General features: G+C 50.1%; 99 protein-coding genes and 3 pseudogenes (2 of these 102 only partly in view). 26 read left to right on the top strand and 76 right to left on the bottom strand.

The features are described from left to right. The 4 genes from KXG62_RS05655 to KXG62_RS05640 all read right to left on the bottom strand — a co-directional run. Positions 1–2,537: the 5' portion of a LamG-like jellyroll fold domain-containing protein gene (locus tag KXG62_RS05655; RefSeq protein ID WP_218090951.1), read on the bottom strand. 400 nt of this gene lie to the left of the window's left edge; 2,537 of the gene's 2,937 nt are visible here — the first part of the coding sequence; the start codon lies at positions 2,535–2,537; the stop codon falls past the left edge of the window. 376 nt (positions 2,538–2,913) lie between these two features. Continuing rightward, a complete protein-coding gene (locus KXG62_RS05650; RefSeq protein ID WP_218090950.1) occupies positions 2,914–3,366 on the bottom strand; it encodes a hypothetical protein in 453 nt (150 codons plus the stop codon). A 253-nt stretch (positions 3,367–3,619) separates the two neighbouring features. Further along, complete coding sequence (locus KXG62_RS05645) at positions 3,620–4,582, bottom strand: glycoside hydrolase family 43 protein (protein WP_218090949.1); 963 nt, start codon at positions 4,580–4,582, stop codon at positions 3,620–3,622. Positions 4,583–4,757: 175 nt separating this feature from the next. Then, entirely contained in the window at positions 4,758–5,438 is a 681-nt protein-coding gene (locus KXG62_RS05640; RefSeq protein ID WP_218090948.1) for a TetR/AcrR family transcriptional regulator, read from the bottom strand. 124 nt (positions 5,439–5,562) lie between these two features. Here KXG62_RS05640 and KXG62_RS05635 point away from each other — a divergent pair, with 124 nt between their 5' ends. Continuing rightward, positions 5,563–7,053 (top strand): MFS transporter, encoded by a 1,491-nt coding sequence (locus KXG62_RS05635; RefSeq protein ID WP_218090947.1) that lies wholly within the window; start codon positions 5,563–5,565, stop codon positions 7,051–7,053. A gap of 57 nt (positions 7,054–7,110) precedes the next feature. Here KXG62_RS05635 and KXG62_RS05630 read toward each other — a convergent pair whose 3' ends face one another. Genes KXG62_RS05630 through KXG62_RS05620 form a run of 3 tightly spaced genes read right to left on the bottom strand, consistent with a single transcriptional unit; the run spans position 7,111 to position 10,040 of the window. Further along, positions 7,111–8,061, bottom strand: coding sequence for an MTP-1 family protein (locus KXG62_RS05630; RefSeq protein WP_218090946.1), 951 nt, complete (start codon positions 8,059–8,061; stop codon positions 7,111–7,113). Positions 8,062–8,089: 28 nt separating this feature from the next. Next, positions 8,090–8,926 (bottom strand): sugar phosphate isomerase/epimerase family protein, encoded by an 837-nt coding sequence (locus KXG62_RS05625; protein WP_218090945.1) that lies wholly within the window; start codon positions 8,924–8,926, stop codon positions 8,090–8,092. Positions 8,927–8,963: 37 nt separating this feature from the next. Next, the gene (locus KXG62_RS05620) at positions 8,964–10,040 is read right to left on the bottom strand and encodes a Gfo/Idh/MocA family protein (protein WP_218090944.1); all 1,077 of its coding nucleotides are present in this window, start codon (positions 10,038–10,040) and stop codon (positions 8,964–8,966) included. Positions 10,041–10,162: 122 nt separating this feature from the next. Here KXG62_RS05620 and KXG62_RS05615 point away from each other — a divergent pair, with 122 nt between their 5' ends. Next, a complete protein-coding gene (locus KXG62_RS05615) occupies positions 10,163–11,047 on the top strand; it encodes an AraC family transcriptional regulator (RefSeq protein ID WP_218090943.1) in 885 nt (294 codons plus the stop codon). A gap of 46 nt (positions 11,048–11,093) precedes the next feature. Here the strand turns inward: KXG62_RS05615 and KXG62_RS05610 are convergent, their stop codons facing one another. From KXG62_RS05610 to KXG62_RS34600, 6 genes are all read right to left on the bottom strand, one after another. Next, positions 11,094–12,446 (bottom strand): ABC transporter substrate-binding protein, encoded by a 1,353-nt coding sequence (locus tag KXG62_RS05610; protein ID WP_218090942.1) that lies wholly within the window; start codon positions 12,444–12,446, stop codon positions 11,094–11,096. A gap of 294 nt (positions 12,447–12,740) precedes the next feature. Then, positions 12,741–15,821 (bottom strand): glycoside hydrolase family protein, encoded by a 3,081-nt coding sequence (locus tag KXG62_RS05605; protein ID WP_218090941.1) that lies wholly within the window; start codon positions 15,819–15,821, stop codon positions 12,741–12,743. A gap of 192 nt (positions 15,822–16,013) precedes the next feature. Further along, complete coding sequence (locus tag KXG62_RS05600) at positions 16,014–18,401, bottom strand: polyprenyl synthetase family protein (protein WP_218090940.1); 2,388 nt, start codon at positions 18,399–18,401, stop codon at positions 16,014–16,016. Positions 18,402–18,619: 218 nt separating this feature from the next. Next, positions 18,620–19,078, bottom strand: coding sequence for a hypothetical protein (locus KXG62_RS05595; protein ID WP_218090939.1), 459 nt, complete (start codon positions 19,076–19,078; stop codon positions 18,620–18,622). Continuing rightward, positions 19,056–19,865, bottom strand: a complete 810-nt coding sequence (locus KXG62_RS05590; RefSeq protein ID WP_218090938.1) for a hypothetical protein — start codon at positions 19,863–19,865, stop codon at positions 19,056–19,058. Before KXG62_RS05590 ends, KXG62_RS05595 begins: the two co-directional genes overlap by 23 nt. A 133-nt stretch (positions 19,866–19,998) precedes the next feature. Then, a complete protein-coding gene (locus tag KXG62_RS34600; RefSeq protein WP_425517334.1) occupies positions 19,999–20,457 on the bottom strand; it encodes a CBO0543 family protein in 459 nt (152 codons plus the stop codon). A gap of 172 nt (positions 20,458–20,629) precedes the next feature. Here KXG62_RS34600 and KXG62_RS05585 point away from each other — a divergent pair, with 172 nt between their 5' ends. Further along, a complete protein-coding gene (locus KXG62_RS05585) occupies positions 20,630–21,469 on the top strand; it encodes a hypothetical protein (protein WP_246627302.1) in 840 nt (279 codons plus the stop codon). Next, entirely contained in the window at positions 21,457–21,894 is a 438-nt protein-coding gene (locus KXG62_RS34005) for a hypothetical protein (RefSeq protein ID WP_246627301.1), read from the top strand. The genes KXG62_RS05585 and KXG62_RS34005 overlap by 13 nt, the downstream gene beginning before the upstream one ends. A 142-nt stretch (positions 21,895–22,036) precedes the next feature. Here KXG62_RS34005 and KXG62_RS05580 read toward each other — a convergent pair whose 3' ends face one another. Further along, positions 22,037–22,918 carry a LysR family transcriptional regulator gene (locus KXG62_RS05580; protein WP_218090937.1) on the bottom strand — a complete coding sequence of 294 codons (882 nt, stop codon included), beginning with the start codon at positions 22,916–22,918 and terminating at the stop codon, positions 22,037–22,039. Positions 22,919–23,059: 141 nt separating this feature from the next. On the opposite strand from KXG62_RS05580, the gene KXG62_RS05575 reads away from it, so the two are divergent. From KXG62_RS05575 to KXG62_RS05565, 3 genes are all read left to right on the top strand, one after another. Continuing rightward, positions 23,060–23,815, top strand: a complete 756-nt coding sequence (locus tag KXG62_RS05575) for a sulfite exporter TauE/SafE family protein (RefSeq protein ID WP_218090936.1) — start codon at positions 23,060–23,062, stop codon at positions 23,813–23,815. Positions 23,816–23,863: 48 nt separating this feature from the next. Beyond that, positions 23,864–24,565: an SGNH/GDSL hydrolase family protein gene (locus KXG62_RS05570; protein WP_218090935.1), complete on the top strand. Its 702-nt coding sequence runs from the start codon at positions 23,864–23,866 to the stop codon at positions 24,563–24,565. A 228-nt stretch (positions 24,566–24,793) separates the two neighbouring features. Beyond that, a complete protein-coding gene (locus KXG62_RS05565; protein WP_218090934.1) occupies positions 24,794–26,803 on the top strand; it encodes a methyl-accepting chemotaxis protein in 2,010 nt (669 codons plus the stop codon). A 122-nt stretch (positions 26,804–26,925) separates the two neighbouring features. On the opposite strand, the gene KXG62_RS05560 is transcribed toward KXG62_RS05565, so the two are convergent. The 7 genes from KXG62_RS05560 to KXG62_RS05530 all read right to left on the bottom strand — a co-directional run bounded on the left by KXG62_RS05560 (position 26,926) and on the right by KXG62_RS05530 (position 36,091). Continuing rightward, positions 26,926–27,633: a DNA alkylation repair protein gene (locus KXG62_RS05560; RefSeq protein ID WP_218090933.1), complete on the bottom strand. Its 708-nt coding sequence runs from the start codon at positions 27,631–27,633 to the stop codon at positions 26,926–26,928. A gap of 169 nt (positions 27,634–27,802) precedes the next feature. Next, complete coding sequence (locus KXG62_RS05555) at positions 27,803–28,360, bottom strand: hypothetical protein (protein WP_218090932.1); 558 nt, start codon at positions 28,358–28,360, stop codon at positions 27,803–27,805. Positions 28,361–28,594: 234 nt separating this feature from the next. After that, entirely contained in the window at positions 28,595–30,610 is a 2,016-nt protein-coding gene (locus tag KXG62_RS05550; RefSeq protein ID WP_218090931.1) for a glutaminase family protein, read from the bottom strand. A 97-nt stretch (positions 30,611–30,707) separates the two neighbouring features. Continuing rightward, a complete protein-coding gene (locus KXG62_RS05545; RefSeq protein ID WP_218090930.1) occupies positions 30,708–31,856 on the bottom strand; it encodes an enolase C-terminal domain-like protein in 1,149 nt (382 codons plus the stop codon). A gap of 305 nt (positions 31,857–32,161) precedes the next feature. After that, positions 32,162–32,764, bottom strand: a complete 603-nt coding sequence (locus KXG62_RS05540; RefSeq protein ID WP_218090929.1) for a nucleotidyltransferase domain-containing protein — start codon at positions 32,762–32,764, stop codon at positions 32,162–32,164. Between the two features lie 156 nt (positions 32,765–32,920). Next, on the bottom strand, positions 32,921–33,988 hold the full coding sequence (locus KXG62_RS05535) for a DUF1835 domain-containing protein (RefSeq protein ID WP_246627312.1): 1,068 nt from the start codon (positions 33,986–33,988) through the stop codon (positions 32,921–32,923). A gap of 687 nt (positions 33,989–34,675) precedes the next feature. Beyond that, on the bottom strand, positions 34,676–36,091 hold the full coding sequence (locus tag KXG62_RS05530) for a sulfatase family protein (RefSeq protein WP_218090928.1): 1,416 nt from the start codon (positions 36,089–36,091) through the stop codon (positions 34,676–34,678). A gap of 110 nt (positions 36,092–36,201) precedes the next feature. Here KXG62_RS05530 and KXG62_RS05525 point away from each other — a divergent pair, with 110 nt between their 5' ends. Continuing rightward, positions 36,202–36,978, top strand: coding sequence for a helix-turn-helix domain-containing protein (locus tag KXG62_RS05525; protein WP_218090927.1), 777 nt, complete (start codon positions 36,202–36,204; stop codon positions 36,976–36,978). A gap of 108 nt (positions 36,979–37,086) precedes the next feature. On the opposite strand, the gene KXG62_RS05520 is transcribed toward KXG62_RS05525, so the two are convergent. Further along, positions 37,087–38,382, bottom strand: a complete 1,296-nt coding sequence (locus tag KXG62_RS05520; RefSeq protein WP_218090926.1) for an ABC transporter substrate-binding protein — start codon at positions 38,380–38,382, stop codon at positions 37,087–37,089. A gap of 220 nt (positions 38,383–38,602) precedes the next feature. On the opposite strand from KXG62_RS05520, the gene KXG62_RS05515 reads away from it, so the two are divergent. Continuing rightward, complete coding sequence (locus KXG62_RS05515; RefSeq protein WP_218090925.1) at positions 38,603–39,430, top strand: AraC family transcriptional regulator; 828 nt, start codon at positions 38,603–38,605, stop codon at positions 39,428–39,430. A 65-nt stretch (positions 39,431–39,495) separates the two neighbouring features. Here the strand turns inward: KXG62_RS05515 and KXG62_RS05510 are convergent, their stop codons facing one another. From KXG62_RS05510 to KXG62_RS05500, 3 genes are read right to left on the bottom strand one after another with little or no spacing between them, the layout of a single operon-like run. Continuing rightward, a complete protein-coding gene (locus tag KXG62_RS05510) occupies positions 39,496–39,936 on the bottom strand; it encodes an SRPBCC family protein (RefSeq protein WP_218090924.1) in 441 nt (146 codons plus the stop codon). A 49-nt stretch (positions 39,937–39,985) separates the two neighbouring features. Beyond that, a complete protein-coding gene (locus KXG62_RS05505; protein ID WP_218090923.1) occupies positions 39,986–41,623 on the bottom strand; it encodes an FAD-dependent monooxygenase in 1,638 nt (545 codons plus the stop codon). Positions 41,624–41,644: 21 nt separating this feature from the next. Further along, the gene (locus KXG62_RS05500) at positions 41,645–42,304 is read right to left on the bottom strand and encodes a PadR family transcriptional regulator (RefSeq protein WP_246627300.1); all 660 of its coding nucleotides are present in this window, start codon (positions 42,302–42,304) and stop codon (positions 41,645–41,647) included. A gap of 174 nt (positions 42,305–42,478) precedes the next feature. Here KXG62_RS05500 and KXG62_RS05495 point away from each other — a divergent pair, with 174 nt between their 5' ends. After that, the gene (locus KXG62_RS05495) at positions 42,479–42,739 is read left to right on the top strand and encodes a hypothetical protein (protein WP_218090922.1); all 261 of its coding nucleotides are present in this window, start codon (positions 42,479–42,481) and stop codon (positions 42,737–42,739) included. 150 nt (positions 42,740–42,889) lie between these two features. Continuing rightward, positions 42,890–43,741 (top strand): nucleotidyltransferase domain-containing protein, encoded by an 852-nt coding sequence (locus KXG62_RS05490; protein WP_218090921.1) that lies wholly within the window; start codon positions 42,890–42,892, stop codon positions 43,739–43,741. A gap of 41 nt (positions 43,742–43,782) precedes the next feature. Here the strand turns inward: KXG62_RS05490 and KXG62_RS05485 are convergent, their stop codons facing one another. From KXG62_RS05485 to KXG62_RS05460, 6 genes are all read right to left on the bottom strand, one after another. Beyond that, positions 43,783–44,394, bottom strand: a complete 612-nt coding sequence (locus KXG62_RS05485) for an FMN-binding negative transcriptional regulator (RefSeq protein WP_218090920.1) — start codon at positions 44,392–44,394, stop codon at positions 43,783–43,785. A 93-nt stretch (positions 44,395–44,487) separates the two neighbouring features. Beyond that, on the bottom strand, positions 44,488–44,940 hold the full coding sequence (locus tag KXG62_RS05480) for a MarR family winged helix-turn-helix transcriptional regulator (protein ID WP_218091033.1): 453 nt from the start codon (positions 44,938–44,940) through the stop codon (positions 44,488–44,490). A 205-nt stretch (positions 44,941–45,145) separates the two neighbouring features. Then, positions 45,146–46,399 carry a polysaccharide pyruvyl transferase family protein gene (locus KXG62_RS05475; RefSeq protein WP_218090919.1) on the bottom strand — a complete coding sequence of 418 codons (1,254 nt, stop codon included), beginning with the start codon at positions 46,397–46,399 and terminating at the stop codon, positions 45,146–45,148. A gap of 95 nt (positions 46,400–46,494) precedes the next feature. After that, complete coding sequence (locus KXG62_RS05470; RefSeq protein ID WP_218090918.1) at positions 46,495–49,638, bottom strand: right-handed parallel beta-helix repeat-containing protein; 3,144 nt, start codon at positions 49,636–49,638, stop codon at positions 46,495–46,497. A 170-nt stretch (positions 49,639–49,808) separates the two neighbouring features. Continuing rightward, positions 49,809–50,642 carry a helix-turn-helix domain-containing protein gene (locus KXG62_RS05465; protein ID WP_218090917.1) on the bottom strand — a complete coding sequence of 278 codons (834 nt, stop codon included), beginning with the start codon at positions 50,640–50,642 and terminating at the stop codon, positions 49,809–49,811. A 43-nt stretch (positions 50,643–50,685) separates the two neighbouring features. Continuing rightward, entirely contained in the window at positions 50,686–51,996 is a 1,311-nt protein-coding gene (locus KXG62_RS05460) for an ABC transporter substrate-binding protein (protein ID WP_218090916.1), read from the bottom strand. A 482-nt stretch (positions 51,997–52,478) separates the two neighbouring features. Between KXG62_RS05460 and KXG62_RS05455 the strand changes: the two genes are divergently transcribed. After that, positions 52,479–52,847: a hypothetical protein gene (locus KXG62_RS05455; protein WP_218090915.1), complete on the top strand. Its 369-nt coding sequence runs from the start codon at positions 52,479–52,481 to the stop codon at positions 52,845–52,847. 244 nt (positions 52,848–53,091) lie between these two features. Here the strand turns inward: KXG62_RS05455 and KXG62_RS05450 are convergent, their stop codons facing one another. The 13 genes from KXG62_RS05450 to KXG62_RS05390 all read right to left on the bottom strand — a co-directional run bounded on the left by KXG62_RS05450 (position 53,092) and on the right by KXG62_RS05390 (position 69,889). After that, positions 53,092–54,768: an extracellular solute-binding protein gene (locus KXG62_RS05450; protein WP_218090914.1), complete on the bottom strand. Its 1,677-nt coding sequence runs from the start codon at positions 54,766–54,768 to the stop codon at positions 53,092–53,094. 41 nt (positions 54,769–54,809) lie between these two features. Further along, complete coding sequence (locus tag KXG62_RS05445; protein ID WP_218090913.1) at positions 54,810–55,691, bottom strand: carbohydrate ABC transporter permease; 882 nt, start codon at positions 55,689–55,691, stop codon at positions 54,810–54,812. 17 nt (positions 55,692–55,708) lie between these two features. Beyond that, positions 55,709–56,659 (bottom strand): ABC transporter permease, encoded by a 951-nt coding sequence (locus KXG62_RS05440; RefSeq protein WP_218091032.1) that lies wholly within the window; start codon positions 56,657–56,659, stop codon positions 55,709–55,711. A 206-nt stretch (positions 56,660–56,865) separates the two neighbouring features. Continuing rightward, positions 56,866–58,386, bottom strand: a complete 1,521-nt coding sequence (locus KXG62_RS05435) for a response regulator (protein ID WP_218090912.1) — start codon at positions 58,384–58,386, stop codon at positions 56,866–56,868. Next, positions 58,355–60,220: a sensor histidine kinase gene (locus KXG62_RS05430; RefSeq protein ID WP_218090911.1), complete on the bottom strand. Its 1,866-nt coding sequence runs from the start codon at positions 60,218–60,220 to the stop codon at positions 58,355–58,357. The genes KXG62_RS05435 and KXG62_RS05430 overlap by 32 nt, the downstream gene beginning before the upstream one ends. Positions 60,221–60,335: 115 nt before the next feature. Then, the gene (locus KXG62_RS05425; RefSeq protein ID WP_218090910.1) at positions 60,336–61,793 is read right to left on the bottom strand and encodes a sulfatase; all 1,458 of its coding nucleotides are present in this window, start codon (positions 61,791–61,793) and stop codon (positions 60,336–60,338) included. Positions 61,794–61,951: 158 nt separating this feature from the next. After that, on the bottom strand, positions 61,952–62,968 hold the full coding sequence (locus KXG62_RS05420) for an extracellular solute-binding protein (protein WP_218090909.1): 1,017 nt from the start codon (positions 62,966–62,968) through the stop codon (positions 61,952–61,954). A gap of 75 nt (positions 62,969–63,043) precedes the next feature. After that, positions 63,044–64,123, bottom strand: a complete 1,080-nt coding sequence (locus tag KXG62_RS05415) for an ABC transporter ATP-binding protein (protein ID WP_218090908.1) — start codon at positions 64,121–64,123, stop codon at positions 63,044–63,046. 18 nt (positions 64,124–64,141) lie between these two features. Continuing rightward, entirely contained in the window at positions 64,142–65,797 is a 1,656-nt protein-coding gene (locus KXG62_RS05410) for an ABC transporter permease (RefSeq protein ID WP_218090907.1), read from the bottom strand. 94 nt (positions 65,798–65,891) lie between these two features. Beyond that, positions 65,892–66,926, bottom strand: a complete 1,035-nt coding sequence (locus tag KXG62_RS05405) for an ABC transporter substrate-binding protein (RefSeq protein ID WP_218090906.1) — start codon at positions 66,924–66,926, stop codon at positions 65,892–65,894. A 31-nt stretch (positions 66,927–66,957) separates the two neighbouring features. Next, entirely contained in the window at positions 66,958–67,743 is a 786-nt protein-coding gene (locus tag KXG62_RS05400) for a DUF3919 family protein (protein WP_218090905.1), read from the bottom strand. A gap of 61 nt (positions 67,744–67,804) precedes the next feature. Further along, positions 67,805–69,217, bottom strand: coding sequence for a sensor histidine kinase (locus KXG62_RS05395; RefSeq protein ID WP_218090904.1), 1,413 nt, complete (start codon positions 69,215–69,217; stop codon positions 67,805–67,807). A 3-nt stretch (positions 69,218–69,220) separates the two neighbouring features. Further along, the gene (locus KXG62_RS05390; protein WP_218090903.1) at positions 69,221–69,889 is read right to left on the bottom strand and encodes a response regulator transcription factor; all 669 of its coding nucleotides are present in this window, start codon (positions 69,887–69,889) and stop codon (positions 69,221–69,223) included. Between the two features lie 274 nt (positions 69,890–70,163). On the opposite strand from KXG62_RS05390, the gene KXG62_RS05385 reads away from it, so the two are divergent. Then, complete coding sequence (locus KXG62_RS05385) at positions 70,164–70,871, top strand: DUF421 domain-containing protein (RefSeq protein ID WP_218090902.1); 708 nt, start codon at positions 70,164–70,166, stop codon at positions 70,869–70,871. 59 nt (positions 70,872–70,930) lie between these two features. On the opposite strand, the gene KXG62_RS05380 is transcribed toward KXG62_RS05385, so the two are convergent. Beyond that, positions 70,931–71,620: a DNA alkylation repair protein gene (locus tag KXG62_RS05380; protein WP_218090901.1), complete on the bottom strand. Its 690-nt coding sequence runs from the start codon at positions 71,618–71,620 to the stop codon at positions 70,931–70,933. A 104-nt stretch (positions 71,621–71,724) separates the two neighbouring features. On the opposite strand from KXG62_RS05380, the gene KXG62_RS05375 reads away from it, so the two are divergent. Continuing rightward, positions 71,725–72,210 carry a CBO0543 family protein gene (locus KXG62_RS05375; RefSeq protein WP_218090900.1) on the top strand — a complete coding sequence of 162 codons (486 nt, stop codon included), beginning with the start codon at positions 71,725–71,727 and terminating at the stop codon, positions 72,208–72,210. 4 nt (positions 72,211–72,214) lie between these two features. Beyond that, positions 72,215–72,685: a CBO0543 family protein gene (locus KXG62_RS05370; RefSeq protein WP_218090899.1), complete on the top strand. Its 471-nt coding sequence runs from the start codon at positions 72,215–72,217 to the stop codon at positions 72,683–72,685. A gap of 264 nt (positions 72,686–72,949) precedes the next feature. On the opposite strand, the gene KXG62_RS05365 is transcribed toward KXG62_RS05370, so the two are convergent. The 4 genes from KXG62_RS05365 to KXG62_RS05355 form a co-directional block, all read right to left on the bottom strand. After that, a complete protein-coding gene (locus tag KXG62_RS05365; RefSeq protein ID WP_218090898.1) occupies positions 72,950–73,267 on the bottom strand; it encodes a hypothetical protein in 318 nt (105 codons plus the stop codon). A gap of 386 nt (positions 73,268–73,653) precedes the next feature. Continuing rightward, positions 73,654–73,848: a hypothetical protein gene (locus KXG62_RS34595; protein WP_425517333.1), complete on the bottom strand. Its 195-nt coding sequence runs from the start codon at positions 73,846–73,848 to the stop codon at positions 73,654–73,656. Positions 73,849–74,023: 175 nt separating this feature from the next. Further along, on the bottom strand, positions 74,024–74,638 hold the full coding sequence (locus tag KXG62_RS05360; protein ID WP_218090897.1) for a cysteine hydrolase family protein: 615 nt from the start codon (positions 74,636–74,638) through the stop codon (positions 74,024–74,026). A 77-nt stretch (positions 74,639–74,715) separates the two neighbouring features. Further along, complete coding sequence (locus KXG62_RS05355; RefSeq protein WP_218090896.1) at positions 74,716–75,288, bottom strand: TetR/AcrR family transcriptional regulator; 573 nt, start codon at positions 75,286–75,288, stop codon at positions 74,716–74,718. 175 nt (positions 75,289–75,463) lie between these two features. On the opposite strand from KXG62_RS05355, the gene KXG62_RS05350 reads away from it, so the two are divergent. Then, positions 75,464–76,549, top strand: coding sequence for a GerAB/ArcD/ProY family transporter (locus tag KXG62_RS05350; protein ID WP_218090895.1), 1,086 nt, complete (start codon positions 75,464–75,466; stop codon positions 76,547–76,549). Between the two features lie 263 nt (positions 76,550–76,812). Here the strand turns inward: KXG62_RS05350 and KXG62_RS05345 are convergent, their stop codons facing one another. Both KXG62_RS05345 and KXG62_RS05340 read right to left on the bottom strand, forming a co-directional pair. Next, a complete protein-coding gene (locus KXG62_RS05345) occupies positions 76,813–77,967 on the bottom strand; it encodes a Ger(x)C family spore germination protein (protein WP_218090894.1) in 1,155 nt (384 codons plus the stop codon). A 15-nt stretch (positions 77,968–77,982) separates the two neighbouring features. Continuing rightward, positions 77,983–79,500: a spore germination protein gene (locus KXG62_RS05340; RefSeq protein WP_246627299.1), complete on the bottom strand. Its 1,518-nt coding sequence runs from the start codon at positions 79,498–79,500 to the stop codon at positions 77,983–77,985. 235 nt (positions 79,501–79,735) lie between these two features. On the opposite strand from KXG62_RS05340, the gene KXG62_RS05335 reads away from it, so the two are divergent. Further along, complete coding sequence (locus tag KXG62_RS05335; RefSeq protein WP_218090892.1) at positions 79,736–80,605, top strand: LysR family transcriptional regulator; 870 nt, start codon at positions 79,736–79,738, stop codon at positions 80,603–80,605. A 112-nt stretch (positions 80,606–80,717) separates the two neighbouring features. Here KXG62_RS05335 and KXG62_RS05330 read toward each other — a convergent pair. The 3 genes and pseudogenes from KXG62_RS05330 to KXG62_RS05320 form a co-directional block, all read right to left on the bottom strand. Then, positions 80,718–81,133 (bottom strand): annotated as a pseudogene (locus KXG62_RS05330) (organic hydroperoxide resistance protein). Between the two features lie 59 nt (positions 81,134–81,192). Beyond that, a complete protein-coding gene (locus KXG62_RS05325; protein ID WP_218090891.1) occupies positions 81,193–81,732 on the bottom strand; it encodes an NAD(P)H-dependent oxidoreductase in 540 nt (179 codons plus the stop codon). 51 nt (positions 81,733–81,783) lie between these two features. Then, positions 81,784–82,107, bottom strand: a complete 324-nt coding sequence (locus KXG62_RS05320; RefSeq protein WP_218090890.1) for an NIPSNAP family protein — start codon at positions 82,105–82,107, stop codon at positions 81,784–81,786. A gap of 183 nt (positions 82,108–82,290) precedes the next feature. Between KXG62_RS05320 and KXG62_RS05315 the strand changes: the two genes are divergently transcribed. The 3 genes and pseudogenes from KXG62_RS05315 (at position 82,291) to KXG62_RS05305 (ending at position 84,319) form a co-directional block, all read left to right on the top strand. Then, on the top strand, positions 82,291–82,773 hold the full coding sequence (locus KXG62_RS05315) for a MarR family winged helix-turn-helix transcriptional regulator (protein WP_218090889.1): 483 nt from the start codon (positions 82,291–82,293) through the stop codon (positions 82,771–82,773). Between the two features lie 167 nt (positions 82,774–82,940). Then, positions 82,941–83,282, top strand: a complete 342-nt coding sequence (locus KXG62_RS05310; protein ID WP_218090888.1) for a DoxX family protein — start codon at positions 82,941–82,943, stop codon at positions 83,280–83,282. A gap of 31 nt (positions 83,283–83,313) precedes the next feature. Beyond that, a pseudogene (locus KXG62_RS05305) lies at positions 83,314–84,319 on the top strand (Atu2307/SP_0267 family LLM class monooxygenase). A gap of 334 nt (positions 84,320–84,653) precedes the next feature. Here the strand turns inward: KXG62_RS05305 and KXG62_RS05300 are convergent. The 4 genes from KXG62_RS05300 to KXG62_RS05285 form a co-directional block, all read right to left on the bottom strand. Further along, positions 84,654–86,183, bottom strand: coding sequence for a M3 family metallopeptidase (locus KXG62_RS05300; protein ID WP_218090887.1), 1,530 nt, complete (start codon positions 86,181–86,183; stop codon positions 84,654–84,656). Positions 86,184–86,419: 236 nt separating this feature from the next. Beyond that, positions 86,420–87,751, bottom strand: a complete 1,332-nt coding sequence (locus tag KXG62_RS05295; RefSeq protein WP_218090886.1) for an ABC transporter substrate-binding protein — start codon at positions 87,749–87,751, stop codon at positions 86,420–86,422. A 227-nt stretch (positions 87,752–87,978) separates the two neighbouring features. Then, positions 87,979–89,661: an alkaline phosphatase family protein gene (locus KXG62_RS05290; protein ID WP_218090885.1), complete on the bottom strand. Its 1,683-nt coding sequence runs from the start codon at positions 89,659–89,661 to the stop codon at positions 87,979–87,981. A 219-nt stretch (positions 89,662–89,880) separates the two neighbouring features. Continuing rightward, positions 89,881–90,882 carry a LacI family DNA-binding transcriptional regulator gene (locus KXG62_RS05285; RefSeq protein WP_218090884.1) on the bottom strand — a complete coding sequence of 334 codons (1,002 nt, stop codon included), beginning with the start codon at positions 90,880–90,882 and terminating at the stop codon, positions 89,881–89,883. 363 nt (positions 90,883–91,245) lie between these two features. Between KXG62_RS05285 and KXG62_RS05280 the strand changes: the two genes are divergently transcribed. The 3 genes from KXG62_RS05280 to KXG62_RS05270 are packed head-to-tail and all read left to right on the top strand — an operon-like array spanning position 91,246 to position 95,077. After that, positions 91,246–92,766 carry a spore germination protein gene (locus KXG62_RS05280; RefSeq protein WP_218090883.1) on the top strand — a complete coding sequence of 507 codons (1,521 nt, stop codon included), beginning with the start codon at positions 91,246–91,248 and terminating at the stop codon, positions 92,764–92,766. A 31-nt stretch (positions 92,767–92,797) separates the two neighbouring features. Beyond that, on the top strand, positions 92,798–93,952 hold the full coding sequence (locus KXG62_RS05275) for a Ger(x)C family spore germination protein (protein WP_218090882.1): 1,155 nt from the start codon (positions 92,798–92,800) through the stop codon (positions 93,950–93,952). A gap of 24 nt (positions 93,953–93,976) precedes the next feature. After that, on the top strand, positions 93,977–95,077 hold the full coding sequence (locus tag KXG62_RS05270; RefSeq protein ID WP_218090881.1) for a GerAB/ArcD/ProY family transporter: 1,101 nt from the start codon (positions 93,977–93,979) through the stop codon (positions 95,075–95,077). On the opposite strand, the gene KXG62_RS05265 is transcribed toward KXG62_RS05270, so the two are convergent. The 8 genes and pseudogenes from KXG62_RS05265 to KXG62_RS05230 form a co-directional block, all read right to left on the bottom strand. Then, the gene (locus KXG62_RS05265) at positions 95,070–96,188 is read right to left on the bottom strand and encodes a HAMP domain-containing sensor histidine kinase (RefSeq protein WP_218090880.1); all 1,119 of its coding nucleotides are present in this window, start codon (positions 96,186–96,188) and stop codon (positions 95,070–95,072) included. The genes KXG62_RS05270 and KXG62_RS05265 overlap by 8 nt on opposite strands. Continuing rightward, positions 96,181–96,876 carry a response regulator transcription factor gene (locus KXG62_RS05260; protein ID WP_218090879.1) on the bottom strand — a complete coding sequence of 232 codons (696 nt, stop codon included), beginning with the start codon at positions 96,874–96,876 and terminating at the stop codon, positions 96,181–96,183. Before KXG62_RS05260 ends, KXG62_RS05265 begins: the two co-directional genes overlap by 8 nt. Before the next feature lie 166 nt (positions 96,877–97,042). Continuing rightward, a complete protein-coding gene (locus KXG62_RS05255; RefSeq protein WP_218090878.1) occupies positions 97,043–97,462 on the bottom strand; it encodes an SRPBCC family protein in 420 nt (139 codons plus the stop codon). Then, positions 97,459–97,788 carry an ArsR/SmtB family transcription factor gene (locus KXG62_RS05250; protein WP_218090877.1) on the bottom strand — a complete coding sequence of 110 codons (330 nt, stop codon included), beginning with the start codon at positions 97,786–97,788 and terminating at the stop codon, positions 97,459–97,461. Before KXG62_RS05250 ends, KXG62_RS05255 begins: the two co-directional genes overlap by 4 nt. Before the next feature lie 43 nt (positions 97,789–97,831). Then, positions 97,832–98,250 (bottom strand): annotated as a pseudogene (locus tag KXG62_RS05245) (DoxX family protein). Positions 98,251–98,324: 74 nt separating this feature from the next. Next, positions 98,325–98,561 carry a MerR family transcriptional regulator gene (locus tag KXG62_RS05240; RefSeq protein WP_218090876.1) on the bottom strand — a complete coding sequence of 79 codons (237 nt, stop codon included), beginning with the start codon at positions 98,559–98,561 and terminating at the stop codon, positions 98,325–98,327. Positions 98,562–98,575: 14 nt separating this feature from the next. Next, complete coding sequence (locus tag KXG62_RS05235; protein WP_218090875.1) at positions 98,576–98,965, bottom strand: SRPBCC family protein; 390 nt, start codon at positions 98,963–98,965, stop codon at positions 98,576–98,578. Between the two features lie 88 nt (positions 98,966–99,053). Continuing rightward, positions 99,054–99,527, bottom strand: coding sequence for a DinB family protein (locus KXG62_RS05230; protein ID WP_218090874.1), 474 nt, complete (start codon positions 99,525–99,527; stop codon positions 99,054–99,056). Between the two features lie 235 nt (positions 99,528–99,762). Here KXG62_RS05230 and KXG62_RS05225 point away from each other — a divergent pair, with 235 nt between their 5' ends. Next, entirely contained in the window at positions 99,763–100,356 is a 594-nt protein-coding gene (locus KXG62_RS05225) for a TetR/AcrR family transcriptional regulator (protein ID WP_281426639.1), read from the top strand. Between the two features lies 1 nt (position 100,357). Further along, entirely contained in the window at positions 100,358–101,041 is a 684-nt protein-coding gene (locus KXG62_RS05220) for a DNA-3-methyladenine glycosylase family protein (protein ID WP_218090872.1), read from the top strand. A 239-nt stretch (positions 101,042–101,280) separates the two neighbouring features. Here KXG62_RS05220 and KXG62_RS05215 read toward each other — a convergent pair whose 3' ends face one another. The 5 genes from KXG62_RS05215 to KXG62_RS05195 form a co-directional block, all read right to left on the bottom strand. Beyond that, positions 101,281–102,546: an ABC transporter substrate-binding protein gene (locus KXG62_RS05215; protein ID WP_218090871.1), complete on the bottom strand. Its 1,266-nt coding sequence runs from the start codon at positions 102,544–102,546 to the stop codon at positions 101,281–101,283. A 664-nt stretch (positions 102,547–103,210) separates the two neighbouring features. After that, complete coding sequence (locus tag KXG62_RS05210; RefSeq protein WP_218090870.1) at positions 103,211–105,466, bottom strand: ATP-binding cassette domain-containing protein; 2,256 nt, start codon at positions 105,464–105,466, stop codon at positions 103,211–103,213. 199 nt (positions 105,467–105,665) lie between these two features. Then, the gene (locus KXG62_RS05205; protein ID WP_218090869.1) at positions 105,666–106,973 is read right to left on the bottom strand and encodes an ABC transporter substrate-binding protein; all 1,308 of its coding nucleotides are present in this window, start codon (positions 106,971–106,973) and stop codon (positions 105,666–105,668) included. Positions 106,974–107,314: 341 nt separating this feature from the next. Further along, on the bottom strand, positions 107,315–108,376 hold the full coding sequence (locus tag KXG62_RS05200; protein WP_218090868.1) for a Gfo/Idh/MocA family protein: 1,062 nt from the start codon (positions 108,374–108,376) through the stop codon (positions 107,315–107,317). An 85-nt stretch (positions 108,377–108,461) separates the two neighbouring features. Next, positions 108,462–109,796 carry an LLM class flavin-dependent oxidoreductase gene (locus KXG62_RS05195; RefSeq protein ID WP_218090867.1) on the bottom strand — a complete coding sequence of 445 codons (1,335 nt, stop codon included), beginning with the start codon at positions 109,794–109,796 and terminating at the stop codon, positions 108,462–108,464. A 216-nt stretch (positions 109,797–110,012) separates the two neighbouring features. On the opposite strand from KXG62_RS05195, the gene KXG62_RS05190 reads away from it, so the two are divergent. After that, complete coding sequence (locus KXG62_RS05190; RefSeq protein WP_218090866.1) at positions 110,013–110,867, top strand: AraC family transcriptional regulator; 855 nt, start codon at positions 110,013–110,015, stop codon at positions 110,865–110,867. 134 nt (positions 110,868–111,001) lie between these two features. Here the strand turns inward: KXG62_RS05190 and KXG62_RS05185 are convergent, their stop codons facing one another. The 5 genes from KXG62_RS05185 to KXG62_RS05165 form a co-directional block, all read right to left on the bottom strand. Beyond that, positions 111,002–111,742, bottom strand: coding sequence for a sugar phosphate isomerase/epimerase family protein (locus KXG62_RS05185; RefSeq protein ID WP_218090865.1), 741 nt, complete (start codon positions 111,740–111,742; stop codon positions 111,002–111,004). Positions 111,743–111,767: 25 nt separating this feature from the next. Next, a complete protein-coding gene (locus tag KXG62_RS05180) occupies positions 111,768–112,643 on the bottom strand; it encodes a sugar phosphate isomerase/epimerase family protein (RefSeq protein WP_218090864.1) in 876 nt (291 codons plus the stop codon). Beyond that, a complete protein-coding gene (locus tag KXG62_RS05175; RefSeq protein ID WP_218090863.1) occupies positions 112,640–113,680 on the bottom strand; it encodes a Gfo/Idh/MocA family protein in 1,041 nt (346 codons plus the stop codon). The genes KXG62_RS05180 and KXG62_RS05175 overlap by 4 nt, the downstream gene beginning before the upstream one ends. After that, positions 113,680–114,471, bottom strand: a complete 792-nt coding sequence (locus tag KXG62_RS05170) for a sugar phosphate isomerase/epimerase family protein (protein ID WP_218090862.1) — start codon at positions 114,469–114,471, stop codon at positions 113,680–113,682. Before KXG62_RS05170 ends, KXG62_RS05175 begins: the two co-directional genes overlap by 1 nt. Before the next feature lie 513 nt (positions 114,472–114,984). Then, positions 114,985–115,343 carry the final stretch of a phytanoyl-CoA dioxygenase family protein gene (locus tag KXG62_RS05165; RefSeq protein WP_218090861.1) on the bottom strand. The gene runs 625 nt beyond the window's last position, so only the last 359 of its 984 coding nucleotides appear in the window; the start codon falls outside the window, past its right edge; its stop codon occupies positions 114,985–114,987.

Raw genomic sequence — 115,343 nt, 5'->3', positions numbered from 1 at the left:
GTGGTGTCGGCCTTAATCCACATCGTTACCGAACGTTTATTGAAGGCATTGTGCATGAAGCCGGATACGGTGTGATTGTCGGCGAGGAATACGTAATCGTCCGCCCCGTCCAGATCCAGCGCACCGCCGATCTTGCCGGACGAAGTCCATGCCGCTCCGCCGTACAGCTTGCCGGGATTGCCGCTGCCGGATGCGTCGGCCGCTTTCGTACCGCTCGTTTCGCCCAGTCTGTAATAAGCCTGCAAATGGTTGTACCTGTTCAGATTGAGCACATCGGCGAGTTGTAAAGGTACGGCATACACGCGAAATTCGTCGATCTTGCCGGCAAAGTACGCGCCGCTGCCGGAGACGCCGAAGGCATCCGAATCGGAACGCCTGCCCAGCGCAGCGGAATCTCCGTGAGCGCTGACGGTGTTGAAGCTTGCCGTTGCCGATTGTTGAAGGATTCCGTCCAAGTACAGACTGAGCGATCCCTTATCGAACACGACCGCGATGTGATGCCAGGACGATGCGACATCGGAAAAATTCGCGCTTACGGTCGTTGGCGCACCACCTGCCCTGACCGCTGCCTTTAAGCTCCCGTTCTCAATCATGACGCTTAGTCCCGAAGTGCTGCCTCCTTCATCGTAAAGCACCTGGGTACCGTTCGTCGATACCGGTCTCACCCACATGGATATCGATCGCATTTGAAACGGATCATGCATAAAGCCCGTACTGCTGGAGTTGTCCGCCAGCTCCGCATAATCATCTATGCCGTCGAATTGCAGCGCGCCGCCGACTCTCCCGCTCGCCGTCCAGGCCGCACCGCCCGCCACCGTCACCGAATGATGGTTTATCGTATTGTCGGCGGCAGCGCTCCCGCTCGTTTCATCCAGCTTGTAGTAAGCCTGCAGCCCTGCGCTCGTAACCAAGTAAGAGACATCCTCCGGCTGAAGCGGAACGGTAAAAATTCGAATGTCGTCAACCTTCCCGTCGAAGTAATCTCCCGAACCCGATCCGCCGAAGGCGTCCAATCCGCTGCGCCTTCCGACGGCGGCCGAATCGCCGTGAGCACCGATGCTCGTATAGCTTGCCGTCACTGTTTGCACAAGCTTGCCATCGAGATACAGACTAAGCTTCCCTTCGTTGAAGACAGCTGCCGTATGATGCCAGGACGAGGTATCGGTGAAAGCAGTGCTTACTGTCGTTTGCGAGCTGCCTTCCCTTACAGCCGCCTTCAGCACACCGTTTTCGATTTTTACGCCGAATCCGGAAACATTGCCACCCTCCTCATAAAGCACCTTGTTGCCTCCGGTGGCATCCGCTTTGAACCACATCGAAACCGATCGAAGTTTGAAGGCATCGTGCATGAAGCCTGTGCTCGACGAATTGTCAGCAAGCTCGACATAATCGTCCACACCGTCGAGCTCCAGTCCACGGCCAGCCAGTCCGCCTGCTGTCCAGGCGGCTCCCCCGAACACGGTTGCCGTATGCCCGTTGACGGATGCGTCGGCAGCAGAGGTACCGTTCGTTTCCTCGAATTTGTAATGGGCTTCCAGCGAATAGCGATCAAGCAAGCTCCACAGCTCCGATTCCTTCAGCTTGGTCACACTTGCATGTCTTGTCTGGTAAGGGAACCTGACGCTGCTGGCGGATAATTCGCTCGACCACGCCGACGGGTCGGTTATATTCGTCGTTTGCTTGATCCCGTATTTGCCTTGAGCCCAGTAATCGTAGATCATGTAATGCTTATCTTCCCGAAGATCCTTGAACACCTCGGGCGCTTCTGTCTGCGGCGGAGTCAAGTACCCGGATATATTCGAATAAGATCCGGCCAAGCTTCCCGAAGAAACCTGTTTGGTTGCCGCATAGGTGTTCGGATCGCTATCATAAGTGTACGTATCATCTTTATAGTACATATAGTAGGTTCCGTTATATTGGGCGATATTGGCATCAATGGCCGATATAATGCCGGGATCGAACCACAGGCTCGCATTTGAAAATGTAGTCCAGTCTGCTGTCTTGGCCGTGTAATGCTTGTTTCGGTCCGCAGACGGCCTGTTCAGTGTCGACGCCCAATAGAGCCGGTATTGCCCTATCGTATCGTCGTAGGTCCATTCCGGCGCCCATGCGTTGACGACGCCGCTGTAGTTTTGCATGACCGGGATGATTTCGCCGTTTCCCCATGAAATTAGATCAGTAGACGAAGCATGCCCAATGCCCACCTGGCCACCGCCGGTCGTATAGACCAAATGCCAAGTTCCGTCAGGCCCTTTGTTCAAAAACGGATCGCGAACAATTTGACCTCCGACAAGAGGTTTCCATATATAGTTATTGTTGTTCAGCTCGTACCAGTGCATGCCGTCTCTGCTGTACGCATAATGGAGCTGCCTTTTCATATCCGTCTGACCTGGTCCGGAACGGAAGTAAGCCATTAAATACGCATCTCCGGACTCGGAATCATGCTCCGAGGTAGCACCGGAGGATTGAGGGAATAGAACCAACAAGAATAACACCGTCGAAAGCAATACGATTTGCCGGGCAAGAACTTTTAACATGTCGATACCTCACTTTTCCCAATATGGATAAAGGCCAATCGTAGTCAGCTCGAGTCCCCTCCCCCTTTCTTGTAACCGCATTCATTTTATTGCGGATTCGCACCACCGTACTGTTGGAATGGCATGAATGGCGGTTGGAAACCAGTATACACAATAAACATTGGTAAAAAATTACTAATTTTTGATCACGCACTACAAAATATTTTACTTCCAGTCAACATTTCTTCAAAAAAGAAAAACGATCATGATCCACATCGTTGGAAAATGATCGTCTTTATGCCGTTTCAGCAGGATCCTGGAACGTTATCTTACTTTATTGGACCCAGGGAGGACGCTATGTCATACCCGTGTCTGTGATTGAGCTCGCTATTCGGCTTTACACTTTCTCCGCTTCTTTTTTCTGTTTTTGATTCAAAAAACCATCAAAATAATAAACAAATGAACCGTTCTCTGCAACCCGCAGGGCCGCGTAGCTTTTTTTATGCAGCTGGTCCAGCAGTTCACGCGCTTCGTCCAAAGATAAATTTGTCGTCATCGCAATATCTACAGCTGTCACATAACCTTCGTTTTGAGCCGCTAATTTCAATACGGCTCTTTCCATTCCCTCAAACTTGATTTGTTTCTGCTGTTCAAGCTCAGCTTCACGTATATTCGTACCTTGTTTGTATTTCATGACGCTGTAAATGATCCAAGCCCCCGCGACAACTAGAAAAAATGTTAAGACAATTTTCCACCCGCCGCCCGTAAACCATTGGCCGATCGCTTGTAAAATCACTAACATAATGATCCAACCTAAGCATCCTCCCCAACCACTAGATTTATCACTCATTGCTTCTCCTCACCAACCCTGAACGATAAATATTTCCAATAACCGTAATATACAACAAACAGCATTGAAAATACTACACTCTATTAAAATTAAAAACCATCGCGGAGCGGCCGCATTTGCTCCTGACATGGCGACGTTGACTACAATGTCTCCTTATTTGTGCGTCCTGCTACGACAGAAATCTCAGAAAAAAACAAAAAAGCTTGATTTCTCAAGCTTTCTCGAATGCGTTGATGATGCCGCCTCAACCTGTTCATTCCCCTGAAGGCACCGGGATATCACTGCCGATGGGAGCGGGAACACCGAAGTCCGGTGTGCCGTCGGCATGCCATCCGAACTTCTGCGCGCAAGCGCACCGGCGGCTCGCCCCACCGTTCGATTCCGGAATCGCGTGGTACAGAATCCAGTCCTCTGTGCCGTCCGGCGATACGGTGAAGCCGTTATGCCCCGGGCCGAAGGCTTGGTTCTCTACGCTTTTGGCGAAGACAGGACCATCGTGCTTGATCCAGCTGGCTGGGTTCATGATGTCGTCCGACTCAGAAGCAGTCAGCATACCGAGCGCATAATCGTCCGACCAGCATGCGCTTGCCGAGAAAATGAGGAACAACTTGCCGTTCCGCTTCAGGAATATCGGTCCTTCGTTAATCGCCATGCCGCCCTGCTTCTCCCACGCCTCTGTCGGCGCAGACAGCAGCACCTCATCGCCGATCGTCGTCCAAGGATCGCTCATTCTCACCATATAGAGCGCTGACCCGTAATCCGGAAAACTCCCATACCCGGAATAAACAAAATACAGCTCGTCCCGGTGCTGCAGCACCGTACCGTCCAGTCCGGCGATCGCCGTGCGGATCTGCCCCTTGTCCACCCATTCGCCGCTGAGCGGATCGGCGGACGCGTTCTCCAGCGCATAGCATCGGCGCGTCTGGTCGCCAGGCTTGCCGCCTTGACCGTCATTAGCCGTATAATAGATGTACCATTTCCCCTGGATGAAATGAATTTCCGGCGCCCAAATGTTTTTGCAGTTCGGCCCGGTTTCGGGAGCCCGCCATACGGTTTGCGGCGTTGTGTCGGCAATCCCGCTGATCGTAGGCGATTTCCACATATCGATCCGGTTGCCCCGCGTCACCGTAAAATAATAAAATCCGTCCGTATGCCGGTAAATCCACGGATCCGCGCCTTTTTCCAATAACGGATTGCGAAACGTTCTTGACATCATGAAGGTCCTCCCCGCTGGGTCGAATTGGTAAATGATAAAAAAACAGAATCTACCCTATCATACCAAATGTTGACGGGATCGCCTATCTATGGAAAGAACACGTCAGCAAACAACCCGCTCCGGCTGCCGGCCAGAGCGGGTTTATCTGCTCTACGAGATGAGCGTTTTTTACACTTTACTTCTCCTGCTCCTGTATCACCTGCTCAATTCCGAGCAGAATCAGCTTCAAGCCGAATTCAAACGCTTCGTCAGTCCCCATCAGCTCGAACAGCCCGCGCTTGAACATCCCCCGAAACAATCCCGCTTCCGACTCGCTCATGGAATCCAGAAGGCGGATGATCTCCTCACCCGGATGCACGCCCTTGTCCTTAAGGGTATCGGACATATTGCGCTGATCCTGGTCCGCGTCCAACACGAATCCCAAGACATAGTTCGTAAGCGTAAACACCGCTTGTAATTTCTGCTCTTGCTCAAGTGGTGTCGATTCCAAGCAGAGAAGCATACGGTTGGTGAACCGCACGATATCCGGCTCGAGGGGCAGCGTCAGCATCATGAGCTGTGTGGAGCAAGGGTACCGGCAGAGCACACGCCGTACCGTTAACGCAAGCCCCGTCAGCTGCGCCTTCCAGTCCCCCTCGGAATGGAACGCCTCCAGAATGATCCTCGATACCTGGTTGGCCAGACGCTGGTACAGATTCTGCTTGCTCTTGAAATACCAGTACAAAGAGGGAGCCTGAATCCCCAGCCGGTCGGCCAATCGTCTCATGCTGAACTTCTCGATGCCTTCTTCCCCCAGAAGCTCCCACGACGCTTCCAAGATCTTATCCTCCGAAATTGGAGGCTGCTGCTTTTTCATCGGTATCCGCCCTTGTATCTAACAGTGTAAGTTTATCCTTTACAGGTTCATAGGTTCATGATACCATCTAACACTGTAAGGTTCAAACTAACACTGTTAGACAATCATAACGGAGGGATTCCCCTTGAAGCAAACCAACAAGATGATGGTTTTTATCGCCCTTATGATCGGCATGATCTTTTCGGGACTGGATGAGACGGTAATTTCGACAGCAATGCCTACCATTATCCGGGATCTGCACGACATGACGCTATACGGCTGGGTAGCCGGCATCTACATGCTGACGATGACCGCCTGCATGCCCATCTTGGGCAAGCTGTCCGACATCTTCGGACGTAAATGGCTATATCTGATCAGTATCGCTCTCTTTATTCTCGGCTCTCTTGTGAGCGGCTCCGCCTCTACGATGGAACTCTTGCTACTAGGCCGAGGCATCCAGGGAGTCGGAGCAGGCGGCCTGATGCCGCTGGCCATGGTCATTTTCGGAGAAACCTTTACGTTAGAGCAGCGCGTCAAGCTGCAGGGGTTGTTCGGCATTATGATGATTCTGCCCCAACTGGTCGGCCCGATGATCGGCGGCTATGTGGCGGATCATATGAGCTGGCACTGGGTGTTCCTGATCAATCTTCCCGTCAGCTCGCTGGCTGCCCTTCTGATGCTCCTGGGTCTGCATGAAGAGAAACACCGTGAATCGCGTTCAGTGGATTACGCCGGAGCGCTGACTCTGATGGGATCCATCTTATCCCTGCTGCTGGCTCCCGTGCTGATCGAGAACAAAGGCTTGGCTTGGACCTCTCTTCCGGTGCTGGCGCTGCTCGGCGCTTCCGCTGTCCTGCTGGTTCTGTTCGTACTCATCGAACGCCGGGCCGCGGAGCCCATCATTCCGCTGCGCCTCTTACGGAACCGCAACATCGTCGTCATGGCCCTGCTGATGTTCACGGTGATGTGCGGCATGATGGGAACTGCGTCCTCCTTCCCGTATTACGCCCAGATCGCCATGGGCTTCTCGGCAACGGTATCCGGCTACTTCACGCTGATGTTAATGGCCGGCGCCCTCCCGTTCAGGCTGGCGTGCGGCTTCCTGATTTCCCGCATCCCCTATCGTACGCTGTTCATCGGTTCGTTCCTGTTCCCGGTTGCAGGACTACTGCTGGCCCTCCGGATCCATTCGGGCCAAAGCTTCCTCTATCCCGCCCTCTGCTTCTTCATCATGGGCATCGGCACAGGAACCTTGATGGCCGGGGAGACTCTGCTCATTCAGGAATCCGCGGAGGAAGCGGACCGGGGCATCGCGCAATCCACCGTGCAGCTGTTTCAGACGATGGGCGCCAGCATCGGCATGAGCGCCTTCGGCAGTCTGCTCGCCGGGCGGCTGAAGAGCGGCTTGACCGCGCTGAAGGATATTGTTCCCGGCGGCAACGCAAATATCAATCTGAACGATCTGAATGTATCGGAATGGACGCCTGAGCTAAGGGAAACGGTGACGGGCGTCCTGACGAACGCCTTCCATCATCAGTTCGGGCTGGCTCTTGTCTTCGCCATTGCCGGCGTCGTCATCTGCTTCTTCTTCGGCAGAGGCGTGCTTGCTTCGGAAGCCCCGGCCGATCTCAAATGATGGCTTGGCTGCTGAGCCTGCTCCCGAGCCGGTTCGCAGCCCGCTCATCTTCTTCCTTTAAACCATACGCCCATGTCCCTCGAACGGATAGTCGATCGTAATACGCCCCGTCTGGCAATCGCCAATGCCGCTGTAAAGATCGGCCTTGCCATCCGGACGCATCACAATGCCCGAAGTAAAGACGCAGTCCACCAAATGCGGTGTCTTGGCAGGTCCCGGCGGGTAGCAGGGACGACTTCCGATCAAATGAAGGTTCGAGGACTCTCGGGTGATTGGATCGAAGACGAAAGCCATGTTCAGGTACACCTTCACTTCCCCTCCGCGCTCATCCGTATCCCGGTAGCTAATGTGGCCAATGACGCCGATTTTGCCGCTGTCGAGCAAATAAGCCTGATTAACGCCTCCCCATTCGCCTTCCCCGAAGATGCCGTAAATGTACGGTGCGTTCTCGATGACGTCCGCAGTCAACTCTTCCAGTGTGTCAACGACCGTGAAGCCGATCATGGACTCGCTCCCGTATTTGCCTCTCATCTCCGCACTGCGCGGGCGCGAGAAGACGCCAATCTTGCCATCGGACAACGGAACAAGGCGAATATCCTTCATTTTGTTAGGTCCGGTAGTGAAGTAATACAAATCGTGGAGGTCGGTACCCCGGAAGAAATAGCCGAAAAACGTGCTGTATTTTCCGCGTTCGTATTGCACATGAGTCCCGCCCATGACAAGCTCATCACCGATCACCGTGATGTAAGGGTCCTCCAGTGTATAGATCATGCTATCCTTTACCACGGTCCATTCATCCTGTCCCGTCTCCTCGAACAGGCGGACCCAAGAGCGGGCCCATTCGTCTCGGCGTTCTACCCGCCCGAACAAATAGCGCTTCCCGTCCCATAGGAACGGAATCGAAATATTGTAGACATCGAAACCGTCGACGCCATGGAATACAACGGTCGCACTCTCATAGATCTTTTTTGCCGCTTCAAATTCAAGTCTTTGCGCCTGCAAGGTCACATTTCTCCACCCCTTCCTTTGGTTACGATTACAGCCCAACCGTTCCGAACACTTTGTCGAAGCAAGCTTTGGAGTGCTGTGCGAGAATCTCCGGGGCGTCCGTCGGCTTCTTCTGCGCCAAAATTTCTTGGGAGATGGCTCCTTTGTAGCCGATGTTCTGTAGACCGCGCAGGAAGCCGGTCAAATCGATCACACCTTCACCGGGATAGACGCGGCCGTTGTCGAGTGCTTCCTCCATCGGTACATCCGGCGCATCGTTAATATGCACATGAACGATCTGGCTGACATCCAGCTTCTCGATATCCGCTACCGTCAGGCCGTTCGTATACCAGTGGAACGAATCGTACAGCAGCCCTACGTTCTTTTGTCCAATGGCATCGATCCAGTCGAGCGTCTCGTCCACCGTCCAGATGAACGGATTCGCCCATTTGGTCCGCAAATGGTGAGGGCCTACGAATTCCAGGCCAAGACGCAGACCGAACGCGTCCAAAATTTGCGCGCACGTACGCAGGCGGCGTGTCGCGAGCGCCATGAAGTGTGCAGCCTTTTGATCGGTAGAAGGCAGAATATACGTGCAGCAGTTCTTTGCGCCGACCGCTTGAGCCGCTGCAGCCGTTTGAGCCAGCCTGCTCAGTCCTTCACGGAACTTCTCCTCCGACGTTCTCCACTCGACACCGAAGCCGAAATTGCCGATGACGAGGCCGTTCCGCTCCAGAAGCTCCTTCACCTTCTCTGCGGAGCTGCGTTCGACAAGCCCTCTGACGTCCACATCCACAGCCTGAAAGCCATATTGGCCGGCAAGCTCTATTAGCTGCTCATCGCTTTCGATATCGCCCATTCCGGCGCGCGTTAATCCTCTCAACATGTTCCGTTCCCGCTTTCTTCTATAATATGGTTTGAATTTACAGATTCCAGTTCAACTTGACTTCGTTGCCGGATTTGGAAGATTCGTAGATGGCATCGAGCACAAGGTTGTTCGTCAACCCTGTCAGCGCCGAGCTGATCGGCTGCTTGCCTTCTCTGACGCACTGCAGGAAGTGACGGCTGAGGCGTACGCGCTCACCTTCGTCATTCTCCGGCTTGCTAATCTCCGTCTCGATCGGACGATTGAATTTTTCGGTCAGCAGCTTGCCTTTGTTGCCTCGATAGGCAGCGCCGCCTTCCGTACCCATCAGATGAATGAACGGCGTATTGTCCGTATCCATATGTACCGCCCAGCTTACTTCGAGCGACAACGTGCTGCCGTCTTCCATCTTGATCAGCGCGGTCGCCAAATCTTCCACGTCGTAGATGCCGTCCCAGTTCGGCGTTCCCCACGTGCCGATCCCTTTGCGCCGCGGGCCGAACTCAGCGTAAGTGGCGCCATAGACGGACACCGGCTTCGGATTACCCATCAAATACAAGGCAAGGTCGAGCATGTGAACGCCGATATCGATCAAAGGGCCGCCGCCGGACTGATTCATGCGCGTAAACCAGGTCCCCCAGCCCGGGATGCCCTTGCGGCGGAACCAGCCGGTCTTCGCTGTATAGATGCGTCCGAGCTCGCCGGCCACAACCTGATCCTTAATTTGCTGCGCTACCGATTGAAACCTCATTTGGTGGGACACCATCAGCACTTTATCGGATCGTTGGCTGGCTGAATAAATTTCTCTTGCCGCGTCCGCGCTGATCCCCATCGGTTTCTCCAGCAGCACATGCTTGTTCGCTTCTAACGCTTGAATAGCCAGCGGGGCATGGAATTGATTAGGCACCCCGATAATTACCGCGTCTACATCCTTGCTATGAATAAGCTCTTCTGGAGATTTAGCCACCGTCGCGATGCCGAACTCCTTCGCGCGCGACTCCGCCATAGGTGCATAAGCGTCGTAGACCGAAGTGATGACACAATCACCCGCCAGCTTGGAAAATTCCTTCATGTGAACGCCGCCGATATTGCCTGCGCCGATGATGCCGATTTTCACTTTCTCATTGTTTGCCATGAACATTGGGCCTCCCTTGTTATGAGCACGCTATTCCTCTATTTATGGTAAAATAAACGAAGGAGAAAAGCGTTCCGTTTTTTTCGATAAATATCCCATTTCTTCGGAAGGAACCCGTCATCATGTCACAATACCCGATATATTTGAAAACCTTTTCTACGATGGACAGCCCGTTCCGGTTCGAGCTCCGAATTAATCGGCTGAAGAGAGGCTACCCTTCCCACCGGCAGGATTACCTGGAATTTTCATATGTCAAGAGCGGAACCGGCTGGGAAACGATTAACGGGGTAAAGCATCGGATGGAGCCGGGGACTTTTTCTTTTTTGCTGCCTTACCAAATTCATGAATTGTTTACCGATCCGGAATCGGAGCTGATCCTGTACAATTGCCGGTTCAGCATGGAACTGCTCATGGAGCCGAACCAGGAGGGGCTGATGAACGGCATGGTGAGCGGGACCGAACAGCTGCCTTCCTACGTTCAATTCGAAGGGGAGGATAAAGCGCGGGCGGACAAGCTGCTGGAAGAAATGATGGAGGAATGCGCTGGTAACGACCTATGGCGGAACAGCTTCTTGCAGGTTAAGCTGAAGGAGCTGCTCATCCGGTTCGACCGCTATCGGAGGCGGAATGAAACAACACCGATCGAGGAACCCGCGTCAGCCAAGCCTGCAGGAGCCGTCTGGCCGATCATCCACTATATAAACGGCAACTACCAGGAGGACTTGACGCTTGGCGAGATTGCCAAACAGTTCTCGCTAAGCGTCTCCCGGGTCAGTGAAGTGATCAAACAAGCGACCGGCCAAACGTACGTCCATTTCCTGCAGGATCTTCGTATCCGCCATGCGTGCAGCCTGCTCGTTTCGACGGAGATGAGCGTGTCTGAAATCGCGCTGGAAGTCGGCTATGGATCCTATAAGACGTTCTCGCGGATTTTCCGGGAGACGAAGGGCGTATCGCCGTCCGAATACCGCAAGTCGAAGATGCAGACGGACGAGACGGCGATATAGATCGTACCGGCTCTATGCTTAAAGACATCAACGTTCTACCAGCTCTTTATTTATTTTTCGCGCCTTCCTGCTGCTTCACTTTATTAATTTCCTGTACAGCTTTCTCGGAGGTTTGACGCAGGGCAGTGTTGATATCGGATTGATTTTTCGCCACCTTCATCATCGCCTCAGCCAAGGGGGCCTCGACAACGCGGGTATATTGGTCTTTCGGCGAATACGGGGCAAATTTCTCCGGCAGCAGCGCCTTGATGTTTTTTCCTTTATAATAGCTTTCATAAACCGACCCTTTGGCGAAGTTTTTCATAATGTCGGGATTCTTTAATATGGATGACGTCGCCAAGCTTTCGGCTTGATATCGCTGATATTCCTCTGAAGTGAGATACGCCATCACTTCGAACGCCTGCTCGCGATGCTTGCTTGTTTTGGATAGGTAGACAAAGCCCGGATAAGACTGTGTACCGACACCAGGACTGTCCTTGAACGAAGGCATGCTGACGATATCCCAGTTCATCTTATCCATTTCTTCATGGCGAAGACCGTTCATGTAAGCGTACATGGCAACGTTCTTGTTCTCGAAAAACATAATCGCGTTTTTCGCAACGTCGCGAGTCAATACATACTTATTCGTTTCCGCTCCGGGGATCTGATAAAACCGGATCAAATTTTCAAGGATTGCTTTATACTTTTCTTCTGTAAAGAGCGGTGCTTGCGTTTTGGGATCGAGCATAGGCAATCCGCGCTGATTGCTCAGCAAATAATGCAGCGGTGAGATGAGAAAGCCATAGTACTGATTGCCATTCTCATTTCGGGTCACCTTTTGAGCTAATGAATACATCTCGTCCCAAGTCATTCCATCTTTCGGATAACCGACCCCAAACCGATCAAAGATGTCTTTGTTATAAAAGACGGTGAACGCGGTTGTGCTGACCGGCAAGCCGTATATGCCTCCATTGGCTATTTGCTTCTGCATTTCAAGTGTAGACGGCTCCAGAACGGATGTATCGTATTTGTATGATTTGATCAGATCGCTTATATCCGTGCCGAGCCCCATGCCTACAATATACTCACTTGTGTAGTTGATACTGGCGAAAATAAGATCCACGGGCTGACCGGTGGAAACAAGCTCCTCCATCCGGGCAATTTTGTTATCTGCGGTTACTTTCTTGAATGTAACGTGCGGGAACTTCTTCTTGAGTACCGCTCCATACACTTTCTCAAATTCCTCGTCCGTCGCGGTGCCTGTCATAAGCAGTGAAAGCTCCACCGGATCTTTCTTTGGAGCAGCTGCCTGATCCACTGCTTTCTCTGATGTCTGTTGTTTGGCAGAGCTGCAGCCGCTCATCATGGCTGTTGCCGCGAATAAGACGGAGGCTGCGCCCCATAACCATCTTCTGTGCATCTCGGATTCCCCCTTGTTTAGAAATCGTTTGCAAATGCTCCTTGAAATAAAGCGCTTGCAATTCCTTTTCAATTCAAAGTATAAAGAGTCTGAAATCAAAGTGACATTGATATTCTCATAAAATATTTGTACATTCTTCTCTTATTGCACATACCCACTAACAAAAAAGCTCAAATGCGGGGTAACTTGGACATATCCGTAACCAATACGAATTGTCTTTCATCCCTTGCATTTGAGCTTCTTATTTATCTGTACTTTCCAGGTATCCCGTATTCGCAGAGATTCACTCCGTGATTACTTGGCAGCCTCGCCGATCCCAAAGGCCGTTATGGAATCGAACAGCGCTTCGATGTTGTTCGTATACAATCCGGCCTGAGCCGGCTTGTTCACGAACGGATCTTCCGTATTGAATACGAGCTGATGGTTGACCCAAACGAACAGACGTCCGTCCAGCCGAACCGTCCTGTAAAAATTTCGGGAGCTGATTTCCTCGCGGAGCGCGAGGGAGAACGGACGGTTATTCACAGCCGGTACACGCAGCCGCAGCTGGCTGGCAATAACAGGCGATTTGAAATCCGCGATGTGGTAATCGCCTTTGCCTCTCGCTTGGTAGTCGACGGGCAGCGTCTCCCACTTCCCTTCCGCCGACGCTCGGCTGTCCAAACCGAAGGACGAAGACGAAGATTCCGGCAGCTGGAAGGTTGTATTCAAGTAGTCGAACGGTCCCGCGGTCCACAACATCTTTGCTTGAGAAATTTGCGCAACTCCTCGCACATCGTATACATACTCCTTCTGAACCTGTCCGTCATAGTTGGAATGACCGTATATCGTATACCTGGCGGTTGGAGCTTTAGCCAGCACCGTTTCCTTGCCGTCCTTCACTTGACGCAGTACGTGCTGTTTGTCGGCATAATCGGTGTAAGCGACGATATAATTAGCCTCATCGACATAAGCGACGACGATGCCCGCTTCTCCCGACTTGGATAGGTTGACAGAATCTACATTGACGGAAAATTCATGCTCGCGTACCCGGTCTCCCTTGACTGTCAACGCCTTCCCGCCCGCAGGCGACTTTAATCCGTCTCCGGTTACCAACCACGAAGCGTCCCATCCGTTCATGTATGACTTGTATTCGCTCCATCCGGTGGTAAGTACGGTATTGTCCATACTGACCTTGGAGCCGGATGCGGCCAAGCCGACTTGGCCAGGACCCGCCATCCGTTCGTCCTCCAGAACCGGTTTGTCGTTATTGAGCTTGTAGTGATCCAGCTCGGCGAACAATCGGGAGCCGTTCTTATACACCTTCAACGTATGATACTGCTCCGCGAAGTCCGATACCCGTGCGTCCTCCTCAAGAAACTTGAACGTGTACGGAAGCTCAAGCGTCTTGACTTCAGACTTCCCGTCCAATACAACGGATACGATCAGCTGCCTCTTGTCGCGATCCACAAGAAGCCGGACGACATTCGCTTCATCCTTATACCATACGGTAACGCCGGCCTGACCAAGCTCGCCTGCGGCTTGACCGTCAAACCGAATGTTCGTTTCCAAGAAGAAGTTGGCGCCTGTGTAGCCCTTCAGCAGCACTTGCTTCTGTTGTCCAGTGGCATCGAGCAGAAGCGCTCCGTCCTTAACAGAGACGCCCTCCGGAACATTCTCATAGCGACCGAGGCTGTCCGTAGAGTCGTATCGGTCCTCGAAGGTAGGCGCGAACGCATCGAAGTGCATGCCCGGAGATTGTCCGGACGTTACGCCGTCAGCCACCATCTCGTCACCCCAGAAAAACAACCGGTCCTTGCCCTGGCCGTTCACGCTGTTCCAGAACGCTTTGTAAACGGCCCAAGTCTCGAAGCCGTTCGGCCCCTTAATCACATTAGGCTGGGTAGGACCGATAATATCCGGCTCAACGGGCATTCCGTTCGTATCGAATACTCCGTAATCGAGATGATTCGGATTCGTTCCCAGCTTGACCGCATCGGCGGCGATGACATTATCGCCCTTCTTCAACAGTCCCGCAGGAATCTCGATGAATTGGTACGCTCGGTTGGAAGCCTTCACGCTCGTTACCCGCTTCCCGTTAATATATATGTTCCCTTCTCCCTGCAGCCGGTGACGAAGGACCGCCTTCTCCGGAACCATGTCCACCTTGAACGTCCGTCGCGTCCATATATGGGCAGGTCCCTTCGGCGCTCCCCAGATTAGAGCTTCATTCGTCACTCCGCCGTTATAAATGCTTGGAATCCGGGCCCGGTTATGCGTCGGCCAGCCGAAGCCGCCTTCCCCTTTCTTCCAGCCCGAATCGTCGAACGCCGCACCTTCCCAGCCGGCAGCGGGCTGATCATAGGTATATGTATACGTCTGCGAGCCATGCTCCGAGGTCGGCAGCAGCACCTTATAGTAGAGCAGAAGACGTTCGAGATTGCGGGCGAGCAGCTTGCCCGGATATTTGTTCGCATTGGTGAAATCATCATAATTGGCTGCCTGCGCGGCCCCGGTTTCGTATAATCCGGTTTCCGGAAACATCTGATTCGCCGCGTAGAGCAAATAATACTGACCGTTATGATAGTACATCTCCGGTCCTTCGAAATTAACGAAATTGATGTTGCCCCAATGTCCCGGCTGTGTATGAAGCAGCTCTTTCGCAAGACCTCGACCCGGATTCCCCCGTTCATTGAAGAAGGACTGCACCTTCCACAGCCAGACACCGGCTCTCCCGCCTAACGGCTCCCCGGTATTCGGGTTCGATTCTGCGGGATTGGCCTTGCGCAAATACAGCAAGTCCCCGTTATGCGCGACCATAAACTGCAGGTCAATCCCCGTATCGAACTGCTCCTCCTCGAAGCTGTGATGAAACAAAGGCTTATCCGTAGGCATCGTGTCCGGTCTTCCGTGAATCAGGTTGTTGCTGTTAAAGCCATAGAACATGACGCCATTGTGATAATAAAAGTCTGAAGCGCCGTACTCCGTAAAAGTGCGATCCTTGTCGGCGAACTTCGGAAGCGTAGCGGGGTCTCTCGAGATGAACCGCACCGGCCCTTCCCAATGAATCATATCCTTGGACCGGTACAGCGTACCGGACGTACCGGTTCCGGCCGCGTAGTAATAGCCGTTATACTTTTCGATCGTGCCGTCGTACAGCGGAACCTTCTTGCCTTGGTCAGGCCCGGACGAGATACGGAACAGATTCTGAAGCAGCCTCTCATCAACTGGCTGCGCCGCCAGGTTCCCGCCATTATCGTTATTGTTTACCGGAGTCATTTCCTCCACCTCCTGATTTGATGCTCGCCAGGGCAAATCGCCGTGCAGACCGGCGATTGCCGCTCCAGCAGCCAGTACAGCTCCCGCGGTGAGTACGATCAAGTGCTTTTTTTTCATATAGCCTCCCGTTCAAAAATAGCCGAACGATACACATCCAATGTCCCGATTGTATTGTAACAAAAGCAGTACATTGCCTGACATATGGTTTTGTTCCTGCGATGTGAGGATAAGCGACTTTTCACGCCAAAGAGCCTGCTCCGGATAACGGAACAGGCTCGCCGGTAAAGTATGTCAGCATGCAGCAGACTGTCAACGATCCCGGTGTATGATATAAGTCAGCAAATGTTTCAAAAATACGGGAGTGCGCGGCATCTTTTTCAGCTCCTCCATTGCGAGGCTGTAGTGCTCCCACATCTCCTTTTTGGCGCCATCCTGACCCAGAACAGTCACGAAAGTCGAGGTGTTGTTTTCAATGTCTTTGCCGGCGGGCTTTCCAAGTACATGCAGATGTCCTTCTGTATCAAGCAGGTCATCCTTGATCTGAAAGGCAATGCCCGCATGGTAGGCAAATTGGGTTAAACCGGCAATGTCCGCTGCCTCGGCTTTAGCGAGGATGGCCGGCATAACGAGCGACGCTTCAAAAGCGATTCCGGTTTTGTAAAAACAGATGCTGTTCAGTTGCTCCAGCGACAGCACTTTTCCTTTGGATTGCAAATCCATCGCCTGTCCCGCGCACATGTCCCCCGCCCTTCGGGACGAATATTGCATCAGGGCCATCACGACTTTGGCGTCAAACCCGTCCAGGGAAGCCTGTTCTTCTATCGCCTTTTGGATCAAATACAAGCCGGTCAATTCCGCAGTGGCGCTATCGTGCATCTCGTGCAAGGTCGGTCGCCCTCTGCGAACGGGTGCGTTATCCTGCGACGGCAAGTCATCGAAGATCAGGGAGGCGGTATGCATATATTCCAGCGATCTCAGCAGCGGGGCGATCGCGGCTGGCTGAAGCCCGTATTCGTCGACTCCCATGACCCAGGTCAGCATGGGCCGCAGTCGTTTGCCGCCCCCTTCGAGACTGTAATTGGCGAGGTCGATCATCGCCGCCTTCGCTGGCTCCATCCCGTCTTGCTTCGGGAGGAGCAGCAAACTGTTGATTTGTTGGCGGACCGTTTTAACCTTATCAAGGAACTGCTGCTTCTCTCTTCGTTCGTTTTTCAGAACAGTTACCATTTGATCGCGGAGCAGCTTGTCGAAAAAATCGACATCGTCCGCTCTTTCGACCATTTGTTGGACTAGACGATTGAATTCCGGAATTCCGGAGGTAAACGCATTTAAAATTTCGTTATACGTTTCTACGCCTACACGCTGCTTGCATCGTTTCAAACCGTTGATGACGCGGGAGAGAATCACTTCCCGGGTTCTGGCATCGGCGTCATATACTTGATGAATCAAATGCGAGATGACTGCCCAATACAGCTCAAAGGGATTGATCAAGTCCGGCCGCTCGGCGCCATAGGTCAAATAATACGTAAAGGGTGTCACCGCGCCGGCCTCTATATCTTCAAACATATCGGCAAAATCGTCGGCAAGCTGGTTATAGATGCCGTAATAAAAGGTTCGCTGGTCAAAGCCTTCGTCCGCAGGGGCATGAATGACAGACCGGACGATCAGTCGGGAAAAGGCGGATTTCAAAATGATCGGCACGTACAGCTCTTCGTTCGTGTAACTCGGATTCGAAAGCTCTTTGATACGATCCATATCCTGAGCATGGAAAAATATATAGGACTGTTCGAAAAACAGGCGCTGCGTCTCCGGCCGCTGAAGCCGCTTGATATAAGCGTAAGCGTCCCGAAGCTCGGCATGCACGTACCGGATCATCTCCTTGTTGGGTCCGGCCAATTTCCCGAGTTCCGGCACGGTTCCGGTCAGCAGAGAGGTTCGGATCATGCTGCCGTATTGTTCTTTCTCTCGAACGGTTAAGACCGGGGAATCGAGCAAATCGTCAATAAAAGGATAAGTCAGACCGTACGAGTACCCGAGCCGGATCGCTTCATCCAGTCTGCGCGCACGCTCCGCAGGCGGCGTATGGTCGCCCATCTCTTCCATGACATGCAGTACAACTCCGGTGATGATCTTAATAAGCTTGCGCATCGAGTGCTCGGCGTTCATTTCCTTCGGAATGTGCGCCGAAACGGAGTTGAGCTTGTCGATTACCCAGATGATCGCGGTTTCTATCCCTTCTTTCTGAGCCCAGCGGTACAGCCCGGCCAAGCTCATAAACTCCGGCTCCACTCCTCCGTTTGCCGACAAGGAACGGATCAAGTACCTCTTGACGTCAGCGACTACCTGCTGAATCCGGGTCTGGGTAGCGGAATCGTTCAGCGACTTGCCCAGATCCCGCAAGTAAATATAGGAGACGCTTCGATCCAGAAAACCATCCAGTTTGCCCGTTTGGTTCAGCCAGCGTATATAGTTGTGATAGTCCCGGGAATCCGGTTTTCGAATGGCTTGTGAAAAAATGGACAGTAGCGAATGACGACGACCTATATGGCTTTTTTTCCACAATTCAAAATCATTTATCAATGGCGATACATCGTTTTTTTCTTTGACCTGCTCGTAAAGCGATGCGAAATAATGAGCCGCCTTTTGCTCGGCCAGCCGATACCACAGGTCCGCTTGAAGCGTAATTTCCTCATTCATAGGACAATTTCCTCGGCTTCTGTTTTTTTAAACAACAATCCATGAAAGGGATTATGTTTACATTTCTATACGTGAAAGTCCGGGAGGGGTTACGAAATCGGCCGAGGTTGGGCGGTCCGAATCGCAGCCATCGTCGAGCACAAGCGAAAATAAAAAAAGACCAGCGATATCATCGGTGGCCCAGAGCTGACAGCAATTTTCGCTGCACAGCGTGTTTCTTATCTTGTTCTAGCTAAGCCAATAGCTTTATGGTCCCAGAGTATATCTTCTACAACGGATGCCAGGTTGTCCTCACACGTAACAATGAGTATAACTTCGCCCTTTTTACCCTTTTTAAGTTGAAGCTGCTTTTTGTTTCGTTTCAATAGGTAAATGATCCAGCTCAGGGCAACGCCTATAAGAAATCCTATAATTGCGCCTACAATCCCCCATATAATTGGCCCTCCTTCCCAAACGAAGCCTTTACTAGCACCGATAGTTGCAAGCATAAAAGCAAAAATCATACCTTTATCGATAAATGACAGTCCATCGGCTCGGTGGATATTATCAAGAAGTCTCGGTTCTTTTTTACGTAAATCAAGCGGTACGGCGTAGACGGCAGTTATTCCCTTCTCCTCAAGTTCTGTTATGGCTATTTCGAGGAGGGTTGAATACTCAAATGTGGCGAAAATTTGCATCGTTATTGATCTCTCCAATTGTAACGAGATGCCCTACAGGCTGGTAATTTTCTATAAGGTATTGTTTCTGAGTATCATCGAACAGCTTGTTATTTTCTACGGTGTTTGTGTAAGCATCATAAATGGTAAAGAAATAATACGAGGGGAAATACAATAACCATTGCTTATCAACGACCGTTGAGGAGGCAGCCACGTCTCCCAAGATTAAATAATGTATCGCCAGGACTAAATTTGATTGCCATACGATTACAATCGTACTTAATAAAATAAACGTTGCCAGCACAATACGATGCAGGTACAGCTGGCCAACGCTGGGAACGCCCATGGACCATACAGCAGCTAGCCATGGTTTACGTTTATCGAGGTAATTGATCTCCAGTGCTCCGATACTAAACTCATTAAAGTGTCCTTTTTCCCTTTGAGCCAGTACATATATTTTGTTCATATCAACAGAAGTTCGATAACTATCATAAATTGCAAATAAGTAAACAGGGATATAAAGTGACATGAATTTAGGATCCAATACATCTCGGGCTGCCTGGAATTGGCCGTTAAACGTATGAACCATGGCTGAATTTAAATGTATTTTCTGGTTAATAAACATCTCCCACAAAATCAAAGCATATCCGCGCAAATATTTATTTAAGAGCAAATGTCCAAAACCAGGAAAAGCCATGGACCAACAGGCTATTGTAATGGGATTTCGCTTATGCAGCTGCGTTGTTCCCAATATGCTGACGTGCGCCATGTAACGTTTATTACGAAATTGATTTCTAAAGTTCTCCATAACTCTCCCCCTAATATTACCAATGCCACACAATATTATGTTGTCTTTTTGCTAAGGAGGATATGCATTTCACCAAATTGCGGAATGTTCAAAAATGATAGCCGCGGAGTAAGTCCCCATTACGGGATTGATATTAAGGTTCCATATGCTTTCTTACGAGTTTTAAATTACCGATAAGAACCATGAAAATTAAGGGATATAATAAAGCCGAGTACCACAGTTTCCAGCCATTGTAATAAAAAAAGTCGGTCTGTACTATGAGCCATTCAACTCCAGTTGAAAATACCGTCCAAACCAAAATATAAGCGATTTTGGATCGCATCCTCTTTTCCATAGGAAAAAAATTCAAGAACAAAAAACTAATTGAAGGAAAGTACATGATAATTCCTAACAACGATAGCCACTGAAAACCGTAGGAAAAATAACCATAAAGATTGTAATGTAGATCAAGCACCATGTCTGTTGTGAGACCATAGGAGTAGGCAAAGAAGGTAGTAGCGTATATCTCGATTTTGCTTAGTTTTCTAGGGACCAAGAATGAAATAAGATTCAAGACTAAAAAAAACGCAAAGACATAAGAAACATATGCCATATTTAAATCGCCAACTTTCTTCATTCTCTATTTAGCATTATTGATCTAAAAGTGATAATAATATCCCTAACCTTGCAATTTTATACATCTAATACCCTTAGCATCCCCAGAATAACACAGGTAGTTATTGGTTAAATTACATGAGGACATCAATCTGCAGGAGAAATAACTTATGCCACATCAGAAGTTCCAGTCAGCCAACATAAAACCTCGCTATCCCAAAGGGAAAATTTCCGTATTTGGAATCAATTCGGTATATCCTCGTACACCTTGGGTTACAGCCTGGTGGTCGGTTGCCTTTCCAGGATTTGGGCACATGTTTTTAGGTAAGTACCTACTCGGTTTTGTGCTGATCATCTGGGAGCTTGTGGTAAACAACCAGTCTAATCTTAACATGGGAATTGCCTTATCCTTTCTTGGCAGGTTCGAAGAGGCAAAGGCTCAAATCAATCAGGATTGGGCTTTGCTTTATGTGGCGGTATATGTATACAGCATCTGGGACAGTTACCGTTGCGCAGTTGAGATTAAGAAAAGTCACGCTTTATCCGAAATTGAAGACGCACCGGTCACACCTTCAGATGTTAGCTTTTTTGACGTTGTCACTCTTGACAAGAAAAATCCTTGGACAGGATTGGTCTGGTCTGTTTTATGTCCTGGCTTAGGACAATTATATGGGGGGACTACGATCGTTGGCACCTTTATATTGGCTTGGTGGATCGTGGTTTGCTATAAGGCCGTTGCGGTTCGTAGCTGGCTCTATTCGTTCCTTGGGGATTTTAGAGGTGCAACCGCCATTGCAGACTGGCAGTGGTTCCTTTTTTTGCCTTCCATGTACGGCTTTGCGATCTATCAGGCATATACCGCAGTAATCGAAAACAATACGTTATTCGATATTGAACAAATTCGATACCTAAGAGTGAGGGCTGAAAACTTGGGACAACGAATCGCAACCGAAAACGAGACTGTACAAATACTCGCCGCATTTGAACATTCACCTTTGTGGAGATGGTAATTCATGATGTAGAGAAACTGGGAGTTCCGCCGCAGAATATCGTTGCACTGCCTCTGGAAAATCTTGTTTCTCAAACCCATATCCTTGACTCAATTCATCGGGTCGACGGCAAAAGTATGCTGGACGGCGCCATGATGATCGGAACGATCTTTTCAGTCTTGGGCGTTATTTATGGATTCGTATTGTACTGGGGACCCGTCATTTGGGGGTTGCTTGGCTTAACAGGCGGTTTTATCTTAGGATTGATCATCGAAGTAGCGTTCAATAAAACGAAAAAACTAAAAGTTCTTGCGAGTCGTAAAAGCGAGGTTATTGTTGAGATAACATGTCACGCTTCCCTCCAGAACCAGCTGATTACTGTTTTGAAATCGCGAAAGGCAACTGGATTCGTGATTATGCCTCAACGACTAACATCTACTACGTAACACGCAATAACGAAGATGATATCTGAATAAAATCAGATGTCATCTTTTCGCTTCCAATAAAAGCATTACACATACTCACCTTTACACAAATGCTTTGCGATCCGCCACCTTGTCGCCCCGCCGGAATTATCAACGTCCGCTCTCACGCCATACTTGTTGCTTCGATCAAGTAATTACGGAAACGTTCGGCCGCAGGCGCAATGAATCGACCCTCTCTCCATGCCAATCCAATTCTTCGTTCACATCGCGCATCTGCAATCGAGAGCCGAGAAACGTTCATCGTCCCTAGTTCATCCACTTGCGGAAGCAGCGCAATACCCAGGTTAGCAGATACAAATCCCATCACGCTAACCACCTCTTCCCCTTCGAAGGCAATCAGAGGCTCTACTCCGATCTCGGAAAATAACTGATCAAGAATCGCCCTCGTGCTGTAGCCCTGCTTCAGCACGACGAATCGCTCACCACTTATATCTTGGAGAGTGACGTACTGCTTTCCTGCCAGCGGATGACTATGGGGTACGAATACATACAGTTCTTCCGTCCAGAGTTCCGTCCATTGGATGCCAGGCCTTGATTCCGTCATGGACGCCAGGCAGAAGTCGATCTCCCCTCTCTCTAATTGGTCAAGCATCGTTCGGGTCGCATTCTGATAAAGCTGAAACGTGACATTCGGATATAGTTCAAGAAATCCCTGAACTAATTTGGGAACTCGGCTGATGCCTAACGACTTCAGAAAAGCAAGGGAAACCGTACCCGTGTCCGGATTTTGCAAATAGAGCAATTCCTGCTTAGCTTCCTGCATTTCCTGAAGAATACGTGCTGTTCTTGCATGAAACATACGGCCATAAGCGTTAAGGGTGATTCCTCGACCTTGTCTGTCGAAAAGCGGGACACCCAATTCACTTTCCAGCTTGGAAATCGATCTGCTCAAAGTCGGCTGCGCAACCGATAGCTTACGAGCGGCCATTGTAAAGTGCTGCAATTCAGCGACTGTGTGAAAATACTCAAGTTGTTGCCATTCCATCCGCCGACACTCCATTTCAACTGTCGTTTCATTCGATTACATAATAACATCGATCTTATAGATTTTATACATTAGACATCATAATATATCGGTGATTTAATAAAGTGCAGAGAGTGACAACGAAGGATGAGGAGCGTACGTATGTTTGTACAAGTTGCTTTTTGCATGTTTGCCGCAGGATTATTGCTTGGATTTACCGGCGCAGGAGGTTCCGGATTCATCATTGCCATCTTGACGGTAGGTTTCGGTTATCCTATACATACGGCTCTCGGAACGGCGCTATCGGCTATGTTTTTCTCATCGTTGTCTGGAACGTTGAGCCATTACCGCGAAGGCAATGCCCGGCTTCGGGCCGGGTTGGTCGTTGGTATATGCGGTGCAGCCGGTGCATGGGGTTGTTCACAGTTATCCGGATTGATTCCTGCCGATCAGTTGAAATGGATGACTTCCAGCATACTGTTTATATCAGGCTTGATGCTTTGGCTGCGCATAGCGCTGGCCGCACGCTTGCAGCATGAATCGGACCCGATGAAGACGCAAGGCCCGAAATATTGGGCTTCAGCCAGCTGCGTCGGGCTCGGTACGGGGGCTTTATCCGGCCTATTCGGTATCGGCGCCACTCCTTTTATTCAGATCGGGCTGATGACCGTGCTCAAGATGTCGGCTAGATATGCTGCGGGTACAACCATGCTCGTCATTGTTCCTATTGCACTAGGGGGCGGCGTCGGTTACTATAGGCTGGGCTATTTGGATATACATCTTCTACTGGCCGTAACGGTAGGCATTATGATGGGCTCCTACCTTGGAGCCAAACTGACCCGCCGCGTCCCTCTTCTGTATTTGCAAGCGGCCATGGCGCTTGTCCCGATGATCGGGGCGACCATCCTGCTATTATGAATGAGTATTTGAAAGTTAACTTATTAAACAAACGGAGCGTGTGTTCAGATGATTAACTTACAGGAATGGAAAGAACATCCCGAGAAATCTTTCCGTATCATTGCTTTCGGCTCAAGTAACACGGAGCTCACTTGGTCGAGTGCCGGCCGGCATAATTGGGTTGATTGGCTCGGTATAAGTTTGCGCGCGCATATCGGTAAGCATGTTTGTATGATTAATCAGGGCATCGGTGGCGAAACGAGTGGCGATCTGCTTATGCGGCTGGAAAGAGACGTTCTGTCTTTCCAACCTTCGGCCGTTATCATCACCGTTGGCGGAAACGATGCTGCGAAAGGGAAATCTACCAAGGAATATATTGACAATATACGTACCGTTTGCGAGGCCGTACGACGTGTTCATGCCGAACCGGTGCTGCATTCGTATTACTGCCCTATTCATCACCTGCACAATGAAGGATTCAAAGCTTCTTTCGAAAAAATTGTAGAAGCAAACCGAAAATTATCAGCGGAAATGGGGATGACTCACCTCGATACATACAGCCGCTTCGAGCCTTTCTATCGAAATGAACCTGAACAATACGGAAGATTGATGCGTGACCGATTGCATGTGAATTATTTAGGGAATCTGCTCATGGGCATGCATTTATGTGAAGAGCTTCAGCTCCCTGAATTACAAATCCCGCAGGATCTAAAGGAAGAAGCCCGCTTCCTTTGGGAACGAATGAATAGGTGGTATGGCAAATCATATTGATCGAGTGATGGCTTTTTTGTTTCTCATGGAGAAGGCGCCTCTTCGGTATGGTAATGTGCGGATCTGAACAATCGCACGCTACCAGACCGAGAGGTGCTTTTCTATTTCAGATGCACATACCCCTTTACTCCTATCGATTATCACAGATCGAATTATTTAGTGACGAGATATGACAAAAAGTGATAATATATTACAAGATTTCGTATAGTTCTTAAGGAGGAGACTTCGTTGAAATTTTCATTTTCATCATTGCGTTTGAAGAAATTATCCATTCGAGTGAAGTTATCCGCCTTGCTGCTCGTTCTATCCATGCTTCCGTTGCTTACTTCCACCGGGTTTCTTACCAGTTTTTTCGACAAAGTGGTAAAGACTCAAAATGAGCAATTTCAGCAGCAGATCGCCGAACTGAACATTGATCGGATTCAGGATTGGCTGGAGCTCAAAATATCTGCCGTGGAAGAAATCATTAAGCAGCATCCGGAATTCAAAACCGGCGATTCCCAAAAGATACTTCCGGTATTGCGGGTGATGGACGAAGCAGATAGTCAGATCGACGGATATATGGTCGTGAATCCGAAAGGTGACGGTACCGATCTCAATAATGTTACGATCAACGTTGCGGATCGCGAATATTTCAAAAAGGCGGTCGAGCTGAAAAAGCCAATTATTTCCGATATGCTGATCAGCAAAAAAACCGGCAAGTATGTGCTTCCAATCGCAGTTCCCATTCTGGATGATTCCGGAAATGTATCCGCGATGATTGCGATCACCGTATCGCCGGAAACGATCACAGAATTGACCGGTGCCATAAAAATTAAGAAAACCGGATCGGGCTTTATCGTGTCCGGCTCCGGAGAGTATTACACGAATCCGGATACTTCTAAAATTGGCAAAAAAGCGGCGGACTTCGAAACGTCTGAAAGCGCACAAGCCAGCTTGCAGCAGATGCTGACTCAGAATCAAGGCACTTCCCTCTATATCAATAGCGAAGGGAAACAAGTGCTTTCCTATTTCGCTATGATCCCTAATACATCTTGGAAGCTTGTCGTTACTACACCCACCAATGAAATATACGAAGAAGTGATGGATGCGCGGCAAATGTCAATGGTGTTTGCACTGATTGCCGCCGTGCTTGTTATCCTCATTGCGATCATTGCTACGGGATACATTATCAGACCGATCCTCAGGATATCGCGTGTTATGACCTTGGTTGCCAACGGCGATTTGAACCAACGTGTAGACGTGAACTCAGAAGATGAGCTCGGCCAGATGAATGCCAGCATCAATGCTACGGTTGACGCTTTGGGTCAGATGGTTCGTAAAATCAATGTAACGATCCAACAAGTGGCATCAGCAACCGAGGAATTGCTTGAGTCAACGGAGCAGTCGTCTCAGGCATCCGCCCAAATTGCCTCATCCATCAATGAGGTGGCGAGCGGTACGGACAACCAGTTACAAGGCGCCGAACAATCTGCCAGGGCTATGGAAGAGATGGCGGCAGGAGTACAGCGTATCGCTGAATCTTCAGGAATTGTCGCGGATCAAACCCAGGATGTAAACAACCAGCTGGAAAGCGGTTATTCAGAAATCGAAATTGCCATATCCCAGATGAATATTATCGTGAACGCCGCGAATCAGGCCGCAGATGTTATTCAGCAGTTAAACTCGCACTCCGCTGAAATCGGACATATTGTGAGTGTGATCACGGAGATATCCAATCAAACTTCATTACTTTCATTAAATGCATCGATAGAAGCTGCCAGAGCCGGGGAACAAGGACGCGGCTTTGCCGTTGTCGCGAATGAGGTAAAGAAATTGGCGGAAGAAACCAAGAGCTCGGTAACCGATATCAGCGATCTGATTGGCCAGATCCAGGCTTCGTCCTCGAATGCAGTTGAATCCATGCAGCATAACGTGACCGAAATCAACGACGGCATCCAGAAAATGCAGCATATCGGAGAAGCATTCGGTAAGATACGCAACTCGGTTCGCCATGTGTCGGAACAAATCCAGGAGGTTTCGGCTACAACCGAAGAGATGTCTGCCGGTACCGAGCAAATTACCGCATCGCTAGAGGATATGGTAGGTATTGCCAAAGAGTCCGCCAACAATTCTCAGATGGTAGCAAGCTCGACGGAGGAGCAGACAGCGATTATGGAAACCATCAATCGTTCAGCACAAAATTTGAACACAATGATGCACGAGCTTAAAGACTTGGTTAAAGTATTTCGGACGTAAGCAGGATGATCAAGCCTAATAGGCTGCCGCGATATTGAACATCTTCCCGCTAAGTGGACAGGTTCTGGTAAACAAACCGTTACTTAACGGGAAGATTTCACCACTCTCCGGTTTACACTCCCTTAACACCTTACATGCTTGCGCTTGAAGCCAAGCTTCCCTCGATCTGCCATCTTTTGAATATTTTCGACGGCGTTGAGGAGCTTGTTCTTTCCCTTGTCGCTTTTGACTTCTACCGGACATACGGCCTTCGCGGTTGCGGCCGCCTTGTCATGGAGCGGCAAATAGGAAGTCGCTACGGTGTATATGAAATTATGCATTGAATATTTCGTTCGCACGGGTGCATCATGAATCGTATGTTCCACTTGTTCCAGCATCTTGGCAAGTTTGCTTTCCGAAAATTCGCGATCCGGACGACTGCCCAACAGCCAGCAATAACAACTCCAGCCTGCTGACATTCTCAAATCTTCGCCGCTTGCTATCCACTTATCGGCCACCTCTTGCGCAATATCCGCTTCCGACAAAGTGACCGCCACTACAAAATCGGACAGCATATAAAAATACGCCGAATCCATCCAGCGGTCATAATCCGCCTCCGTCATTGCGTTAGGCTCAGCGATGATGCCGGCAAAGTACATTGCGTCGTAGTTCCCCGTGGCATAGAGCTGCTCGGCTAAAGGTTGATTGAGCTTGGTCTTCTTGAAAATCGGCTTCATTTCTCCTGTCGCCACGCCAAACAGCGGCTCCCGCGCGCCATTGGCCATGTACATTTTCTTGAGCCGATCCTTGCCAAGAGCCTCCAGTTCCTGCATAACCGTTTCTAAATTCATCGTTTGACACTTCCTTCGTATGGAGGGTTTGCCGACGTTCCTTAAGCCTATGATACCTAACTCCATTCCAAAGTGCCAATTTCCAACCTGCTTACAACTATGTGATCACAAAAAAACCACTCGGCTGAGCGGTTTCCTGCGTTCCTCAAAGGCCATTCATGACATACGCTTATGTCGGAAACAATGTAACATTGTCCATATTTAGCAGCAAACTTGATGAATTGCAGCTGAAACGGACAGATAAGGTATGCGATTTCCCGGGATCTAAAGCCGCGCTATTGATCGTGATGATGAACTTTCGCCACTTCAAATAGGAGACGAGACTGGCCTGATAGGTTATCGGAAGTAAACTTGACCCTATTAATGACACGGTAATCGTTCCGTCCATGGGTGTCGTCACTCTCCTCAACCAAAAAGCGAGTCTGTAATTCGAATCCTCCAAAGGAAGTGTGATTTGAGAAAGTACGGCATCTTCCCCCTTGGTAAGTGCGATGACGGCATACCCTTTGCCAAATAAGGCGGAATCGTTTTTTGCAAAGTAAATATCATTGCTTGAAACCGACCAGTGCGCCGCTTGAAGCGGAGTCGCATCTTCAAAGCCCCCGTTTTGAAGACTCCCCCAGGACGTGAGCTTTATTCGTTTTTTGCTGAGCAACGATTTCTTGCGATTTATTTTTCGAAGCTTATACTTACCTTTACGAAAAACAATGCCCCCTTGTTTGTTCATGAGTACCATCCATTTTCGCCCTTTCCCCATAGGTTCAGTCCTTTTCGGCAAACGAGGAACCATCGTATTGTATGCTGCCTTCCCACAATACGTAACCAAAGTTTCTAAATGAATCATCGCCGCCTGGCGGTATCATGGGCACGGTTGTGCGTCTGGACACTGAAAAAACGAAAAAGCCGGCCCCGTTCGGCAGCCGGCAATCCATTATTCAGTTCGGCAAAAATTTCAATACGGTCAGAGCCGCTTCGGAAACAGGAGCAGCCGGACGAAGAATCCGCCGACGACCGAACGGTGCTGGAACCGCTTATTGAGCGGCTCGATCGTATCGTACCAGTCGCCGGCCGGAACGCGGTGCGGCGATTCGTGAAGAAACCGCCAGAGCGGCTCGATCATCTCTTCAAACTGCCGCTTCTCCTTGGCGAAGGAAGCGACCCAGACAAGCCAGTCCGACTTCGTAAACGTATTCCGGCTATCGAGCGGCGTGCCGTATTCGTTGCGAATCGCCAAGTAATGCGCAAGCTCCTTCTGCTTAACCTCCTGCGGGAACAGCTCCAGCTGGAATATATCGTCCCATACGAGGTTGTACTTCATCCCCCACGTCCCGTCACGGTCGAACGTCAGTTTGTAATGGCCGCCGGACGCATCAAGCGCCATTCGCTGCCATTCCTTCGCCATCCGCTTCGCCATATCGTAATAATGCGACGCCTCCTGCCCGAGACCGCGCATGCGGCACAGGATCCCATAGCCGCCGATCGCCATAATCGCCTTAATCGACAAGTTGGCGTTGTGCGCCAGATGAGAAGCGAAATCGTCAGTGCAGTTCTGGTTTTCCGGATCGAGCCCGTGTCCGGCCAAATATTCCGCCCATAACGTAAGCAAGTCCCAATGCTCCTGCGCGAACGCGTCGCTCTGTTCCGCAGCGCATACCGCCGCCGCCATAATGAGCATATTCCCGCATTCTTCGACGGGCATCTGCTCCTCCCGTTTGTTCTGCCTGTACACCTGACCGTTCGCCTTCGGGTAACGTCCCACATCATGCGGCGCAAATTCATACGGCCACGCCTCAGAGCGGGCAAAGCGCATAATGGGCCGCAGCATCCCTTTCACGAGCTCGGGATTATACCGCAGAAATAGCGGCGCCGACGGATAGCTGACGTCGACTGTGCCGATGCAGCCGTTGCTGAAGCACTCCTTCGACAGAAACAGCACGTCTCCGTTCTCGTCGCGCACGAGCTTGTGTGCGGCGATCGCCTGCCGATACGCAATCGCGAGCAAATCGGCATAGTACGGCCCGCCGGCAGCCGCAGCTTCCTCCAGCAGCTCGCGATTGAACAGCTCGCACTTCTGCATCGCAAGCGGATAGTCGCGAATCGCCGCGGCCAGCATCTCCTCCATCGTCGCGAAGATGTGCCGCCAGTAAGCCGGAAGCGGCTTGTGGAAATATTCGATCGACATAATATCGTCGTAGCCGAGCACGACAAAGGCCGACTTCGCCTCCGCGCCGACGTCACCTATATCGAGCAGGACAGCCAGCAGCGGCGTATCGTCCTCCACGGCGCGCGGCATCCGCTCGTCGTCCGCCTCCGGCAGCCGCCCTTCCGCTGCAAAAGCTTCGCGCGTCCGCAAGGACCCGATCGCGACAGCGGCTTCGCCCGAGTAATCCGTCCGAGGGGCGACCACATACAAATACCCCCAGTCGATGCGAACGTTGTCGCCGTCCTTGACCAGTACCGGCTGCGCGGTCGTACCGACCTTCATCGCCGGATGTCCGTCAATCGTCAGCCGCCCCCATTCTACCTGCTGATCCGGCGTATCTACGCACCATTCGGCGGTCGCGTCGAAATAAATGCGGACGCTGTGCAGCCTTTCGTCAATGGAATTGGCGCGGACCGTGATGTAAGACGCGGGCCGCGACAATACATCGAGCTCGCCGGGAAGCAGCGGCGTCGTAAAATCGACCTCCAGCCGGACACCTCCGGCCTCGAAGGTATAGATAGAACTGAGCGGCAGCACGCGCAAGCCGGTTTGCTCCATATGCGGAGGCTCATACGGGTCCGGCCCGCTCAGATGCACCCTCCCCATAAACCGGTACACCGTATCGTCGATGACGGCCATACCTGTCATCGCATGACGTTTCCCGGTCCAATGGCATGTATGGCTCTCATAAAGCCGGTCCGAAGCCGACCATACGCTGAAATACGGATCAACCGTCACCAACGGTACGGCCGGCGGTCTCAATGTCCTGTTCATTTTCTATCCCTCCATGGCACCGCGGCGGGCGGACTTGCCGTAATCGCCGCCGTTCCGCCGGGCTTGTTCGTTAAGTGTCGATGCGGCTTTCTTTTACTTAGCTTAGCGTCCAGCCCTTCTCGTTGACCAATCGCGCAAAATAAGCGTCGTCGAGCTCCAAACCGAAACCCGGCTTGTTCGGTACGATGACGTGGCCGTCCTCGATCCGGTAGCCGCTATCGTCGATGCCCGGCATAACACCTGCATCCCACTCGACAAACTGGAACTGTCCGACGGCCGCCTTCAAATGGCTGAGCACATAGTTGCCATACGCCCGACCGTAGTTGTGCGGGGAAGACTTAAGGCCGTGCCGGTCAAGGCTTCGTCCGAGCTCCGTCCAGCCCGAGAACGTATAATCCAGTATGTCGTATTGAATGACGTCGATAAGCCCCTGCTTCGCCCAATCGAGCAGCTGCGGGGAAACGCCGGCTCCTTCGCCGTCACCTATCAACGTGCCGATGTTCTCCCGCACGATCCATTCCTTCAAGTCCCCGTAATAAACAGGGTCTTCGTGGAAAGCTTCTTCGATCCAGTACACCTGGCAGTCGGCCGTTTCGGCAAGCACCTGCTTGGCGATATTTACGTTGTATCCGTTGTTGGCGTCGATCATGACCTTCCCGCTAGGCCCGGCCACCTCGCGGACAGCGCGAATAATCGCAATATCCCGCCGTATGCCTTCCGCGAGCGGCATATGACGCGCTCCGCGCCCGACTTTGATTTTGAAGTTGCGGTGGCCCTTGTCCGCTCCTTCGCGTGCTTCGTCCTGTATATAACGGACGGCGGCCTCGTCGTCAGCAATGTGAAGCTCGTCGAAGTAAAGCGATGTATCGTAGCACGGCACGCGATAATTGTCCGCGCTGCCGCTTTCGCGCGCGAACAGCTCGCAGACCGGCTTATTCTGCACCTTGGCGAGCCAGTCAAGAAGCGGGAAGTCAAGCCCGCGATACGGCGGCAGCACAGCCCCGCCGATGTCGAACAGCTCCGCCGCGCGCATACCGATCAGCTTCGCCGCATCCTCCTTGCGGATTCGCGTCCAGCCGAATCCGCTTACACCGCCGATCGTGACTCGCGCAACCGGATGTTTCATCACTTTCCCATGCGTGCTTAGCTTGGCATTGGCGCCAGCCGACCTGTGCCGTTCTCCTTCCATCGTGACGCATTCGATCTTCTCTACTTTCCAGTCCGGGTGAATCGGAAGTATACTCATCGCGCGTTGCCTCCTCAAGGTATGTTGTAGACGCTATTATGTAAGCGCTCTACAATTGGAATCAAATCAATCGGTTACAGAACTATTCCGTCTTACAGCTATTATACATAAGCCGCAGTGGGCATCGTTATATATATTTGTAAAAAAGACGGCAAAAATTTGCACACACTCATTACGCCTTTGACCCGAGCGCCTCCTCGGGATGCTGGGCTTCGAACCTCAAGACAACCCCTTCGAGGCGCTCCCTTTTCATAAATCAGTTGATTTCTACGCTATGCAGGCATGTTTAGCGCAGCAATTCGAATTTACAAAAATTTGAGCCAATCATGGCCTTCCGGAAATTGCCGGTTTAAAGAAGATTTCAGCCATTCTTTTTCTTGCTCCAGAAGCGACGGCAGCATGGTTTGGAAATCACGATAATCTTTCTCCCGTACGTTCGAACCGCCTGCTTTATGAAGAAGTTGGATTTCCGGTCTCAAATAAGGGATGCCTTCATCCGTCTTCAACATCATGTCGGCTATTGGCCTTCGAATGGATTTATCTCTCTTATAAGTCCACCAATAATCTTCGGTATCGATGATCATCAACTGAAAAGCCCAAGGCGACTCGTCGTTCTTGCTAACCCATACGTCATTTGTCGTGTTCAAATACACACCATCTTCCCAAAGACTCAGCTTGCCATCCTCGGCCCTGTATAACGTCCAATCGCGAATTAAATGCTCATATGCGATGAACTGTTCTTCACGCGTAATGATAACATCCACATCGCTATGCTCCCTCGTCTGTTTACCCAGATGCAGGTCCAATGCCCAGCCCCCGGCAATGCACCAACGGATCGGAATGTCAGAAAAAATTTCATTTATCTCCCGTACCGTGAGCGGCTTCCAGTTACTTATATCCGTCCTCAAACTTATCCCTCCTATTCGGACAGCCTCAAATGGATTGTCTGTACAGTTTGTCGCAGTAACAACTTCGTATTCGTTTTTACCGGCCGGTATGAAATAACATATAAGAAATAAGCCCAAAAGTATAGACTGCACATCGCAAGTCATTTATGATGGCCGTCAGACTGAAGGCTCGCGATCCGTACGGCGTTTGCGTCTGATGCTGTAATACCGCATGGCCGCAGGAACGCCTTTGATTTCAAGAATACCATCATAAATCATCTCTCTCAGCCGGTATTCAAAATACGAATCCCCGATATACTGCTCGCAATAACCTAGCGCTTCTCCAATCAGACGGGCTGCTCTCAGAAAACCGTTATCGCCGGCGGGCGGCTGCAGCTTGTCCAACGTGTCCAGCAAGTATGGATCATAATAATCTACAGTCACCTCCAGTACGGTGTTGTCCCGCCAAATACGCAGCGTTCCGGTTTGCTTCGTGATTTCCTGCCATTCATGCTGCAGCCGCGAAATCTCAGCAGCATGCAGCGTTCCACTGCCGTCCAGACGGATGATCGCTTCTCGAAGTTTATCCGTTGGGATCTCTCCGGAATGCCTATAGTTAATAAAGGCATCAGGCCGGTTGTGAAACGCCTCACAGTCTGCGCCAGCATCGCGTACCGAAATAGCATTACGTTTACGTTTGCTTCGCAACAGGTAAAGCGCATGCCGCATCCCTGCCTGCTCACATGCGTTGCCGCCGGTCCAAACCAGCACTTCTGCCTGTTCCGGAATATGCTCCAGTTTGTCCAGAAGTTCGTTGTAATCCTCTTCGAATTCGGCGTAAGCTTCGCATGCTTCCGTGATATTGTCGCGGAACCAGCTGCTCCGTGCCTTCCGTCCTTCTGGCGAGTCCAGATCGCCGAGCGGACCAACGGCGTAATTGTCACGCAATACAATCAGCTTGTGCGTGTCCTCCCGACCAAGTTCTTTTAATGCCAGCTTCATACTGCCCGCAAAAGAATCGCCGAGAACGATATGGACATGAGTGCAGGCGGGTACAGGATCCCAGTGCATCCTTTTGTCCTGAAGTCCCATCAGTTCATCGTACAGTTCGATCAGCTCGGCAGCCGCCGCTTCCAGCGGTCCCTCCTGCTCCTTCATTAGCCTGATTTTCGCCAAAATAAACCGTAAATACGGCTTCAATTCTCCTTCTCCCATGTGATCGGTCGCCTTCTTAATGGCAAGCATCTCTTTCAATTCCGTTCCCCCCTTGGCTACTTCAACATTACCACGATAACGGGAAGTCGCGCAAAAGGTCTCGGCTGCCGTTAGATTAAGGCGCATAAGAAAAAGGCCAGCCAGAAGTTTCCGGCTAACCTAATCGTACGAAAAAAGCAGCTTAAACCATTCTTGTTAATTCACTATTAATGACTCGATGCGCAGCAACATAGCGATCTTGCGGACTGATTCCAAACGATGCAAAAGCAACTTGCGGCTGATTGGTTATAAATTGAACTTCGTACTGCTTCGCTTTGGACACATTGAAATTATGGAAGGTGGATGCATTCGGTTTAACATGAAAGGTAATGAAATGGATTAATTTCTTTTTCCCGTTCAAAGCATAGACTTTAACTGTCACCTTGGCAACCCGATGCGGATGGTTATTTATCGAGTTAACAGCTATATTTTTAGAAACAATTCTGTCCTTTTCCGTCAGATTATTCAGCGGTCCCGTCGAATATTTGCGGATGATAACGCACGCTCCTTCCCCTTAAATTTTGGAATCATAGCTCGCTTCAGCATCTTATTCCTGCAAAGGCGTAACTGCTTGGACGATGGCATGAAATCGTTCAAGGAATGCCTTCTCCTGATGTGCTTTCAAAATAAAAAAAATCCCCAGTTACGGGGATTTCCATTCAGGTGCTCTATCGCAGGTTATTCGATCTCCTCGACCGGCTCGTCTAAAACCGCGCGCTGCAGCGCATGCATTTCCGCTTTGAGCGCAGGTACAATCTCGGCATACGCAGAATCGGAATATACATTATTCAATTCGTGAGGATCCTTATCCAAGTCGAATAGTTCCCATTCCGGCGGGCGCTTCTCTTCCATTGACCCTGACGTTCCCAGAGCCTCCGCATAATAATAAATCAGCTTATAACGGTCTGTTCTGATGCCGTAGTGAGAGTATACATTGTGGTGCTCATCCAGATGCATCCAGTAGCGGTAATACATTGAGGTTCGCCAGTCATCCGGCTTCATTCCTTCAAAGACCGGACGCAGGCTGTGGCCCTGCATTTCCTTCGGAATAGCGACTCCAGCGTAATCAAGGAACGTCGATGGGAAATCGATATTGAGCGTCATTGCTTCCGTTACCGACCCCGGTTTAATCACACGCGGGTAACGCACGACGAAAGGCATGCGCAAAGACTCCTCGTACATAAACCGTTTGTCATACCAGCCATGATCGCCTAAGAAGAAGCCTTGATCCGATGTATAGACAACGATCGTATTGTCGGTCAAGCCTTCCTTGTCCAAATAATCCAGCAGCCGTCCGACATTCTCATCGATTGAAGCGACGCAGCGCAAGTAATCCTTAATATACCGCTGGTATCTCCACTTTTTCTGCTCAAGCGGCGTCAAACCTTCCGGCGGCAAGCCTTTGAGATCCACTTGATCCTTCATATCGCGATCGATCCGCATTTTGGCCTCATGCGCAGCTTGAGCGCGGTTGGAATAATCGTCGTAGAACGTTTCCGGTTCCGGAATCTCGATATCCTCATACAGGTTCGCATACTTGGCCGCCGGCTCCCAGGGCCGATGCGGCGCCTTGTGATGGCACATCAGCATGAACGGACGATCCTTGTCACGCCGATCCAGCCAGTCGATGCAAAAATCCGCCGTCAAATCCGTTACATACCCGGGGTATCGCTTTCGCTCTCCCATTTCGATAAAGACAGGATCATGATAATGCCCCTGCCCCGGTACGACCGTCCAGTAGTCGAAGCCCGTCGGATCGGCATCACCGCCGTGGCCGAGATGCCACTTGCCGACAATGGCCGTCTGGTATCCCTCCGCCTGAAGCAGCTTCGGGTAGGTCATCTGTCTGCCGTCGAAGTCGTCGTTGATCGATTTCACGCCATTCAAGTGATTGTACATTCCTGTCAAAATCGCCGCGCGACTCGGGGAACAGATCGAGTTGGTGCAAAAGCAGTTGTCAAATCGCATTCCTTCGTTTGCAATACGATCGATGTTCGGCGTTTCGTTAATACGGCTTCCATAACAGCTCATGGCATGGGAAGCATGATCATCGGACATGATGAACAGTATATTCGGCCTGGTATGGGCATTCATCGTCTTCACCTCATGTCCAGTATAGACGGAACCGCTTTACAAACACCATGTATAAAGTTACGATTGCATGTACAGAACCACAATCAATTTCGCAGGAGGTTCCTGGCGTTATGTTGAATATCCTTAACGTATATTTTGACGATTGCATACCGCATTGGCACAACCGGCTGCAGCATGTACAATTTCATGTTCTTGTGCTCGTGACGCACGGGAAGCTGCTCTATCGGCTGAACGATGTGACCCGGGAGGCGTCGAAGGGCGAGCTGATATTCATCCCGTCCGGCACGCAGCGGGAAGCCTTCAACGATAAGGAAATTCTTCATCAGAAGTATGCCGTCATCTTCACCTGTTCACCCGAGCTCAACCTGCCGTTAATCCAAAAAACGGATCCGCAGTTCATACGGGTCCGCATGTTCGATTATTATCAGGAACGTTTCATCTCTTTGCATCGGCAGTCTATTGAGCGCAGGGAATATTACGATACGATCCAGACCGGCATTCTGCTTGAAATGCTCGGGAACACGTGCCGTGAACTCGAAGCGCCTCCATTGCCGAAGCGCCGGGCAGCTCACGTGGACAAGCTGGAGCAGCATATTACCCAGAATTACCGCAAGCCGCTTGTCCTGCAAGAGCTGGCCGAGCTTATACATCGCTCTCCCAACTATACGTTATCGCTCTTCAAGGAAGCGGTCGGCCAGACGCCGCTGGAATACCAGCACCGGCTGCGGATCGCCACCGCCATGGAGATGCTGCAGAATACAACGCTGACCGTCACTTTCATCGCTCATCACTTGGGGTATTACGACACCTCTTATTTTTACAAAATGTTTCGCAAGTACACGGGCATGTCACCGACCGCTTATGCGGCACGTGACCGAGAGCTGTAGTCACAGCTCTTCATAGCCCCATGAACGAACAGGCTCGGGTTGTCTCCCAAGCCTGTTTGCCGTTCTATCGAGCGGCTGTCCGGTGCAAATGCTCCGCCAAAAATGCCGTTATTTATTGGCCGCCGCCTTTTTTTCCTGCTCGAGCAGCTGGTTAATCCGCTCCTCCGCCGTTTTCAGCGCCGTATTCAAATCCTGCTGGTCCGAGGCGAATTTAATATATTCCTGGGACATGACGCTGTAGGCCTGACCGTATATTGTCGGGAAGATCGGCCCGGGCGCCGCCTTGCTTTTAAAGACGGACTTGAAGTCGATTCCTTTCAGATGCGGCATTTCACTGCCGAACAGCTCCTTAATTTGATTGTTTCTCAGCGGCGTCAGTCTGGCGAACTTGCTCACGGCAATTTTTTGCACCTCGTCGGAAGTAAGCGTCTTCAATACTTTGACTGCCGCGTCCTTGTGCTTCGATTGCTTGGAAACGAGCATATAGTGCGAATCGGCCAGTCCATACACGTTAGGCTGATGCGGATAGCTCGGATATTGAGCGACACCGAGATTCAAGCCTTCCTCGATGGGCTTCTGCAAGTTTCTGAAATGGTTGACGGAAGCGAACATGGCCACGTTCTTTTCCTGGAAAAACGCCGTAGAACCGCCGGAATCGATTTTCTTCGGCATGTTGTTCGGAATGGAAATAATACGCTTGGCCGTCTGGAATGCATTTCGCCATGCATCCGAGTTCACATTCGCCGTTTGCTTCTGATGATCTACAAAATTGACCGAAAGCGGAAACGCAATGCGAATGATCGTTTCGTAGTCGAGCCCGCGATATTGGGTGCCGTTTTCCACGCGCGATACTTTTCTTGCTAATTCGATGGTGTCGTCCCAGGTCATCCCATCCTTCGGGTAAGCAACCCCGAACCGGTCAAAAATATCTTTGTTGTAGTAGAGCGCATTCAACTGCATCGTATACGGGAGGCCGAATAATTCATTTTTGCCGATTTCGCCTACGCGGATTGCATCAAGGCTGGACGGCTCAAACCGGGACAGATCCACTTGATTCTGCTTAAGGACGGGCGTAATGTCTTCGAGCAGCCCCAAGCGGTAATAAGGTAATATTTGGCCGTTCCATATCGTAATTAAATCCGGTAAATCTCCCGAAGCCAGCAAATCCTCAATTTTCCCCGTGACCGTCTCGAGGGTAATATACGGGTACTTCGCCTGCAGCGGCCCAACCAGCATTTCCTGCATTTCTTGCTCGTTGAATCCTTGCGTCAAAAACATTTTCAGTGTGACCGGCTCCGGTGCAGCTTCCGGTATAGGCTTGCCCTCCCCGCGGTCCGGTTCTTTGGCACAGCCCGAGATGGCAAGTGCCATTGCAACGATACATGCAATCTGCCTTTTATTCATAGAGTTTCGCCTCCTCTAATGATGGAACCGCACGCCGATCTGGGATGTGTTCTGCATCAAGTATAAAATAGCGGAGGCGCCTGCCGTTATAGAGAGGTGTAACTTCGATATAGAGGATTGTAGCTTTTCACCATGAATTACAAAACCTTTATACTTCACAGGAGTATATTTAACAATGGCCTTCTATGAATTGTAGATGTTAGACATTAGAGGTGATCTTATGGAAAAAAAATATACCGTTTCCATCAACCCACATCAAGATAACAGCGAACTGAATGTGTTATTTGCAGGCCAGCATACCACCGACCCTTCCTATAAAGTCGGTCCCAAAACCGTAGGCTACTATTTATTACATTTTGTCGTTTCCGGTAAAGGCATATTCCGCTTCGGTAACCGGGAATACAAGCTTGAGCAAGGGCAAGTTTTCCTGATTTATCCCGGAAAATCTTTCACCTACGAATCCGACCCTCACGATCCTTGGTATTATCGCTGGATCGGGTTCAGGGGCAGCTACGCAGATATTTTATGTTCCAAGTTATCGTTCTCCCCGAACAACCCGGTGATCGTTCCGCCAAGCCCATGTGAAACAGAACAAACATTCGCCCGCATACAATCCATCTTAAATGCCGGCCTCAACGGATGTGCCCTGGAAGCAAGCGGGCTCATGCGCATGCTGTTAGGCTGCTGGTTAAATCATGCCGCAATAAAGCAAGTGAAAGCTTCGGATGCGCCGTACGTGGATAAGGCTATCCGGTTTTTGTCCCAGCATTATGACCAGCCGATAACGATCTACCAGCTCTCCCGCTCCTTGGGCTATCATCGCACGTACTTTTCGAGAGTGTTCAGAGAGCGTACCGGTCTCTCCCCCTCCGCCTATCTGCACAAAATCCGGATGGAGCAGGCTAAGCTATTGCTCACCCAGCCTCTGACGATCAAACAGGTAGCGTCCTCCGTAGGTTATTCCGACGCTTTGTTTTTTTCCAATCAATTCAAGAAATGGAGCGGGTACAGCCCTTCAGAGTACCGGCTGATGAATGCAAGCGAATGACATAGGATCGAACGTACGTACAGGTTCATCGGATGCCCGAGAATCAATCTGCGGGCAATGTTCTGCTATTGATCCTTAAGCACTTCCTTCAAGCTGGCAGCGGTTCTCGGCTGTTCTTTCTTCATCGATTGACGCATGAAAAATTCGGCTACCTTCGGAACGTTGCCTACTTGAATCGTGAAATGAACACGGCAGGAGTTTTCCGTGGTTACCTCGATCCGATAGCTTTCGCGAAACACTTGTTTTTCACCGGGAGCCGTCTCCATCGTCAGCAGTTGATCCTGAACAAGCTCGGTCACGACCATGTTTTTTTCGCTTTTGAAACCCGAATATTTCCCGCTTTCGAAATACGTTGTTCCCAACCGGGCCGCTCCTTCGGGCATGATGCGAGTCTCCATAATGCCTTTAATCCACGATGCTCTCCCCTTTAGATCAATGAGGCGCGAAAATACGACAGCGGCCTGACAGTCATAGGCTTCGGTATATTCGAAGGTAATCATGATCATCGTTCCTTTCCTTATCGATTGAGTGGTTTTCATTTCGCAAAAAGAAGATTTAACGGCAGAGGATTGCCGACAGCGCGTCAGTTAATACTTGCTCCATTGCTCCCTTACTCTCCTCGGCCGCTAATGTTCTCCATCCAATGTACCCATCCGGCCGCACAAGAACTCCCCCTGTGGAAGTGATCCCGTATGCGTCAAGAAAATCGTTCCCGGAATTGCCGAAATCGGCCCCATGACCGCCAATCCGGTAAATATCCATAGGGAGACGAAGGATCTCTTGGACACGTTGAGCGGCCTTCAGCACGTTATGTCCGCCAGGACCTGCGAGCAAGACGAAGCGAGCTCCGAATAGATCCAACGCGGAAACCTTCTGACCCTCCTTTTCCAGGACGATGTGTGCTGCGCGAGTTCCCGGCTGTCCTCTCCACAGCTCGGGCGACTGTACTCTAGGGAGGTCACCTCCATCCGCTTCCGGCACGATGGCGCCGATCGGGTAACGATAACCCATATTGAGATGCAGGGTATTTACCGTAATCCCCTCCGAGCCCTCCTGCGAGCGCTGCTGGGAAAGCTTGATGACTTGCTCTACCGTATAGTCCGCTATGGGCCGCCGCTCGACATCATAAGTGGAGAGCAGATCCGGTCCGGCTTCGCCGCGCAAGACGGCGGCCAGCTTCCAAGCGAGATTATGCGCCTCAGCAATCCCGGTATTGCCCCCCAAGCCGCCGCTAGGTGGTTGAACCCGCGCGGAATCGCCGACCAGAAATATCCGGCCATGTTGAAACCGGTCGGCAATGCGGCCGGCCATTTCCCAAGTCAGCATCTTCCTAATCGCAATCGGAATGTCAGCCATTCCAATCGCCGCCCGGATTAAAGCAGTACAGCGCTCTTCGGGATAATCGTCCATGGTTTCCTCATCGGGATCATAAATAACATCCAACCGGTACAGATCAGGTCTCCTGAAAGTCCCTGGGTAGAGCACCAGACTTCCGCTTGCTGTTTCATTGGCAAAAAAGCACATATGCGCATTCAGATGTTCGAACAGCTCATGGATATCCGCATCGAAAACCATGCTGACCAGATGACAGAGCGTTCCTTCCCCGTGCTGGCCAATACCCAGCTGCGATCGAACCCCGCTCTTGCTCCCATCCGCTCCGACCATATATTGAGCTCGAACACGGCGGATGTTACCGCTGCTACGATCGCGAATAACCGCCGAGATGCCGTCCGTGTCCATTACAAACGAGACCATTTCCGTATTGTATCGCACATCGACGCCGGCTTGTTCGGCCTGTGCCCGGAGTACCGGCTCAAGCAGATCTTGCGCAATGCCGTTTCCCTCGACAGGACTCAGCGCAGTAAAGTAAGCGCTCATATCCTCCATCAGATTGTCAATCGGCTGTCCCGCCAAACTCTCTACGAACATGACGCCGAATTCCCGAGAAAACGGCGGCTCCTCCCGCCTGATCTCCTCCTCTATTCCGGCCGAACGGAATATTTCCATCGTTCGTGCTGTCAAGCCCGACACGCGAGGGTGAATCGCCGTTCCCGGATGGCGCTCGACGACTAACGACCTAATGCCCTGGCGAGCAAGAAATAGCGAGATGGAGAGGCCCACCAGACTTCCTCCGACAATAAGGACAGAAACCGTGTCATCGAATGTCGATGCGTTGTTTAAAAGATTATTCATCAAGAATCCTCGACCTTTCGTTTATGAATCCGTTTCATCAGATTGCCGTGCTTGGGCTAACTCACGCAGCTCTTCCATACTCCATCTCAGCTTTTTCGATTGAATATCTGCGATGACGGATTGGACCCATGCCATCTCGGCCGCAAGCACGGCTCGCTGATATTCACTCTCAAGTGAGAACAAACGCGGCAGCCCCATCGACGCTACAGTCTGCATCTCATGATCGAGTCGAGCAGACGTGTCTGCAAGAGCGAGTGCTCTTTGTTGGAAGAGCGACACGACATCTTCGGGTGTCAATAACGCCAGAAAAGAAACAGCGGCGGGAAACTCTAAAAACTCCTGAGCCGGGGTTGAGATCATTTCCCGGATCCACGAATAGGCAGCCTCTCGCCCTACATTCGTAATTTCATAAACCATCAAATCCGGTTTCCCTTCATGCTTTTTCTTTCCTTGGATGGCAATGGCTTCGTCTCGATGCAACCGATCAATCGTTTGATAAATATTCGTTCGATGGCGAACGTTAATAACTTCGTCTTTTCCCCTTTCTTTAATAAGCTGCTGCATCCGGTAAGGGTGCATAGGTTCTTCAATTAGAAAACAAAGAATGGCTAGAGCGACAGGCGATTTTTTTATCATCTTTTTCATAGTATTAATAATACTATTCATATTATGACGTGTCAATGATGTCATTCGCCTATAGGTGATTTGATTACAGTCCCTCCACCTGATCACATCATCATTGATTTCATTGAGAATTGCTCCATCTTCGTAGGTGGATAAACATACGATTCTTTCTGATGGGACATATATTGCACTATTACGTGTAAAAACAAAATGAAAAGGTGGTGTCCGATCATGTCCAAATTAATCAGAAATTTTACAGTACATGATCTGAAAGATGAAGTCCTCTATTTCAACCATTTATGGAAAAGAACATTTTCAAACGGAAGAGCTATTTACACTGCTACTTCAAATCATTCAGCCATTACTTTGTCAAATGTTACCCCACGAGGAAAAATAATCCCACAAGTGGTTCAACGATTCAAAAAGGGAAGCCGCGTCGTCGTCATCGATACAGCCGTACACCTTCCGCCTCACACGAGTAAGCTGCTCTGATCTTGAAGCTCCTCTTCCTTACATGGATCGAGGGGCTTCAACACTACTCAGGGCCAAATCGTTAAACCAATCTTTTCCCTACCCGTTGGAACAAAAATGGCTTATGATGAAGCTTAATCGAATTTCGATAATCGGAACGGAGCGAATGCTATGGATATACAATCTATCATTACTAAAATAGTAGACTGCCTTAAGCAGGTGAGTGGCGTGCACGCCTTGGTTCTAGGTGGTTCAAGGGCTAGGGGGACTGAAACTCCCAGCTCGGATATAGATATCGGCATTTATTATGATGCCGACAGCGGGTTGGACATGGCCCAACTTCGTCAAGCTGCGTCCATGCTGGATGACGATAGCAGAGATAACGTAATGACGGAGATCGGTGGATGGGGACCATGGATTAATGGTGGCGGCTGGCTCAAAGTGGATCAAATGCCGGTCGACTTTTTGTACCGTGATCTGAATAAAGTGTCGAAAGTAATGGATCAATGCTTTGCGGGGGACATCACGATCGATTATCAGCCGGGGCATCCTCATGGATTTATCAATTCGGTGTATTTAGCGGAAATCGCATTATGTAAGGTGTTATGGGATCCGTCTGGACTCATTGCAGAAATGAAGTCCAGAACGAAGCCATATCCGCGCGCTTTGCAAAAGGCGATCATTCAAAAATTTATGTGGGAAGCCCAATTCACTCTTGAGATCGGGATAAAAGGGATGCACAAAAAAGACTTATCTTACATGGCCGGATGCTGGTTTAGGTCCGTTTCTTGTTTGAATCAGGTTTTGTTTGCACTGAACGAAACGTACTGGATGAACGAAAAAGGAGCTTCCGCCATCGCCAATTCATTCAGCATCGTCCCAAGCCAATACTCCTACCGAGTGAATACCGTATTTACCTTGGTCACGGAAGATCAAGACGGATTGGAGAAGGCTTTGAACATGTTACGCCAGCTGATTGTTGAAACAGACAATCTGGTGAAAACGAAAGGTTTGTTAAACTAAGCGGGGCTACCGTTGAACCCTGGCTTGGTACGATGTCGGGATTATTTGTCAAGGTTTTCTTTCATTAGCGAGGCTATCTTTTGCTCGTCCTCCTTCTGGATCCGTTCCAGCTGGTTGATGACAAGCTCTTGTCGTTGCACGGAATGATTTTGGCTTAATTTGGATTTCCCCTCGATCTTGTCGATTCTGATTTTGAATCCTTGGATCCCTTTACTCAGCCCGGCGATCAAGTCGGCGTCTACGTCCTGCAGCTTATATGAACTATCAGGTGCTTCATATTTCAATACCAATTCCTGCAGGGAGTCCATGACCTCCCTCTCATCATTGACAAGCTCGACTTCGCCATATACATGCACCGTTACATAGTTCCATGTTGGCACTGCTTTCGTGGTTTCATACCATGAGGGAGAAATATAGCAATGCGGACCATGGAAAACGGCAAGAACCGTTTGATTGCCAATATCTTTCCATTGTGGATTCGGACGCGCGAAATGCCCATATAAGTATTGATTTTCATCACCCAAAATTAAAGGCAAAAGCGTCGCAACGGGAACTCCATTTTGCTGCGAGAACAGGGTCGCAAAGCTATGTTCTTTGATCGTATCGTAGGCTGCTTGGATATCATCCATCTGAAATGGTGAAGGAATATACATCGTTTTCTCCTCCTCGTTTGCTTCACGGATACTTCTGTTCGCTTGCCGGATACCATTCCAAAGTGTGCTATAAGAGTGCTTTGGTCATTTGAATCAATAATGCCGCTCGTTTCCCTTTTTCACAAATTCCCAGTCTTTCTCAATATTTTTTCTTATTCTTTGAAGAAGCGTGAAGGCAGCCTCCACTTCGCTTTCGGAAAAACCTTCTAATGCAACGCTATTGGAATAACGATGCTCTCTTATGATAAAAGGATAAATATGGTTCCCTTTCTCTGTTGGAAAAAGCTTTTTAATTTTTTTATTGTGCGTATCGTCTTTCTTCTCAATAAAACCGTTCATTTCAAGCTTTTGAATCGCGCGAGCTGCTGTTGTTCGATCTACTTTGATCATTTCGGCTATTTTTTCTTGAATGATTCCCGGGTTTTCACATATTCGAACAAGGTACAAGTACTGTCCTTTGGTAAGGTCATACTCTTTAAATTCGATATTGCTTATTGAATCCAATGCCCTTGCGATCATTCCAATTTCTCGAAGGATTTCCTTCATCATGAACTCCTTGATACATATTTTTGTTGCAAATACAATAAAACTACATGAGCTCAGTTTACCTCAGAATTATTGCATTTGCAATAAAAGTGGTGAAAAAGAAAAACAAAGAAGCCCTTGATAATCAAGGACTTCAAGCCTTTCCTCAGGAGCGTCTGCGGAGATGAGGTACGTGCTCGAATATGTTGTGGTCCGCATGCGTGTTTTAACCGGATGATACCGATGAATCTCTGTTCTCAACAGACTTCCTTAGCGCTTCATCCAGCTTACGCATCATCTGAGCATGACACTGCCGTACGTATTCTCTAGCCTTTAGCGCTTTGCTCTTGGCATGATCGGGATACCGGGCTATCCGCATCACCTCAGATACCAGCCTGTCTCTATCGGCGGCCGCGTCCATATCGAACAACCAATCTCCCAAGCCGATGTCGCGCCACATGTACCCTTTGCTGGTCTGCTCCACCCACCGGCAGACAAGGGCGGGAATACCGCTGCCTATGCACATGATCGGCGAATGCATCTCGTTGCCGAAAAGCCCGGCGGAACGAACGTAGACGCTAAGCGCTTCATCCGTTAACCAGAACTGTTCCCGCCAGACGACATGGGCGCGTACATCATCCGGAAGCCGCTCCCAAATCATTTCCTTTCCGACCTCCATTTGCGTACGATCTTCCGGACACAGCAAAATGTTCAGTCCAGTCTCGCGAACGACTGCGATGATCGCCTCACGAAGCAGAACATGATCATGCTCCTTCATCTGCTCATTGCGCAGGTGCTTCTCTTCGTTAAAGGGAGTGTTCTGGATTTTCCAGTATGGTGTGAACCGCAGCCTGGGGATGCAGCATAAGTATTTCCCCTGCTCCAGCTGCTTTTCGTTTAAAAATCGCAACGCTTTCTCTTCATTTCTCACGTCCGCGGCAAAAGCGCCGTCCGGCCCAAATGCCATGAACGGACAAGCGATACCGTCATCGACTGCTTTGGCGAGCGATATCGAGTCCCGGAAATAAACGAATTTTGCCTTGTCCAACACTGGCTTTTCGGCGGCATTGCCCGCATACGTAATGCCGAACACGCCATATGGCTTGCTAGTCGCCACTGCAAAAGCTTGTAAGTTATCAGTTGCGACCAGATATGGGCCGGAGCCGTGAAGTAAGAAATCGCATCGGTCAATGGCTGCGGCCAAATGCTGATTCGACGCGATGCCGTTAGAATCGATATGGCCTTTCACAATCGACAGACGCGGAAACCGCTTCTGCTCCATCGCCTTCACTTCCTCGCCAAGGCTGGCTGATGCCCACAAGATAACCTCCGCATCCGGAATATATCGCTCGATCAATGTCAGTACGCCCGGCGTATGTGCAATATCTCCGATGTTGACAACCTGCCATGACGAACGAAGCAAAATGCAAGGCGCTCTTCTGCCTGTTCTCTTCTCTTCTCGATTCTCATGCTTGCTCACGTGTTTCCCTCCATAGACTTGAATGAGACGAAGCCGCGTCTCCAAAACGGTAAACACGGCGGCGCAGCAACCGATCGCCCCCGTGTTCTGTCCATTTATTGCAGCGCGGCAATCGTCATGTCGTCCACATATGCCGGTTGGTTGTACGTATACAAGCCGGGATATCCTTCGCCGAACGTGGCGTCCGTTGCGCTGACAACCTCCGTTCCGTCCAAATATAGAGCAAGCGAGTCGCCTTGCAGCTTGAATTTCATTAGGCGGTAACCGGTTGTGAAATCGGTCGGCATCGGGTCGGACGACGCAAGCGTCGACACCGTTCCGTTCACGATTTTGAATATTTTAAACTGCCCGGATGTATGTTCATAGACGGCGTAATAAAAATTGGTGCTGTTCACGTAGCGGCCGATCAGCCCGACTCTAACCGGATTGCCGTTCCCCCAGCTGTCGACCTTGAACTGTGCGGTATGCTCGTAATCGGTCCGTTTGGCAAGGCCCCAATAGCTTCGGGCCGAACCGGATACCGTTGTCGTTTGGTACGCTTTGTTCGTTCCGTCCGTTACAACCTGCCAGATGCCGGACAGCGGTGCCCAGCCTCCCGTCGCCCCGTTCTCGAAGTCGAATGTCATCCGATCCTCGTTCTTCTCGAACACTTCTAGCGGTATCGTAACGTCCAGCGCGGCGCCTTCCGCGGCAACCGTGACCGATAGCAGGAAGCTGCCAATGGCATTTGCGGTAATCTTGCCTTCGGTATCGACACTTGCGACGGCGGGTTGATCGGAAACGTGCTGTATGGTCGCACCGGTCAGGTCGACATAACCGCCGAGCGAGGACATGCCGTATACGATCGCATTCACGCTTGCGCCTGCCTGGATGCGGGCGGGAACGTTCACTCCGATCGCAGTGAGCGAATCGCCGCTCAGCACGTCAAAATCGGCCGAGAGCGTCGCGCCGTTCTGTGTGACGGCAACGGTAATCCTTGCGATACCGCTGCCGACGGCGGTTACAAGACCGCTGCCGTCCACCGCTGCCGCGGACGGATTGCTGCTTGTATATGAAATCGTGGCCGACGACAAGTCCGCTGCGTAGCCGGTTGTCGTACGCGCCTGTACCTGCAGCTGGGCCGTCCCGTTCGGAGCAAGCCGTGTCCATGCCTTGTTGACCGACTCCCCCGACTTTTTTACGAATACGGAAGCGAGACGCTCACTGCGGTCCGCGAACGGATATGGCTCCGTCAATCCGATCGCATCCATGTTGATGTCGGCGTAGCCGGTTCTGTACGCCGGAGAATCGTACCGCAACCTGTAATCGTACTTCGCCGCATTCATAAACAGCGGATCGGCGAGCAGCGAATGCGGGTCGTACTTCCCTTTGTTCAGCTCAAGCCAGTCGATGTAGGATGCGGCCGGAATCTGGCCGCCGAACGCGTAGATCCCATCCGTCCTGTAGAACGTATTGCGGTCGGATCGGGCTACCTTGTGTTCGTCCCAAAAGTTCATATGGTACAGCTTTGCCCGGTTATCGTAGAAAATATTGCGCGTCAGCTCCAGCTGCGAGGCGATTTCGCCTGCGTTCTGGGTCGAGCCAACTATCCCGTTCGTATCACGCGTACCCGCTATAATATTATTGTCCGCACGAATGCCGATTCCTTTCAGCATCAGGGTGCTGTTCAGCTGGCCGCCGCCTTCCAGCTGCAGGCTGTGGATCACATTGTTCTGCAGCAGCACGTCGTCCGAATTGTCGTCCAGGTAGATGCCGAAACCGTACGATTTGTTCGGCTGAACCGTTAATATCTTCATATCGCTGTCATGAATCAGGTTGTTGCGGATGATATTGCCGGTCCCGACGCCCCATGTCGCGATGATACCGACGTCCTGGGAATCGTTGGCCGCATCGGAGACATCGTTGAATTCCACAATGTTGTTTCGCGCATGCTGATAGTCCCTGTAATTGCTTTCCGTCACCGCCACGCCTTCGATCGTTGTGCCGATCAAATACCCTTTGCGCTGCGCCTTTAAATGAATCGCATACCGGGGTGAGCCGTGCACGCGGTTATGCGCGATCACATTCTCTCCGCTGTCATAGATGCGAATGCCGCCGCTGTTGCCGTAATGCAGACCTACCCTGTATACATGATTGTTCACGATATGGTTTCCGGTGCTGACGTGGGCGAGCGACTTGGCTGTTCCTTCCACACTGATCCCGTTATAGCCGATATCATGAATTTCATTGCCCTCCAGCCGGTTCCCCTGCGCCCAGCCGAACAGCCTAACGCCGTGATCACCTGTATTTACAACACGGCTATTCAAGAGCGTGATATTTCGTACATTCTCCCCGCGAACGCCGTCTTTGCCGATATCGGTGTTGCGGATCGAGAGCGACTCCAGACGAATGTTTTGCGCCGGAGCCGTCGGCGAAGCTCCTTTCATCTCGATGACATGACCGGCATAAGGGGCGCTGATTCCTTCGCTAAGACTGGACACGTCACGCGGGTAATAGTAGAGCATCCCTGCCGCTTTATCCAAGTAAAATTCACCCGGTGCGTCCAGCAGCTCCAACGCACCCTGCATATAATAACGCGAGCCTGGCCCGATGACATACGGAACGGCCTTCGACAACGTAACGATCCGATCGGCATACTCAATGCCGCTCACGCCGACCGTGTACGAATACCAGTATTCGAAGCCTTGCTCCCCGCCGGGCCACAGCACTGTTTCCAGCCCGCTCCCGTTCGCAACGGAAGGAACGCCCCCGGCGGCAAACGTGAATTTCGTCTTATCCGCGCCGGCGACGGCCGCTTCTACGCGGTTGTACACATTGCCGCTGTCGTGAATATTCGGATAACGAGCTTTTACGGCATGTGAATCGCCTTCATAGAGCGTGTCGAATGTCCACGAAGTCCCCACGTATGCCATGTAAATATTGCCGCTGTACGGCTGCCATCCGGTGATCGTTCGGCTCCCGTCCAGCACCGCCTGTTCGCCGGGAAAGCTTCGATATACAACCTCATGTCCGTCCCTTCCCGAATCAGCTTCCGTAAGCGTCAATGTCGAATCGAGCCGGTAAACGCCTTGACGCAAATAGACGGTAACGTCCGCATTCATGCCTCCGGCGATTTGCTGCCTGACGGCATCTCTCGCTTTCTCCGGCGTCCGGAACGGAGAATCCGCAGTCCCGCTGCCGTTGACGTCGTCACCCGACGGAGATACGTAGTAAGCAGACTGCGCTGCGGCCGTGTCCATCCCCAATCCCCCTTTCCCTATCACCATAAATCCAAGCATTATCGCCGCTGAAAGTACCATCCTGATCCACAACTTTCCGTTTGCCGCCGCCAATGTCGAGCGCCTCCTTCATTGTTTATGGACAAGCTGTCCTAAGAAACGTTTCCCGCCCCCGAACATTCGCCGGTCTGTCAGCCGTTGCGGAAATGTCGGGGGGACATCCCGATCTCCCGGGCAAACAGACGGGTGAAATACAGCGGGTCCTGAAAGCCCACTTCACGGGCGATTTTCGAAATCGGCTCGCGGCTGGAGCGGAGCAACTGCTTCGCTTGATCGAGTCGTACTTTGTTCATATATTCCATCGGCGTGTAGCCGGAATACCTCTTGAACATTTTCGAGTAATAGCTCGGCGATAATGAGGCCATTCGCGCCAGTTTCTCCCGTTCCAATTGCTGCGTATGATGCTCCCTGATATACTGCATCGAATCCATGATCAGCCTGGCGGTCTGATCTTCATGCTGCAACTTACTGTCCAACCAATCGCAGAGCCATTGCAGAAGGTTCAGGAAATGAAGGCGGACGATCCATTCAAAGCCCGCTTCTTTCCCATCCCACACATCGATCAAACGCTTCATCCGCTCCTGCATCGCCTCCATTTCGCCAAGCAGCGAAAACGAGCGTTCAAACGGTAGCGGCTGCGGCTGCTGACCGAGCTTAAGCTGCATGCCTTCCCACTCTACCGGATGATGTATGAATTGTACGCTATAATAGCGCAGCGGTGCTTCCGGCGTCGTCGTGATTTGCAAATGCTCCCCCGGGGCCAGATGGTATACCGCGCCGGCTGACAATTCATATAGCGTGCCGTTCAGCCCAACCGTCCCGTGACCGGACGAAACAAACGTAAAATTATACCGATTGGTCGGTTTCCGATCGACCGCGTAACGATACTCCAGCCAGAACGGTTCCTCCCTCAACAGCACATCGACGATTTTTGGAAAAAAACGTTCGAAAAATTCATGGCGCATCGCGTATCCCCCTTTCTTCCGCCGGCCGGCAGCTTGATCGGCTTCACTTCAATTTTTGAGCGGTGATTGCCTTGTTGACCGCCTCCTCTGCAGCACGCTGCGTGCTGTTGACGTCTTTATCCTCCAAAATCATCTTTTCCAGTTCCTTCATGAACGGCGTAGAGCCGTCCGCCACCGTGAGTCCCGGCTTGCGTCCCGGGGTAACCGTCGTTACTTTATTGTACAAAAACGCGTTTACGTTTTTCCCTTTATACAGCGGGTCGTTTTTGAGAAACTGCTTGCGGACCTCTTCGCCCTTGACAACCGGGAATTGGCCGAAATCCGATGCAAGGTATGCCTGCATTTCGTCGGATACGATCCACGCGGCTACCTGGAAGGCCGCCTCTTTGTTTTTGCTGCTTGCCGTAAGATACAAGTTCGTCGAATCCGCCGGTCCGGCTACGCCCGGCTTATCCTTGTAAGTCGGCAGACTGACGATATCCCATTGAAATTTCCAATCCATGAAGTTTCTTGATGTGAATACCGTCATAGCGCCGAGCCCCTTGATAAATTCCCGCCAATCCTGCTCCTTATTGATCGTCTTCGCATCGAATTTCAATCCGGGGATCGTGTAGAAGCGTTTGAAATTTTCAATGACTTTCCTCCACCCGTCCGTGTTGACCGCGGCTTTATCCTCTGTCAGACTCAGATACGTTTCCCCGTACGGATTAAACGCGAAGAACGTATCCATCCACCGTTCCACATACCCCCGGTATTGAACGCCCCCTTCCAAACGCGTCATCCGCTTGGCCGTTTCATACACATCATCCCATGTCATGCCATCCTTAGGATACGGAATGCCGAATTGATCGAATAAGTCCTTGTTATAGTGCAGGGCACGAACGGAAGAGCTCATCGGCAGGCCTGTGAGCTTGCCTCCGGCATCGTTCTTCATTTGTTCCAGCAGGGCAGGCTCAATCCGCGACAAATCAAATTTTGTTTTCTTTATCAAATCGTTCGCGTCATAGCTGAGCCCCCGTTTTTCCAGTTCGGCAACGCCGCGTGTAACGATAATGTCGGGCACGTTACCCGACGTAATCATGACATCGAAGGAGGGCCCGCCCGCGTTTGTATTCGGCACCGATCTCAGCGTATAGTTCGGAAACTTGCTCTTCGCCTTCTCCGCGATCGCATCGAAGACCGCCTGCGGCATTGAATTTAAATAGAAGCTGACTTCCGCTGGCTCGCTTCCGGCCGGCATGGCGGCATCGTCTTTGGCTGCTTCGCCAATCCCTTTATCACCGCTGCCGCATGCAGCGGTTAACAGCAAGGCCGCAGCGGTGACCGACAGCATCGCTGTCCTGGTCGTCTCCAATCGGTTAACCCCCTTTAATCGTTCATTCGTTGTCCGGTCATCCGGGCCATCCAAGTGCCCGATATACCGACTTTAACCGGAAAGCACGAGCTGTTTATGCATTGACATATTGCAGACAGATGATGAGCCCCCGCGCAACGTATTCGTAACCGCTTACATTTCGGCCGAGCATCCCGCTTCGATTGACTCCCCCTTTACGTCTACGACGAATATTAACGATAAGTTATTTTGCTAATTTCATTATAATTTCGAAATATCTAAAGTAAATGGATTGCAGTATTTCATTTATGGACATTTGGGCGTTTTAAAAAGCATGGACCGACACGAAGCATATCATCAAAAAGATACCCCTGAATAGTCCGTATTGTCAGCACGGCTACCAGGGGCGCATTCGTTCCGAACCATTTTATGGGCATCCGTCCACGCCCTCCCCACCCATCCTTCATATGATGTACGATCACGCAGGGAAAGAAGGTAGTTTAATGGCTAATCGGGATGTCAGGCTTTCGCTTTTCGCGGACACAGACTTCGAAGGACGCCGCATTCGTTTCACCAGAGGGGGGGCGGCTGTGCGGGACGCAAGAGCGCTCAGCTTTAATGGGATGCTCTCCAGCTTCCGTCTGCAAAATGTTGTGGCTAGCCGCGAAGTCACGTTAGTGTTGTGGTCACAGACAAACTTCCGCGGCACTAGGCGTGTGTTTCGCGGAAGTGTGAACGTTGACGACCTTGGAAGTTTCGATAACCGTATGTCCTCCTTCATCGTTGTTGGCCGCCGCCTTACGGACGCCCAAATCAACAGCATCACTACCAACAATCGCCCGCCGCAAGACGTCGTGGTCATCCAGCAATAATCAATATGCCGGGCCCATCGGTGTTTTGTACCGATGGGCATGTACATACTGCCTTTGACGATTGACGCTGCTCGTTGATCTCATTCTCCTCTTTCCTCAGTTGCTCGCCACCGTCTTCATTCACCCATCGACGGCATTGTTGATTTCTTCCATAGGGGCATTGTTCGTTTAATCGGTACTGCGTTTCCCGCGAACAATTTGCCACAAAAAAGAGGACGGAGGAACATCCTCCATCCTATCTTGTTTATTTTAAACCTTGCAAAATTTTTTTATACTGTTCGTTCTGCTTCTTGGCAATGTCGAACACATCATTGGCCAGAATCGAATTGGAACGATCGGATTCGTACCACTTCTTGTACCATTCTTCCACTTGTTTTCCGCCGGACTTGGACCAAATCTCCTGTGCATCCTTCACAGCCTGCTCGATGGAATACTTATCGCTGCTGACGATGGCCTTTAACCAGATATCTCCAATCGTTTTGTCTGTGTTGGCTTCAATTGTGCTGAGATCCTTCGGTGCTGAAGGCATATGTTCGGAGTGTGTCAGTTCCGGATAGCTTCGGTCGAACGTCATGTACGTATCCCGGAATGAATCATACGCTTTCTGATATTCATCTTTTCGCGGATCGCTTTTAAAGGTGACAAGCGGTACATCGCATTTATTAAAGGTGTTGCCGTTATTCTCCAGCATTCTCATATCAATCGTGAGGTCGGAAACTTCCTTCTTGTACTTTTTGGCGTCAATGACTTCCGCGCATGCGTCGGTCATCTTGTAATGCGTTCCTTCAATCCCATACTCCAGCGCCTTGGTTGTCGTGTCGGTTAACAAGAAATCGACATACTTCATGACAGAATCCGGGTTTTTCGCTGTCGCACTGACAGCGGCGGTCATTTGAACCGGATTTTTTAAAGTCGGTACGAAGGAACCGAACGGGCTTTTAGGGTACGGCATGAACGCAACCTCTGCTCCGGACACGTTTTTCTTGAGCGGATCGATTGTTCCGAACAACGTATCCGTCACAACATCAGAGGTGAGGATGCCGTAAATGCCGGTCTTCCCCGTAATAAAATCCTGCTTGGCCTTAGCTCCGTTGGTGTCCGTGGCAAAATCTCTATCGATCAGCCCTTCGTCATATAGACGCTTGGCAAAAGCGTAATACTCCTTCTGGCGATCCCAATCGAGTACCAGCTCGTTGTTTTTCACCACCCACTTGGAAATCCCTCCGAACATTTGTTTCAAGCTATAGGATGAATTGCCGCTTAACGAAATGCCATAAGTATCTTTCTTGCCATTGCCGTCCGGGTCTTGTTCCGTAAACGCTTTTATAACCTTGTACAAATCGTCGGTCGTCGACGGCATGGAGAGGCCCAGCTTCTTCAGCCAATCGGTCCGGATCAATACGCCGCGGCTTGGTTCAACCCAGTTGATTCTTCCGAAATAATACAACTTCCCGTCGCTTCTCGTGCCCGCCTTCTTCAGAGCCGGATATTCTTGCAGCACTTTCTTATATTCCGTACTGTACTTGTCGATCAGCTGATCAAGCGGCATGAACTGTTTCTGCTGCTGAAGCGGATTTTTAACACCGGGGGAGTACTCGAACAGCAAGTCCGGCGCGCTGCCGGATGCGTAAAGCACGTTTATCTTCTCTTCCGGTTTGGACCGCGGAATCGCCACGAATTTCACGTTGGCCGGTCCGTTCTCATTCACCCATTTGGTCCAGCGATTGTTCTCAATCGTACCCTCGTCGGGCGATATATTCCCCCGGTCGTAAATCGATACCGTAATATCCTTCTTCGGTTCGTTCCCTCCCCCTTGTCCGGACGACGCTCCTCCGGATTTCGTTGTCGTACATCCGGCAATCAGCGTGCCTCCTGCCAGCGTGCATACCAGCATCCCCGCCATCCATTGTTGCTTTTTCATACAGCAACCCCTCTCATTGTCCTATTTGTATTATGATCAAATCATCCCTTGACCGAACCAAGCAGCACACCTTTGACGAAAAACTTTTGCAGAAACGGATACACGACCAGCATTGGCAAGACGACGACCAGCACGCCGGCGGCCTTTAACGACTCCGGCACGACCTGCGCTTGAACCCCGGACGTTACACCGCTGTTCACCAGTTCCTGAAGCAGACTCTGGCTCTGGATCATATTCTGCACAAGCACCGTCAGGTTGAAGAGGCTCGTATCGTGAATGTAGATCACTACGTTCATGAACATGTTCCAGTAGCTTACCCCATAGAACAAGGTTAACGTTGCGATCACCGGCATTGACAACGGCAGCACGATGCGGGTCAGGTAAGCCATCTCCGAACAGCCATCGATTCTTGCGGCGTCATCAATTTCGTCCGGGATGTTCTCGAAGAATGTTCTCATGACCAGCATGTTGTACGTGCTCACAAGCGCCGGCAGCCAGAGGGCAAAATAAGAATTCATAATGCCCAGCGACTTCACGACAAGATACGTAGGAATAAGACCGCCGGAGAACAGCATCGTAAACACCATGGCGAGTGTGAAGAAGCGGCGGCCGTAAAAAATACGGCGGGAAATCGGGTAAGCCGTCATTATCGTAGTCAGCATACTCATAACCACGCCGACAACGGTGATGATGACACTGTTCTGAAAGGCGGATAAGATCCTTGTCCCCTTGAACAAGGAGGTGAAGGCCTCCGTATTCCAGCCGATCGGAAAGAAGGTGACGCGTCCCGATTCAATGGCTAAAGTATCGCTAAAGGCGATGGCGATCGTATTGATCAGCGGAAACAGGCAGGTAATCCCCAGCAGCGCCAAAACGACGTTATTGATGGCATAGAACCATTTTTCTCCCGTTGACATTTTCATTTAACGTTCCTCCTGATTTACCAGAGTCCCCGGTCGAACTTACGGGCTAACGCGTTGGCGCTGAGCACCAGAATCAGACCCACGATCGATTCGAACAAGCCCATGGCGGCGGTGAGACTGAACTGCGCTCCTTGCAGACCGACACGATAAAGGTAGGTGCTGATGACATCAGCTACATTGGAGACGACCGCGTTCTGCAGTACATATACGTGATCGAAACCGACCTCCATGATGCGTCCCATCGCCAGTATGAACAGCAGCACGATCGTCGTGCTGATACCGGGTAATGTGATGTGCCGGATTTGCTGAAGTTTGTTCGCTCCGTCCAGGCTGGCCGATTCGTACAAGCTTGGATCGATGGAAGTAAGCGCCGCTAGGTAGATAATGGCACTGAAACCCATTTCCTTCCAAATTCCCGAACCTACATAGATGGCAATCCAGGAGCCGGGAGTGAACAGGAACGGAAACGGTTTCCCGAGCCATTCCTTCAGCAGGTGGTTGACCGTACCGGACTCCGTGGCGAACAAGGTAACGACGAAGCCCCCGATGATCACCCAAGAGAAAAAGTGAGGCAAATAGACGACGGTCTGGATCACTCTCTTGTACCATGCTTTCCGAACTTCGTTCAACAGAATCGCAAGAATGATCGGAAACGGGAATCCGACGAACACGTTCAGCATGCTTAGCACAATGGTGTTGCGGATGACATTTAGCGTCTGGGATTGCTTAAAGATCGTCTCGAAGTTGTCCATGCCAACCCACGGGCTGCCGAACACGCCGTCAAAAAAATTGTAATCCTTGAAGGCAATAATAAGGCCGCCCATCGGGACATACTTGAATATTACAAAGTAAAGCAGTCCGGGAATAAAAAGCAGCATGAGCGGAATATTCGCTTTCATTCTTCGGCGGCGGGCTGCCGATTGTGTTCGCTTCCGCAGCTCGCCTACGGGCGGGGGCGATTTCTGCATCCTGACAGGCTCTTTGGTCATCGGCGCGGTTGCCATGTCGTTGTTGCTCCTCTCTGTTCCATTCACACCCTCATTATAAACCGAGGGAGCCGCGGGAAACCTTCGATCTCTACGGCTATATCTTGAATATCTACAGGAAGCGTTCAGCGCACAATCATGGAGAACAAAGAAAAAGCCCCTTTCCGTTCTCCGGAAGGGGGCTGTGCTCAGAGGCGATGCAATTTGCGATATTCACTCGGCGTGCGGCCGACTGCCTGCTTGAACGCCGTGGCAAAATAATTCGAATCGGCATATCCGACAGCTTCGGCGATCTCGGTAATCTTCATATCCGTATTGGTGAGCAGCATCTTGGCCTTGTCTGCACGAAGCCTGGCCAAGTAGACGCTGAAGCTTTCCCCGGTTTGCTTCTTGAACAAATTGCTGAAGTAGTTTGGATTCAGATGTACATGTGCAGATACCGCCGCCAGACTGCACTCCTCCATGTAATGCTGCTCCATATAACGGATGGCTCGTTCGGCGAGTCCGCTGTTCCGTTCCTCAAGCCATTGCGCCGCTGTTCGCTCCAGCGCGGCGATTCGCTCCGATACCCATGCGTCGACCGCGGCATACGACGGCAGCAGCCGAAGTTCTCTTAGCTCGGAACCGATGTCCCCCGCCTCAGGCTCTGCGTCGAACTCCTTGCGCAGCACTTCGCGGATTACCATTGCCAGGCACAATGCATCGGTCTTCCGTTGAGCTAGCGAATCCGGGGGCATGCCTTTAAAGCTTTGCCTCAGGAAAGCTCCGAGCTCGGAATGTTTACCAAGCAGCAGGAGCGACGTAATTTCGGCATGAATCGCCCTCACCCTCGCTTCGTCGATCCGTTCGTTCTTGCGATCGGAAGCATGCCGAAGCGATGAAGCGGCTCCATGCATCTTGAACAGCCGCTCCGCATCCCCTTCCATCTTCACCGTGCCGAGCCGCAGCGCGGTCAGGTGCAGCCCGAGCAAACGGAGCACCGTCCCGCATAGATGCGAGAAGAACGCCGCATCACCGTCCCCCGGTTCCAGAAAAAACGCTAACCGCCCGTATTCCACAGTCATCCATCGTCCTCGGCCGCGGGACGCCATGAGCTCCGCTGCGATGTTGCTTACCGCGAACTGCAGAAGGTCCATATCTTCGGCAAGGTACAGCTTGCCTTCCGGCTGGAACGTCTCCACGCTCACTAGCCAGAAGTCCCGGCCTTGAAGCCATTCCATCGCCTGAGGCGGTTCGCCGGCCGGTTGAGGCAGTCCAAGCAGTGTCGAGCGCAGCGCATGATCCTCACGGTCGCGCCGCTCCCTCTCCTCTCGCTGCCTCTGCTCCGCTTTCCTTCGCAGCTGCTCATAGGCTTGTCGAAGCACGCGAAAAATCTCATCCTCCGGGCATGGCTTGAGCAAAAATTCCTCAACACCGTACCGAAGCGCCGCTTGAGCATATTCAAAATCCCGGTAACCGGTCAGGATGATAACTGCCGTATCGCGGCAGCGCTCCGAAATGTACCGGGTCAGCTCGAGCCCGTCCATCAACGGCATCCGGATATCGCTGAGCACCAGATCCGGCTTCAAATGCTCCAGCTGCGCCAGTGCCTCCTGACCGTTGCCAGCTTCCCCCGCTACGCGCCAGCCGAGATCGTTCGTTTCAATCAACCTGGTGAGTCCCTTGCGGATAAGAGGCTCATCGTCGACGATCAGGATGCTGCCTATCATCTACTTCCCCTCCCAGCGGTAAATACATGCGGAATGTCGTACCCGTACCCGGCTTCGACTCGATGCGCAGCCCGAAGGGAGCACCATAGAGCAGGTCAAGCCGTCTTATTACGTTTCGGATACCGATCTGCTTGCGCTTCCGTTTGCCCTTGACGGATGTACTCTCATCCGGTGCTGCGATTTCCCGGGGCGCGCGGGCATTGCGGAGCACCGCCCTTATTTGCTCTGCCGACATCCCTTTGCCGTTATCGATGATCTCGACAATAATAGCCGAAACCGCATCGATCGTCTCGTTGTCCGCCGCCATTCCCCGATATGCACGGATCACAAGCACCTGACCGGCAGACATGTCGGTGAAGGCGTGGACGAACACATTTTCGACCAGCGGCTGTAAGATCAAGCGAGGCACCGGAGCAAGCTCGATCCCCTCCTCGATTTGGACGATGGTCTCAAGCTCATGGCCGAACCGCTGATTCTGAATCGTCAAATAGTTGCGGATCTGGGTAAATTCATGATTGAGCGTTGTGTCCGTTTCCGCCGGCTCCAGCGCATACCGCAGCATGTCGGACAAAGACACGACGAGCTTGGCCGTTTCGCGGTCGTCCTTCAGATAAACCTTCCAATATATCGTATCGAGCGTGTTATGCAAAAAATGGGGGTTCAGCTGAGCCTGCAGCGCCGTGAGCTCCGCTTCTCTTTCATTTAGCTGGCGTTCGTAGACTTCCTTAATCAAGGTGTCCACGTGCTCCGCCATCGAGTTGAAGCTTTGCGCCATGACGCCAAGCTCGTCGTCCGTCCGCACCGCCAATCGAGTCTGCAAGTCGCCTTCCTTCATACGCGTCATTCCTTGCACCAGCTCGCGGAGCGGCCGCAGCAGCCGGCTGCCGGTAACGGTCACCAATATACCGGCAAGAAGCACGCTGACGATACCGATCAGCAGGTTCACCTGGAAAATAATTCCGCTTCGCGACTGCAACGAGTCCAGCGAAACACGGCTAATTAACGTAAAGTCCACTGTGCCGGAGCGGCTTTTGGCGTATAAATACGGCTTGCCCGCCACGTCGCTAATACTGCGGCTGACCACCCCGCCAGGAACCGGCGCCGCACCCAGATTGGCCAAATCGCTGTATACGGGACGGTCCATTTTATCATACAGAAAAACGTTAGCCTGCTCATCCTTCACCAGATCGTTCAAATATTCGGATATGAGCGTCTGGTCGAACAGCATAACCATAATGCCGTACGGATCCTGCTGTACCGTCTTCATCTGCCGGGCTGCGGCAAAAAACGTCTGATATCCCGAATCCACATTATGGTTAGGCAGCTGCAGCGGGAACCAGATGAGATTGCCGAACGACCCTTTAAGGGTATCTTTGATCTGCAGGAACGCATCCTTCGTCAGCTGCGCGGAAAGCCCGTTGCTGCGCCCGAAAATAAAGCCGTTATCCTTCGTATCGTACAGGTACATCGCGGTCAGCTTCGGTTCGTCGTATTTGACCTGAAACAGCAGCTTGTTCAGCTCATCCTGATCGGATAGCTGGGTGTACGTCTCGCGCTGCTCGGTTTGGGCCGAACGCTCGAGGACTTGCTGAACGTAAGGGTGAAATACGATGAAATTTGAAATCCTGTAAATATCCCGAATTTGCAAATCAAGCCGCGCTGCCGCCTGTTCGTTCGTTTTTGAGAATTGCTCGCTGATCTCCTCGGTGAACAGGTTGACATGAATTTTATAAGAAATATAGCCGGAAACGACGAAGGTGAACAATATGATAACCGCCAAACTGGCGATCAGTTTGTGTGAGAAGCTTTTGCGGGTCAATGGGTTCGTGTTCACAATCGGTTCCTTCCTGGCTTTTAGAGGGTACCGCCCTTATACAATTTTTACAAAATAGAAGAACGGTACCCCTTGCCAAGGGATGACCGTCCACTCTGCGTACGTGTTTGAAGAATTAACGATAGTCCATTCTGGCATACTGCCATTCCGGCGCTTGGTACTGCTTCAGCAATTGCAGGAGCTTGGAGGCGTATTCCGCTTCAAGCGCATCATTCCGAACGGCTGACCATTGCTCGGGATCTTGTTCGATATCGTACAACAAATGATGGTCCGGGGCGTTGTGGTGTCTGCGCGATGTTTCCGGCACGCGATAGACCGGCATCGTCGTCTGAGGCAAAAACCTCCCGAACTCCGCATTTTCATATTGTTCCGGCGTTTTGGCGGAAATCACCGGGGTCGCCGTATGATGGTAAGCGACCGAGTCGCGAAGCGGTTGACGGGTATACGTGTACCGTCCGTCGGTCAAATTAATGTCTTTGGCGAAGTAGCCATACAGAACCGCGTCGTGATGGTTCTCGTCTTTTTCCAGCAGGTGTACCAGCGATTTCCCCTGCACGTGCTCGGACGGAACGGCTCCGTGCAGCTCCAATACCGTAGGCATCATATCGATGGTCGTCGTGAGCGCCTGTACCCGTTTACCGTTCATCGGCGATCCGGGCCGGTATGCAATAAGCGGGATATGCGCCAGCTTCCGATAATCGAACATATAGTTTTTAGCCCAATAACCGTATTCTCCGAGCAAATGTCCATGATCCGTCGTCAGAATCACCGTCGTGTCTTCCCACAATTCAAGCTCATCCATCTTATCGAGGAACTTCCCCAGCCACACGTCGGTCATCGTCAGCGTTCCGGCGTAGCGCTTACGGATATGGTCGATCGCATCGGGGCCTTCGTGTTCCGGGTCGACAGGCGCATAGTTAGGCCAATCGAAATGATACGGTCCGCTCCAGGTATCATTGTAAAGGTCGCGGTATTTCTGCGGACAAACGAACGGTTCGTGTGGATCGAATACTTCCAAATGCAGCAGCCAGTTGTCTTGGTCGTGATTGTTTTGCAAAAAATCGATAGCCCGCATAAAGCATTGCGGCGTCGGGTAGTCTTCATCTTTCTCAAGATCCATACTGGACCGGTTGACCCAGTCCTGTCGACGGTTTTTGCCGCGATATACGGGAGTTTCAGGGTCCTTCACCCGCGGCTGCCAGTGGTCGCCCTCTTGGCCGCGCATAAACTCCCATGTGTTAAACGGTGTATGATAGCCAAAGCCCGGAGCCTCAAAATAATGGTAATGATCTGTGATCATATGGCTGTAGGTGCCGGATTGCGTACGCAGCACATGGGGATACGCCTCGTCATAAGGCTGCAGCGGGCACCAGCGCGACTCCAGGAAATTGAGACGGCCTGTCATAATGTCCCGGCGGGCAGGCATGCACGGCAGAGAGCCGGAATAATGGTTGTCGAACACGACGCCTCTCTCCGCCAAACGGTCGATATTCGGCGTTTTTACCCAAGAAGGTCCATAAGCATTCAAGTAATGGCGATTTAATGAGTCCATAAGGATAAACACGGTTTTCACGTACATCCCTCCGCTACCTATACTTCGTTCCAAGCGATATCATCCATATTCTTCTGCACATCCATTATAAGTCGGTTGAGTTGAAGGAAACCTTCGATATTTACGGACATATCTTAAATTTCTACAGGATGCATAGCCGACAGGCTTCCCTGTCTACCTTATTCTACCTTGAACGATTTCCATTTGCCAAGGAGCGTTTCCCGCTGACGGGCAGCCACGTCAAAGCGGTACGAATGCAGCAGATTTTCCAGCTTCACGTGAGCCAGCAGCGCATTGGGGGCAATGCCGGGAAGGACCGGGAACGAGAAAGCCACATTCATATAATCCGTCTGCACATTGCGGGACAGCACGAAATCGACGAGCTTTTTGGCCGCTTCCGCATTTCCACCGTTTTTTAAGATGGACACAGCCCCAATCTCCCAGCCTGCCTGCGGCGGAATATACGAATCGATATCATAGCCCGAATTCGTAAAGCGAAGCTGGTCGCCGAGGAAGTTAACGACGGCCGCCGCATCGCCTACGGCCAGCCGCTGCGCCGAGGTAATCCCGGCAAACGCCGTCGAGGCGCTTTGCTTCTTCAGCGCCTGCATCAAGCGCACCGCTTCGTCCTCGCCCCGCTGCTGAGCGAGGGAGGCGAGCAGCGTGTACCCGGTGCCCGAAGTTTCCGGATCGGGAATATCGATCTTTCCTTTGAGCTCGGGACGCAGCAAATCTTCCAGACGTCTGGGCTGCGGCAGCGGCGACAGCTGCGGGTCCTGCTGCCATACTTTCCGGTTCACTCCGATCGCAAGCGCTCCCATGTACATCCCGGTCCAATAGCCTTCTTTATCTTTATATTGAGCGGGAATTTCTTTTTGCTGCACAGAGACGTAGCGGATTAATTTGCCGCTATTTTTCAAATGCTCGTGCAAATCCGCCGAACCGCCGAGCACGACGTCAGGGCCGGTTTTATTCATGCTCAGCAAATGATAGCTGGCCTCGCCGCTGGACATACGGATCATTTCATAGGGCTGTCCGGTTTCCTTTTTGAACTTTTCCAGCAGGACGCGACCTTCGTCTTCCTGGAAGATCAGATACACTTTCAGCGTCTGATTGTTCTTCGGACCGGTGAAAAAGGAATAGCCTAACCCTATGCAGCCGACGATTACCAGAAATACAAGTGCTTTGGTCCACACATCTGCCGCCTCCCGTTACGAATATAGCCAAAAAAGGAAAACGGTTGTTTTCCTTTTTTGAATGCCGCTATTCATTTATTCCGTTATGCGAATCAAGTGGATTTTGTCCGCCGCCGCGCGCAGCTCAACGGTTCCTTGGAACGTTTGCTGGCCGATGTCGTAAGCATCGACAATCCATTCCGCTCCATGATTCCCGGTCAGGAAATACCGTTCCTTCTCGCCGAGGAACATGGAGGAGCTTACCGTTCCTTCTATTATAAAGTCACCCGCATTCGGCTGATTCATGCGCAGCGACTCCGGACGAATGCATAACAGCACGTTCTCCCCCACTGCTACTTGCTCGCTGGTGTGCAGCGTAATCATCCGGCCGTCGCTCCCGTATTGTACGGTTGCCGTTTGCCCGGACGTCTGCCGGACGACCGCGTCGATAAAGTTTGTCGTGCCGATAAAATCGGCCACATACCTCGTACGCGGCTTGTAGTAAATTTCATGCGGCGTTCCGTGCTGGTCGATCGCCCCTTTGTTGAAGACGACGATGTAATCGGACATCGACAATGCCTCCAACTGATCATGCGTTACGTAAATAACGGTTAAACCGAGCTCCAGCTGAATGCTGCGCAGCTCCACCCGCACCTCTTCCCGCAGCTTCGCGTCCAGGTTACTGAGCGGCTCGTCGAGCAGGATGATCGGCGAGTTCATAACCAGGGCGCGCGCCATAGCTACGCGCTGCTGCTGGCCGCCGGACATCTGATTCGGATACCGCTCCTCCAGACCCGTCAGCTTGACTTGGGCCAAGGCGGCCTTGACCCGCTCCTGAACCTCAGCCTCCGGACGCTTCTGAATATCGAGGCCGTAAGCGACATTATCGAATACGGTCATATGCGGAAACAGCGCGTATTCCTGGAACACCATCGGCGTCCCTCTCTTATAGGGAGGCAGATCGTTCACAAGCTTCCCGTCGATCCAGATTTCCCCTTCGTCAATCGTATAAAAACCTGCGATCGACCGCAAGAGCGTCGTTTTGCCACAGCCGCTCGGGCCGAGGAACGTAATAAACTTCCCCCGCTCGATTTGCAAATCAATATGTTTGAGAACGTGATTTTCTCCGAATACTTTATTCACGTTTTTGAGATCAAGCAGTACCTGTGTGCTCATTATGCCCACTCCCTGTTTCTAGAAATCGAAAATTTTCACCTTGGACCGGAAAATCAGCTTCATGACGCCAAGTGTAGCCAGCGTAGCGGCCATCAGTCCTACAGCAACAGCCGCGGCCCAATAGTACGTGCCCGTCTCCGCATAGTTGAAAATCGAAACGGCGGCAACAACCCATTTGGGGGTGATCAAAAATACAATCGTGCTCAACGTGTTCATATTTTTCATAAACGCGTAGACGAAGTTGGCTACGACGGTTTTTTGCAGCATCGGGAATACAATGGTCGTGAGCGTTCTGCGGCTGTCCGCGCCCAAGTTCGTCGCGGCCTCCTCAATCGATTTATCGATTTGTTTGAAGGAAGCCGTCAAGCCGCGGTACCCGACCGGCATTTGCTTCAGCAGCATAGCGACGATAATCAAGACGGCGGAGCCTTGCAGAATGATCGGACCGGAGCTGAAGGCGACGATCAAGGCGAGTCCGACGAAGGTACCCGGCAGCGCGATCGGCAGAACAGCGGTAAAGTCAAGCAAGCCTTTGCCTGGAAAAGGTTTGCGTACGATAACGTAGGCTAGCACTAGGGCGAACGCAACAGCCAGAATGGAGCTGATCAGCGACAGCACCAAGCTGTTCATAACCGCAGGGCTGGAAGGATTGAATACCACTTTCATGATATGGTCCAGCGTAAACGTATTGTCCCGCCCGAAGTTTTTGGTAAAGGCGAACAAGATGGTAATCGCAAACATCGCAATAATGAACAGCGAAATCAAGCTATTGAAGGTAAAAAGCGCAATGTCCGTTTTTCGGGAGGTCGTCATCCGGTTCAATCCCGATACGGGCTTTCCTGTAATGGTAGAATAAGATCCTTTGGACAACAGCTTGTTCTGTACCCAGAACACGAGAAGCGCAGGAATGACGAGAATAATCCCCATCACCGAAGCCAATCCAGGTTCGTTATTGAGAATCTCTCCATAAATTTCAACGGCCAAGAGCGAGTAATTGCCGCCGATCAGCTTCGGATTGCCGAAGTCCGCGAAGCAGTTGATCGCCACAAGCAGGAAGGCATTCAGTACGCCGGGAAGCGCCAGCTTGAGCGTAATCGTGCGGAACAGCTTGAAGCCTCTTGCGCCCAGGTTTTGCGCGGCAATCTCCAGATTCGGCGAGATCGAGCGCAGTACGCCGGTGATCGTCATATAGGCAAGCGGGAAATACGATATCGTCTGCACGATCAGCAGTCCGGGCAGCCCGTATAAATCAAGCTCGATGTCGAACCAGGTTTTCAAATATTGGGACACCATGCCGCCCCGGCCGAACAGCAGCAGGAACGCAAGGCCGCTCATCACCGACGGAGCCAGCAAAGGCAGGAACGCAATGAACCGGAAAAACTTTTTGCCGGCTATATTGCTGTAATTGATCGCATAAGCGTAAATAAAGCCGAAAATCGTCGCCAGCAGCGCTGAGAGCGAGGAACTGACCATCGTATTGAGCAGCGCCGTGCCGTAACGGCTTTTACTGAAAAACGTTCCCCAATTTTCCGCACTTGGAATAAAGACGACAAACACCAGCGGGTAGATGACAAACAGAAACAAGAGCGCGAAACTGATCAATACAAGCAGCAATGAAGAAGGGTCCTTCATGAGCCTGGCGATCGACTCCCCGATGCCTTTTTTTTCTTTCATGGGGGGGATGCTACCACCTTTCCGTTTCTTTCATAGGCGGCGCTGCGCAGCAAAGGCTGATGCCCCAGACTGCACAGCGCCTGACCGTAACCGTTTACTTCAAATCCTTGAGCGCATCCTGGAGCGCCTTCCGCTGATCGGCGGCCGTCCACAGGCTGTAGGTTTTGTTATACTTCGTTGTCTTGATGTCGATCCCGCCTTGCGGAACCGGTACGGAAGGCTTCACCGATACGGCGTAGGCCGATTGCGAGTACAGAAGTCCCGGCTCGTTCGTCAGCATGTAGTCCATCAGCTTCTTCGCTGCCTCGGTATTGGGACCGCCCTTCACGATGGAGAGTCCGCCTACTTCATAGCCAGCCGCCTCCGGCACGATGCTGACGATTGGGTTGCCTTGGTTTTTAATTTTCAGCTGGTCTCCCAGGAACGTAATTCCGATCGTGTATTCGCCTTTTGCCGCTTTTTGAATCGGCTCAATACCGGATTTCGGCCGTTCTTTCATGTTTGGCAGCAGCTGTGCCATATATTTGAGCATTTCTTCCTTGCCCCATACTTGAGCCAGCGAGGCTACCGCTGTGTAAGCGGTTCCAGATGTGGCCGGATCCGACATGCCGATTTCGCCTTTAAACTTGGGATCAAGCAATTCTTTAAACGTTTGCGGATATGGAGCCGTTCCGTATTTTTCCTTCCAGCGCTTCTCGTTGATGCCGATCGCCACCGGGTTCAAATAAAAACCGGTCCAAAAGCCTTCTTTATCCTTCATATTGTCGGGAATATCGGATGCATTCGGAGAAACGTAAGCTTCCAGCGCGCCTGCCTTTTTCAGCACCTCATGCGAGTCCGCCGGTCCGCCCATTAGAAAGTCGGCTTGCGGTCTGGCCATTTCATTTTGTACGCGCGAAACCGCTTCCCCGCTCGGCAAACGTAAAATATCGTACTCGATTCCGGTTTCCGCTTTGAACTTATCCAGTATTTTGCGGGCTTCCTCCTCCTGGAATATCGAGTATACGGTCACTTTCCCTTGCACTTTTCCTCCGAACATCCCCGATTTGTACAGGAAAAATCCCGCAAGCAGCACAACAACAATCACAGAATACAGCATGACCGCGTTTTTATTCTTTTTTCTGGCCATCTTTTCAAACCGTCCCTTCCAAAGACAAATGTTATGAGGATTCGTTCAGCTTGAAATAGGCTCTTTGGTTGGTCTCATCCAATAAATCAAATACGACAATGTAAGCGTTGTTAAACCGGTCCGCATGCAACCAATGCCGCTGTGTCTCCCCGTCGCCTGACAGCTGTATGACAAAATGGGCGTCAGGCTGCCGCGCGATGTAATCGAAACGACTGAAATCAATCACGCGCGTAGACGACCGAATCTGCGCAGTGAGCGCCGCCCTTTCGGCCTCCGCTAACAGTGCAAGATCCCCGTTCTTCAACGAGAACATCTCGTTGCCGGTGTCTTCCATCGCAGCTCCGACGATCGCCGGCGTTAGGGCCTTATCGATCAGCGTGCTTTGCAGCTTGCGGATGTCGGCGCTTACATTCAGCGAATTAACCGACCGGTCTCCGAAGCGAAAAGCATTCGTCTCGATCTGAAAAGGCAGCGCCTCCTGATCCAAATAAGCGATCGACCCTGTGAGCAGCAGCCGGGGGGTTTTGTTCTGGCTGCTGTATTGTCCCACGGAGAGCAAGCCGAGAAAGGATGACTTCAGCTTCAGCAGCTCCTTCGGATCATGAATCGAGACCGTGCCGAGTCCCGGATACAATACATCGATGCGCATGGGAACTCCGGCGAACATATCCCGGCCGCCCTGCTCAGGAGATACGATATTTACTTTATCCATGGGCAGGCGGAACCAATAGGCGCAGACGCCGATCAACAGGCAGCCAACAACGGTTTGCAGCAGGATAAGACGAAACCATGAGAGCCCTTTCTTCTCCTCTGGCATTTACTCTACGCTCCTTTTGTCTCAAAAAAATCATCGATTTGTATCAGTTTTGTAACAGCGCTTACAGGGGACTATACAGATTGAACAACAGCTGCACTTCCGTTCCGTATGAAACGCGGCTAGTCATGCGGATGCTTCCGCCCTGCAGCTCCATCAACTGCTTGCAAAGCGGCAGCCCCAGTCCGTGCGATTGCGCGGAGATGACCCTGTCCGCCTTATGCTCCGATGGAACGAACAAGCTCTGCAGCTCTGCCTCCGGTATGCCTTTGCCGTTATCGGCTATGCGTACGCGACCGCGGCCTTCATGCTCGTCGAGTACAATGTGCAGATGGGTGCATTCACTGTGTTTGATCGCATTGTCGATGACGTTGAACAATACCTGCTGCGTACGCGCCGGGTCCAAGTAAACCTCGCAAGGCTCGACCTCCACCGATATCGCAATCGACGATTTGTCCAGCGTCGGCTCCAATATGCGCAATGCGTCGGTAATGATCGCAGCAAGATCCGTCCGCTCCAGCTGTATGCTCCACGCCTCGTTTCCCTTCAGTGAGGTTTGCAGCAGTTCCTCCACCATATGCAATAGCCGATCGCTTTCTTTGCGGATATAGGTGCTGCACGTTCGGATATCCTCGAGCTTCTCCAGCTTGTTAATCAGATCGGAAAACCCAATGATCGAGGTGAGCGGCGTTTTCAATTCATGGGTCATGTTATCATAGAACGCTTTTTGCTTTCCCTGCTCGTAGTGAAGCATCGCAATATGGTGTTGAAGCGCTTCGGACATTTGGTTGAAGTTTTTGGCCAGCTCATGAATTTCATCTTGACTGTTCACGACGACTTTGGGGCTGAAGTCTCCGACGGACACCCGCTTGAGCGCCTGCTTCAGCGCATGCAGCGGCTTCACCAGAATCGAGAAGAACGAGTAGCTGGCCAGCAAGGACATCAACAAGCATCCGAGCGCCACGCCGATAAACCAATACCGCATCTGCGCGAGCGTTTCCACGTGCTGCTTCAAATTCAGCAGGTAACGGAATCCGCCGACAATTTTCCCCTCATACCAGAAAGGGGCCGCGTAGATCAAATATTGCGTATCCTCGGCATCCGTCAGAACAGTGGCCGTCTGCCCCGACAATGCGGCTGCGATGTCGCCGCGCTTCAGTAAATTTTCATCGCCGCTGTTACCGACGATCGTCTCCTCCAAATCGAACAGCTGCACCTGGAAGTTGCTGTTAGCGGCAAGATGGGAAGCGATGAGCGGCGCGTACGTGCCGGAAAATAATTGCTGGATATCGATTTTTTTATCATTTACGATTTTCAAAGCTTCAATGCGATGGAGAGAGAAATATTGGCTCAAGGTTTGCGTGTCGCGCTCAATCATGCTTTTGCTTAGCGTGTAGTTGACGATCAAATACATCGCCGTCAGCAGCATGACGACCATAACCGTATGTTGAAGAAACAGCTTGTTGCGCAGCCCCATCCGTTAAACCTCCAGCTTGTAGCCTGTGCCGTGCACCGTAGCGACCATATGGTCGTAAGGCTTCATTTTTTCCCGCAGCCGGTTCACCATCATATCGACGGAACGGGTTTGGCCATAATATTCGAGGCCCCACACCTGATCGAGGATTTGCTCGCGGGTGAACACTTTTTTCGGATAGCTGCACAGGAGCCACAGGAAATCGAACTCTTTGCCCGTCGTTTTCACTGGCGTGCCGGCTAACGTGAGAGAACGTTCACGCTGATTGATCTCCATCTCGCCGATCCGGATCGTTTCCTGCGGCGCCGCGGATGCTTTCATCCTTCGCATGACCGCCCGAATCCGCATGGTCAGCTCGCGGGTCTCAAACGGTTTGGTCAAATAATCGTCGGCGCCGAGCTGGAACCCGAGGATTTTGTCGTTCATTTCATTTTTGGCCGTCAAGATGATGACGGGAATCGATTTATGTTGATGCTGCAGCATTTGCAAGCATTCGAACCCGGAACGGTCCGGGAGCATTAAATCGAGAAGAATCAAGTCCGGCGACAGAGACCGCAGCTGATCCATCCCTTCGGTGACGGAGCTTGCGACGGTCGTTTGAAAGCCCTCCACCTCCAGGCTTAGCTTGAGCAGCATCTGAATGCCGGGATCGTCCTCGATGATTAATATGTTCATTGCTCGTACACCCTTTCTTTACCTCTAGCTTCCGCTCCACTATCTACCGGATCATCTGATGACGCTTCTAGCCCATTATACGACATTCTATTTTTCATTCAACCTGCCTCATCCGGGCAAGCACGATCGGGAATATCTCTTAACGGCTGGGCACACAAGCCTACTCCCCTGGTCTCTGAACCATTTATGCGATTATGCACCCGGTATGTTATTCCAATTGGATGGACAATCTGTATACTGATATCTACATTTTTGTAAACAAGGGGCTATTGGCATGGACCATCTCTATATTTTGATCAGAAGCTTTTCCGCATTCGTTGTCCTCATACTAATTGCAAGAATATTGGGAAAGCAAACCCTCTCCAATATGAACTTTCACGAGTTCGTAACGGCTGTCATCTTGGGAGCTATCGCAGCCAACTTTGCTTTTAACGATAAGATACAAGTCAGCCATCTGCTCATATCCCTTTCCGTTTTTACCGTTACTTCTTTTGTTTTATCCAAGCTGTTCTTGAAATTCAGAAAATTTAAGATGTGGACAGAAGGAACACCCTCCGTTCTTATCGAAGGAGGGTTCATTCTTGAAGATAATCTTAAAAAAAACAATATGACGCTGGACTCTTTAAACCAACAGCTTCGCCAGAAGGAGATTTTTAATATAAACGACGTGGAATACGCGCTTCTTGAGATTAACGGGAAGCTTTCTGTGCAAAAGAAAAAGGAACTACAGCCCGTGACCCTAAAAGACCTGCGAATGAATGCAGGCAAGGCCGCTCAGTTCCCAATTGAGCTGATCATCGACGGAAAGCTGTTGGAAGAAAGCCTCGTCTCCAATAATATCCCCAAATCCTGGCTGCTGTCTCAACTAAAATCCCGTGGCAAAAAGCAGGAAGACATATTTTATGCCGTGAAAAGCAGCAACGGTCAGCTTTATGTGGATGAATACAGGGATCACCTCAAGCATCCGATCGATGTAGAATAATTCTTCATGTGTCGATCCGTCTTGGAGCAGAAGGGTTTGTCCTATCGGAGTAACCGTTGTCATCGGCTCTGCGTTAGGTGTTTTAACGCTTCTCGCTTGCTAAGAGGCTGCAGCGATTCGTTCGCTGCGAATGCACGAACAGCATCAGGTTTTATCCTAGCGTATTGGCGAAGCGCCCAACCAATCGCTTTGGCGATAAAAAACTCCTTTTCATGTCGGCATAAACGGATAAACCGGAATAACCGCTCCTCGTTGGTCAACTGCTTATAACCAAGCTGATAAAGAATCGCCGAACGGCGAAGCCAAAGGTTATCAGATAATATCCACTGCTCCGGGTAAAATTCGATCTGCTCTGGGTAATGGGCGAGATAACTTCCGGCTGCGTTTCCTGCGAGGAAGTCTACCGTATCCCACCATGATTTATCGACGATCAACGACTCGAGCAGTTGAATTCTGGACTCCTCGGTTCTCTTGCCGTGAGTATCTAGGAAAGACATCGCCACATTTTGGAATTCACGTTCAGGCTGCGCCCACAGCAGCTTCACGACTTGTTCCAGGTGCTGTTCATTCTCCGGTTTCCCTTGCGCTTGAACGAATGCCTTTAATAGCAGATTCCGTTCAGGCGTCTTAATTCCTAAGAACGGGTATCGATTCTTCATATAAGCGGACATCGCGATCGCCTGATCCGGGCGGGCATGAGAGCGAAACCATGCGGTAAGCTCGGCAACATAAGCGACAGGTTCTTTCATGATCATCATCTCCTTGAGGATGCCATTGGTTTAAATGTGGCTAAAATGTCAATCCTACATTTAGGAATGATACACGATATGAATACGTTCTGGATGTGAACACAGTGAACAACGACCACATAGCCATTGCCATGATCATCTGGCTTTCCTTACTGCTCCTTCTGCTTTTTGTGCGAAAAACGCAAATCAGAAAAGCATTATTGGCTTTGCTCATCGCTCAATTTTTCAGCTGGCCGCTCACCATGATGTTCGTATATTTTCATTTGCAATTCAATCCCGTCAGATTTTTCCCTTATGCGACCAAAAGCACGTTTTTGATGGCTTTTATTTTCCATCCCGCGGTTTTTATCGTTTATTATTTGCGTTATCCGCTGCAATCGCCATTGCCCAGAAGAATGTTTTTCTCATTGATCCTACCGGGTTTTGCAGTTTGTGCACAAGGGCTAGCCGGGCAGTATACCAATCTGATTTACCTTCCTAATCCATGGGTGCTTGTAGTCCTTTTTCTTATCCTGACGATTTTATATCAAGTTTTACGCAAATATGTGGACTGGTTTTTCAAAAAAATGTCGGATCCCCTTGAGCGGTGAGTTGATGAAGCTTGAAGCCGTGATATTAATCGCCTCTTCGTTGATTTCAATCATTTCAATCGTGTTTATTCCAAAACATAAATGGATGCAAGCCCAATTCGTATTTCTATTTGTCCAGCTTCTCACCTGGGTACTGGGTTTATCTGTTGTTGAGCTCCGTCTATTGGAGTACCCTTATCGAGAACTGAGCAGTATCAACCGCACCAGCTTTGTTTTTGAATATTTGATCCTGCCCCTCCTATGCGTCCACTTGAATGCCCGATTCCCCATTCATGCAGCCTGGCGGGCAAAGATTGGCCTTTACGCAGGCATTACAGCCGTATTAACTGTGGTGGAATACCTTCTCGAACGTTATACAGAAGTAATCACATATACAGGATGGCAGTGGTACTGGACCTTTATTAGTGTTTGGTTCGTTCTATGGTTATCTAGATTGACGACTGTATGGTTTTTCAAGCAAGACAGCGTTCGATGAGGATGCTGTAAAATGCGTAGACGATGATGCGATTAAACGCCAATAATGGCAAGACTTACTCAGAATAAATGGTCGAACGCTAGGTTACGCTCCCATTCCCGCTGAGAGCTAGTCCATGTAGGATCCTATTGCGATATTACTAGCAACGCTCTGCCTCATCGGGTCAAACGAGTGCCAGGAATCGGTTGGATAGTAAGAAGTTTGCCGAAACTTTAAGGGGATTCAGGAATGATCGTTCTAAAAAGAGCGAAAAATAGTGCTGCGTTACAACGCCTGGATCTGGTTCAACTGACGACTTGATAGCCAGTACCAAAGCAGTGTGCATAACGAGCAAATGCATACTGCCGTGAAGGCACCATACGCATATTCATAAGCATGAACCAACGAGTTCTTCTTTTCAAATTCAAGCAGCATCCCGCAAGCTGCAACAACCGCACATTGCCGTACCTGTCGATCCATCGTCCAACAAAAGGCGTAAGAAAAGCTGATAATATTGCGCCTGGAGCGATCGTAAAAAGCAATCATCAAAGGAGAACTGCCGAATAGATTAGCAAGAGCCATAGGCATTAAAAAAGTTTCCAAGATTCAGCATCATGACACAAAAACCGATAGCAAGCAGTTTCCGATACTTTGGTGTTGCCAAGAGTTCCGGGTTGATAAACGATTCTTTCACACTTTTGATGTGCCAGACATGGACAATAACCGATAATATTCCGATCGTCAACCAATCCACTGAACGCTAGGTAACTGAAATCAGAAGTACCGAGGCATTGATGACTGTCATTATAGCACCGGTTATGTCAAATCGAAAAGATTTGGGCTGTTCCTTGGGAAGCAGTCTCAGCAGAATTGGGAGAATGACAATGACAATGCAGGTGACGGCAAATAACCCCGATATCATTGAAATGGCTTGCCTCGCCGTTCATAAGGTATATACCTACTGGCAAGAACGAGTCCAAGATCGGCCATCACCCCTGCACCAGCAGACTGTGCAATCCGAGCCAAAGTAAAACTTGAAAACTCTTAGCAACAATTCCAATTATGTAGGCTGTCCCCAAAATCATGAGCCCGAATGAAAGCAATCTACGCATTGGCAATACGTCAGAGAGCCTACTGTAAATTACCGTCGATAATGCATAGCCTATCGAAAAGCTCGAAACAATCCACGATCCAAGAACTGCTGAAACCCCAATATCTCGGATGATACCGGGAATCGAAATGTTAAACTATTGTCGTGTTCATCACGACGATGAAAAGTCCGAAGGTCCAAATCGGCATTACGATCTTTTCATTCATGTTGGTTGGTCCATCCTCTCCATGGCGTTTCACTAGAAGTTCTTACATTAAAGCAAGAAGTTCTTTTGTAGTTCGAATGGCATGTGCAAAGGTAGGTCCATTGATTTCATGCGCAGCATGCATGGCTTCTTTACTAAAAGCCGCTGTTGCGTCTTTAACAAGGGTGACATGGTAACCAAGTTCCATGCCGAAACGTGCAGTTGCTTCGATGCACGTATTGGCTAGCATACCTATAACGATAATCTTTTGAACCCCATGCATTTTAAGCTGGTGATCCAGGTCTGTATTCGCGAATCCGCTGCTGCCCCAGTGTTCTTTAATAATTACATCGCCCTTTTGAGGTTGAAAATCAGAATGAAATTCCCCACCCCATGTACCTTTCGCAAACACTTGTCTTTCTTTCGTACGAAGCTGATACGGAGTTGGATGCTTCCAGTTCTGGAAATCATCCGGTTCAGATCTGTGATGAGGAACAAAAAAAACTTGAATACCGACTTTTCGAACAGAACTGAGAATTGCTTTTAGATGCTCGAATAAATTAACAGAATCTGCCACTTCTTTTGCGCGAGTGAAACTTTTACCTTCCGGTGATAAGAAATCATTATAAGGGTCCACTAAAAGAAGGCCAGTTGTGTTTTTTTCATAATCTTTTGTCATAGGTATACTCTCCCTTCTAATCTCTATATAATAATCAGCCAATCAAACATAGTATGTCCACTTGTATGATCAGAATATCATTCGAGCATAGACATATTCATTTCAATAATTTGGTGTAGTTTGTCTCTGTTCTTAATCGTTTTAACCATAACCCGAAGGCCGATCAGAGCATTGTTAAGAAACTGGGCCAGCTGTTCTGCACTCAGCTTGCTGGGGATTTCACCCGATTGTTGACCTTCCGCAACAAGATCACGCAGCAACAGTTCTGTATAGTTCCAGAACCGATGCACACATTCTCTTGCCTCGGAATCATGCCCCGCTAACTCGACTGCGGTATTCACTATAAAGCAGCCGCGCGGTGAATCTTCATCCGGATGAAGCGCCCGTTCAAACAACATTCGAATGGCTTGTTTAGCAGTTAGATCAGCAATACGACGCTGAACTGACTGCTTTAACATTTCAGAATAGCGTTTCAATGCCCTGATATATAGCGACTGCTTATCGCCAAAGGTATCATACATACTCCCTTTATGAATCCCCATGTGCGATACTAATTCCTGCATCGATGTTTTCTCATATCCTTGTTCCCAGAATAACCTCATGCCTTTAAGCAGAACGGTATCTTCATCGAATTCTTTGGTTCTGACCATTCATTCCCCCTCCTTTCAAAGCAAACTTAATATTTCTGGAACGATCGGTCAAGAATATTATTGAACGGTCGTTCTTAATAAATCTCCGTTTGTCAAGGACGGTTAATTGAAATCAAAGTGTTTATGAGCTTTTTGTTTGGGAATACTTGGTGATATTCTATTCTGAAGGAGATCTATGATGGAGTTCAGGGAAAAAATAACGGGAACCCAAATGTGCTTTTTAATTTTTTCCTTTATCGCTCCCACGATCATTCTTGTCATTCCGGGTTTAATGTCGAAAATCGCTAAGCAAGACGCATGGATCACGATATTTCCGGCGGTCATTCTCGGAGCATTAAATATTTGGGTTATGATCAAATTGTCGGTTCGCTATCCGGGAATGACAATCACACAGTACAGTTCTAAGATCATTGGCAAATGGCCTGGAAAACTTTTGGGATGTTATCTCATTTATGTTTGGATTAATTTTGACTTCATTATCCTAAATCAACATATACAGTTCATTAATTCCGTCTTCCTGATGAGAACCCCTTCTGTCGTTGTCAGTATGACATTGGCCATCTTATGCGGTATTGCAGCGTTTATGGGAATTGAATCTATCGCTAGAAGCAACGAATATATTTCATTACTCATCTTTGCTATGCTGATACCGCTTCTGGTCCTCACACTCGCCGAATCCGATCCGGAGCGACTTCGCCCAGTAATGAGTAAGGGGATCGTTCCCGTCCTTCAGGCAAGTGTATTCTCTTTTGCTTACATAAGTCAGTTTTTTATTTTGGGCTGGCTTCTTCCCTATTTGAGACCATCAAGCAGCGCCGTCAAAGCATCCTTTATTTCGCTATGTATCATCTCAGGTCTTCTCTGCATCACACTTTTACCTCTCATAATGATCTTTGGGCCGTTAACGGATAAGTTAGCCTTTCCGATCTTAAGTGTCATCCAATATATTGGCATCAAAGGAAGCTTTGAACGATTGGAAGCGTTGGCTGTCGTTATATGGGTTATGGGTTGCTTTATCAAAATATCTCTCACCATTTTTATTGTATGTCTATGTGTGCGCGATGTTTTCAATCTTCGAAATTACAAAATTTTGGTTCTCCCGATAACGATTTTGTCTGTCATAGGTTCGGTTTCAGTTTTCAAGAACTTTTCCTCCGAATTGAACAGTTATCTTAGCTACACATATCCAAGCTACGCTTTTTTTACTCATTTTGTTTTACCTGTTACACTTTTAATCATCGACACAATTAAGCGGCGCTAGATTAAGATTGTTCTGTGATCTTCATTGCATGAGAATGATTTTACCCATAGGCTCAAAAATGCTCCTCAATGGAATGGTTGTTCTTAATATTTGAATATGAAAAATCAATAAGGAACCTAGGACAATGCATAATCCCATTAAACAGCAATATAAAAAAGCCTCTTTAAGCTGTTTATTCCTTAGAAAATTTCGAACTCGATATACTGTCCAGCTCAACGTCGCAGCGAAGAATATAATAACTTTTAAAAGCATAGGTTGCCCCCCTATTTTCGTATTTCGAAGGTCGAGTGTACCATTCCCGCGCCATTGATAGACAGATTGACGTTTATTTGAATCGTTGCCTTTGGAAAACGTGTACCCCACTGGTCTTTTAACATTGCCCATTTATTCGGGTTACTCTTGTTAATTTCCTGACCAAAGCCCACGCTATCCACCTTGTATTTCTTTTGAATTTTATCTAATAGACCTTGAACTTGTTTCTTGACCTCTTCCTCCAATGCACTTTGTATTTGTTTCAAATGATCCGGTTCATTAATATCAAGGGAAGTATTATTCTCTACAAGACCTCCTTGACCTTCTAAGAAAATATTAAAGTATACGGAATCATGTTCAACCTGCGTAACGATTTTACGTTCCGCATAGTTCAATATCATCCCGATTTCCCCATGGCCTTGGGGGAGCGTTGTTGTAATCCGACTGTATTTCAGCTTATTTGTCAACCACATGAGTCCCACTGTTTCTTTCTCATTCAAAAAGCCTGTTAATTTGAGTGATTTAAACACGCCGGTCCCTGCAATACGAAAAGTTTGCTCATGCGGATCTTTCGGATTGTTATCGAGTTCAACCACCCCTACTACCGGTTCAATTCCTTCACTTTGCATCGAAATAAAAAAATCGCGCAATGTTACGGCTAGATCATCACCCGAACCCTGCATTTGCTTAACCGCTTCGATTGGCACTTGCTTTAGAGGATAATTTAGTTGTAAAATTTCTCGGGCCTCCCCTCCCTTCACGACCATGAGATAGGTCTTTAACCGATTCCTTGGATCATGAATAAAAACATCCAAGGCATCGCGTATTCCATACTTTGCCAAACGTTCGCTAATAAACACAACACTCCGATGAGAGAAAAATAATCGACGTGAGCTTTTTTTCTGAAGACTTAGAAGAATATCGTTTCCATTTTTACCCTCTGCAGTAATAAGGTAAAACGACCCTTGGTGTCCGTCCCCACCCCCGCTTCCCCCTTCAGTAGATACAGGTTTGGCTACTTGCAAGGTGCAAAAAAAATTACCGTCGTCCGTAAGGTCTAAGGCCGTACCCATAACAAACGCAAGATCATTAATTTCTATACGATCCCAGCATCCGCTAATGATAACGGTTACGAGAAGAAACATATATTTTAGCTTTCTCATCATGCCCTCCCCAAACTTTCAACCCAATCTCCCTTGTCCGCCCCCATCATGATCAGGTTTCGTCCTAAATCGAGACTTTGCCCAAATCGGAACCCTTACGAATACGTCCTTCAAGGCGTTCAGCTTAAGCGGCGCGATCGGAGAAAAATAAAGCACACCAAATGAGCGAAGTGAAGTCATATGTAACAGAATACCCAGAAACCCCAATACTATGCCATAGAGGCCCAGCGTCCCCGCTAAAAATAACATGGGGAATCGAAGTAATCGGACCCCATTGGCAAGACTATATCTTGGAATCGTAAACGCAGAAATTCCGGTTATGGACACGATAATGACTACCGGTGCCGAGATGAATCCCGCTTGAACCGCTGCCTGACCAATAACTAAGCCCCCTACAATACTAATCGTCGGGCCGATCTGTTTAGGTAGTCGGATACCGGCTTCACGCAGCGCCTCGAATATGATTTCCATCAGCAAAGCTTCGAACATCGCCGGAAACGGGACGGCCTCTCTTGATGCAGCAATGCTCAGTACAAGATTCGTAGGGATCATTTCCTGATGGAAGGTAGAAATGGCTACATAAAGCGGAGGAGCAAATATCGCAAAATTAATAAAAAGGAAACGAATCCAGCGAGCGAAGGTAGCGCTTGGCCAGCGAATATAGTAATCTTCGCTGGCCTGAAGTCCTGTCCAAAACGTAGTAGGAACAATTAGGACAAAAGGGGTGTTATCAACCAGAATAGCCACTTTGCCTTCGAGCAGCTCCGCAGACACTACATCCGGACGTTCTGTGCTATGAACTTGCGGAAACGGCGAATAAGGTTGATCTTCAATAAACTCCTCGATATATCCTGAATCAAGAACACCTTTCAACTGAATTTGCTTCAATCTTGATCTAACTTCTTCAACTACAGCCTCCCGAACAATCCCCTTCATGTACGTTATAGCGATATGTGTTTGGGAAAGCTCGCCTAGAGTAATATATTCCACTTTAAGTTTTGATGTTTTGAGTCTAGTGCGGATCAGACTGAGGTTAGTGGAAAGCTGTTCGATGAAGCCATCCTTCGGTCCGCGTATAACGGGCTCGGAGGACGATTCCTCAAGACTTCTCTTGGATAATCCGGGAATTGAAAATGCCATAACACAACTACTCTCTGCTGTGAGTACGACAGCATGTCCATCCAAAAGCTTTCTGACGGTTTCAGATACTTTGTTAGAACTGCTCGTTGATCCGATGGAGATCAGATCTGTTGCAAGATCCCCCGCTTCTATCGTCGGTTTACCTCTTGTCGGGCTCGCTAGCATAGGCTTGATTACATGTTCATCAAGCAATTTTGGATCAATCATACTCTCTATGTAAATAATGAGCCATTGAAGCTTATGTCGGACTTCGATTCTCCGATATATCAAATCGGAACAATCCTGAAACGTTTCTTTTAAGACTTTCTCGTTATGCTCGATATCGGTCGTAAACTCTTTATCCGTATCTATATCATCATCGCCCAACGAGCCGTTTTTAAGTGATAACCACTTCACGAATTGCCCTCCGTTCCAATACACTCTCATAGTATGGCTAGGAATCATCGTATTATTCTTGCGGTTGGAATCGCAATTAGAACGCGAATGAAATGCTGGATGGATTGTAGGAGCTGATGCCAAGGATGTTCGATTCGGCCTTTGCATATGCTACAAGATATGTTACGGAAATACAGTCCTTATTAGTTAGCTATCGAGATTTCAGATAGTCAAACCTTTTCAAAAGGAGGTCTATATGGACATTCATTTGCTCAAAGTGTTTTTTACGACAGCGCAAGAAGGTAGTATATCCAAAGCGGCTCAGAAATTAAACTTTGCCCAATCCAATGTCACATATAAGATTCAACAGTTAGAGGCAGATTTACAGACCCTTCTGTTTTACCGCCATAATCGAGGAATTACATTAACCCCTTCCGGTCAAATCCTCTTTACATATGCGGAGAAAATATTGTATATCATCCAGGAAGCCCGATCTGCCATAGGGGATTCCGCTGTCCCAGCGGGGCCGCTTCATATCGGATCTATGGAAACTACCGCTGCGGTTCGACTGCCTAACCTGCTTGCCAAATACCATGTAGACTATCCGAGGGTCGATTTTCGCCTCGTCACAGGTCCTACTGAACGGCACGTTCATGCCGTTCTTCATTATGAACTAACCGGGGCATTCGTAGCCGGGCCGGTAGAACATACGGAACTGGTCCAGGAAAAAGTTGTTGACGAAGAGATGGTACTTGTGACTTCGTACACACAGCCTTTCGTTCATTCTATCCATGAATTGCAGTCACACACGTTACTCGTATTCCGTAGCGGCTGCTCTTACCGTGCAAAATTCGAACAATTGCTCCATGACGAAGGCATCTTGCCTAAAAAGCTAATGGAATTTGGCTCGCTTGAAACGATTATCGGCTGTGTCGGAGCCGGACTCGGTATTTCACTATTGCCGCGCTCTATCGTAACCGAGCCGGAACAGCAAGGACGAATCCGCTGCCATACAGTCCCCGGTAAGCACACGATCGTCACAACTGTCTTTATAAGACGCAAAGATACTTTAATCACCCCCGCTTTGTCAGCCTTCTTAGCGCAGATGCGTGCTCATTTCGACTAAGGGATAGGACATTATGTCCATCACCAATTCTCAGCAACTCATTTGTTTGATAATTAGCCAATGCTTAATTAGGGTGGCAGCCAGAAGGACCGCCACCCTACTAAGGAGAGGATCACATGATATTGATCCTAACGTCAATGTTACCTCTTGTAGCTTTAGAGTATGGGCATATTTGATGCGCCATCTCAGCAACTTCTCTAGCCAATTGCGGAGTCACACCATTAATTGTCACATCAAGCTCTACCGCTAAGGCAAAACCTCCATCTTCTGATTTGCCCATAGTCACATGGCTAGTTACCTTAGTACCTTCAACTTTGATACCTTTTTGACGTAGAGCAAGCCCAATCGCACCATCGAAACATGTGGAGTATCCTGCAGCAAAAGTTGTTCCGGGTTTGTTCCTTGAGCGCCGGACCCTCCAAGCGCTTTAGGCATTGTAAGATCAAGAGAGATGACTTGATCGGATGAAACCACTTTTCCGTTTCTTCCTCCAACTACCGTTGCAGTTCCAGTGTATAAGTTTTGCACGCATATCTTCTACTAACTGTATTTTGACTGCGAAAGATACCTGCTATTACGAATACTTCTTAAGCATTCACGATTTGCTTTTCATTTTTAATATATCGGATGTAATCTTTCCTGCTCTGTACCAACCGTTCATCTGTAAGATTAGAAACATCGCTCAACGAAAAGTGAGGAAGATAAGATGCACTGATGAAATGAGCTGTCGCTTCAATCGGCCGCAATATTTCTTGCAGCGTAAACCGATTGGATCCAGATGGTTGATACGAAGCCTCGGAGCCATATGTCGAAACGGCGACGCCAATTTCCTTGCCCGCTGTTTTAGTGCCCTCCGGTCCAAATGCCCACCCATATTGCAACACGGAATCGAACCATCTTTTTAGTAACGCAGGTGTGCTGTACCAAAATAGCGGGAATTGGAAAATAATTCGATCATGCGCTTCAACCAATTGTTGTTCTCTAGAAACATCGATATTCTCATCAGGGTAAGCTTTAAATAATTCATGAACGGTAATATCACCTTGTTTTTGCAGCTCGTCCACCCATGCTTTATTCACTCGGGATAAATCCATGTTCGGATGAGTCACGATTACTAATGTTTTCATTTTATTTACTCCCTTTCGCTGTGAATTAGATACCTATATATTTACCAGGATTTATTTATTTTCGAAGAACGAAACGTTTTTCATAAATATGCTCTCTTGCTTGATTACTAATGGTCCGTCAAGCTCAGTCAATCGTTTTATTTCAACCCATTCTGGATCGTTACAGAATCGTTCATAGTTAAGATTACGCATTTCCATATTCGCATGCTCAACAACGTAAAATAGACGGCTATTGGAATCTTCAATATCTTCCCAAAACTGCGTCACTTTCATATCATGCTTCATAAACAAATCAATAACATGATTTTTGAACCTATTTTGGAGTGCTTGCATCTTGCCAGTATTCACATGATACACACGCAGCTCGAACAACATGATTTCACCTCCTTCCATCGGTTTCATTGATGCTCACTCATATTACTACATTTGCTGTATCCGTAATAATACGGAATAATGATGTATTGTATCTGAAAATTAGATACCAACCGCCCGTATTTGAAGTTTCCGCGGAAGTCGACTATTCTTTGTAGTAAGAAATTGTATGAAGGTGGTTGAAGAATGACTGAACGCAATCCTGAGGGAAAGCTAGATTTGAGATTAATACGTGTGTTAAGAAACATGGTGACTGTACTTTACGGGAACTTAGAACGCGACATTGATAACTATGGGCTTAATACGGAAACCTTCCAAATTCTTGAATTTCTATATAGTAAAGGTCCTCATCCCATTCAAAAAATAAGCGATACCTTCTCCATCCCAACCGGGAGCATCACTTACGTGGTGGATAAACTGGAAAAGAAGAACTTCGTGGAACGGCTCCCGATACCAGGTGATCGGCGCAAAACGAATTTATCATTGACCGATACAGGACGAAGCTATTTTGATCAGATCTTTCCACAGCATGTTCAGACGATTTCCGACAATTTGTCTTATTTAACGGATGAGGAAAAGCTCCAGCTGATCGAGCTGCTTAAAAAAATCGGATATGGCATCAAAAATCATCAAGGCAATGTTATTGGAATTGAGTCGGATTCTTTATGAAAGATCCAATATTTCAGAATTAGAACGCGAAGCCGCATTTTACGGCTTCGTTTTTTTATGAATCAAATTGTTGTTGACACAAATATGCGCTGATGTTAGGATGACTTCATTCTAAGTTTAGATATTCTAATTTTAGAATATACATTTTTAAGATAGGAGCGATGGCAATGACTATTTTATCCATTATTATTCAAGTTGTGTTGGGTCTAGTTTTTTTAATGTTCGGGTTTATGAAGTTCGGATCCAAACAAATGGTGGAAGGATTCAAGCATTTTGGTTATCCTGGTTGGTTTAGATTATTTACTGGATTGGTGGAAGTCATATCAGGAATTCTCGTTCTTATTGGTATTTGGAATGGAGCTTTCGCCGTTTGGGGCAGTTTATTGATTGTTATAACAATGTTCGGGGCCATTTTAACTCATCTTAAAATGAACGACACGGTAAAACAAATGATGATGCCAATCTTTTTATTCGTTTTGGGATTGATAGTGTTACTGATAAACTTTTAAACAAAGATTATTGTGATGGGAGGTTTTGAAAGTGGATATAGGTGTAGATTCGTTTGTCGAAACAACTCCGGATGTTCAAACAAGCCAAACGATAAGTCATGCGCAGCGGTTGCGCGAGGTTGTGGAAGAAATCATTTTAGCCGATCAGGTCGATTTGGATGTATTTTGGGGTCGGTGAGCATCATCGCAGGGAATTTGCGGATTCTGCGACTGCTGTCGTGCTGGCTGCAGCGGCTCCCATGACCCGGAACATACGCTTAACCAGTTCGGTTACCGTGCTCTCTGCTGCTGATCCTGTGCGCCTGTTTCAACAATTCTCCACACTTGACGGTCTAAATGGACGAGCGGAATTATTGCGGGCCGAGGCTCTATGGTCGATGCGTTTCCATTGTTCGGTTATGATTTAAACGATTATGAAGAGCTATTCGAGGAGAAACTGGAGCTATTATTAAAATTAAGAGACTCGGAGAACGTTTCTTGGAAAGGAGGGCACAGGCCGGGCTTTACGAATTTGGGTGTATATCCGCGTCCGGTGCAGAATCCTCTACCCGTTTGGCTTGGTAGTGGGGGGAATCCGGAATCGGCGATACGCGCAGGGGTCCGTGGACTTCCTCTTGTTTTGGCAATCATTGGCGGAAGTCCCTTACGATTTGCGTCGCTTGTGCCGCTCTACAAGAACGCGGCAGCTCGTGCAGGACATGATGCATCGAAATTAAAGATAGCAGTACATTCTCTCGGGTTCGTTGCGGAGAATACCCCGCTTGCGGGTCGATAAATATTTCCCGCCCACTCAAGCATCAATTAACTATTTTGGCAAAGAGCGCGGTTGGGGACATTACAACCGCTCAAACTTCGATGCAGCATGCAGCTTAGAAGGCGCTTTATATGTAGGCGATCCCGAAACGGTCGCCAATATAATCATTTACATGCGCAAACACTTAGGATTCACACGATTTTTGCTCCATTTGCCAGCCGGCACCATGCCGCATGAGAATGTTATGAAAGCTATAGAACTACTCGGAACCGAAGCGCCGTGAGTTCGGGAAGAAGTCGCAAGCTAGGAGGCGCGTAACGTACATTCGAATTAACTTCCATTATAACAATAAAATCTTGAACCAAATCCGATCGCTTAACTCCAAAGTGCGGCGCCTTTATGAGGTGTTGGTCCCATCCCTAAAGCCAACCTTACGAGGCGCCTTCTTTTTGGAAAGAGCAATGTTCCAGGAATTATCGTAATGTTCAAAGCAACACATAAGTGTGCTTTTAGGTTCTCATACTACAGAAATTTGACCCATATTTATGGTTCATACGGAAATCGCCCCGTTTCTTATGCAGATTCATGTACGCTCTACATCCTCTTGAAGCTAAACATTACAGTTCATTGAGGATCGGCGCACATATGTCGGCTACGGCACCGGCAGAAAACGGACTTACTAATTTCCCCGAAGCCAACAGATTCAAATAGTTTGCACTTCCACCCTTACTGCAAAATGCGAGGTAGTCATTCCAAGTCTCCTGATAATTGATTTTTGACCGTCCATAAAATTCAAATGCACTCATGAGTGCAAGGTTGTAGTCGATATAGGAAAAAGGAGCGTTGAAGAGATGAGGTTGGCTATGCCAAGAAGTCCTAGAAGTCCTACCCTTAACGGATTCTTGATTTCCCCCTGTACGCCATGGCAAAAATTTTTGTTCAATTGCACGCCATAGTTCATGGCGCTGAGATTTGGTTAAAGTCGTGTCCTCATACACGCTGTGTTCAAATTCATCGATAGCGCATCTGTAAGGAAGATACCGCAACGCCTCATACAGATGATTCCGTCTAAACATATCCTTATGTTTCCCGACGATAAGCTCCAAATAGGGATATACAAGGAACTCCATCGTCTTGGAATGCACTTCGTTAATGCTGACCGTCGAACGGTGGTATTCGAACAACGTGTGACGGCGTGCTGCGGTATAAAATGCAAACCCGTGCCCCAATTCATGAATAAACATGAATGCGTCATTGCCTTTACCCTTTAAATCGCTAATTATAAACGGCGCTTTATAGTGTGAGAGCATACAACAGCAGTAAAATGGACGCTTGTGGGGTCTAGGCTCAACATCTAACAATTCATGATCATAAATGAAATCAATAAAATTTCCGCTTTCCTGCGAAATCTCGTGAAATATATTTCTGACATTATGAACAATGTTCCCCACCGCATCCGTTGCCACAGAACCATCATATGGGCTATCCTTTTCAAACGCGGCACAGACAGGCGTTATGACATTAAGTACCTGAGAACGAAAAGAGGTGATGTCTTGCTTACCATAATCAATGCGTCCCTGAATGCGATACGCCATCTCGATATAACTATCGAAACCGAGACTCGCGGCCAGTTTCGTGCGCACACCGATCATGGCAGTATATAAGTCATCGAGTTCGTCGGAGACCGCTTCTATTGTTTTCCCTGAAGAAACCAGTTTCATATATTCTAAGCTTAGCCGGTTTTCTTCAAGCTGCATCGGAATGGCTTTTTCTCCGGTTAGACTTCTTTTGATCCTCAGATCTTGGATAATCTTTTCTCCAAATTCAGCTGTAATCTCCTTAATATAAGGTGAATCCAGAAGCACATCGTCACATTCTTTTCGAAGCAATTTGATTTGCGGTTCTTCCATACCATCTGTGTGCACTGCACTCTTGTAAAATGTATCTGATGTATCGGTCAGATAACGAATGTATGCAAGATCTGTTAACATATACAAATATTGATCCGCGTTTTTTCTTGATATCCACAAATCACGGAATGTCTCATACGAAGACGCTGCTGCCATGTCCTCCTTGGATTTCAACAAGGCAGCCCTTTGTTGTTCATAATCCGGGCTAATATATTGGAGTTCTGAAAATTTTTGCATAAGTCCCCTCCTCACGATCGTTGTTGTCCATTTTGTACTAAATCGATAACGCGGCTGACGATTTATTCCTGCAGCACATCTCAATATGATTCGACATAAACGGTAGTTTCCCTTTATTATCCATTTTGGAAAAGCGCCACATTCCCCTGCGATCCATAATAAAGAAAACTCCCGAGTCCGCTCTTCTGGAAGCGGGGCTGGGAGTTTCATAGCAAGACGAAACATCTCCTTACATATTATTTTTTGTTGTTTTTCGCATCCTGAATACTCTTGTTGGCCTCTTCCTCCGCGGTGCGCAGTGCCGTATTTACATCGGTATTCCCAGTAATGAGCGGCAAGTATTGCTTAATTAACGCGTTTGTCACCATAGCGTCATATTGCGTTTTTGGCGCAGACGGTGCCGTTTGATTGAAGAAGAGCGCATTCACGACATTTTTATTCTTATAGCTGCCAAGATCTTGAGCGAACGCTTTTTTGATTTTTTCATCCTTCAGAACCGGGACGAAACCGCGCTTTGAGAGATCCAATTGATACTCGTCGGAGGTCAAATATTTCAACATTTCCATCGCCTGATCTTTATATTTGCTTGAGGAGCTGAGGCACAGAACAGCAGGATAAGGCTGCGAGCCTATGCCGGGTTTCTCCTTGAAGACGGGGAGCGGTGCCATATCCCAATTAAACTCCTTGAAATAGTCCTGGTCCTGAAGGCCGTAGTTCATAATAAACATGGCTACCGTTCTGTCTTTCATGAACGTGTTGTTGTTGATCGTCGATTTAATCGCCGTTACCGCATCTTTATACCCGTCCACGAGCGTCGGTTTAATAACTAGCGTATCCAGAAGATTCTTGAACGTCTCGTTATTCACTGCCGCCTTCTCCGTCGTCTTATCGACGAATGGAGCAGATAAGGAATTCATCAATATGGCATGATGCGGCGACAAGCCAAGACCGATATACTGCACTCCGTCTTGTTTGCGAGTTAGCTTTTTCCCCAGCTCGATCGCTTCTTCCCAAGTCATGCCATTGCCCGGATACGCAATTCCGAACTTATCGAAGATGTCCTTGTTGTAATACATCACAAGTCCGCCGGTTTGAATAGGCAGACCATATAATCCGCCGAGCGACTTTACCGCATCAAGCTGTCCCGGATCGAAACGATTGAAGTCAATCCGATGTTTTTTAGCCAGATCGCTGATATCGAACTGCGAACCTGTATTCACCACCGAACTTACAGCACCGGCAACGGAATCATAGATCAAATCCACCTGGCTGCCCGATGTGATCAGCGTCTCCATCGTCACATCCTTGGTTTTCCGGATATAGGTAATCTTGTAATTCGGAAATTTTTTCCGGACCGCATCGCCGATTCTCACGTCAAATACGTTTTCCGGGTCGCCCGGGTTACCGAATACGACCAGCTCGGCCGGTTCGTCCGTTTTTGCGGATACCGTCGCATTGGTTTCGGCTCCTCCCTGTCCGGCTGAATTCGCTCCGCTGCACGCGGAAAGAAGGGACATCGGCGCGGCAAGCGCAAGCATCACGACAACTGCTCTTTTATCGAAAATCACGGATCGTACCTCCCGATTCAATTTTGAGTGTTTTACTCAACTTTTGAATAGCATTACTATGTCTTTTCACTTCAGGGAAACCGTGGGTTTGAACAAAGGAGGTGAGATCACTTGCTGAGCTTGGCTCGGAACCTTGCTGTCTGAGGTGTGCTTGCGTTCATTCGGCGGGTTATTGTATTGTTTACGCGATGAAGTGGGTATGAATGGTACAACATGCTTATCAGCCGTTATCCAGAGGCTGCAGGAAGATCTGGTTGGTCCTGTGAAGATTGTTCATTAACCGGCAGTATGTATGCTGCAAAAATACATTTCCGTGTTATCCGATCGTTAGCGATCGCTTCTACAATCAATCGGTTCATGCCGGGCGCAACCTTCTGCTGTATCATAAAACGACCGTCTGCTTCGGCCTCGCCTACATGTTTGCCGTTGATGCGAATGGCCGCGTGCGATACGGTTTCCCCTCGCAGCACCACCTCATCCGTATATACGGTTAGGTCATCTCCTGTCAGTTCGGAAATGGCAAGCATCGGACCTTTATACATTTCGGCCAGTATTTCATCCAGTACCGGGGCTGTCGCGCCGGAAGGGCCCTCGAAACCGAGTACTCGGGCCATCGTTGGCGCCATTGAGATGTTATAGACCAGATCATCACAAATAATGCCTTTCCTGACGGCTGCCCCGGATATCATGGCAAAGATGTGCTGCGAAGATTCGTCCAGCGAATCGTGCTGTCCCATGGCCCATCGCACCAGATTAGGGTTACCGGTCTTGAAATGATATGGCGGCTTCGGGGAGATAAGAATATCGGCAAACTCGAGCGGCAGCCCTCTTTTGAACAGGTCAGCTCGGAACAAATGGGTGCCGTAATATTCCTTTTGTTTCATGCGGCTGACGATTTCGTCAAGTACAGCCTGCTCCGCAGGCACTCGGAACTGAATATGCGCCTCCAGGCCGGCGGTCATGATCACTACTTCCGTTTCCGGGCGAGCCTGTTCCCCGTCTCGAAACAAAATCTCCGTTTTGAAGTTTTCTCCTTTGAAGACCTTACCGGTATCGGCAATCGTCTTCTCCAAATCGGGGAGACTGGAAAGCGTCCCCGGAGGATACGGCGAGGTCTCTGGCTTCGACGGCGCGCCAAAAGGCGTTATTCCGTGGTCCGTCGTGAGAAATATCGTCGTTTGATCATAAATCCCGCGCTCCTTTAATGCTTGAACAATGCGTCCAAGCTCGCTATCCATCGCAATAAGCGCGTCAATGATCGCTTGACGCCAGTCGTCTAGGGTTGACATCGCTTGATCAAGGTTATGACCGAGATGGTCGAGCGTGTGCGTGTAAATGGACAGAAAGCGCGGCACTTCATTCATCCGGATCGTTTTGCTGCCGGTGTGGAACGCTTCGCCCTTAATGATGTTGATGAGCTCATCTACGCGCTCTTTAAAGCCGCTAGGCGTAGGTGCTTTAACATAAGGCCGACATTCGTCCCCCTCAAAAGTACCTCTGCTCTCAAAATAAAACGCATTTACCGATGCGGCCGAGCTGCCGTTACGATACGCTGCTTCGGCGATGTTTTCAAGCGCATTTTCACGCTTGTATTGAATGATTTTGTTCGCCTTCACGTTGTAATATCTGAAGCAATTGCCGGTATCGATCGGCCATGCACCGGATACGATCGCCTGCTGCATCGCTCCGGTAATCGAAGGAATACCCGTTCGTGCATTGGTAAACAATACGCCTTCAGCAATCAAGGCATTCAAATTCGGGGTTCCCCCGTTCGAAGCCAAATTGGCGAGCCGGTACCATTCGTATGCAAAGGCATCCCAATTTATATACAGCACATAGCTGTCTTCATGATCCTTCAATCTTTCTGACGAAGAAACCGCTTTCATATCGTGAGTGTCTCTGCCTGGCATTGCTGCAAAACCTCCATCCGTGAAATTGGATTGCATACAGACCTTAGCTTAACAACGCCTCCTCCGAAAATTGGGAACGTTCCCTATTTTTAAGGTGAGTATACCCTCCAGCCTTTTCCATGTCAAGCGATTCTCCAGCAGCGTTCAAGCCAATATTAAAAGGCCTGAACCTGGTTCCGTATCAGGTTCAGACCTCACAATTCCAAAACATGATGCTTGTCAGCAAGAATCTCCTAAAATTAAATCAGGAGCGACGAGCTCACTCTCAACATTCTGCTCACCGTCCATTTTCCGTATCAGTTTTTCAAGAGCCAATTCACCCATTTTTTCGCTCGGCTGCTTTAAAGCTGTAAGTTTGGGATGCAGATATTCAAAAAATTCGAAATAGTCATTGGAAAGAAGCGCAACATCCGCTGGAATGCTTATGTTTTTTTCCCTGCAATAATTTAATATATGCATACTGGTAAAATACGAAAAACTCAAATAAGCTCTTTTTTTAGATTTCTCCAAGTAGTCAACGACGGCTTCCTTTGGAATTTTCAGCTTGGTATTCCATACATGATTTTCATACGGCAATCCTTTATTTTTCATGTAATTGGCAAACGTGCTCTGTATTACCCGTTCCTTCGACAGCTCGTCTTCTCCCCAAGTAATAACGCCTATATCCGTATAGCCCTTGTCGAGCAAATAATCCAGAGCGATGATCGTCGCCTTCGCCCAATCGGTTTTGACAAAGCATTGATGTTCATGCCCCGGGACGGACCAGTTGATCAGAACATGCGGAATGCCATAGCTCTCTAACGTGTGCAAAACCTTCTTGACAACAGGATTAAGCAATAAGATGCCGGACAGCCCTTTTTCCTGAATGACTTCATTGAGCCCCGACGGATCGGAGAGATCTTCTGTGAATATAGTAATGTCGAAGCCTAGTTCTTTCGCTTTATTCATGATTCCGCCTAATTTGCCTATGTTGATCTGCTGCAGTATGCTGGAATCAGACATTTTACTGGAAAATAATAAACCGATTCTCTTGCTTGCATTGGTCCTTAAATATCTTGCAAAAAGATTAGGCCTGTATTTTAAATCCTCAATCGCCTTCCACACTTTTTCTTTTGATTTTTGGCTTACTCCATAATGATTGTTCAGAGCTCTTGAAACGGTGGACTTACTCACGCCCGCCCTTTCCGCGACTTCAAATATATTAACTTTGTCTATCTCCAAGTCACTAACCCCATTACGGATGTATTTTTGCGCCATTGCCTAATTCGAGGCTTCATAGCGGAATTTATCGCGAATGAATGTGCGTGTGCAACTCATTATAACAAAGCATAGAAGGGTTGGAAAGTAAACCTAATGGCCGAAACCCGCTTATCGTCTTTCTTGATGAAACGATTCGCTAGCGACCTGGCCGCGAGAGTTGTTCACCCCGGCGAACCGGCCGTTCGTGCAAGAAGAAGCATTCCCCTTACTTATCGGCCCGATCTCTGCAATCATTCACCTTCAATATTGGATTTTATGGCGAATATTTCATGCACAGTCTGAGCATAACATTACTAACAAGATGTCATCAAAGGAGAGCTTGGCATGTATAAACCGTTTCCGGATGATCCGTCCATAGACAAGGAATTATCCGGTGCTATGGTGTCATCGGATCTCGCCGGAAACGTAACCCAACTAAAAGAGTTATTTACGGATTGTGCCGATGTGGTCTTTCACCCTTTTCAAAACCATCATAAGACAGCAGCCACTGTGGTATATATTCGCGGCATGATCAATATGGAACTTCTGGACGGTTACGTGCTCTCCCCTCTCAAGCACAAGGATTCCGCTCCCGCCGAATCCCTCTCAAACATTTGCGAGCAAATTACGATTTCAGATTATAAAGAACTGCAAACCATCGGCGACATCGTTAATGACGTCTTGGACGGCAGGCCGGTGCTGATCATCGACAAACTTGCCGGCGCACTGTCACTCGGATTAACGAGCTTTGAGAAACGGTCCATCGAAGAACCGTTAGCGGAGTCGGTGGTGCGCGGCCCCCGCGAAGGGTTCATTGAAACACTGGAGGTGAATACCTCTTTAATTCGGAGAAGACTCAAGACGCCAGCATTAAAACTTGTCTCTTTCACCGTTGGCCGGTATTCCAAGACGGAGCTGAATGTGGCCTATATCCAAGGGATTGCCAAGCCGGAAGTGGTCGATCAGGTGATGCATCAGATCTCCCGGATCGACATCGACGGTGTTGTGGAGAGCGGGATCATTGAGGAATTAATGGAAGGAGACAATTATTCACCGTTTCCCCAAGTGCAAATCACGGAGCGTCCCGACGTAGCGACTTCATGTCTATTAGAGGGGCGCGTCATTATCATCACGGACAATACGCCGATGGTTCTCATTGCTCCGACGACCTTCTGGTCCATGCTGCAATCGCCCGAGGATTATTACCAGCGCTTCATTATAGGCACCCTTATCCGTTGGCTTCGATACCTGTTTTTACTGATCGCCATGCTTGCTCCGGCCGTATATGTCGCGGTGCTGACTTTTCATCAGGAAATGGTACCGACGACGCTGCTGCTTCGCGTTGCGAAATCGAGGGAAGAAATACCGTTTCCGGCGTTGCTGGAGGCGCTCATCATGGAAGTAACGTTCGAAGCGCTGCGTGAAGCCGGCGTTCGGCTGCCCAGACAGGTGGGATCCGCCGTCAGTATTGTCGGCGCGCTCGTGATCGGCCAAGCCGCCATCCAAGCCGGACTGGTCTCGGCGCCGATGGTCATGGTGGTTGCCATTACCGGGATCTCTTCGTTCATGATGCCCCAGTACCCGACCAGTATCGCTTTGCGAATTCTTCGTTTTCCCATTATGATTTTATCCGGCATCCTCGGATTGTTCGGGCTCATCATCGCGATGCTGTTCATTATTAGCCACTTGTGCATCCTCCGGTCCTTCGGCGTGCCCTACCTCGCCCCGCTATCGCCCATCTATCCGAATGCCCTGAAGGACGTGCTCATTCGCGCGCCACGCAGCGAAATGAAATGGCGTCCGGCATTTTATACCAAGAAGGGAAATCTGAAAAGACAGCGAGGCAAACCCGATGAGCGACAATAAGCTCAAAGGCCGCATCGGAAGGGGTCGGGAAATGAGATTATACGTATTGTTTCCGCTGCTCTTGCTTATCGTTCTGCTGGCCGGCTGCTGGGACAAGATTGAAGTCAATGATATGGCCATGATCGTATCCGCAGGCATTGACCACATCGATGACGATCAGATTGAGCTGACCGTGCAAGTCTTTATCCCGAATCCAACCGCGACTTCAGACGGCGGAGGCAACGGAGGCGCCGGCGGGGAAGGCAATGTCTATACCTTTTCCACCAAAGGCAGTTCCATGCCGGATGCTTTAACGGATCTACAAAAGAAGCTTCCCCGTTATTTCACGTGGAGCCATACCAAGGCTTATGTGTTTGGCGAGACGCTGGCCCGCCGAGGTATGAATGACGAATTCGACTTCTTATTCCGAGATATTCAGCCCAGGGAACAAGCCAATTTTTTCATATGCAAAGGGACGGCAAAAAAATTGCTCAACTCGCAAATTGATCCGAATACGTATGAAACGTTAATCAAGCTATCCCAGAAGCCCACCACCCGTTCCTCTACAATGCATGAAGTCGAGGCGCTGATTAACGGCGAATCCGGAGCATTTTTACTGCCTACCGCAGACTTAACGACCATGCTCACCAACGGCGTCGAAAAACGAATCCTTTCCGTCAGCGGACTGGCGGTTATACATAACAAGAAGCTAGTCGGTTATTTGGACAATGAGTGCACAACGGGGCTTCGATTATTACAGCATGCCGTGCTCGGCCGCAATATTACGTTAACCCGAAAAGAAGAACCGGGAAGCATCGTAATTCGGGTGCTTCACAGCAATATGAAGCTGTACCCGTCTATCGATAACGGAAAGTGGAAAATGCGAATCAACGTGAAGCTGGATGCGGATGTCGTACAAAACTCGACCAAGCTGGTTCTAGCCAACGGATCGGATTCTTTGAGAAAAATCGAAGGCACATTCAATGAAGAGATCAAACAAACGATCGTTTACACCATGGAACAGCTGCAGAACAAACTGAAGACAGATGTTGTCGGCTTCGCACGCGCTTATCATAAGAAATACCCTCAGGAGTGGAAGAACGTAAAAGCGGCCTGGACGCCTGTCTTTCAATCCGTTGAAGTGGAGATTGAAACGAAAACGCGAATCCATCTTCCTGGAATAACCAATATTCGGGTAGCGCAATGACCCATGAAGAGGAGCCGATACGATATGGATAATATGACGTTAAGCAATCGCCAATTGTTTTGGATGATGGTGAGCATGCAGGTCATCATGACGATTTTGCTGACCACTTCCCCTGCCATTCAATCCGCCCAGCAAGATGCATGGTTCTCCAGTATTTTGGCGACAGGGATCGGCAGCGGAATAGCCTATATCAGCGTAAAACTTGGGACTTTTTTTCCCGGTCAATCCTTAATTAGCTATAGCCGCCTTCTGCTCGGAAAATGGATGGGCAGGTTGGTTTCGAGCCTGTATCTCATCTTCTGGATTACAACCTTAACAGTAATATTAAAGCAGTTTAGTCTGTTTATTACGGGCACCATCATGCCCAAGACGCCGGTCCCCATCATCATCATACTGATGCTTCTTGTTGTTCTGTATCCGACCTTGCACGGCGTAGCTGTCATAGCGCGTATCTGCGAATTGACGGGGCCGATTATTTTGATCGGCGTACTGGGACCGATGTTTTTAGCTGTGAATGAGATGAAAGCAGATCGATTGCTGCCTGTATTTTCAGATAACGGATATTGGAGCATCGTAAAGGGATCGCTACCGATCGCTACTTTCCTCGGCGATTGTATTATGACGCTTGTACTTGTTTCATTCGTCATCCACCACAAGCATGCGGTCCGTCATGCCGTAGCCGGCGTCATGGTATCCGGTATCCTTGTTCTCCTCTCGATTCTTGTAAGTATTTTAATTTTCGGCCCTTATGTGGCTGCCGGATATCCATATCCGATGTTAATGATTGTAAGGTCGATTTCACTCGGAGGTATCATTGAGAACCTCGACGCCATCGTGATCACGATCTGGATCACCAGCATTTTTACGAAGTTGGCGTTATATTTATTTGTTGCAGTTTACGGTACCGCACAGCTATTCGGGCTGAAGGATTGGAGAAAGCCGATATGGATCATTGCGCCGCTATGCATGATCTTGGCATTGATTCCATTTAACTTTGAAGAAATTTCGGTCATATTCCCCGCATTGATCGCCGTTCGGTATATGTTTCCCCTATGGATGGTAGGAGGTCCGTTGCTGTTGTTTCTGGTCGCTCTGATCCGGCGCAGGAATGTATCTGCTACCTGAGAGTATTGTTGTTCGTATGCATTCCTTGCGGCAGCCGTACTTCGAATACGGTGCGAATCAAGCTGCTGTCGACCGTGATCGTTCCTTGATGCTGCGTCACGATATTTTTGGAAATAAATAAGCCGAGTCCTGTGCCGCCCTCCCGTTGAGTCCGCGATTTGTCGCCGGTATAAAACATATCGAATAGATGCGGCAGCTCGTCGGGATGGATGCGGTTTCCGTAATTGACTACTTGAACTACGACTTCGACTTCTTCAAAGAATGCGTGAATGTCTACAAACTGGCCGTCGTTACCGTACCGAATCGCATTGGACAGCAAATTCTCAAACACGCGCGCCAGCAAGTCGCCGTCGCCCGAAAGGATCAGATGCGGGGCAACGTGCAATCGGGCTTCCAGTTGATTTTTCTCAAATACCGGATATAGTTCTTCGCTCAGTTGGGTCAGCAGCTCGCTTAAATCGATCGGCCTTTTCTCGACGGGCAGCATGCCGTAATTCATTCTCGTGATTTCGAACAATTCGTCGATCAGCTTCTCCAGACGCTGGGACTTGGCAAAGGCGATGCCCGTATAATGCCGGACCTGCTCCCTTGTCAGCTGCTCGTCCTTCAGAATGAAGTCAAGGTAGCCGATAACGGAGGTGAGCGGCGTCCGCAAATCATGGGCCAAATTCAGCACCAGCTGATCCTTGCTGCTCTCGGCAAAATCGCCTTTCTCCACCGCTTGCTTCAGCTTCTCCCCGGCCAGATTGATATCCGCGGCAATATCCCCGAACTCGTCCCGGGACGCCACCGACACCCGCTTGTCGAAATCGCCGCTCGCGAGATGACGAATGCCCGCAGAGATTTCTTTAAAATACGCCGCATATGGCTTCGTGAGCAGGAAGAAAAACAAGACCGCCAGCGGGATGAAAAATAGCAGGAAGAAATTGATCTCCCCTACCGCTCTTATGAACAGGCGAACATAAGCCAGCGTATCTTCGACTTGGACCTGGGTATGGTAGTAATATTGAAGAATTTTGTACAGCGCATAGGTGATGATACCGGATAGGAGCATGCTTAAGCCGGACAGCGCGATCATTTTGGAACGGAAACTTCGCAATAGGTTAGCCATTGAAGGAATAGCCTACCCCCCAGACCGTTTTGATCAGCTTGTTTTTGTTCGTATCGTCGCGCAGCTTTTTCCGCAATGTCCGAATATGGACCATAACCGTATTGCTGCTTTCAAAATACGCTTCGCCCCATACGTGCTGAAAAATATGTTCCGAGCTGAACACCTTCTTCGGATAGCTGGCCAGCAGGTACAAAATATCGAATTCCTTGGGCGTCAGCTCGATCGTTTCGCCGTACAGAGTCACCGTACGCTGATCGGGGTAAATGACCACGCCTCCCGCTTCCAGCACAGGTTTGCCGGCTGACACCGGTTGACTCATCTGTAGATATCGGCGAAGATGGGCGTTCACGCGCGCGATCAGCTCCATCGGGTTGAACGGCTTGGTCATATAATCGTCCGCGCCTTGTACCAGCCCTGCGATTTTGTCAAGGTCCGAAGTTTTGGCGCTCAAAAAAATGATCGGCATATGACTATGCTCCCGAATATGCCGGACGACTTCATAACCGTCCAGCTTCGGCATCATTATATCCAGTATCGCCAAATTTACAGGATGCGCCGTAACGGCCTGAACGGCCTCCTGCCCATCCCCCGCTTTAATGACGTCGTAGCCTTCTTTTTTCAAGTGCAGCTCGATCAGGTCCGCGATTTCCGCCTCATCGTCCGCAACGAGAATTGTCATCCGCTTCATGGTATCCATCCTCTGCATATTGTTCACGCTGCAACCATTATAGCAGATTCATTCCGGCGATACCTGTTCGCCCCAGTTTACTGAACTTCTGCGCATGCAAAAGCCGACCGCTCGGGCCGGCTTATGAATTGAACGATGGCATTCCGCTTCATCCATACGCTTTCAGCTAGGACAATACCTTTTCGAGCTCGCCGCACCACTTGCTCCAGCCATATTTGGCTCCATGGAGTGCCGGTTCATTCGAGATTCCGGTTTGTTCGAGATGAAGGTTAATCTTTCCGTCGCCCAGATCCTGCAGCGTCCAAGTGACGGTGTGCTTCTCTGCACCGCTGGCCCAAGTATAGGACAACCGGTTGGGCTGGTCCACGATAAGCACTTCGCCGTTAACAATCCCGTCCCACCATTCGGTGGGCTCCGTACGGAATTGAAAATGATGCCCTACGACAGGCTTAAAATCGTTCTCCATGGGCTGACCGTTGTGGATATTGACCACCCACTTGGCAAGCTTGCTTGAATCGGTTATGGCGGACCAAAGCTTCTCGATCGATGTCTTGTACTGAAAATCCAACGATAATGTTAAACTCATTCTTCTTCCTCCTCTAATAGCTGATTCAAGCGCAGCATATTTGCGCTCCAGAACTGGCTGTAAAAAGCTAGCCAATCTTGAATTTCTCTGAGCGGAGCGGCGTTAAGCCGATATCGCGTTTCTCTGCCGACTTTTCGGTCAAGCACCAGCCCGGCTTCTTTAAGAATTGTCAAATGTTTGGATACCGCTGTACGGCCCATTTGAAACTGCGACGTTAATTCATGAAGCGGTATCTCCCCTGCTTCTGCGATCAGGCGAATCAGCTGGCGCCGGGTTGGATCCGCAATGGCGTCAAACACATCCCGCAACGGGTTGTTCTCGTTCACAACGCCCCCTCCAAAATCATATTTTCGTTAAATGACCAACTCCTTAAAGCTTGCGGTTGTTCGGCCGCAGCGCCCACGAGGCGATATTCAGTGCAGCATAGAACAGCGGCAGGATCACATAAAACCCGTAATCCCCATAATCATTGGCAAACACATGAGATACAGCCGCACCCGTCATGACAAAGAAAATCCCCGCATGAACCCATTCTTTAAGCCGAAGAAAACCAGGCACAACGAGCGCGATGGCTCCAAGCACCTTCCACACGCCGAGAATGGTCAAGATGTATAACGGGTAACCCAGTTTCATCACTAACTCGACGTTCCCGCCCAATTGTATGAGCTGCCCGATCCCGCTCATCATAACAGATGCTGCGAGCAGTAAGGTGACCGTCCAGTGATCCATTTTCCTCGGGATTGCGTTTCTGTTTTCGCGGTTGTTAACGCGCCGATCATCTGACTCATATGATTCCTCCTCATCATTGTTTCCAACGGATACATTCCTAATTGGACACCGTTTGGTGTCATGTCAACAGCATTTAAAACACAACACAAAAAAGCCTCGGACAATTCACCGAGGCTTCCTGATCATGCCGCTGCTCTCCCCTGTCCCGCTCCATCTCCTTGTAATAATCGGTCTTCTCGTTCAACACCTCCAACGTTACGGTAAGCTGGGCGATCTGCTCTCTGATTCGTTGTTTATGCTCCTCGAGCATTCGCCTGCGCTCACCGACCGTCTCCTCCCCGCGGTAGCGCAGCTCGGCGAAATGCTGCATCTTCCTACCGCGGCTCAGAGCGATTGAAGCGAACGCTGGATCGCTTGACAGCCTGCCTCGACCAAAGGTTCGACGCGCGGCGCCGCCTCGTCCGGCAAGAAGTCGCTCGTCCAGACGAAACGTACGCCTCCAGCTGTCTCAAGCAGTTGCATGGACGCACTGTGATGGGTGAAGCCTCCGTTCATTACCGTATAGACCAGGCGGTGCATCTCCTCGTCCAGGGTTACAAGCTGCTCCTGAACAACGTATCCGTTGCTGAAGGTTACCGTACGCTTACCCGAATCCTCCTGGCAATCCACCAAGACGCCGGCGAACAGCTGGGCCGCGTTCCCGAATTCCCGAAGCTGAACCCAAGCTTTATCAAGACTGCAGGCGATTTCGATTTCACGTTGTATCGTTGCCATTTATTTTCCCCTCCCCATATTCCGCCGTTATGCCCTCGTGCATCGAGTACGGCGATTCAAAGCTGATTCGTTTCGTTATCCAACAACGTCAAGCTGCCCACGAGCCTTGCAATTTACGAATGAAGATGATTTGCCCCGTATGGTAGATATCGTGAAGAACAAGATCCGATACCCACTGGTAAATCGTGATACCTTCAACCTCGTGTTGCAGTTCTTGATCGTTCATCGCTACAAGTTTTTCACGAATACGTGTATGGATGTTTTTCAATGTTGCAACGGTTTCCTGCCACTCGCCTTCTGTGGTTATACCGGCTTTCTCTTGAAAGCTTGTATCTGTGGATGGAGCTTCTTCGGAACCGGTAAGGGCGGACAGCAGCGATGCCTTATAGAAAGTGATGTGATGAACCAATTCCTGAATCGTATTCACTGCTTTCCCTTCGGTTCTCCAGCATGCCTGCGCAGCGGCTACCCCCTGTAATCCGCGTTCAAGCGGAGGATACCAGCCGCTCTCCTTGTCAAAGCAGGAATCCCATGCGCTTACCAATTGCTCTGTGGTCGTCATATCGAATTTTGCCTCCAAAATGGTGAAGTAGACAGATACATCGTAAACACGCAAATCGAATAGATACCAACCTGTCTCTATTCGATGATATTACATTCATTGCATAATTTTGTCAAACTCATTATTACCGCCTATTTTATCAAATAAATTGACAACACTTTACCAAATACCGTAAAATGTTAAGGTACAGAACGGTTCCATTAATTCAAAAAGTATACAGAATGACGGTGATTTCATGCCCAGAAAATCAGTGAGGAATCAAATTCTTCAAGTGGCATCGGACTTGTTTTATAGAGAAGGGATTCGGGCAGTCGGAATTGATCGCATTATCCTTGAATCCGGCGTTGCCAAAGCCAGCTTCTATCGTAATTTCGCATCGAAGGATGACTTGGTTGCGGCGTACCTGGATTATCAACAGGACCTGAATGCAAAGGATTTGGAGGAAGTTCAGCTCCAGTTTCCCGATTCAAGCGCCTTGCAATTGCATGCTTTGATCGACACGTTTGTTAAGAAAATGAAGACGCCGGGATATCGCGGATGTCCCTTTGTCAATACCGTCGTCGAATTTCCGGACACTGCCCATGACAATCATCTGAATGCAGTGAAAGGCACGGATGAAAACTGGAAAGCCATTGAGAAGCTAGCTGAACAAGCCGGCGCTGCCCGTCCATCCGAGTTGTCAGAGCTACTGCGTATGCTTTGCAATGGTGCGGTTATGCTTTCATATATACATCCATCCGACTTTAACCCCGATAATTTTTCCAGAGCGGCACATTCGCTCGTTGATTCTCACTTGTTCGGCTGGACTCCCACCAGAAAGGAGGATTAAATTGCGATATCTGTTCGATATTCATCCAAACCACCACTGTATGCGTGGATTTTGCAAAAACGATCCTTTACTGGACAAGCTGGTCGCTCGGATCGGGCACATCCGCATGGAAGGTCAGCAAGATGGTTTTACATACTTGACGAAATCATTGGTCGGGCAGCAGCTTTCGGTCAAAGCCGCTGCAACGATCTTTCACCGGGTAGAACGGATATGCGGAACGATTACGCCGGATAGCGTCATAGCCGCAGATGAGGAGCACTTGCGCTCTGCGGGACTGTCCAGGAACAAGCTCAGCTACATCCGGAATGTCGCTGAGCGGGTAAAGGAAGGCTTGCTTGACTTTCAAACGTTTGGCGGGCTGGAGGATGAGGAAGTTATTCGATTATTAACCTCAGTCAAGGGGATTGGCCGGTGGACTGCGGAGATGTTTCTCATATTCTACTTGGGGAGACAGGATGTTCTATCCTTCGGGGACAGGGGACTTCAACGTGCCGCGGAATGGCTGTATGCTTCGGAAGAGAGCGATGGGACAGCTCCATTGCAGCGCAAGCATCACGAATGGAAGCCTTATCGCTCCATCGTATCCCTCTACTTATGGGAAGCAATCAATATCGGCTTGGTTCAAGCGGGATCCGCGGCAGCCGAAATGCTGCAAGAGCCGTCATCTGAAGCCGATTATTCATAAAATTTACGAAAAAACCGCCTTGGTGAAAAGGCGGTTCGTCAAACCTATACACGCTTCCTTTTCACGATCAATAATCGAGAACCGGACAAGCCGCCTTCCTTTGCCAATCGCAAGATGGAGAAGCACTCATAGTGGCAAATGTAGGAACGGCAGCCGTTCTCATCGCCGGCTGCATCGACGGCCATCCAGGCGGCTATACCCCGACATGATCACGCGAGCACGCTCTGCTATTGCGGCGTCTACTTCAGCCGCGCTTTTTCCTCCAATACTTTCAGGTTAACCTTTTCCTCCGCTTCCCGGAGTGCCGTATTGATATCCGTTTTCCCGGCAGCGATGGCATTGAACGCTTCGTTGAGAATCGGATTCGCGACATAGTCGAACGGCTCCACCACCTTCGTCGCGGCTTGCCCGCCGAAATCCGCTTTCACGTTTTTCCCTTGAGCGGCTGCGACATTCACCCCATACTGCTTCTGAATGTCCGGAACCGTAGACCCGATGACGAGCGCCGCATCCTTAGAGATGGCGGTTTGAACCTCGTCCGAGTAATACAGCGAAATGACCTGGAATGCCGCGTCCTTCACTTTGCTGCCCGAGGTGATCGAAAAGCTGGATCCGAACAAATCCGACACAAGCTTATTATCGAATGTCGGCATCGTCACATAGTCCCAATTGAAATCCGGAAGCGAATTGCGCAGCAGCCATGACGAATTGTTGATCAGCATGGCCGTGTTCCGGTCTTTGGAGAACAGGTCGCGGGCCGCTCCGGTTGCATTATTGCCGGGAATATCGTAGATCGCTTTCCATGTGGACGCCAGCAGCTGCCACCCCTGGGTATGCAGCTGCGCTTTATCGTCCTTGTCGAACACAGGCAATTGAAGCTGCGATTTCAAAAAGCCGTTGCTCGACGGGTTTAATCCGTAATAGTTGACTCCGTTATCGGTACGGGTCAATCGTTTGGCCAGAGCAATCACTTCCTCCCAGCTCATGCCGTCCTTCGGGTAGGGAACGTTAAACTTATTGAAAATATCTTTATTGTACAGCAGCACTTTCACGCTTCGATCGCCGGGCAGCGCGTAAATCTCGCCCTTCGTGCCGTAGGCTTGAATGCTTTTAATTAAGGATGGATCGAGCTTGGTCAGATCGAAATTATATTTCTTAATCAACTCGGTTAAATCATATTGAAGGTTAAGATCAAGGATCGGTCTCAAGTTCCCGTTCGGCAGCACAATATCGGGCACCGTTCCGGCAACGATTTTCTCCTGAAGCGATGGCTTCTGATCCTGGTATTCCAATGTAATGTGCGGCAGCTTGGATTGGAGCACTGGCACCAAATACCTGTCAAACGTTTCTTTATAAGCCGCGGACAATTCCGCTACGACCGTCACCGGACGGTTGTCGGGTGCTTGCCCGCTGGCGGCTTTCGCTGCCTCCTCTTTCTGGGAGCAGCCTGAAGCGGCAACAACCGCCGTAAGCGTTAAACCCAAGATCCTCATTGTATTTCGCATTTGAACTCCCCCATAATGAACATTTGCGTTATCACGCGCGACGGCGGCTTTCCCGATATTATTCATGCTTTCCCTCCTATGTTTCCATGCTGATGAATCCGCTGTTACATCAGACCTCGAGAAAAAAGACACGAGAATGCCAAACGCTCGCATCACTCGTGTCTCCAGTTGTCAGGACGACAAAACTATAATTTAAAAAGGATTTATTTGTTATTTGAACTATACCAGTTAATCTATAAGAAGTACATGTCATTAAGAGGCCAGTTTTTTTTGTCATTTTGCGTTCTTTTGCATTCGCAAATCAGTTGCCGCCGGTTGGCCAAGGCCTTGCCATATGGCAAAGCTGAGCAAACGAGGCGGTATTTCAGATGGACTCCATGGAGCGGAATAACGAATACGGGGAGAGAGGCGACGTGCAGTCGAGCGAGATTCATTATTTTACTCCGACGGCTTTCGAGAGTTGGTTCGCAACAGCGACAAATCGGATAACGATTTGATGAAATCAAGCGTATTCCGGGGTATCATGGGCTGGCTATCCGGATTTATTCACTTTTTCCAAAGCGTTCAAGAAGGTTGTCGGCAAGTCGAAGGAAATCCGCTACACAGGCCGGGAAGATGAAGAAAGGCTGCCGATTTTTGCCGGCAGCCATGGTTGAGCAGATGTTTACTTCAAGTATCTTCCCGTGATTGACGGCTCCGCATGGATGATCTGGGAAGGGATGCCCTCGAACACGACTTGGCCTCCCTTGCTCCCTCCGTCCGGTCCCATATCGATGATCCAATCGGCTTGGCTGATCACGTCAAGGTTGTGCTCGATGACGATGACCGTATTACCGGCATCCACGAGACGGTTCATCATCCCCGTCAGCTGACCGATATCCGACATATGCAAGCCGGTCGTCGGCTCGTCCATCACGTAGATGCTGCCTTTCTTATGCAGCTCGCTTGCCAGCTTGATGCGCTGGCATTCCCCGCCCGAGAGCGTGCTGAGCGGCTGGCCCAGCGTAATATAGTTCAGCCCCACATCGCTCATCGCCTGAAGCTTGCGCACAACCTCTTTGAGCTGGAAAAATTCCAATGCCTGCTCCACCGTCATCTCCAGCACATCTGCAATGGATTTACCGTTCAGCTCGTATGCGAGCACCTCTTCCTTGAACCGCCGGCCTCCGCATACGTCGCAAGGCAGCTTTACGCTGTCGAGGAATGCAAGATCCGTATATACGACGCCCAGCCCCTGGCAGTTCTCGCAAGCTCCTTTGGAATTGAAGCTGAACAAGCCCGGGCTCACCTTGTTCGCGGAAGCAAACGCCTTGCGCACCTCATCCATGATACCTGTGTAGGTCGCGGGATTCGAGCGTGTTGACACGCCGACCGCCGATTGGTCGATGACAATCGCATCCGGATGCTGGCTAAGGAACACTTCGTTGATCAGCGTGCTCTTGCCCGAGCCGGCGACACCTGTCACCACCGTCAGTACGCCGGTTGGAATATCTACGCTTACGTCCCGCAGGTTGTGCAGGGTGGCGTTGCTGATGGACAGCTTGCCGGACGGCTGCCTGCAATCCTGCTTCAACTGGAGCGGCCGCTTCATATGGGCGCCCGTCAGCGTACCTGATTCCAGCAGACCTTGGAAGCTTCCTTCATATACAATGGCCCCGCCGCGGCTGCCGGCGTAAGGCCCGACGTCGACGATATGATCCGCCACCTTAATTACATCGGGATCATGCTCGACGACAATGACGGTATTGCCTTTGTCGCGCAGCTTCTGAAGCAATTCATTTAACCGGTGAACATCGCGAGGATGCAGCCCGACGCTGGGCTCATCGAAGATGTAAGTCACATCCACCAGACTGCCGCTCAGGTGCTTCACCATCTTGACGCGCTGCGACTCGCCCCCGGACAATGTATCCGTCTCGCGATCCAGCGTCAGGTAGTCCAAGCCGATATCCACGAGATGCTGCAGCCGCTCCGTCAACGACTTCACGATCGGCCTGGCGACCGCGTCGTCAATCTCCCGAATAACGCGGATCAGCCCCCCGACCTCCATGGAGGACATCTCCGCAATGTTGAGTCCATTGACCCTGCAGCTGAGCGCGGCCTGACTGAGTCTCGCGCCGCGGCAGCTAATGCAGGGACCCTCGGAGATGTACGGCGCAACGGCTCGCTGTGTGCGCTCGGATTTCGTCTTCACATCCTGCTTGATGTACTTGTTGGTGAACTTCTCGATAACGCCCTCTACGGTAATGTTCATTGTCTTGCCGGCGAAATCCATCTCCACTTTCCTCGCCTTGGCATACAGCAGCTGCTCCAGCTCCTCATTCGAATAGTCGCTTAACTTCTTATCGGGATCGAAAGACCCTGACTGTACGACCATATTCCATTCCCAGCCGCTTACCGAATAGTCCGGCAGCATGATGGCTCCTTCATTGAGCGACTTGGACATGTCCACCGCCTTGCTCATGTCGACGCCCAGCTTGCGGCCAATCCCGTTGCATTCGGGACACATGCCTTGCGGATCGTTAAATGAGAACACATGCGCTTGTCCCACATAAGGCTGGCCTACTCGGGAGAAGAGAAGCCGCAGAATGGGAGAAATATCGGTAATCGTACCCATCGTGGAATGGGAACCGCCGCCCAGCCGCTTCTGATCCACAATCACGGCCATGCTCAGGTTCTCGATCGCATCTGTATCCGGCTGCGGCACGCGGGGCAGGAACGTGCGCACGAACATGCTGAAGTTCTCATTCAGCAGCCGTGTGGATTCTGCGGCGATCGTATCGAAGACGATCGATGACTTGCCGGACCCGGAAACGCCGGTGAAGATCGTAATTTTGCGCTTGGGAATGCGCAGGGATACGTTCTTGAGATTGTTTTCCCTCGCGCCCGAGATGACGATAAACTCCTGATTGGAATCCTTCATAACACAACATCCTTTCAATCATTAATCTCTGCTTCTATTGACATTGTAGGATCATCCATATTTTAACATAACCTATGAAATGACTTCCGTCAAAAAAGACAAAGAAGCTGTCCTTCCGTCATCTAATGACTTGGGGACAGCCCTTCGATACTCTTATCAGCTTGGCGCTATAATTCCGGGATGCATCAGGATACAATTATTACTTCTTGAGCGACTCGATCGCCTTGTTGATTTTCTCGTCCGTTTGCCGCACAATCGTGTTTACGTCGACGCTGCTGTCCTTCGCCACCTGATTGCCGCCTGCAACCAGCTCTTTAAAAGCAGCGTCATCGTAAGGCGTGGCGATGGTTTGCGGCGCCGAAACCATGTTAAAGATAGCCGCCTTATTCTTGCCTTGTAAAGATTTCAAGTCCTCTCCGAACAGTTTGTTATATTTCGGATCCTTGAGCGCGGTTCGCCGTCCCTGTTTGCTCAGTATGGATTGTACCTCATCCTCAACCAACAGCTTAAGTACCTGGAACGCCTCTGTCTGGTGCTTGCTTTTGGAAGAAGTCATCAAGTAAAAGACGCCTCCGCCGAATGCATTTTTCGGCGCTTGCTGGAATGCGGGCAACGTAACCATATCCCAGTTTAAGGGCTGTCCTTCGTTTTGCATTTGTTCGAACTCACCTATTCTCGCGCTAAGACCGGCAAGCATGGCCAAGCTTCGACTTTTCTGGAAGGCAGGGATGCGCTGCGGATTTTCCAGCCAGTTGCCCGGAATTTGCCCGATGCCGCGGTACGTTTCGAATACCGTCTTCCAGCTATCCGTTTGCAGAGCAGACCTCAGCGTCTTCGGATCGACCGTGGATAGTGCGAGCTGTTCCCCAAGCCGGTTGATGTTTCCGTCGATCGCGAGTCCCTGGTACTGCACCCCATCGTCCAGGCGGGTGAGCGGTTTGGCCAGCTCAATGGCTTGCTCCCAGCTCATTCCGTCTTTCGGGTACGGAACGGCGAATCGGTCGAATATGTCCTTATTGTAATACAACGCGGAAAAGTTAAACGCCAGCGGTAACGCAAGCAGCTTGCCGCTATCCGATAACTGCTTGACGATCTCGACCCCTGCGGGCTCGAACGCTGCCAGATCGACGTTATTTTGTTTGATGAGCGGTGTTAAATCCTGCGCAGCTTGTAGCTCCACGATTTTCGCCGCGGTTACCGGTCCCGCATAAATAATGTCCGGCAATTGATCAATCGCGATGAGCTGGGCTAATTTTTCCGGGCTATCCTCGCGAACAAGCGTCAGCGTAATATTCGGATATTTCTTCTTGACGGGATCGGCTACCCATTGCTTGAACTCGTCATCCGTCATCTTCGCCGAAGTTTGCAAGAAAGATAACGTTATCGGTTCCGATGATACCCCTTTCGCTTCTTCCGGTTTCACTCCGTTCTTCGCAGGAGCGCAACCTCCCGCAAGTAATAGCGATGCGCTTGTCACAATAATGCCGAATCTCCTAGCTGTTTTCAATGGATGTTCCTCCCCTTGTTGTATGCAACTGTCCCATGAGCGTTGCCGGTCTTAACGCCTACGCACGCAAAAAAGAGACACCTCTACCATGAGCAAATAGCTCAAAATAAAGGTGTCTCCGGCGGTCCGGTAGACACGTCAATTCCTATCGGTTTTCTATGAATTAATGGTATTAATATAGCATTCCCTTCGTTTGCCGTCAATACCGATCTGAAGGCTGATCTGAAGACTGCGAAATGCTGGGTTGAAGACAAAATAAAAAAGGAAACAACGGTTTATGCTCCGCTGTCTCCGTATCGTTGGTCGGCGATTTCGCCATGTGCCGTTCCGGTATCCAAGCTCTATCCTTCGGTTTGTGAGCCGACGGCGGCCGTGGGGCTCAGCGCAACGATCTGTCCGCTAACGATCGAGTCCTGGGCAGCCAGACTCAACTTCACCGCCCATAATCCGTCTTCGCCGCTTACGTCAGGCTGGCGGCCCTCTGCGATGCGCTGCGTAAAGTGCTCCAGCTGATACTCCAGCTCGAATAATTCACCCGGCATCTTGTTGATTTCGATTTCCCGATGCATTTGCCCGTCGAAGTAAACAAGCTGGTATTCCGGGTTGCGAATCCGGTCGGAAGCGCCGAGCCACTTCGCCTGGAGCACCCCGCTTGTGCCGATGAACTCACCGGTCAAGTTATGTCCGTACGCGGCCAGCGTCTGGTTCACGGTTGCGAACCCGCCCTTGGAGAAGGAGATGCTCGTGTTAATATTTTCGAATAAACCGCGGTTTTCGTCCGCCGGCTGGCGCGAATTGCCGAGCGCGTATACGCTCATCGGCTCTTCCTGGCCGCCGAAGTACCATTTGACAAGATCATAAAAGTGAACGGGCTCCTCCAAGATCCAGTTGCCTACGCGGCTCGCATCCTTCCGCCAGCCGTCCGCGCCGTTCCGGTAAGGAAAGCGGGACAAATGAATCGAAGCCGTCTTTAACGCGCCGATCTGGCCTTCGCCGATCATTTGTTTGACGGTTCCCCATAGAGGGGAATAGCGAAGCTCGAAGCCAATCTGGATCGTTAATCCTCTACGGCTTGCTTCACGGTTCAGCTCTTCGCACGCTTCCACCGTCAACGCCATCGGCTTTTCCAGCAAAATATGCTTACCCGCTTGCAGCGCCCGAAGCGCCACCTCATGATGAAGATGATTGGGGACGACGATGTCGACCACATCGATATCGTCCCGCATCAGCAGCTGCGTGTAATCCGTATACACATCGGCTTGATGCTGGCTCCGCGCCTTCTGCGCTGTCTCCTGCGACGATGCTGCGATCGCGATGAGCTCCGCGGAAGCGGTCGCTTCGATCGCTTTCGCATGAAAGCTTCCCCACGCTCCGTACCCGATTAATCCGTATCTAATACTCATTCCGGCACCCCGTTTCGTTGAGTTCGATAGTAGACTGACTGCTTGTTGTGGCATGTTGGAAATGCATACAGGAACCCTCGCCGAGTCAAGGACGTGGCAGGCCGAGATGCTCGCGGAGCGTTCGTCCCGTATACTCCGTTCGGAACAATCCTCTCCGCTGCAGCTCGGGAACGACCAGACGAATGAATTGCTCCATACTGTCAGGAACGATCGGGAACATCAGATTAAACCCGTCGCATGCCCCTCCGGTGAACCATTCCTCCATGAAATCGGCGACTTGCTCCGGAGAACCGACGGCTTTCCGGTGCATCCGGCTGCCGGCATAGAAGCGTCCGAGCTCACGCAGCGTCAGCCGTTCCGTTTGAAGCATCTTGGAGACCAGCTGCAGGCGGCTTTGCATACCGGTCACGGTCTGCAGTTCGGGCAGCGGCTCGTCGAGCGGATGCACCGATAGATCGTAGTTGATTTGATCCGATAACAGCGCTAAGCCGGCCAGCGGGTCGACAAGTTCGGACAACGAGGCTTCGATCTTGCGCGCTTCCGCTTCCGACTCGGCGACGATCGGCATCACGCCCGGCATAATCTTCACCTGTTCCGGCGAACGCCCCTTCGCCGCCGCCCGCCGCTTCATGTCGGCGTAGAACGACTGCGCGGACTGGAGGGTCGGCTGCGCCGTGAAGATCACTTCCGCGAACCGGGCGGCAAAATCTCTACCGGCTTCCGAGGACCCGGCTTGAATAATGACAGGGCGCCCTTGCGGCGAACGCGGCACGTCGAGCGGACCGCGAACCTGAAAGTAGTTCCCCTGGTAATGTGCATAGTGAATTTTGGCGGCATCGGCAAACACGCCCCCTGCCTTATCGAGAAGAAGCGCTCCGTCTTCCCAGCTGTCCCATAGCCCGGTGACCGCCTCGATGAACTCTTGCGCCCGCTCGTACCGGGCCTCATGATCCAGCAATCGATCCCGGCTGAAATTGCGGGCTTCGTTATCGCTGGTCGACGTGACTACATTCCAGCCGGCGCGTCCCCCGCTCAAATGATCGATGGTGGCGAATTGCCTGGCCGTCAGAAACGGTTCCGTGAAGCTGGTGGAGGAAGTCGCAGCGATGCCGATCCGCTCGGTGATTGCGGCAATCGCCGTAATTAACGTAACCGGGTCCAGCTTCGCCGAAGAGGAGGAAATCGAGCGAACGGTCGCATCAAAACGGTTGCCGTACACATCCGGTATGCCATAACGATCCGACAAAAACACCATGTCCAGCTTCCCCTGCTCCGCCAGGCCTGCCAATTGCTTGTAATAGCTGAGATCGAGAAAGCGGCCGGCCTGCGTGGAAGGATGGCGCCAAGCGCTGGCATAATGGCCGGAAACGTCGAGAAAGACCCCCAGATGGATGATGCGCTGTGCCGTGGAAGAACTCATCGGATAAACCTCCTGAAAGAAATGTTCGGTTACATGCAGCGTATTCCCGTCGTTACGCGAGGAATTAAAAGGATCTTATCAACTCATCCATAACACCGTCAATGTCATAATGTGTGCGCCTTTATTTGTCATTTTGTGTACTCACTTTATAGCAAAGTCTTCTTGCCATTGGCTTATGGATATCATAAACTGAGAAAAAAAGGAGGTTGCCGTTATATGCAGGAAGAATCGATCGAATATGCGGAGCGCCACTTTTTCACGCCGACCTCGATAGAAAAGAGCGGCCCGATCTGGCCCGTACGGCTCGGCCGGAACACGGCCAAGCCGAACTACCACACCGGTCCGCGAGTTACGTCCTACTACAGCTTGCATTTCATTATGCAAGGCGAAGGCACCTATGTGCAGTCGAACGAGCGGTATACGCTAGGTCAAGGCGACGCCTTCTGCTTGTTCCCGAACGTAGCGCACGAATACTATACCTCCAAAGAAAATCTGCTCCAGATGGCGTGGATTGCGTTTGACGGCAAACGAGCCGCCCACCTATTGGACCGTATCGGCCTCACCTCCGCTTCGCCTTATCGCTCGTCTGTTCTGCGACCCGAGGTGACCCTGCTGCTCGAGGCTTTCTTTGACCTTGTGAACGACCCGGAGCACGCACATAGCGATCTGGGAAGGCTCGGCATGCTGTATCGCCTGTTTGACTCGCTGTCGCTGGCCGGCGGCCGGCAGTTCGGAACCGGGCATGAGCCGGCCGTCACGTGGCTGCAAAAAGGGCTGGATTATTTGGAAACGCATTACACGGAAGACATTACGATCGAGGAAGCAGCCTCGTTCGTCGGCGTAGACCGGGGCTACTTCAGCAAAAAATTTCAGGAAGCGTACGGCCTCCCCCCCGTCAAATACTTGCAAAAGCTGAAGCTGGACAAAGCCAAGCATATGCTGGAGCAGACCGACTATAAGCTTACCGAAATCGCGTTATCGGTCGGCTATCCGGATTTATTTTCCTTCTCCAAAGCGTTCAAGAAACATTATGGCATGTCCCCGAATGCGTATCGGCTCCGCTCGCCATAAGAAAAGCTGATGATCGAAAAAAAACAAATCCGCACCTCCGCTCATTCGTCGCGTCAACGCAAGCATGCCAAATAGGAGATGCCTCCTTCAAATTTGAAGGAAGCCATCTCCGGCCGGCGATCCGGCTGAATTTTCTACAATCCGAATTGATCTCTCAAATAATCGCGGCTTATGGAGGCGCTGAGCAGCGGCTCGCGCTTCGTATCATCCTGCTCGACGGTCCACCACGGAAGCTGCAGCGCGGAAGCTTGCTTCAAGATGGGGAGCAGTGGAACTTCCCCTTCGCCCAGCTCCTTCCATTGATCGCCAAGCGTATCCTTCACATGAATATATCGAATCGATTCGGCGTAGCGGTCGATAAATGCCGTTACGTTCTGCCCTGCGCGATGAACCCAGGCAAGGTCGGCAGCCAGCTTCACCTTGTAGGTGCCGGTTAACCGGTCAAAGAAATCGGTACCCTCGTTAAATTCCGCGGCATGATTGTGATAACAGAAGGTCACTCCGTATTCATCGCAAAGCTCGGATATTTTCGCGGCAAGCTCGAACCATGGTTCCGGCTCTTTCTCGCTTCCCATACTGACGAGCAAATAACGGGTCTGGACGCGATTCATCTGTTCAAGCAGCCTGCGCAGCGTTTCCTCCACATCCTCCCGGTCGAACCCCTTTAGCCCTGCGTGCAGCGCAACGAGGGAGAACTCCGGATGGCGCCGCAAATAGTCCGCAATGCCTTGTTCTTGCTCCTGCAGCAGCGTGAATCGCGTCTCTACGCCGGCATAGCCTGCCTGCCTGATTTCATCGAATACTTCCGTGTAATGGGATGCGACCCGTTCCAAGCCCCATAATCTCGCCTGAACGGCAATGCTGGGTGTCGACATCGGCGAATCTCCTCTTCCTCTGTGTTTATATGTAGTTCTCCAAATGCCTTTTCGCATGGAGAAGGCCTCTTTCCACCAACTCATCCGTACCCGACCACACCGGATCTTCATGTTCAATGCTAAGAACGCCGGTGTAGCCGATCTCCTGCAGCGCCGTAGTCAATTTGCCCCAATCGACATCCCCTTGCCCCGGGATCCGGTGCCTCCACCAGCGGCAGGTCAGCATCCCTTCTTCCCGCAGGACATGGGGCAGCACTTCGGTATCTTTGGCCTGCGCGATGAAAATCCGATCCGCAAAATCTTTTAACGCCTTCACATAGTCGATCCCCTGCCATACGAGATGCGAAGGATCGAAATTCAGCCCGAGCGATGCGGAAGGAATTCTGGCGAACAGCTCGCGCCAAATGATCGGCGAAACGGCGATATTGTATACGGGCGGCCAAAATTCATACATCGGACAATTCTCGAAGGCAAGCTTCACCCCGCTGCGCTCGGCCAGCTCCACGATCGGCGGGAATATCTTCGCATAAAGCTCGATATTCTCCTCCAGCGTTTTGCCTGGATCGCGTCCGGTAAAGGTCGATACGACGGGGGCGCCGATCCGCTTCGCCGCTTGCAGTAAAACTTCGATGCTGCGCACCGCTCGTTCCCGCTCCAACGGGTCCGTAGAAAGAAACGGAAGGGCGCCGAACATGATACCAGTCACCGGGATTCCATAACGATCCTGCGCTCGCAGAAGCTCGGAGTCGCCTTTGCCCTGCGCGATCTCCTGCCAATTCACATGCTTATAGCGGGTCCCTCCGTGGAGCTCGATCCCGGCAAAGCCGTTTTGCCTGGCCCATGCGAACGTCCGGTCGATATCCCATTGAAGCACGCACGTGTGGTAAAAGCCGATGTTCATCTGGAAGTCTCCTTGCAAAACGCCTTGAAATCGATGACTTCGCCTGTTTCAATCGATTGGAAAATCGCCAGCGTCAGCAGCAAAATATCATTTCCTTCCCGGAAAGCTGCAGCCGGCTCGCCCTGCCTCTCGAGCGCCTGCACGAACCGATCGAACTGTTCCTTGTGCAAGGATTTGTAGGTTACGAGCGGCAGCTCCTCCACGCCGTCCTCAATATATAAATTCAGTTTGGATGGATTGTTGTTGAAGCCGCCGGTGATCCCGCCTTTGGGGCCGAACAGACGGTCTTCGCGGGCTTTCATCCTGAACTTGGGCGGCATTCCCCAAGTCACTGTAAATACGCCTACATCGCCGGATTCGTACTCCACCGTCACGACGGCCGAATCGATCGCCAGCTCCTGGATATGCGCAAGCTCGGGACGTTCCTTGGCGAGCACTTTCCCGCGCGCATAGACCGATTTGGGCGTAGACTGGAACACCGTTTGCCACATGATAAAGTAATGGCAGCCCAGATCCATCAGCGGGCCCATATTGCCGTTGGCGTCATGCATGATGCGCTTGGGACGAATTTCCGCCACCGAATCGCACTCGAAGAAGACAGGTCTGCCCAGCGTTCCAGCCTGTACGAGCTCCTTGGCTTTATGCACGCCTTGCGAGAGGTTCCGCTGAAAGCCGAGACCAAATCGTACGCCGGCCTTGCGAACCGCCGCTTCCATGGCGGCCGATTCTTCCGGATTTCGCGCGAGCGGCTTCTCGCTGAAAATATGCTTACCCGCTTCCGCCGCGAAAATCGTGACAGGCGCGTGGAAGGCCAGCGGAAGACAGATCGATACAATCTCCACATTCGGCTCGGCAATCGCCTCTTTGTAATCCTGATAAACAGTCGGGACACCGCACTCCTGCGCCAGTGCGGAGGCGCGGGACGCGTCGATGTCCGTGATGGAGACGACTTCATGACCGGCCGCCTGCCAACCCTTCACATGCTGCTTTCCCATGTCTCCCGAGCCGATAACGGCTACTTTCCAAGATTTTGGCATTACTGCACCTCCAAAGTAATAATTTCGGCCCAAAGCCCTTTTACATATGTCACGCTTGCCTGCAAATCGGCCAGGCTCGCTTCCTTGCACTCATAACCGACAGGACCTTGGTAATCGATCGAATGCAAAGCTTGCAGAACCGGACGGAAATCGATCTCGCCCGCTCCCGGGAGCTTCCTTTCCGTATCGGACGCATGAACGATTGCGATCGCGCGATCCAGCGTCTTGATCTGCCCGGGGATATCCTGACCCTCGACGTGCATGTGGTACGTGTCCACCATCGTCTTCACATTGGGGCGGTTCACGGCTTCCGTAATGGTGAGCGCATGAAGCGGATTGTACAGAAATTGGCTCTCGTTGCGGTTCAGCGGCTCCATGACGAGCGTTACCGGTATATCCTTAGCCCAATCGCCCAGTTCCTCCAGCATCGTAATCAGAATCCATTCGGCCACCTCCTCGCGAAGCGCCGGCTTGCCGAAGCGGGGCACAAAGATGAGCTGCTGCGCACCGATTTCGGCTGTCGTCTCGATGCGTTCCTTGAACAAGTCAAGCGAGCGGGCGCGCTCATGCGCCGTTTGATCGATCAAGGAAGTGCCCGCTTTGCCAAGCTGCCCGTATACGGACGACGCAACCAGCCCGGTATCCCGCAGCGCTTGCCTTGCTTCCGCCAGCCGATCTTTCAGCGTCCCTCCCATAAAGTCGATGCCGTCGAATCCGGCCTCTTTCACCACGGCACATGCTTCGGTAACATGAGCCGCCCGGATCATATTCTCCTTGCAAGTTAACAGCATTCCGATCTCCTCCACGGATACATTATAGTAAGACCGTCAACATGGCTTTCCACGCTCAAGCTTCCGTTATGTCCCGTTGATGGCGACAAGCAAAACTTATTAAAACACTCGGATTTAGTATTTATCATAATAGCGACTGACCGTCTCGTCTATGTCATTTTGTGTGAAGTATGATTTGTCAATTTGCGTGATGTGAAACGCCTCCCGGTCTGGTGCGATCGGCCCCAATCCCCTCCCCTTTATAGGCAAAAAAAAGAAACGCAGTCCCCCCTTAAGGAGCTAACGTTTCTGTGTGTCCAGTCAACGATATTCATTCCGTTGTAAATCCCCTAACATATACAGAGGAATGCTGCGTCTCCGGAGTTGTACATTATTGGATTTAATCCGATAATAAACCATACTAAGTCCAGATAGGAATGTCATTATGTCGGGGTGCGCTTTTCATTTTGTCGTATTTGTTAGATTTTCGAGCCGGCGATAGCCGCGCAGCAAAATAATCGGCCTAAGAGCGGCTTATGATTCGCCGCCCATCTCCATTTTCCCCATATCGCCACCCGGCATCGCAACTACCATGGAACCGGCGTCCTCCCCTTTGTCATCGAGTGAAGTAAGCTCTACAGGCGTTCCAAATTGCGGCAGCGCGTAAGGCAGATGCGTTCGTCCCCGCGACAGGACATGACGCTCGTTCCCGCCGCCCCATGGCACCCAGGAGCGCGCATTGCAGTAGTGGCACACATACGCGCGTCGGAACCGGTCGTCCGTCTCATTCTTGTAAGAACGGTGCAGCAGATGGGAGTGGAAGAACAGGACATCCCCCGGGTCCAGTTCGACCGGGACGGCATCTCCGTATTTGGCGGCTACCTCGGAAAGTT

This window comes from Paenibacillus solanacearum (assembly GCF_910593845.1).
Lineage (GTDB): Bacteria > Bacillota > Bacilli > Paenibacillales > NBRC-103111 > Paenibacillus_G > Paenibacillus_G solanacearum.
The sequence above is the reverse complement of the archived record's forward strand: the minus strand, read 5'-3'. Positions and strand labels throughout refer to the sequence as shown.

Coding starts and splice junctions, on each gene's coding strand:
- KXG62_RS05650 (WP_218090950.1), bottom strand. CDS start 3,366: ATGAGTGATAAATCTAGTGGTTGGGGAGGATGCTTAGGTTGGATCATT.
- KXG62_RS05645 (WP_218090949.1), bottom strand. CDS start 4,582: ATGATGTCAAGAACGTTTCGCAATCCGTTATTGGAAAAAGGCGCGGAT.
- KXG62_RS05640 (WP_218090948.1), bottom strand. CDS start 5,438: ATGAAAAAGCAGCAGCCTCCAATTTCGGAGGATAAGATCTTGGAAGCG.
- KXG62_RS05625 (WP_218090945.1), bottom strand. CDS start 8,926: ATGTTGAGAGGATTAACGCGCGCCGGAATGGGCGATATCGAAAGCGAT.
- KXG62_RS05620 (WP_218090944.1), bottom strand. CDS start 10,040: ATGGCAAACAATGAGAAAGTGAAAATCGGCATCATCGGCGCAGGCAAT.
- KXG62_RS05615 (WP_218090943.1), top strand. CDS start 10,163: ATGTCACAATACCCGATATATTTGAAAACCTTTTCTACGATGGACAGC.
- KXG62_RS05610 (WP_218090942.1), bottom strand. CDS start 12,446: ATGCACAGAAGATGGTTATGGGGCGCAGCCTCCGTCTTATTCGCGGCA.
- KXG62_RS05605 (WP_218090941.1), bottom strand. CDS start 15,821: ATGAAAAAAAAGCACTTGATCGTACTCACCGCGGGAGCTGTACTGGCT.
- KXG62_RS05600 (WP_218090940.1), bottom strand. CDS start 18,401: ATGAATGAGGAAATTACGCTTCAAGCGGACCTGTGGTATCGGCTGGCC.
- KXG62_RS05595 (WP_218090939.1), bottom strand. CDS start 19,078: ATGCAAATTTTCGCCACATTTGAGTATTCAACCCTCCTCGAAATAGCC.
- KXG62_RS05590 (WP_218090938.1), bottom strand. CDS start 19,865: ATGGAGAACTTTAGAAATCAATTTCGTAATAAACGTTACATGGCGCAC.
- KXG62_RS34600 (WP_425517334.1), bottom strand. CDS start 20,457: ATGGCATATGTTTCTTATGTCTTTGCGTTTTTTTTAGTCTTGAATCTT.
- KXG62_RS05585 (WP_246627302.1), top strand. CDS start 20,630: ATGCCACATCAGAAGTTCCAGTCAGCCAACATAAAACCTCGCTATCCC.
- KXG62_RS05580 (WP_218090937.1), bottom strand. CDS start 22,918: ATGGAATGGCAACAACTTGAGTATTTTCACACAGTCGCTGAATTGCAG.
- KXG62_RS05575 (WP_218090936.1), top strand. CDS start 23,060: ATGTTTGTACAAGTTGCTTTTTGCATGTTTGCCGCAGGATTATTGCTT.
- KXG62_RS05570 (WP_218090935.1), top strand. CDS start 23,864: ATGATTAACTTACAGGAATGGAAAGAACATCCCGAGAAATCTTTCCGT.
- KXG62_RS05560 (WP_218090933.1), bottom strand. CDS start 27,633: ATGAATTTAGAAACGGTTATGCAGGAACTGGAGGCTCTTGGCAAGGAT.
- KXG62_RS05555 (WP_218090932.1), bottom strand. CDS start 28,360: ATGAACAAACAAGGGGGCATTGTTTTTCGTAAAGGTAAGTATAAGCTT.
- KXG62_RS05550 (WP_218090931.1), bottom strand. CDS start 30,610: ATGAACAGGACATTGAGACCGCCGGCCGTACCGTTGGTGACGGTTGAT.
- KXG62_RS05545 (WP_218090930.1), bottom strand. CDS start 31,856: ATGAGTATACTTCCGATTCACCCGGACTGGAAAGTAGAGAAGATCGAA.
- KXG62_RS05535 (WP_246627312.1), bottom strand. CDS start 33,988: ATGCTTGCCATTAAGAAGGCGACCGATCACATGGGAGAAGGAGAATTG.
- KXG62_RS05530 (WP_218090928.1), bottom strand. CDS start 36,091: ATGAATGCCCATACCAGGCCGAATATACTGTTCATCATGTCCGATGAT.
- KXG62_RS05525 (WP_218090927.1), top strand. CDS start 36,202: ATGTTGAATATCCTTAACGTATATTTTGACGATTGCATACCGCATTGG.
- KXG62_RS05520 (WP_218090926.1), bottom strand. CDS start 38,382: ATGAATAAAAGGCAGATTGCATGTATCGTTGCAATGGCACTTGCCATC.
- KXG62_RS05515 (WP_218090925.1), top strand. CDS start 38,603: ATGGAAAAAAAATATACCGTTTCCATCAACCCACATCAAGATAACAGC.
- KXG62_RS05510 (WP_218090924.1), bottom strand. CDS start 39,936: ATGATCATGATTACCTTCGAATATACCGAAGCCTATGACTGTCAGGCC.
- KXG62_RS05505 (WP_218090923.1), bottom strand. CDS start 41,623: ATGAATAATCTTTTAAACAACGCATCGACATTCGATGACACGGTTTCT.
- KXG62_RS05495 (WP_218090922.1), top strand. CDS start 42,479: ATGTCCAAATTAATCAGAAATTTTACAGTACATGATCTGAAAGATGAA.
- KXG62_RS05490 (WP_218090921.1), top strand. CDS start 42,890: ATGGATATACAATCTATCATTACTAAAATAGTAGACTGCCTTAAGCAG.
- KXG62_RS05485 (WP_218090920.1), bottom strand. CDS start 44,394: ATGTATATTCCTTCACCATTTCAGATGGATGATATCCAAGCAGCCTAC.
- KXG62_RS05480 (WP_218091033.1), bottom strand. CDS start 44,940: ATGAAGGAAATCCTTCGAGAAATTGGAATGATCGCAAGGGCATTGGAT.
- KXG62_RS05470 (WP_218090918.1), bottom strand. CDS start 49,638: ATGGACACGGCCGCAGCGCAGTCTGCTTACTACGTATCTCCGTCGGGT.
- KXG62_RS05465 (WP_218090917.1), bottom strand. CDS start 50,642: ATGCGCCATGAATTTTTCGAACGTTTTTTTCCAAAAATCGTCGATGTG.
- KXG62_RS05455 (WP_218090915.1), top strand. CDS start 52,479: ATGGCTAATCGGGATGTCAGGCTTTCGCTTTTCGCGGACACAGACTTC.
- KXG62_RS05450 (WP_218090914.1), bottom strand. CDS start 54,768: ATGAAAAAGCAACAATGGATGGCGGGGATGCTGGTATGCACGCTGGCA.
- KXG62_RS05445 (WP_218090913.1), bottom strand. CDS start 55,691: ATGAAAATGTCAACGGGAGAAAAATGGTTCTATGCCATCAATAACGTC.
- KXG62_RS05440 (WP_218091032.1), bottom strand. CDS start 56,659: ATGCAGAAATCGCCCCCGCCCGTAGGCGAGCTGCGGAAGCGAACACAA.
- KXG62_RS05435 (WP_218090912.1), bottom strand. CDS start 58,386: ATGATAGGCAGCATCCTGATCGTCGACGATGAGCCTCTTATCCGCAAG.
- KXG62_RS05415 (WP_218090908.1), bottom strand. CDS start 64,123: ATGAGCACACAGGTACTGCTTGATCTCAAAAACGTGAATAAAGTATTC.
- KXG62_RS05410 (WP_218090907.1), bottom strand. CDS start 65,797: ATGAAAGAAAAAAAAGGCATCGGGGAGTCGATCGCCAGGCTCATGAAG.
- KXG62_RS05405 (WP_218090906.1), bottom strand. CDS start 66,926: ATGGCCAGAAAAAAGAATAAAAACGCGGTCATGCTGTATTCTGTGATT.
- KXG62_RS05400 (WP_218090905.1), bottom strand. CDS start 67,743: ATGCCAGAGGAGAAGAAAGGGCTCTCATGGTTTCGTCTTATCCTGCTG.
- KXG62_RS05395 (WP_218090904.1), bottom strand. CDS start 69,217: ATGGGGCTGCGCAACAAGCTGTTTCTTCAACATACGGTTATGGTCGTC.
- KXG62_RS05390 (WP_218090903.1), bottom strand. CDS start 69,889: ATGAACATATTAATCATCGAGGACGATCCCGGCATTCAGATGCTGCTC.
- KXG62_RS05385 (WP_218090902.1), top strand. CDS start 70,164: ATGGACCATCTCTATATTTTGATCAGAAGCTTTTCCGCATTCGTTGTC.
- KXG62_RS05380 (WP_218090901.1), bottom strand. CDS start 71,620: ATGAAAGAACCTGTCGCTTATGTTGCCGAGCTTACCGCATGGTTTCGC.
- KXG62_RS05370 (WP_218090899.1), top strand. CDS start 72,215: ATGAAGCTTGAAGCCGTGATATTAATCGCCTCTTCGTTGATTTCAATC.
- KXG62_RS05360 (WP_218090897.1), bottom strand. CDS start 74,638: ATGACAAAAGATTATGAAAAAAACACAACTGGCCTTCTTTTAGTGGAC.
- KXG62_RS05355 (WP_218090896.1), bottom strand. CDS start 75,288: ATGGTCAGAACCAAAGAATTCGATGAAGATACCGTTCTGCTTAAAGGC.
- KXG62_RS05350 (WP_218090895.1), top strand. CDS start 75,464: ATGATGGAGTTCAGGGAAAAAATAACGGGAACCCAAATGTGCTTTTTA.
- KXG62_RS05345 (WP_218090894.1), bottom strand. CDS start 77,967: ATGATGAGAAAGCTAAAATATATGTTTCTTCTCGTAACCGTTATCATT.
- KXG62_RS05335 (WP_218090892.1), top strand. CDS start 79,736: ATGGACATTCATTTGCTCAAAGTGTTTTTTACGACAGCGCAAGAAGGT.
- KXG62_RS05325 (WP_218090891.1), bottom strand. CDS start 81,732: ATGAAAACATTAGTAATCGTGACTCATCCGAACATGGATTTATCCCGA.
- KXG62_RS05320 (WP_218090890.1), bottom strand. CDS start 82,107: ATGTTGTTCGAGCTGCGTGTGTATCATGTGAATACTGGCAAGATGCAA.
- KXG62_RS05315 (WP_218090889.1), top strand. CDS start 82,291: ATGACTGAACGCAATCCTGAGGGAAAGCTAGATTTGAGATTAATACGT.
- KXG62_RS05310 (WP_218090888.1), top strand. CDS start 82,941: ATGACTATTTTATCCATTATTATTCAAGTTGTGTTGGGTCTAGTTTTT.
- KXG62_RS05300 (WP_218090887.1), bottom strand. CDS start 86,183: ATGCAAAAATTTTCAGAACTCCAATATATTAGCCCGGATTATGAACAA.
- KXG62_RS05290 (WP_218090885.1), bottom strand. CDS start 89,661: ATGCCAGGCAGAGACACTCACGATATGAAAGCGGTTTCTTCGTCAGAA.
- KXG62_RS05280 (WP_218090883.1), top strand. CDS start 91,246: ATGTATAAACCGTTTCCGGATGATCCGTCCATAGACAAGGAATTATCC.
- KXG62_RS05275 (WP_218090882.1), top strand. CDS start 92,798: ATGAGATTATACGTATTGTTTCCGCTGCTCTTGCTTATCGTTCTGCTG.
- KXG62_RS05270 (WP_218090881.1), top strand. CDS start 93,977: ATGGATAATATGACGTTAAGCAATCGCCAATTGTTTTGGATGATGGTG.
- KXG62_RS05265 (WP_218090880.1), bottom strand. CDS start 96,188: ATGGCTAACCTATTGCGAAGTTTCCGTTCCAAAATGATCGCGCTGTCC.
- KXG62_RS05260 (WP_218090879.1), bottom strand. CDS start 96,876: ATGAAGCGGATGACAATTCTCGTTGCGGACGATGAGGCGGAAATCGCG.
- KXG62_RS05255 (WP_218090878.1), bottom strand. CDS start 97,462: ATGAGTTTAACATTATCGTTGGATTTTCAGTACAAGACATCGATCGAG.
- KXG62_RS05240 (WP_218090876.1), bottom strand. CDS start 98,561: ATGCAGCATTTCGCCGAGCTGCGCTACCGCGGGGAGGAGACGGTCGGT.
- KXG62_RS05235 (WP_218090875.1), bottom strand. CDS start 98,965: ATGGCAACGATACAACGTGAAATCGAAATCGCCTGCAGTCTTGATAAA.
- KXG62_RS05230 (WP_218090874.1), bottom strand. CDS start 99,527: ATGACGACCACAGAGCAATTGGTAAGCGCATGGGATTCCTGCTTTGAC.
- KXG62_RS05225 (WP_281426639.1), top strand. CDS start 99,763: ATGCCCAGAAAATCAGTGAGGAATCAAATTCTTCAAGTGGCATCGGAC.
- KXG62_RS05215 (WP_218090871.1), bottom strand. CDS start 102,546: ATGCGAAATACAATGAGGATCTTGGGTTTAACGCTTACGGCGGTTGTT.
- KXG62_RS05210 (WP_218090870.1), bottom strand. CDS start 105,466: ATGAAGGATTCCAATCAGGAGTTTATCGTCATCTCGGGCGCGAGGGAA.
- KXG62_RS05200 (WP_218090868.1), bottom strand. CDS start 108,376: ATGAGTATTAGATACGGATTAATCGGGTACGGAGCGTGGGGAAGCTTT.
- KXG62_RS05195 (WP_218090867.1), bottom strand. CDS start 109,796: ATGAGTTCTTCCACGGCACAGCGCATCATCCATCTGGGGGTCTTTCTC.
- KXG62_RS05190 (WP_218090866.1), top strand. CDS start 110,013: ATGCAGGAAGAATCGATCGAATATGCGGAGCGCCACTTTTTCACGCCG.
- KXG62_RS05185 (WP_218090865.1), bottom strand. CDS start 111,742: ATGTCGACACCCAGCATTGCCGTTCAGGCGAGATTATGGGGCTTGGAA.
- KXG62_RS05180 (WP_218090864.1), bottom strand. CDS start 112,643: ATGAACATCGGCTTTTACCACACGTGCGTGCTTCAATGGGATATCGAC.
- KXG62_RS05175 (WP_218090863.1), bottom strand. CDS start 113,680: ATGCCAAAATCTTGGAAAGTAGCCGTTATCGGCTCGGGAGACATGGGA.
- KXG62_RS05170 (WP_218090862.1), bottom strand. CDS start 114,471: ATGCTGTTAACTTGCAAGGAGAATATGATCCGGGCGGCTCATGTTACC.